The sequence below is a fragment of the Burkholderia oklahomensis C6786 genome (genome assembly GCF_000959365.1).
Classification (GTDB): domain Bacteria; phylum Pseudomonadota; class Gammaproteobacteria; order Burkholderiales; family Burkholderiaceae; genus Burkholderia; species Burkholderia oklahomensis.
The window spans coordinates 115,147-225,938 of record NZ_CP009555.1 but is presented as its reverse complement, the minus strand read 5'-3'; the positions used below and the strand labels follow the sequence as shown (position 1 = coordinate 225,938).

At 61.1% G+C, this 110,792-nt stretch carries 123 protein-coding genes, 2 tRNA genes and 5 pseudogenes (2 of these 130 only partly in view); 84 read left to right on the top strand and 46 right to left on the bottom strand.

Going from position 1 to position 110,792, the window contains the following annotated elements; translation table 11 throughout:
* The 10 genes from ftsH to phoR all read left to right on the top strand — a co-directional run.
* A protein-coding gene (gene ftsH / locus BG90_RS01015; protein WP_010102839.1) for an ATP-dependent zinc metalloprotease FtsH crosses the window boundary here: on the top strand, positions 1-1,191 show its 3' portion. Its footprint begins 696 nt before the window's first position; 1,191 of the gene's 1,887 nt are visible here — the last part of the coding sequence; the start codon falls outside the window, past its left edge; its stop codon occupies positions 1,189-1,191.
* 186 nt (positions 1,192-1,377) lie between these two features.
* Positions 1,378-2,184 (top strand): dihydropteroate synthase, encoded by an 807-nt coding sequence (gene folP, locus BG90_RS01010; protein ID WP_374189768.1) that lies wholly within the window; start codon positions 1,378-1,380, stop codon positions 2,182-2,184.
* A 25-nt stretch (positions 2,185-2,209) separates the two neighbouring features.
* A complete protein-coding gene (gene glmM, locus BG90_RS01005) occupies positions 2,210-3,568 on the top strand; it encodes a phosphoglucosamine mutase (protein WP_010102845.1) in 1,359 nt (452 codons plus the stop codon).
* 624 nt (positions 3,569-4,192) lie between these two features.
* A complete protein-coding gene (gene pstS / locus BG90_RS01000; protein WP_010102847.1) occupies positions 4,193-5,224 on the top strand; it encodes a phosphate ABC transporter substrate-binding protein PstS in 1,032 nt (343 codons plus the stop codon).
* 106 nt (positions 5,225-5,330) lie between these two features.
* Entirely contained in the window at positions 5,331-6,317 is a 987-nt protein-coding gene (pstC, locus tag BG90_RS00995) for a phosphate ABC transporter permease PstC (RefSeq protein WP_010102849.1), read from the top strand.
* On the top strand, positions 6,314-7,207 hold the full coding sequence (gene pstA, locus BG90_RS00990; RefSeq protein ID WP_010102852.1) for a phosphate ABC transporter permease PstA: 894 nt from the start codon (positions 6,314-6,316) through the stop codon (positions 7,205-7,207). Before pstC ends, pstA begins: the two co-directional genes overlap by 4 nt.
* 15 nt (positions 7,208-7,222) lie before the next feature.
* On the top strand, positions 7,223-8,071 hold the full coding sequence (pstB, locus tag BG90_RS00985; protein ID WP_010102854.1) for a phosphate ABC transporter ATP-binding protein PstB: 849 nt from the start codon (positions 7,223-7,225) through the stop codon (positions 8,069-8,071).
* A gap of 20 nt (positions 8,072-8,091) precedes the next feature.
* Positions 8,092-8,796, top strand: coding sequence for a phosphate signaling complex protein PhoU (phoU, locus tag BG90_RS00980; RefSeq protein ID WP_010102855.1), 705 nt, complete (start codon positions 8,092-8,094; stop codon positions 8,794-8,796).
* A gap of 30 nt (positions 8,797-8,826) precedes the next feature.
* Positions 8,827-9,528 carry a phosphate regulon transcriptional regulator PhoB gene (phoB, locus tag BG90_RS00975; RefSeq protein WP_010102857.1) on the top strand — a complete coding sequence of 234 codons (702 nt, stop codon included), beginning with the start codon at positions 8,827-8,829 and terminating at the stop codon, positions 9,526-9,528.
* Between the two features lie 69 nt (positions 9,529-9,597).
* Positions 9,598-10,908, top strand: a complete 1,311-nt coding sequence (gene phoR / locus BG90_RS00970; protein WP_010121388.1) for a phosphate regulon sensor histidine kinase PhoR — start codon at positions 9,598-9,600, stop codon at positions 10,906-10,908.
* Positions 10,909-11,070: 162 nt separating this feature from the next.
* Here the strand turns inward: phoR and ppk1 are convergent, their stop codons facing one another.
* A complete protein-coding gene (ppk1, locus tag BG90_RS00965) occupies positions 11,071-13,134 on the bottom strand; it encodes a polyphosphate kinase 1 (RefSeq protein ID WP_010102861.1) in 2,064 nt (687 codons plus the stop codon).
* A 272-nt stretch (positions 13,135-13,406) separates the two neighbouring features.
* On the opposite strand from ppk1, the gene ppx reads away from it, so the two are divergent.
* Entirely contained in the window at positions 13,407-14,921 is a 1,515-nt protein-coding gene (gene ppx / locus BG90_RS00960) for an exopolyphosphatase (RefSeq protein WP_010102865.1), read from the top strand.
* Between the two features lie 199 nt (positions 14,922-15,120).
* On the opposite strand, the gene BG90_RS36360 is transcribed toward ppx, so the two are convergent.
* Positions 15,121-15,564: a hypothetical protein gene (locus tag BG90_RS36360; RefSeq protein WP_010102867.1), complete on the bottom strand. Its 444-nt coding sequence runs from the start codon at positions 15,562-15,564 to the stop codon at positions 15,121-15,123.
* Between the two features lie 228 nt (positions 15,565-15,792).
* Here BG90_RS36360 and BG90_RS36355 point away from each other — a divergent pair.
* Together BG90_RS36355 and BG90_RS00945 are read left to right on the top strand one after the other, a co-directional pair.
* Positions 15,793-16,395: pseudogene (locus tag BG90_RS36355) on the top strand (phosphatase PAP2 family protein); the annotation flags it as partial.
* Between the two features lie 126 nt (positions 16,396-16,521).
* Complete coding sequence (locus tag BG90_RS00945; protein ID WP_010121383.1) at positions 16,522-17,091, top strand: hypothetical protein; 570 nt, start codon at positions 16,522-16,524, stop codon at positions 17,089-17,091.
* A 339-nt stretch (positions 17,092-17,430) separates the two neighbouring features.
* Here BG90_RS00945 and BG90_RS00940 read toward each other — a convergent pair.
* Positions 17,431-17,507 (bottom strand) — tRNA-Pro (locus tag BG90_RS00940).
* Positions 17,508-17,684: 177 nt separating this feature from the next.
* Here BG90_RS00940 and sixA point away from each other — a divergent pair.
* Together sixA and BG90_RS00930 are read left to right on the top strand one after the other, a co-directional pair.
* Complete coding sequence (sixA, locus tag BG90_RS00935) at positions 17,685-18,143, top strand: phosphohistidine phosphatase SixA (RefSeq protein WP_025990462.1); 459 nt, start codon at positions 17,685-17,687, stop codon at positions 18,141-18,143.
* Positions 18,144-18,293: 150 nt separating this feature from the next.
* Positions 18,294-19,112 (top strand): GNAT family N-acetyltransferase, encoded by an 819-nt coding sequence (locus tag BG90_RS00930; RefSeq protein WP_025990461.1) that lies wholly within the window; start codon positions 18,294-18,296, stop codon positions 19,110-19,112.
* Between the two features lie 305 nt (positions 19,113-19,417).
* Here BG90_RS00930 and BG90_RS36575 read toward each other — a convergent pair whose 3' ends face one another.
* Positions 19,418-19,588 carry a hypothetical protein gene (locus BG90_RS36575; RefSeq protein ID WP_010102873.1) on the bottom strand — a complete coding sequence of 57 codons (171 nt, stop codon included), beginning with the start codon at positions 19,586-19,588 and terminating at the stop codon, positions 19,418-19,420.
* A gap of 168 nt (positions 19,589-19,756) precedes the next feature.
* Here BG90_RS36575 and BG90_RS00925 point away from each other — a divergent pair, with 168 nt between their 5' ends.
* Positions 19,757-19,957, top strand: coding sequence for a hypothetical protein (locus tag BG90_RS00925; RefSeq protein WP_010102875.1), 201 nt, complete (start codon positions 19,757-19,759; stop codon positions 19,955-19,957).
* Positions 19,958-20,154: 197 nt separating this feature from the next.
* Here BG90_RS00925 and BG90_RS00920 read toward each other — a convergent pair whose 3' ends face one another.
* From BG90_RS00920 to BG90_RS00910, 3 genes are all read right to left on the bottom strand, one after another.
* Positions 20,155-21,546: an MATE family efflux transporter gene (locus BG90_RS00920; RefSeq protein ID WP_010121377.1), complete on the bottom strand. Its 1,392-nt coding sequence runs from the start codon at positions 21,544-21,546 to the stop codon at positions 20,155-20,157.
* Between the two features lie 7 nt (positions 21,547-21,553).
* Positions 21,554-21,874 (bottom strand): DUF2288 domain-containing protein, encoded by a 321-nt coding sequence (locus tag BG90_RS00915; RefSeq protein WP_010121375.1) that lies wholly within the window; start codon positions 21,872-21,874, stop codon positions 21,554-21,556.
* A gap of 265 nt (positions 21,875-22,139) precedes the next feature.
* Positions 22,140-23,765, bottom strand: coding sequence for an acyl-CoA synthetase (locus BG90_RS00910; RefSeq protein WP_010121373.1), 1,626 nt, complete (start codon positions 23,763-23,765; stop codon positions 22,140-22,142).
* Between BG90_RS00910 and BG90_RS37105 the strand changes: the two are divergent.
* Positions 23,754-23,854 (top strand): annotated as a pseudogene (locus BG90_RS37105) (heavy metal-associated domain protein); the annotation flags it as partial. The gene BG90_RS00910 and the pseudogene BG90_RS37105 sit on opposite strands and share 12 nt — an antisense overlap.
* A gap of 267 nt (positions 23,855-24,121) precedes the next feature.
* Here the strand turns inward: BG90_RS37105 and BG90_RS00905 are convergent.
* Both BG90_RS00905 and BG90_RS00900 read right to left on the bottom strand, forming a co-directional pair.
* Positions 24,122-24,823, bottom strand: coding sequence for a peptidoglycan DD-metalloendopeptidase family protein (locus BG90_RS00905; protein WP_010102904.1), 702 nt, complete (start codon positions 24,821-24,823; stop codon positions 24,122-24,124).
* Positions 24,824-25,028: 205 nt separating this feature from the next.
* Positions 25,029-25,937, bottom strand: coding sequence for an aldose epimerase family protein (locus tag BG90_RS00900; protein WP_010102906.1), 909 nt, complete (start codon positions 25,935-25,937; stop codon positions 25,029-25,031).
* 549 nt (positions 25,938-26,486) lie between these two features.
* On the opposite strand from BG90_RS00900, the gene BG90_RS00895 reads away from it, so the two are divergent.
* Both BG90_RS00895 and BG90_RS00890 read left to right on the top strand, forming a co-directional pair.
* Positions 26,487-27,317 (top strand): undecaprenyl-diphosphate phosphatase, encoded by an 831-nt coding sequence (locus BG90_RS00895; RefSeq protein ID WP_010121369.1) that lies wholly within the window; start codon positions 26,487-26,489, stop codon positions 27,315-27,317.
* 166 nt (positions 27,318-27,483) lie between these two features.
* Positions 27,484-27,560 (top strand) — tRNA-Arg (locus tag BG90_RS00890).
* Positions 27,561-27,585: 25 nt separating this feature from the next.
* Here BG90_RS00890 and BG90_RS00885 read toward each other — a convergent pair.
* Positions 27,586-28,665, bottom strand: coding sequence for a tyrosine-type recombinase/integrase (locus tag BG90_RS00885; RefSeq protein ID WP_010121366.1), 1,080 nt, complete (start codon positions 28,663-28,665; stop codon positions 27,586-27,588).
* Between the two features lie 122 nt (positions 28,666-28,787).
* Here BG90_RS00885 and BG90_RS37100 point away from each other — a divergent pair, with 122 nt between their 5' ends.
* Both BG90_RS37100 and BG90_RS00875 read left to right on the top strand, forming a co-directional pair.
* Entirely contained in the window at positions 28,788-29,183 is a 396-nt protein-coding gene (locus tag BG90_RS37100) for a hypothetical protein (protein WP_235363851.1), read from the top strand.
* A gap of 81 nt (positions 29,184-29,264) precedes the next feature.
* Positions 29,265-29,474 carry a hypothetical protein gene (locus BG90_RS00875; protein ID WP_010121362.1) on the top strand — a complete coding sequence of 70 codons (210 nt, stop codon included), beginning with the start codon at positions 29,265-29,267 and terminating at the stop codon, positions 29,472-29,474.
* Positions 29,475-29,911: 437 nt separating this feature from the next.
* Here the strand turns inward: BG90_RS00875 and BG90_RS00870 are convergent, their stop codons facing one another.
* From BG90_RS00870 to BG90_RS36350, 9 genes are all read right to left on the bottom strand, one after another.
* Positions 29,912-30,955 carry a phage Gp37/Gp68 family protein gene (locus BG90_RS00870; protein WP_010121358.1) on the bottom strand — a complete coding sequence of 348 codons (1,044 nt, stop codon included), beginning with the start codon at positions 30,953-30,955 and terminating at the stop codon, positions 29,912-29,914.
* Positions 30,952-31,236, bottom strand: coding sequence for a hypothetical protein (locus BG90_RS34465; RefSeq protein ID WP_107950822.1), 285 nt, complete (start codon positions 31,234-31,236; stop codon positions 30,952-30,954). The genes BG90_RS00870 and BG90_RS34465 overlap by 4 nt, the downstream gene beginning before the upstream one ends.
* Entirely contained in the window at positions 31,229-31,489 is a 261-nt protein-coding gene (locus tag BG90_RS00865; RefSeq protein WP_010121356.1) for a hypothetical protein, read from the bottom strand. The genes BG90_RS34465 and BG90_RS00865 overlap by 8 nt, the downstream gene beginning before the upstream one ends.
* The gene (locus BG90_RS00860; protein WP_124072285.1) at positions 31,486-31,725 is read right to left on the bottom strand and encodes a hypothetical protein; all 240 of its coding nucleotides are present in this window, start codon (positions 31,723-31,725) and stop codon (positions 31,486-31,488) included. Before BG90_RS00860 ends, BG90_RS00865 begins: the two co-directional genes overlap by 4 nt.
* Complete coding sequence (locus BG90_RS36045) at positions 31,718-31,876, bottom strand: hypothetical protein (protein WP_157135680.1); 159 nt, start codon at positions 31,874-31,876, stop codon at positions 31,718-31,720. Before BG90_RS36045 ends, BG90_RS00860 begins: the two co-directional genes overlap by 8 nt.
* Complete coding sequence (locus tag BG90_RS36935; RefSeq protein WP_010121353.1) at positions 31,873-33,291, bottom strand: phiTE_015 family protein; 1,419 nt, start codon at positions 33,289-33,291, stop codon at positions 31,873-31,875. Before BG90_RS36935 ends, BG90_RS36045 begins: the two co-directional genes overlap by 4 nt.
* 14 nt (positions 33,292-33,305) lie before the next feature.
* Positions 33,306-33,467, bottom strand: coding sequence for a hypothetical protein (locus BG90_RS36040; protein ID WP_010121351.1), 162 nt, complete (start codon positions 33,465-33,467; stop codon positions 33,306-33,308).
* Between the two features lie 258 nt (positions 33,468-33,725).
* Entirely contained in the window at positions 33,726-34,499 is a 774-nt protein-coding gene (locus BG90_RS00850) for a prohibitin family protein (RefSeq protein ID WP_232355062.1), read from the bottom strand.
* 35 nt (positions 34,500-34,534) lie between these two features.
* Positions 34,535-34,843, bottom strand: a complete 309-nt coding sequence (locus BG90_RS36350; protein WP_162486564.1) for a hypothetical protein — start codon at positions 34,841-34,843, stop codon at positions 34,535-34,537.
* Positions 34,844-34,933: 90 nt separating this feature from the next.
* Here BG90_RS36350 and BG90_RS30915 point away from each other — a divergent pair, with 90 nt between their 5' ends.
* Complete coding sequence (locus BG90_RS30915) at positions 34,934-35,572, top strand: hypothetical protein (protein WP_025990459.1); 639 nt, start codon at positions 34,934-34,936, stop codon at positions 35,570-35,572.
* A gap of 516 nt (positions 35,573-36,088) precedes the next feature.
* On the opposite strand, the gene BG90_RS31475 is transcribed toward BG90_RS30915, so the two are convergent.
* From BG90_RS31475 to BG90_RS00830, 5 genes are read right to left on the bottom strand one after another with little or no spacing between them, the layout of a single operon-like run.
* Complete coding sequence (locus tag BG90_RS31475; protein WP_010121343.1) at positions 36,089-36,304, bottom strand: hypothetical protein; 216 nt, start codon at positions 36,302-36,304, stop codon at positions 36,089-36,091.
* Between the two features lie 45 nt (positions 36,305-36,349).
* Positions 36,350-36,586: a hypothetical protein gene (locus tag BG90_RS34455; RefSeq protein WP_038802134.1), complete on the bottom strand. Its 237-nt coding sequence runs from the start codon at positions 36,584-36,586 to the stop codon at positions 36,350-36,352.
* A gap of 28 nt (positions 36,587-36,614) precedes the next feature.
* Positions 36,615-36,776 (bottom strand): hypothetical protein, encoded by a 162-nt coding sequence (locus BG90_RS36570; RefSeq protein WP_010121341.1) that lies wholly within the window; start codon positions 36,774-36,776, stop codon positions 36,615-36,617.
* Positions 36,777-36,797: 21 nt separating this feature from the next.
* A complete protein-coding gene (locus BG90_RS37705; protein ID WP_010121339.1) occupies positions 36,798-36,929 on the bottom strand; it encodes a hypothetical protein in 132 nt (43 codons plus the stop codon).
* 10 nt (positions 36,930-36,939) lie between these two features.
* On the bottom strand, positions 36,940-37,167 hold the full coding sequence (locus BG90_RS00830) for a hypothetical protein (RefSeq protein WP_010110028.1): 228 nt from the start codon (positions 37,165-37,167) through the stop codon (positions 36,940-36,942).
* Positions 37,168-37,553: 386 nt separating this feature from the next.
* Between BG90_RS00830 and BG90_RS00825 the strand changes: the two genes are divergently transcribed.
* Complete coding sequence (locus tag BG90_RS00825; RefSeq protein ID WP_025990457.1) at positions 37,554-38,447, top strand: LysR substrate-binding domain-containing protein; 894 nt, start codon at positions 37,554-37,556, stop codon at positions 38,445-38,447.
* Positions 38,448-38,601: 154 nt separating this feature from the next.
* Positions 38,602-39,891 (top strand): MFS transporter, encoded by a 1,290-nt coding sequence (locus tag BG90_RS00820; protein WP_010110026.1) that lies wholly within the window; start codon positions 38,602-38,604, stop codon positions 39,889-39,891.
* 345 nt (positions 39,892-40,236) lie between these two features.
* On the opposite strand, the gene BG90_RS00810 is transcribed toward BG90_RS00820, so the two are convergent.
* Positions 40,237-40,638 carry a helix-turn-helix transcriptional regulator gene (locus BG90_RS00810; RefSeq protein WP_010110024.1) on the bottom strand — a complete coding sequence of 134 codons (402 nt, stop codon included), beginning with the start codon at positions 40,636-40,638 and terminating at the stop codon, positions 40,237-40,239.
* 63 nt (positions 40,639-40,701) lie between these two features.
* Here BG90_RS00810 and BG90_RS31470 point away from each other — a divergent pair, with 63 nt between their 5' ends.
* Positions 40,702-41,016 (top strand): transcriptional regulator, encoded by a 315-nt coding sequence (locus BG90_RS31470; RefSeq protein WP_038801590.1) that lies wholly within the window; start codon positions 40,702-40,704, stop codon positions 41,014-41,016.
* A 6-nt stretch (positions 41,017-41,022) separates the two neighbouring features.
* Here the strand turns inward: BG90_RS31470 and BG90_RS00800 are convergent, their stop codons facing one another.
* Positions 41,023-41,352 (bottom strand): hypothetical protein, encoded by a 330-nt coding sequence (locus BG90_RS00800; RefSeq protein WP_010121335.1) that lies wholly within the window; start codon positions 41,350-41,352, stop codon positions 41,023-41,025.
* Between the two features lie 161 nt (positions 41,353-41,513).
* Positions 41,514-41,750: a hypothetical protein gene (locus tag BG90_RS00795; protein ID WP_009901179.1), complete on the bottom strand. Its 237-nt coding sequence runs from the start codon at positions 41,748-41,750 to the stop codon at positions 41,514-41,516.
* Between the two features lie 183 nt (positions 41,751-41,933).
* Between BG90_RS00795 and BG90_RS00790 the strand changes: the two genes are divergently transcribed.
* The 13 genes from BG90_RS00790 (at position 41,934) to BG90_RS00730 (ending at position 50,535) form a co-directional block, all read left to right on the top strand.
* Complete coding sequence (locus BG90_RS00790) at positions 41,934-42,374, top strand: phage regulatory CII family protein (protein WP_010110021.1); 441 nt, start codon at positions 41,934-41,936, stop codon at positions 42,372-42,374.
* Between the two features lie 124 nt (positions 42,375-42,498).
* A complete protein-coding gene (locus tag BG90_RS31465) occupies positions 42,499-43,617 on the top strand; it encodes a DNA cytosine methyltransferase (protein WP_232288984.1) in 1,119 nt (372 codons plus the stop codon).
* Entirely contained in the window at positions 43,614-44,576 is a 963-nt protein-coding gene (locus BG90_RS00780; RefSeq protein WP_010121330.1) for a phosphoadenosine phosphosulfate reductase domain-containing protein, read from the top strand. Before BG90_RS31465 ends, BG90_RS00780 begins: the two co-directional genes overlap by 4 nt.
* Before the next feature lie 34 nt (positions 44,577-44,610).
* Positions 44,611-45,432 (top strand): ParB/RepB/Spo0J family partition protein, encoded by an 822-nt coding sequence (locus BG90_RS00775; RefSeq protein WP_010121328.1) that lies wholly within the window; start codon positions 44,611-44,613, stop codon positions 45,430-45,432.
* Positions 45,429-45,689 carry a helix-turn-helix domain-containing protein gene (locus BG90_RS00770; protein WP_010110014.1) on the top strand — a complete coding sequence of 87 codons (261 nt, stop codon included), beginning with the start codon at positions 45,429-45,431 and terminating at the stop codon, positions 45,687-45,689. Before BG90_RS00775 ends, BG90_RS00770 begins: the two co-directional genes overlap by 4 nt.
* A gap of 153 nt (positions 45,690-45,842) precedes the next feature.
* Entirely contained in the window at positions 45,843-46,835 is a 993-nt protein-coding gene (locus BG90_RS00765; protein ID WP_038802137.1) for a helix-turn-helix domain-containing protein, read from the top strand.
* Positions 46,832-47,383 (top strand): DUF1064 domain-containing protein, encoded by a 552-nt coding sequence (locus BG90_RS00760; protein ID WP_025990454.1) that lies wholly within the window; start codon positions 46,832-46,834, stop codon positions 47,381-47,383. Before BG90_RS00765 ends, BG90_RS00760 begins: the two co-directional genes overlap by 4 nt.
* Complete coding sequence (locus BG90_RS00755; protein ID WP_025990453.1) at positions 47,380-47,754, top strand: hypothetical protein; 375 nt, start codon at positions 47,380-47,382, stop codon at positions 47,752-47,754. Before BG90_RS00760 ends, BG90_RS00755 begins: the two co-directional genes overlap by 4 nt.
* Complete coding sequence (locus BG90_RS00750) at positions 47,751-48,173, top strand: nuclease domain-containing protein (RefSeq protein WP_010121320.1); 423 nt, start codon at positions 47,751-47,753, stop codon at positions 48,171-48,173. The genes BG90_RS00755 and BG90_RS00750 overlap by 4 nt, the downstream gene beginning before the upstream one ends.
* On the top strand, positions 48,170-48,478 hold the full coding sequence (locus BG90_RS00745) for a hypothetical protein (RefSeq protein WP_124072284.1): 309 nt from the start codon (positions 48,170-48,172) through the stop codon (positions 48,476-48,478). Before BG90_RS00750 ends, BG90_RS00745 begins: the two co-directional genes overlap by 4 nt.
* Positions 48,454-48,714: a hypothetical protein gene (locus tag BG90_RS00740; RefSeq protein WP_025990452.1), complete on the top strand. Its 261-nt coding sequence runs from the start codon at positions 48,454-48,456 to the stop codon at positions 48,712-48,714. Before BG90_RS00745 ends, BG90_RS00740 begins: the two co-directional genes overlap by 25 nt.
* Positions 48,715-48,722: 8 nt before the next feature.
* The gene (locus BG90_RS00735; protein ID WP_010121314.1) at positions 48,723-49,370 is read left to right on the top strand and encodes a hypothetical protein; all 648 of its coding nucleotides are present in this window, start codon (positions 48,723-48,725) and stop codon (positions 49,368-49,370) included.
* A gap of 373 nt (positions 49,371-49,743) precedes the next feature.
* On the top strand, positions 49,744-50,535 hold the full coding sequence (locus BG90_RS00730) for an 8-oxoguanine DNA glycosylase (RefSeq protein ID WP_010121313.1): 792 nt from the start codon (positions 49,744-49,746) through the stop codon (positions 50,533-50,535).
* A gap of 15 nt (positions 50,536-50,550) precedes the next feature.
* Here the strand turns inward: BG90_RS00730 and BG90_RS34450 are convergent, their stop codons facing one another.
* The 6 genes and pseudogenes from BG90_RS34450 to BG90_RS31450 all read right to left on the bottom strand — a co-directional run bounded on the left by BG90_RS34450 (position 50,551) and on the right by BG90_RS31450 (position 55,064).
* Entirely contained in the window at positions 50,551-51,213 is a 663-nt protein-coding gene (locus BG90_RS34450) for a nitroreductase family protein (RefSeq protein WP_157135679.1), read from the bottom strand.
* Positions 51,200-51,796 (bottom strand): 7-cyano-7-deazaguanine synthase, encoded by a 597-nt coding sequence (locus tag BG90_RS00720; RefSeq protein WP_010121309.1) that lies wholly within the window; start codon positions 51,794-51,796, stop codon positions 51,200-51,202. The genes BG90_RS34450 and BG90_RS00720 overlap by 14 nt, the downstream gene beginning before the upstream one ends.
* Positions 51,793-52,992 carry a PfkB family carbohydrate kinase gene (locus BG90_RS00715; RefSeq protein WP_010121307.1) on the bottom strand — a complete coding sequence of 400 codons (1,200 nt, stop codon included), beginning with the start codon at positions 52,990-52,992 and terminating at the stop codon, positions 51,793-51,795. Before BG90_RS00715 ends, BG90_RS00720 begins: the two co-directional genes overlap by 4 nt.
* 582 nt (positions 52,993-53,574) lie before the next feature.
* Positions 53,575-54,102: pseudogene (locus BG90_RS31460) on the bottom strand (ATP-dependent nuclease); the annotation flags it as partial.
* A gap of 321 nt (positions 54,103-54,423) precedes the next feature.
* Entirely contained in the window at positions 54,424-54,810 is a 387-nt protein-coding gene (locus tag BG90_RS00705) for a helix-turn-helix domain-containing protein (protein ID WP_004548635.1), read from the bottom strand.
* Entirely contained in the window at positions 54,807-55,064 is a 258-nt protein-coding gene (locus BG90_RS31450) for a type II toxin-antitoxin system RelE family toxin (protein WP_004549735.1), read from the bottom strand. Before BG90_RS31450 ends, BG90_RS00705 begins: the two co-directional genes overlap by 4 nt.
* A gap of 60 nt (positions 55,065-55,124) precedes the next feature.
* Between BG90_RS31450 and BG90_RS00700 the strand changes: the two genes are divergently transcribed.
* From BG90_RS00700 to BG90_RS00565, 31 genes are all read left to right on the top strand, one after another.
* Positions 55,125-55,481: an HNH endonuclease gene (locus tag BG90_RS00700; RefSeq protein WP_025990451.1), complete on the top strand. Its 357-nt coding sequence runs from the start codon at positions 55,125-55,127 to the stop codon at positions 55,479-55,481.
* A gap of 148 nt (positions 55,482-55,629) precedes the next feature.
* Complete coding sequence (locus BG90_RS00695; protein WP_025990450.1) at positions 55,630-56,115, top strand: phage terminase small subunit P27 family; 486 nt, start codon at positions 55,630-55,632, stop codon at positions 56,113-56,115.
* Between the two features lie 9 nt (positions 56,116-56,124).
* Complete coding sequence (locus BG90_RS00690) at positions 56,125-57,837, top strand: terminase large subunit (protein WP_010121303.1); 1,713 nt, start codon at positions 56,125-56,127, stop codon at positions 57,835-57,837.
* Positions 57,834-58,019: a hypothetical protein gene (locus tag BG90_RS00685; RefSeq protein ID WP_010121302.1), complete on the top strand. Its 186-nt coding sequence runs from the start codon at positions 57,834-57,836 to the stop codon at positions 58,017-58,019. The genes BG90_RS00690 and BG90_RS00685 overlap by 4 nt, the downstream gene beginning before the upstream one ends.
* A gap of 3 nt (positions 58,020-58,022) precedes the next feature.
* A complete protein-coding gene (locus BG90_RS00680; protein ID WP_025990449.1) occupies positions 58,023-59,282 on the top strand; it encodes a phage portal protein in 1,260 nt (419 codons plus the stop codon).
* Positions 59,279-60,247, top strand: coding sequence for a S49 family peptidase (locus BG90_RS00675; RefSeq protein ID WP_010121298.1), 969 nt, complete (start codon positions 59,279-59,281; stop codon positions 60,245-60,247). Before BG90_RS00680 ends, BG90_RS00675 begins: the two co-directional genes overlap by 4 nt.
* Before the next feature lie 101 nt (positions 60,248-60,348).
* Positions 60,349-61,656, top strand: coding sequence for a phage major capsid protein (locus BG90_RS00670; protein WP_010121296.1), 1,308 nt, complete (start codon positions 60,349-60,351; stop codon positions 61,654-61,656).
* Between the two features lie 59 nt (positions 61,657-61,715).
* Complete coding sequence (locus BG90_RS00665) at positions 61,716-61,901, top strand: hypothetical protein (protein ID WP_010121295.1); 186 nt, start codon at positions 61,716-61,718, stop codon at positions 61,899-61,901.
* A 6-nt stretch (positions 61,902-61,907) separates the two neighbouring features.
* The gene (locus BG90_RS00660) at positions 61,908-62,474 is read left to right on the top strand and encodes a head-tail connector protein (RefSeq protein WP_010121294.1); all 567 of its coding nucleotides are present in this window, start codon (positions 61,908-61,910) and stop codon (positions 62,472-62,474) included.
* Positions 62,474-62,800, top strand: coding sequence for a phage head closure protein (locus BG90_RS00655; protein WP_010121293.1), 327 nt, complete (start codon positions 62,474-62,476; stop codon positions 62,798-62,800). Before BG90_RS00660 ends, BG90_RS00655 begins: the two co-directional genes overlap by 1 nt.
* The gene (locus BG90_RS00650) at positions 62,793-63,215 is read left to right on the top strand and encodes an HK97-gp10 family putative phage morphogenesis protein (RefSeq protein WP_009901139.1); all 423 of its coding nucleotides are present in this window, start codon (positions 62,793-62,795) and stop codon (positions 63,213-63,215) included. Before BG90_RS00655 ends, BG90_RS00650 begins: the two co-directional genes overlap by 8 nt.
* The gene (locus BG90_RS00645) at positions 63,212-63,559 is read left to right on the top strand and encodes a DUF3168 domain-containing protein (protein WP_010121292.1); all 348 of its coding nucleotides are present in this window, start codon (positions 63,212-63,214) and stop codon (positions 63,557-63,559) included. Before BG90_RS00650 ends, BG90_RS00645 begins: the two co-directional genes overlap by 4 nt.
* A gap of 63 nt (positions 63,560-63,622) precedes the next feature.
* Positions 63,623-64,078, top strand: coding sequence for a phage tail protein (locus tag BG90_RS00640; protein WP_025990448.1), 456 nt, complete (start codon positions 63,623-63,625; stop codon positions 64,076-64,078).
* 27 nt (positions 64,079-64,105) lie between these two features.
* Positions 64,106-64,570 carry a phage tail assembly chaperone gene (locus BG90_RS00635; RefSeq protein WP_025990447.1) on the top strand — a complete coding sequence of 155 codons (465 nt, stop codon included), beginning with the start codon at positions 64,106-64,108 and terminating at the stop codon, positions 64,568-64,570.
* Positions 64,570-64,854 (top strand): phage tail assembly protein T, encoded by a 285-nt coding sequence (locus tag BG90_RS00630; protein WP_010109990.1) that lies wholly within the window; start codon positions 64,570-64,572, stop codon positions 64,852-64,854. Before BG90_RS00635 ends, BG90_RS00630 begins: the two co-directional genes overlap by 1 nt.
* A 13-nt stretch (positions 64,855-64,867) precedes the next feature.
* Positions 64,868-68,932: a phage tail tape measure protein gene (locus BG90_RS00625; RefSeq protein WP_010121289.1), complete on the top strand. Its 4,065-nt coding sequence runs from the start codon at positions 64,868-64,870 to the stop codon at positions 68,930-68,932.
* Positions 68,929-69,267, top strand: a complete 339-nt coding sequence (locus BG90_RS00620; RefSeq protein ID WP_010121288.1) for a phage tail protein — start codon at positions 68,929-68,931, stop codon at positions 69,265-69,267. Before BG90_RS00625 ends, BG90_RS00620 begins: the two co-directional genes overlap by 4 nt.
* An 8-nt stretch (positions 69,268-69,275) precedes the next feature.
* Complete coding sequence (locus BG90_RS00615; RefSeq protein WP_010121286.1) at positions 69,276-70,661, top strand: tail fiber domain-containing protein; 1,386 nt, start codon at positions 69,276-69,278, stop codon at positions 70,659-70,661.
* Positions 70,658-71,341: a phage minor tail protein L gene (locus tag BG90_RS00610; RefSeq protein WP_010121284.1), complete on the top strand. Its 684-nt coding sequence runs from the start codon at positions 70,658-70,660 to the stop codon at positions 71,339-71,341. The genes BG90_RS00615 and BG90_RS00610 overlap by 4 nt, the downstream gene beginning before the upstream one ends.
* Before the next feature lie 49 nt (positions 71,342-71,390).
* The gene (locus tag BG90_RS00605; RefSeq protein ID WP_010109982.1) at positions 71,391-72,143 is read left to right on the top strand and encodes a C40 family peptidase; all 753 of its coding nucleotides are present in this window, start codon (positions 71,391-71,393) and stop codon (positions 72,141-72,143) included.
* A complete protein-coding gene (locus BG90_RS00600) occupies positions 72,140-72,724 on the top strand; it encodes a tail assembly protein (protein WP_025990446.1) in 585 nt (194 codons plus the stop codon). The genes BG90_RS00605 and BG90_RS00600 overlap by 4 nt, the downstream gene beginning before the upstream one ends.
* The gene (locus tag BG90_RS00595; RefSeq protein WP_010121280.1) at positions 72,721-76,026 is read left to right on the top strand and encodes a TipJ family phage tail tip protein; all 3,306 of its coding nucleotides are present in this window, start codon (positions 72,721-72,723) and stop codon (positions 76,024-76,026) included. Before BG90_RS00600 ends, BG90_RS00595 begins: the two co-directional genes overlap by 4 nt.
* Positions 76,026-76,334 (top strand): hypothetical protein, encoded by a 309-nt coding sequence (locus BG90_RS37095; protein ID WP_025990445.1) that lies wholly within the window; start codon positions 76,026-76,028, stop codon positions 76,332-76,334. Before BG90_RS00595 ends, BG90_RS37095 begins: the two co-directional genes overlap by 1 nt.
* Positions 76,334-77,050: a hypothetical protein gene (locus BG90_RS31440; RefSeq protein ID WP_081470003.1), complete on the top strand. Its 717-nt coding sequence runs from the start codon at positions 76,334-76,336 to the stop codon at positions 77,048-77,050. The genes BG90_RS37095 and BG90_RS31440 overlap by 1 nt, the downstream gene beginning before the upstream one ends.
* Before the next feature lie 42 nt (positions 77,051-77,092).
* Complete coding sequence (locus tag BG90_RS00585) at positions 77,093-77,305, top strand: HP1 family phage holin (RefSeq protein WP_025990444.1); 213 nt, start codon at positions 77,093-77,095, stop codon at positions 77,303-77,305.
* A gap of 1 nt (position 77,306) precedes the next feature.
* A complete protein-coding gene (locus BG90_RS00580; RefSeq protein WP_374189769.1) occupies positions 77,307-77,795 on the top strand; it encodes a lysozyme in 489 nt (162 codons plus the stop codon).
* The gene (locus BG90_RS00575) at positions 77,795-78,337 is read left to right on the top strand and encodes a lysis system i-spanin subunit Rz (RefSeq protein ID WP_010121271.1); all 543 of its coding nucleotides are present in this window, start codon (positions 77,795-77,797) and stop codon (positions 78,335-78,337) included. The genes BG90_RS00580 and BG90_RS00575 overlap by 1 nt, the downstream gene beginning before the upstream one ends.
* 61 nt (positions 78,338-78,398) lie before the next feature.
* Positions 78,399-79,298, top strand: a complete 900-nt coding sequence (locus tag BG90_RS00570) for a hypothetical protein (RefSeq protein ID WP_081470002.1) — start codon at positions 78,399-78,401, stop codon at positions 79,296-79,298.
* 195 nt (positions 79,299-79,493) lie between these two features.
* Entirely contained in the window at positions 79,494-80,054 is a 561-nt protein-coding gene (locus BG90_RS31435) for a PAAR domain-containing protein (protein ID WP_010121267.1), read from the top strand.
* A complete protein-coding gene (locus BG90_RS31430) occupies positions 80,051-80,785 on the top strand; it encodes a VRR-NUC domain-containing protein (RefSeq protein ID WP_010109969.1) in 735 nt (244 codons plus the stop codon). Before BG90_RS31435 ends, BG90_RS31430 begins: the two co-directional genes overlap by 4 nt.
* A gap of 27 nt (positions 80,786-80,812) precedes the next feature.
* Complete coding sequence (locus BG90_RS00565) at positions 80,813-81,907, top strand: type VI immunity family protein (protein WP_025990442.1); 1,095 nt, start codon at positions 80,813-80,815, stop codon at positions 81,905-81,907.
* Positions 81,908-82,036: 129 nt separating this feature from the next.
* On the opposite strand, the gene BG90_RS00560 is transcribed toward BG90_RS00565, so the two are convergent.
* Complete coding sequence (locus BG90_RS00560) at positions 82,037-82,678, bottom strand: hypothetical protein (RefSeq protein ID WP_025990441.1); 642 nt, start codon at positions 82,676-82,678, stop codon at positions 82,037-82,039.
* An 84-nt stretch (positions 82,679-82,762) separates the two neighbouring features.
* On the opposite strand from BG90_RS00560, the gene BG90_RS00555 reads away from it, so the two are divergent.
* The 3 genes from BG90_RS00555 to BG90_RS31425 all read left to right on the top strand — a co-directional run bounded on the left by BG90_RS00555 (position 82,763) and on the right by BG90_RS31425 (position 86,749).
* Positions 82,763-83,431 (top strand): SOS response-associated peptidase family protein, encoded by a 669-nt coding sequence (locus BG90_RS00555; protein ID WP_010121261.1) that lies wholly within the window; start codon positions 82,763-82,765, stop codon positions 83,429-83,431.
* Positions 83,432-84,217: 786 nt separating this feature from the next.
* Positions 84,218-84,988 (top strand): hypothetical protein, encoded by a 771-nt coding sequence (locus tag BG90_RS00550; RefSeq protein WP_010121256.1) that lies wholly within the window; start codon positions 84,218-84,220, stop codon positions 84,986-84,988.
* Positions 84,989-85,147: 159 nt separating this feature from the next.
* Positions 85,148-86,749 (top strand): DUF3987 domain-containing protein, encoded by a 1,602-nt coding sequence (locus BG90_RS31425; protein WP_082094581.1) that lies wholly within the window; start codon positions 85,148-85,150, stop codon positions 86,747-86,749.
* A 1,285-nt stretch (positions 86,750-88,034) separates the two neighbouring features.
* On the opposite strand, the gene BG90_RS00545 is transcribed toward BG90_RS31425, so the two are convergent.
* Positions 88,035-88,373: an H-NS histone family protein gene (locus tag BG90_RS00545; protein ID WP_010121254.1), complete on the bottom strand. Its 339-nt coding sequence runs from the start codon at positions 88,371-88,373 to the stop codon at positions 88,035-88,037.
* A 163-nt stretch (positions 88,374-88,536) separates the two neighbouring features.
* Here BG90_RS00545 and BG90_RS31415 point away from each other — a divergent pair, with 163 nt between their 5' ends.
* The 3 genes from BG90_RS31415 (at position 88,537) to BG90_RS00525 (ending at position 92,349) form a co-directional block, all read left to right on the top strand.
* Entirely contained in the window at positions 88,537-89,232 is a 696-nt protein-coding gene (locus tag BG90_RS31415) for a UvrD-helicase domain-containing protein (protein ID WP_198259563.1), read from the top strand.
* Positions 89,233-89,310: 78 nt separating this feature from the next.
* Positions 89,311-90,521, top strand: a protein-coding gene (locus BG90_RS00530; RefSeq protein ID WP_085970860.1) for an IS3 family transposase whose coding sequence is annotated in 2 segments (ribosomal slippage) — positions 89,311-89,617 and positions 89,617-90,521 — 1,212 coding nt in all. Because the reading frame shifts where the segments join, the coding sequence is not laid out codon by codon here.
* Positions 90,522-90,579: 58 nt separating this feature from the next.
* Positions 90,580-92,349, top strand: a complete 1,770-nt coding sequence (locus BG90_RS00525) for a UvrD-helicase domain-containing protein (RefSeq protein ID WP_124072282.1) — start codon at positions 90,580-90,582, stop codon at positions 92,347-92,349.
* A gap of 30 nt (positions 92,350-92,379) precedes the next feature.
* Here the strand turns inward: BG90_RS00525 and BG90_RS00520 are convergent, their stop codons facing one another.
* Both BG90_RS00520 and BG90_RS00515 read right to left on the bottom strand, forming a co-directional pair.
* Positions 92,380-93,831 carry a PIN domain-containing protein gene (locus BG90_RS00520; protein ID WP_010122741.1) on the bottom strand — a complete coding sequence of 484 codons (1,452 nt, stop codon included), beginning with the start codon at positions 93,829-93,831 and terminating at the stop codon, positions 92,380-92,382.
* Positions 93,832-93,938: 107 nt separating this feature from the next.
* Positions 93,939-95,273, bottom strand: coding sequence for a hypothetical protein (locus BG90_RS00515; RefSeq protein ID WP_124072281.1), 1,335 nt, complete (start codon positions 95,271-95,273; stop codon positions 93,939-93,941).
* Between the two features lie 401 nt (positions 95,274-95,674).
* On the opposite strand from BG90_RS00515, the gene BG90_RS00510 reads away from it, so the two are divergent.
* The 5 genes from BG90_RS00510 to BG90_RS34440 are packed head-to-tail and all read left to right on the top strand — an operon-like array spanning position 95,675 to position 100,619.
* A complete protein-coding gene (locus BG90_RS00510) occupies positions 95,675-96,220 on the top strand; it encodes a hypothetical protein (protein ID WP_038802202.1) in 546 nt (181 codons plus the stop codon).
* The gene (locus BG90_RS31410; protein WP_010122737.1) at positions 96,217-97,623 is read left to right on the top strand and encodes an adenine nucleotide alpha hydrolase family protein; all 1,407 of its coding nucleotides are present in this window, start codon (positions 96,217-96,219) and stop codon (positions 97,621-97,623) included. Before BG90_RS00510 ends, BG90_RS31410 begins: the two co-directional genes overlap by 4 nt.
* A gap of 1 nt (position 97,624) precedes the next feature.
* Positions 97,625-98,785: a helix-turn-helix domain-containing protein gene (locus BG90_RS00505; RefSeq protein WP_010122736.1), complete on the top strand. Its 1,161-nt coding sequence runs from the start codon at positions 97,625-97,627 to the stop codon at positions 98,783-98,785.
* On the top strand, positions 98,751-99,341 hold the full coding sequence (locus BG90_RS38165) for a PIN domain-containing protein (RefSeq protein WP_472298006.1): 591 nt from the start codon (positions 98,751-98,753) through the stop codon (positions 99,339-99,341). The genes BG90_RS00505 and BG90_RS38165 overlap by 35 nt, the downstream gene beginning before the upstream one ends.
* 39 nt (positions 99,342-99,380) lie before the next feature.
* The gene (locus tag BG90_RS34440) at positions 99,381-100,619 is read left to right on the top strand and encodes a PspA/IM30 family protein (RefSeq protein WP_124072280.1); all 1,239 of its coding nucleotides are present in this window, start codon (positions 99,381-99,383) and stop codon (positions 100,617-100,619) included.
* A gap of 611 nt (positions 100,620-101,230) precedes the next feature.
* On the opposite strand, the gene BG90_RS00495 is transcribed toward BG90_RS34440, so the two are convergent.
* The 9 genes from BG90_RS00495 to BG90_RS00470 form a co-directional block, all read right to left on the bottom strand.
* Positions 101,231-101,572 carry a hypothetical protein gene (locus BG90_RS00495; protein WP_124072279.1) on the bottom strand — a complete coding sequence of 114 codons (342 nt, stop codon included), beginning with the start codon at positions 101,570-101,572 and terminating at the stop codon, positions 101,231-101,233.
* 13 nt (positions 101,573-101,585) lie between these two features.
* Positions 101,586-101,900, bottom strand: coding sequence for a hypothetical protein (locus tag BG90_RS00490; RefSeq protein WP_025990584.1), 315 nt, complete (start codon positions 101,898-101,900; stop codon positions 101,586-101,588).
* 171 nt (positions 101,901-102,071) lie between these two features.
* The gene (locus BG90_RS00485) at positions 102,072-102,602 is read right to left on the bottom strand and encodes an SGNH hydrolase domain-containing protein (RefSeq protein ID WP_045568017.1); all 531 of its coding nucleotides are present in this window, start codon (positions 102,600-102,602) and stop codon (positions 102,072-102,074) included.
* A gap of 106 nt (positions 102,603-102,708) precedes the next feature.
* Positions 102,709-103,977, bottom strand: coding sequence for an IS256 family transposase (locus BG90_RS00480; RefSeq protein WP_045568016.1), 1,269 nt, complete (start codon positions 103,975-103,977; stop codon positions 102,709-102,711).
* Positions 103,978-104,000: 23 nt separating this feature from the next.
* Positions 104,001-104,351 carry a hypothetical protein gene (locus BG90_RS34435; RefSeq protein WP_124072278.1) on the bottom strand — a complete coding sequence of 117 codons (351 nt, stop codon included), beginning with the start codon at positions 104,349-104,351 and terminating at the stop codon, positions 104,001-104,003.
* Positions 104,341-105,045: a nucleotidyltransferase domain-containing protein gene (locus BG90_RS31405; protein ID WP_081470039.1), complete on the bottom strand. Its 705-nt coding sequence runs from the start codon at positions 105,043-105,045 to the stop codon at positions 104,341-104,343. The genes BG90_RS34435 and BG90_RS31405 overlap by 11 nt, the downstream gene beginning before the upstream one ends.
* A gap of 327 nt (positions 105,046-105,372) precedes the next feature.
* Positions 105,373-106,029 (bottom strand): pentapeptide repeat-containing protein, encoded by a 657-nt coding sequence (locus tag BG90_RS31400; RefSeq protein ID WP_081470040.1) that lies wholly within the window; start codon positions 106,027-106,029, stop codon positions 105,373-105,375.
* An 810-nt stretch (positions 106,030-106,839) separates the two neighbouring features.
* Complete coding sequence (locus tag BG90_RS34430) at positions 106,840-107,739, bottom strand: hypothetical protein (protein WP_144411686.1); 900 nt, start codon at positions 107,737-107,739, stop codon at positions 106,840-106,842.
* Positions 107,740-108,012: 273 nt separating this feature from the next.
* Entirely contained in the window at positions 108,013-109,413 is a 1,401-nt protein-coding gene (locus tag BG90_RS00470) for a tyrosine-type recombinase/integrase (RefSeq protein ID WP_038802199.1), read from the bottom strand.
* Positions 109,414-109,491: 78 nt separating this feature from the next.
* Between BG90_RS00470 and BG90_RS34425 the strand changes: the two are divergent.
* The 4 genes and pseudogenes from BG90_RS34425 to tnpC form a co-directional block, all read left to right on the top strand.
* Positions 109,492-109,620: pseudogene (locus BG90_RS34425) on the top strand (transposase); the annotation flags it as partial.
* 75 nt (positions 109,621-109,695) lie between these two features.
* On the top strand, positions 109,696-110,181 hold the full coding sequence (tnpA, locus tag BG90_RS00460; protein WP_010112057.1) for an IS66-like element accessory protein TnpA: 486 nt from the start codon (positions 109,696-109,698) through the stop codon (positions 110,179-110,181).
* Positions 110,162-110,515 carry an IS66 family insertion sequence element accessory protein TnpB gene (gene tnpB / locus BG90_RS00455; protein WP_010112058.1) on the top strand — a complete coding sequence of 118 codons (354 nt, stop codon included), beginning with the start codon at positions 110,162-110,164 and terminating at the stop codon, positions 110,513-110,515. Before tnpA ends, tnpB begins: the two co-directional genes overlap by 20 nt.
* Positions 110,516-110,608: 93 nt before the next feature.
* A pseudogene (tnpC, locus tag BG90_RS00450) lies at positions 110,609-110,792 on the top strand (IS66 family transposase) (it continues 1,415 nt past the right edge of the window).

Sequence of the window (110,792 nt, the reverse complement as noted above, 5' to 3'; positions counted from 1 at the left end):
GCCCGGGTGCGCGACATGTTCGAGCAGGCGAAGAAGCACGCGCCCTGCATCGTGTTCATCGACGAAATCGACGCGGTCGGCCGTCATCGCGGCGCCGGCATGGGCGGCGGCAACGACGAGCGCGAGCAGACGCTCAACCAGATGCTCGTCGAGATGGACGGCTTCGAGGCGAATTCCGGCGTGATCGTGATCGCCGCGACGAACCGCTCCGACGTGCTCGACAAGGCGCTGTTGCGTCCGGGCCGTTTCGACCGCCAGGTCTACGTCGGCCTGCCGGACATTCGCGGCCGGGAGCAGATCATGCGCGTGCACCTGCGCAAGGTGCCGATCGCGAACGACGTCGACGCGGCGGTCATCGCGCGCGGCACGCCGGGCTTCTCGGGCGCCGATCTCGCGAACCTCGTCAACGAGGCCGCGCTCTTCGCGGCGCGGCGCGGCAAGCGGATCGTCGAAATGCAGGATTTCGAAGACGCGAAGGACAAGATTTTCATGGGGCCGGAGCGCAAGTCGGCCGTGATCCGCGAAGAAGCGAAGCGCGCGACCGCTTACCACGAGTCGGGCCACGCGGTGATCGCGAAGCTGCTGCCGAAGGCCGATCCGGTCCACAAGGTCACGATCATCCCGCGCGGCCGCGCGCTCGGCGTGACGTGGCAGCTGCCGGAGCACGACAACGAAACGTACTCGAAGGATTACCTGCTCGATCGCCTCGCAATCCTGTTCGGCGGCCGGGTGGCGGAAGAGCTGTTCCTGAACCTGATCAGCACGGGTGCGTCGGACGACTTCAACAAGGCGACGCAGACCGCGCGCGCGATGGTTGCCCGCTTCGGGATGACCGACGCGCTCGGACCGATGGTCTACGTCGACGACGAGAACGACGCGAGCCCGTTCGGCCGCGGCTTCACGCGCACGATCTCGGAGGCGACGCAGCAGAAGGTCGATGCGGAAATCCGCCACGTGCTGGACGAGCAGTACAACCTTGCGCGCCGTCTGCTCGAAGAAAACCGCGACAAGGTCGAGGCGATGACGGCCGCGCTGATGGAGTGGGAGACGATCGACGCCGATCAGATCAACGACATCATGGAAGGACGTCCGCCGCGCTCGCCGAAGAGCGCGCCGCCGGCGAGCGATTCGCCGTCGGGCGGTTCGTCGGGCGCCGAAGTCAAGCCGGGCAACGCCACCGCGCCGGCATAAACGAATCAGGCTTTCGTTCACGGGCTGGTGTGGTTGTCACACCGGCCCGTTTTGCATTCTTGTCTGACGCTTTTCCATCGCGTTCGATCCGACGCTCCGCTCGTGCCCAATCCCGATTCCGCTTTTTTCATTCCCGAACCGCTGCAATGCGGACGTTTCACGCTGACCTTCGAGCGGCCGCTCGTGATGGGCATTCTCAACGTCACCCCCGACTCGTTCTCCGACGGCGGCCGCTACGTCGCCCGTGACGCCGCACTCGCGCAGGCGGAACGGATGGTCGCCGAAGGCGCCGACATCATCGACATCGGCGGCGAGTCGACGCGCCCCGGCGCGCCGCCCGTGCCGCTCGACGAGGAGCTCGGGCGCGTGATTCCGCTCGTCGAGGCGCTGCGCGGCATGAACGTCCCGCTGTCGATCGACACGTACAAGCCGGCCGTGATGCGCGCGTCGCTCGCGGCGGGCGCCGATCTGATCAACGACATCTGGGGCTTGCGCCAGCCGGGCGCGATCGAAGCCGTGCGCGACAGCGCGTGCGGCCTTTGCGTGATGCACATGCTGGGCGAGCCGCAGACGATGCAGGTGCATGAGCCCGACTATCGAGACGTCGTCGCCGACGTGCGCGCGTTTCTCGCCGAAAGAGCCGATGCGCTCGTGCAGGCAGGCGTCGATTCTCGGCGTATCAGCGTCGATCCGGGGTTCGGTTTCGGCAAGTCGGTGATAGAACACAACTATGCGCTGCTCGCACATTTGCCGGAGACGGCGCCGGTCCGGCCCGACGGGCGCGCGTATCCGATTCTTGCCGGCATGTCGCGCAAGTCGATGCTGGGCGCGCTGATCGGCAAGCCGGCGCCCGAGCGCGTTGCGGCGAGCGTTGCCGCGGCGGTCTGCGCGGCCGAGCGGGGCGCGGCGATCGTGCGCGTGCACGACGTCGCGGCGACCGTCGATGCAGTGAAAGTATGGAGCGCCGTGCGCGATGCCGCGCGGTTAGCATAAGTCGAAACAAGGAGGAAGGTTCTACATGGGACGTCGTTATTTCGGCACGGATGGCATTCGCGGAAAGGTCGGCGAGGCGCCGATCACGCCCGATTTCGTGTTGCGGCTCGGCTACGCGGCGGGCAAGGTGCTCGCGAGCGCACCGAGGCGCGCTGCGTCGGGCGCGCGCCCGACCGTGCTGATCGGCAAGGACACGCGGGTATCCGGCTACATGCTCGAAGCCGCGCTCGAGGCGGGCTTTTCGGCGGCGGGCGTCGACGTGATGCTGGCCGGCCCGATGCCGACGCCGGGCGTCGCGTATCTGACGCGCGCGCTGCGGCTGTCGGCGGGCGTCGTGATCAGCGCGTCACACAACCCGTATCACGACAACGGCATCAAGTTCTTCTCGGCGGACGGCAACAAACTGCCGGACGAGATCGAGGCGGAGATCGAAGCACGGCTCGACAAGCCGCTCGACTGCGCACCGTCGGACGGGCTCGGCAAGGCGCGGCGCCTCGACGACGCGGCCGGCCGCTATATCGAGTTCTGCAAGAGCACGTTCCCGGCCGCGTTCGACCTGCGCGGGATGAAGCTCGTCGTCGATTGCGCGCACGGCGCCGCGTACCAGGTCGCGCCGCACGTGTTTCATGAGCTCGGGGCGGACGTGATTCCGATCGGCGTCTCGCCGAACGGCTTCAACATCAACGACGGCGTCGGCGCGACGGCGCCCGATGCGCTGATGCGCGCGGTGCGGGCGAATCACGCGGATCTCGGCATCGCGCTCGATGGCGATGCGGATCGTCTGCTCGTCGTCGATCATACCGGCCGGCTGTACAACGGCGATGAGTTGCTGTACGTGCTCGTCAAGGATCGTGTCGCAACTGACGGTCGAGTCGAGGGGGCGGTGGGGACGCTGATGACGAATCTCGCCGTCGAAGTCGCGCTGAAAGACATGGGCGTGCAGTTCGTGCGGGCGGCGGTCGGTGATCGCTACGTGCTCGAGCAGCTGCGCGAGCGCGGCTGGCAGCTGGGCGCCGAGGGCTCGGGTCATATCCTGTCGCTCGATCGGCATTCGACGGGCGACGGGATCGTGTCGGCGCTCCTCGTGCTCGCAGCGCTGAAGCGTAGCGGCAGGACTCTCGCGCAGATGCTCGAGGGCGTCACGCTGTTCCCGCAGAAACTGATCAACGTCCGGATGAAGCCGGGCGCCGACTGGAAGGGCAGCGACGCGATCCGGCGCGCGATCGATTCCGCCGAGCAGGCGCTCGCGGGCAGCGGCCGGGTGCTGATCCGCGCGTCGGGCACGGAGCCCGTGCTCCGGGTGATGGTCGAGGCGCGGCTTGCCGCGGACGCGAATCGCCACGCGGAGGCGATCGCCGACGCGGTCAAGCAGGCGACGGCGTAAGCGCGCAGCGCTTGCGGCCGAAGCCGACTCAGCCGACTCAGCCGACTCAGCCGACTCAGCCGACTCAGCCGACTCAGCCGACTCAGCCGACTCAGCCGACTCAGCCGACTCAGCCGACTCAGCCGACTCAGCCGACTCAGCCGACTCAGCCGACTCAGCCGACTCAGCCGACTCAGCCGACTCAGCCGACTCAGCCGACTCAGCCGACTCAGCCGACTCAGCCGACTCAGCCGACTCAGCCGACTTGGGGTCGAAGCATCACGCGATTCCGACTGCTTTGTGCGGGGCTGCCGATCCTATCGGGGCGGCAGCCCCGCCGTGCTTTGGTGCGCCGCGCGAATGCGTCCGACTCAATATAAAGACCCAGGCGCACCGATCCTCCGATCCATCGATCCAACCTCCGACATCCCTTGCCAACGTCGGCCTTTTCCTTCGCGTGAATTTTTTACTACGCTCTACAGGCGGCATGGTCACGCCCGCCGACAGCCCCGACAAAGGGGCATTGCCGCCTTTCAATCGAGTCATGTTACTGTCACAGCAGGTTCATCGATTGTCACATTACTGTCATGAGCAGCCCCTAATCTTCGCGGTGCCGTAGTCATCCGCTCACACACTGGAGGTCTCATGAAATTGATGCAAACCGCGTTCGCCGGTCTCGCCGGCGCGCTTTTCGCGGTCGCCGCACACGCCGCTGACATCACCGGCGCGGGCAGCACCTTCGCGATGCCGATTTACACGAAATGGGCAGCCGACTATCAGCAGTCGGGCGGCGCGAAGGTCAACTATCAAGGTATCGGCTCGTCGGGCGGCCTGAAGCAGATCATCGCGAAGACGGTCGATTTCGCCGGCTCGGATGCGCCGCTGAAGGACGACGAACTCACGAAGGAAGGCCTCTTCCAGTTCCCGACGGTGGTGGGCGGCGTCGTGCCCGTCATCAACGTGCCGGGCGTGAAGGCGGGCGAGATCGTGCTGTCCGGGGCGGTCCTCGGCGACATCTATCTCGGCAAGATCAAGAAATGGAACGATCCGGCGATCGCGGCGCTGAACCCGAAGGTCAAGCTGCCGGACACGGACATCGCAGTGGTTCGTCGCGCGGACGGCTCGGGCACGAGCTTCATCTGGACGAACTACCTGTCGAAGGTCAACGAAGAGTGGAAGTCGAAGGTCGGCGAAGGCACGACCGTCAACTGGCCGACGGGCACGGGCGGCAAGGGCAACGACGGCGTCGCGGCATTCGTGCAGCGCCTGCCGGGCGCGATCGGCTACGTCGAGTGGGCGTACGCGAAGAAGAACAAGATGGTCTACACGGACCTGAAGAACTCGACGGGCAACGTCGTCGAGCCGAAGACCGAGACGTTCAAGGCGGCTGCCGCCGGCGCGAACTGGTCGAAGTCGTTCTACCAGATCCTGACGAACCAGCCGGGCAAGGAAGCGTGGCCGGTCGTCGGCGCGACGTTCGTGCTGCTGCACGTGAAGCAGGACAAGCCGGCGCAGGGCTCGGAAACGCTGAAGTTCTTCGACTGGGCGTTCAAGAACGGCGCGAAGGCCGCCGACGATCTGGATTACATCTCGCTGCCGGCGTCGGTCGAGACGGAAATCCGCAAGCAGTGGAAGGTGAAGGTGACGGACGCGGCCGGCAAGCCGGTCGCCGAGTAAGCTTGGCGGCAACGTCATAGCGGTTCGCCGCCCGGCTGCAAGGCCGGGCGGCGTGTGCAGTACCGGCGGGAGGCGCGTGCCGTCCGCCACTGAAAAACAGGCTCCCATGTCTGACATTCCTCTCGCGTCGACCCGGTCCGGCGGCCAGCCGCAGCAGCGCGCGCCGAGCCGGTACGGCGACCTCGTGTTCGGCGGCCTCACGCGTCTTGCAGCAATCGTGACGCTACTCCTCCTCGGTGGCATCATCGTGTCGCTCCTCGTCGCGTCGATGCCGACCATCGAAAAATTCGGACTCGCGTTCCTGTGGCATTCCGAATGGGATCCCAACTCCGATTCGTACGGCGCGCTCGTGCCGATCTACGGGACCGTCGTCACGTCGATCATCGCGCTCGTCATCGCGGTGCCCGTGAGCTTCGGCATCGCGCTCTTTCTCACCGAGCTCTCGCCCGTCTGGCTGCGCCGGCCGCTCGGCATCGCGATCGAGCTGCTCGCCGCGATCCCGTCGATCGTCTACGGGATGTGGGGACTGCTCGTGTTCGCCCCGATTTTCGCGACCTATTTCCAGAAGCCCATCGGCGCGCTGCTGGGACCGATTCCGGTCATCGGCGCGCTGTTCCAGGGGCCGCCGATCGGCATCGGCATCCTGTCCGCGGGCGTGATTCTCGCGATCATGATCATTCCGTACATCGCGTCGGTGATGCGCGACGTGTTCGAGGTGACGCCCGTGCTGCTGAAGGAGTCCGCGTACGGGATCGGCTGCACGACCTGGGAAGTGATGTGGAAGATCGTGCTGCCGTATACGAAGACGGGCGTGATCGGCGGCGTGATGCTCGGCCTTGGCCGCGCGCTCGGCGAAACGATGGCGGTGACCTTCGTGATCGGCAATACGAACCTGCTCGACAACGTGTCGCTGTATTCGCCCGGCAACAGCATCACGTCGGCGCTCGCCAACGAGTTCGCGGAAGCGGCGCCGGGCTTGCATACGTCCGCGCTGATGGAGCTCGGTCTCATCCTGTTCGTCATCACGTTCGTCGTGCTCGCGATCTCGAAGCTGATGCTGCTGCGCCTCGAACGCGGGGAGGGCCGTAAATGAGCTCGCCCATCCTCAACATGCCGGGCCCCGACGGCGCCGTGCTCGACGCGATGCGCGCGCGCCTGCAGCGCCGTCGCAAGGCGATCAACGTGATCGCGCTGACCGCGTCGCTCGCCGCGATGGCGTTCGGCCTGCTCTGGCTCGTCTGGATTCTCTACACGACGCTGCATCTCGGGCTCGGCGGGCTGTCGCTCACGCTCTTCACCGAGTCGACGCCGCCGCCGAACACGGCGGGCGGCGGCCTCGCGAACGCGATCGTCGGCAGCGTGCTGCTCATCGCGCTCGCGACGTTCGTCGGCACGCCGATCGGCATCCTCGCGGGCGTCTATCTCGCCGAGTACGGCCAGAAGAGCTGGCTCGCGAGCGTGATGCGCTTCATCAACGACATCCTGCTGTCGGCGCCGTCGATCGTGATCGGTCTGTTCGTCTACGCGCTCGTGGTCGCGAAGGTCGGCCACTTCAGCGGCTGGGCCGGCGTGATTTCGCTCGCGCTCCTGCAGATTCCGATCGTGATCCGCACGACGGAGAACATGCTGAAGCTCGTGCCGAACGCGCTGCGCGAGGCCGCGTTCGCGCTCGGCACGCCGAAGTGGCGGATGATCCTGAAGATCACGCTGCGCGCATCGGTGGGCGGGATCGTCACGGGCGTGCTGCTCGCGGTCGCGCGGATCGCCGGCGAAACCGCGCCGCTTCTCTTCACCGCGCTGTCGAACCAGTTCTTCTCGGTCGACATGAACCAGCCGGTGGCGAACCTGCCCGTCACGATTTTCAAGTTCGCGATGAGCCCGTTCGCCGAATGGCAGTCGCTCGCATGGGCGGGCGTGTTCCTGATTACGCTCGGGGTGCTGGGACTCAACATCCTCGCGCGCTCGGTCTTCTCGAAAAAGTAACGGCGGAGCAATCCGATGAACATGGCAGAAAGCCACCTCGATCCTTCTCATCGCGCCGCGGCGCCGGCCGGCATCGGCACGGCGACGGGGCAGCGTCCGCTCGCGCCGCTGAACCCGAAGATCGAAGTCAAGGACCTGAACTTCTTCTACAGCAAGTTCCACGCGCTGAAGAACATCAACCTGCGCATTCCCGAGGGCAAGGTGACGGCGTTCATCGGCCCGTCGGGCTGCGGCAAGTCGACGCTGCTGCGCACGTTCAACAAGATGTACGCGCTCTATCCGGAGCAGCGCGCCGAAGGCGAGATCCTGATGGACGGCGAGAACCTGCTTCAGTCGAAGCTCGACATCTCGCTGCTGCGCGCGCGGATCGGCATGGTGTTCCAGAAGCCGACGCCGTTCCCGATGTCGATCTACGACAACATCGCGTTCGGCGTGAAGATGTTCGAGCGGCTCACGCGCTCGGAGATGGACGACCGCGTCGAATGGGCGCTCACGAAGGCGGCGCTCTGGAACGAGGTGAAGGACAAGCTGAGCCAGAGCGGCTACGGCCTGTCGGGCGGCCAGCAGCAGCGGCTTTGCATCGCGCGCGGGATCGCGATCCGGCCCGAAGTGCTGCTCCTCGACGAGCCGTGCTCGGCGCTCGATCCGATCTCGACGGGCCGCATCGAGGAACTGATCGCGGAGCTCAAGAGCGACTACACGGTCGTGATCGTCACGCACAACATGCAGCAGGCGGCGCGCTGCTCGGACTACACCGCGTACATGTATCTCGGTGAGCTGATCGAGTTCGGTGAAACGGAAAAGATCTTCATCAAGCCGACGCGCAAGGAAACGGAAGACTACATCACGGGCCGCTTCGGCTAACGGGATGACGGAGAGCAACAATGTCGGATAAACATCTGTCGAGCCAGTTCGACGCCGATCTCAACGCGGTGTCGTCGAAGGTGCTCGAAATGGGCGGCCTCGTCGAGGCGCAGATCACCGAGGCGATGCACGCGCTCAACGAATTCGACCGCGAAGCGGCCGAGCGCGTGATCGAAGCGGAAGATCGCCTCAATCACATGGAAGTCGAGATCGACGAAGAGTGCGGCAACATCATCGCGCGCCGGCAGCCGGCCGCGCGCGACCTGCGCCTGCTGATGTCGATCTCGAAGACGATCACGAACCTCGAGCGCGCGGGCGACGAGGCCGAGAAGATCGCGAAGCGCGTGCGCCGTCTCGTCGACGAGCCCGCCGCGCGCGCCGTGAACATCGCCGAGATCAAGGTGTCGGGCGAGATGGCCGTGACGATCCTGCGCCGCGCGCTCGACGCGTTCGCGCGTCTCGACACGGTGTCGGCCGCGCAGATCGTCAAGGACGACAAGGAGATCGACCAGGAATTCCGCGCGTTCGTGCGCAAGCTCGTGTCGTACATGCAGGAAGATCCGCGGACGATCTCGGTCGGCCTCGATTATCTGTTCATCGCGAAGGCGATCGAGCGGATCGGCGACCACGCGAAGAACATCGCCGAATTCATCATCTACATCGTGAAGGGCACCGACGTGCGGCACCAGCCGCGCGACACGCTCGATCGCGAAGCCAATAGTTAACTCTGACGTCAAGGACGGACCGAGGTGCCGATGCCCAGCAACATTCTCGTCATCGAAGATGAGCCCGCGATTTCCGAATTGATTTCGGTGAACCTCCAGCATGCGGGACATTGCCCGATTCGCGCTTACAACGCGGAACAGGCGCAGAGCCTGATCAGCGACGTGCTGCCCGATCTCGTGCTGCTCGACTGGATGCTGCCGGGCAAGTCCGGCATCGCGTTCGCGCGCGATCTGCGCAACAACGAGCGGACGAAGCACATCCCGATCATCATGCTGACCGCGCGCGGCGACGAGCAGGACAAGGTGCTCGGCCTCGAGATCGGCGCGGACGACTACGTGACGAAGCCGTTCTCTCCGAAGGAGCTGATGGCGCGGATCAAGGCGGTGCTGCGCCGTCGCGCGCCGCAGCTCACCGAGGACGTCGTGTCGATCAACGGGCTTCGGCTCGACCCGGCGACGCATCGCGTCGCGGCGCACGCGGAAGGCAGCGAGATCAAGCTCGATCTCGGCCCGACGGAGTTCCGCCTGCTGCATTTCTTCATGACCCATCCGGAGCGCGTCCACAGCCGCACGCAGCTGCTCGACCAGGTGTGGGGCGACCACGTGTTCGTCGAGGAGCGCACGGTCGACGTGCATATCAAGCGGCTGCGCGCCGCGCTCAAGCCCGCCGGCTGCGATGCTATGATCGAAACCGTTCGCGGCAGCGGCTATCGCCTCGCGAAGCACGCTTGACGGCTCGCGGCGCGAGGGGTGCGCGCCGCGCCGGACTCATCGTTTTCATCTTTCGTCGGGCGCCGAATCATGAACATCATCTGGGCGCGCTTCATCGTGTCGCTCGTTTTGCTCGCGCTCGTCAGCGTGGCGATCGGCGCGTTCGCAGGCCCCGTGCCGGGTCTCGCGTTCGCGCTCGTGATGCTCGTCGCGCAGGGCTTCTTCAGCACCTTCCACACGCAGCGCCTCTGGCGCCTGCTCGACGCGCCCGTCTACGGCGAGGTGCCGAGCGCGCCCGGCATCTGGGGCGAGATCTACTACCGGCTGCACAAGCTCGCGAAGCAGTGGCACGCGCAGGTGCGCCAGGTCGAGCAGCAGCATTCGCGCTTCATCCAGGCGATCCAGGCGTCGCCGAACGGCGTCGCGATGCTCGACGACCGCGATCAGATCGAGTGGTGCAACGAGATCGCCGAAGTGCATTTCGGGCTCGACGCGAAGCGCGACCTGCGCCAGCACGTCACGCATCTCGTCCGTCATCCGGACTTCGTCCGCTACCTGAACGGCCAGCACTACGACGAGACGCTCGTGATGCGCGGCATGGGCGGCAACCGGCAGAACGTGCTCGCCGTGCAGGTGTTTCCGTACGGCGAGAACCGCAAGCTGCTGCTCACGCAGGACATCACGGAGCTCGAGCGCACCGACGCGATGCGGCGCGACTTCGTCGCCAACGTGTCGCACGAGCTGAAGACGCCGCTCACCGTGCTGTCGGGCTTTCTCGAGACGATGCGCGAGCTGCCGCTATCCGAAGACGAGCGCGCGCGCTATCTCGAGCTGATGGAGCAGCAGGCGTTGCGGATGCGCTCGATCGTCACCGACCTGCTCGTGCTCGCGAAGCTCGAAGGCGAGAGCAAGCCGCCCGCCGATCGCGCGGTCGACATGCGCACGGTGCTCGAACATCTGAAGGAGGATGCGCAGACGCTGTCGAACGGGCATCACGAGATCACGTTCAAGATCGACGAGACGCTCGCGGTGACGGGCGCGCAGACCGAGATCTTCAGCGCGCTCGGCAATCTCGTGACGAATGCGATCCGCTATACGCCGGAGGGCGGGAAGATTCGCGTCGAATGGCGCCGCGACGGCGCACAGGCGGTGTTCTCGGTCACGGACAGCGGGCTCGGGATTCCGGCCGCCGATCTGCCGAGGCTCACCGAACGCTTCTACCGCGTCGACCGCAGCCGCTCGCGCGACACGGGCGGCACGGGGCTCGGGCTCGCGATCGTCAAGCACGTGCTGCAACGGCACGATGCGCAACTGACGGTCCAGAGCGAGGAAGGGCGCGGCAGCATGTTCGCCGCGCGCTTTCCCGCGCACCGGACGATCAGCCGGCGGCACGCGGCGTGATGCACGGCGCGGCGCGCTCGATGAGTGCGCCGCGACCGAGGGCGTCGCTTCGTTTCTTCCCGGTTCAGTCGAGAATGGGGCGGCGGCGAGCCGGCGTCGCGGATCGAAGGGCGGCCGCCGCCGGCCGCGCGCCGCCGTTTAAGCGGCGCGCGCCATCGTCCGTCACGAGCAGAATTTCGCGAGGAGCCCGAGCTGCGCGTTGCGCGGCGCCTTGCCCGCACGGCGGCGGCGATAGTGGCCGTCGCTCTGCATGAGCCACGCGGATTGATTGTCGCCGAGGAACACCGACAGCCCTTCGGCGATCACGCGGCGCTTGAGCTTGCGGTCGCGAATCGGGAACGCGACTTCGACGCGGCGGAACAGATTGCGGTCCATCCAGTCGGCGCTCGACAGATAGACGAGCTCCTCGCCGTCGGCATGGAAGTAGTAGATCCGGTGATGCTCGAGAAAGCGCCCGATGATCGAGCGCACCGTGATGTTGTCCGACAGTCCCGGCACGCCGGGCTGCAGCGCGCACACGCCGCGCACGATCAGATCGACCTTCACGCCCGCCTGCGACGCTTCGTAGAGCTCCGCGATCACGGTCGGCTCGAGGAGCGCGTTCATCTTCGCGACGATCCGCGCCCGCTTGCCGGCGCGCGCGTTCTCGGTTTCCGCGCGGATGTGCTCGATGAGCTGAGGATGCAGCGTGAACGGCGACTGCCACATCTCGTGCAGCTTCAGCTCGCCGCCGATCCCCGTCAACTGCTGGAACACGTGGTGCACGTCTTCGCAGAGCGTCGGCTCGGCCGTCATCAGGCCGAAGTCGGTATAGAGGCGCGCGGTGCGCGGATGATAGTTGCCGGTGCCGAGATGCACGTAGCGGCGCAGCATCGACTTGCCGTTGTGCGTCACGCGCCGCACGATCAGCATCATCTTCGCGTGGCACTTGTGGCCGACGACGCCGTACACGACGTGCGCGCCGACCGCCTCGAGCTGCGACGCCCAGTTGATGTTCGTTTCTTCGTCGAAGCGCGCGAGCAGCTCGACGACGACCGTCACTTCCTTGCCGTTGCGCGCGGCTTCCATCAGCGCGTCCATCAGCGGCGAATCGGTGCCCGTCCGATAGATCGTCTGCTTGATCGCGACGACGCTCGGATCCTGCGCCGCCTGCAGCAGCAGCTCGAGCACCGGCTGGAAGCTCTCGTACGGGTGGTGCAGCAGGATGTCGCCGTGGTCGATCGCGTCGAACATCGACGGCGCGTTCGCGATCGCGGACGGAATCGACGGCGCGAACGGCGTGAACTTCAGCTCCGGCAGGTCGACGAGGTCCGGCAGTTGCATCAGCCGCACGAGATTGACGGGGCCGTCGACGCGATAGCAGTCCTTCTCGGTCAGGCCGCTTTCGTCGAGCAGGCGCTGCACGAGATGCGGCGGCGTGTCCGCCGACACCTCGAGGCGCACCGCGTTGCCGAGATGGCGCGCGGGCAGCTCGCCCTGCAGCGCGACGCGCAGGTTCGTGATTTCGTCTTCGTCGACGAAGAGCTCGCTGTTGCGCGTGATCCGAAACTGATTGCAGCTCTTGACGACGAGCTTCGGAAACAGCTCGCCGACGAAGCGCTGCATCAGCGAGCTCAGCAGCACGAAGCCGTGCTGGAAGCCCGACAGCTCCTGCGGCATCCGCACGAGGCGCGGCAGCGCGCGCGGCGCCTGCACGATGCCCATCACCGCCTGGCGGCCGAACGCGTCGCGGCCTTCGAGCTCGATCACGAAGTTCAGGCTCTTGTTGAGCACGCGCGGGAACGGGTGCGCGGGGTCGAGGCCGATCGGCGTGAGGACGGGCAGCAATTCGTCGACGAAGTAGCGGCGCGCCCATTCGATCTGCGCGTCGCTCCACGTCTCGGTGCCGTGAAAATAGATGCCTTCCTGTTCGAGCGCGGGCAGGATCGTTTCGTGCAGCATCGCGTACTGCCGGTGCACGAGCCGCTGCGCGCGCTCGACGACGAGGCCGTACACGTGCTGCAGCGACATCCCGTCCGGCGCGAGCGCCCCGGGGTTGTCCCGCATCTGCTCCTGGAGCCCGGCCATCCGGACTTCGAAGAATTCGTCGAGATTGCTGCTCGTGATGCAGATGAAGCGCAGGCGTTCGAGGGGAGGGACGTGCGGATCGGCGGCTTGGGCGAGCACGCGCTCGTTGAAGCCCAGGATGCCGAGTTCACGATTCAGAAGCGGGTAGCGGAGGGACATCGGCAGAGAATACGGAAAGTCAGGCGCAGACTCGAAAGGTCGCTCGGAAATTCTCACGGTGCGATGACGTGGTGATGACGGTTTGATGTTGGTCGCCAAATCATACGCTCGAAAATCGGGGATTTCATAAAAGTGCCCTCTAGATACAATGAAAGTGTGTGACACCCGGCCGTCGCCGACACCGGAAGCCGCGCAGCGCTTAAAATGGCGCCTTTGATCTTTTCGGTACGCGCGGCGCGCCTGCGCGCCCAGGCGAGAACGGAGCCCCCTCGATGGTTACATCCCCGCATTTACTGGCTGCCGTCGATCTCGGCTCGAACAGCTTCCGGCTCATCGTCGGGCGCGTCGAGGAGACGCCCGCCGGCAGCCAGATCTATCCCGTCGACGCGCTGCGCGAGCCCGTGCGGCTCGCCGCCGGCCTCTCCCGCGACAAGATGCTCGACCGCGCGTCGCAGGAGCGCGGCTGGGAGGCGCTCAAGCGCTTCGGCGAGCGGCTGCGCGATTTTCATCCCGATCACGTGCGCGCGGTGGCGACCAACACGCTGCGTGTCGCGAAGAATGCCGGCGAATTTCTCGCCGAGGCCGAGGCGGCGCTCGGTTTCCCGATCGAAGTGATCGCGGGCCGCGAGGAGGCGCGCCTCATCTACGCGGGCGCCGCGCACTCGGTGCCGGCGAGCGCCGGCAAGCGGCTCGTCGTCGACATCGGCGGCGGCTCGACCGAGTTCATCATCGGCCAGCATTACACGCCGCTCGTGATGGAAAGCCTCTATATCGGCTGCGTGAGCCACAGCCGCGCGTTTTTCCCCGCCGGCAACGTCGACGAATACACGATGCGGCAGGCCGAGCTCGCGGCGAAGCGCGAGATCCAGATCATCTCCGGCGATTACAAGAAGGCGGGATGGGATCAGGCGATCGGCTCGTCCGGCACCGCGCGCGCGCTCGCGGAACTCGTCGAGGCGAACGGATTCAACGACGCGGGCGTGTCGCACGGCATCTCGCGCGGCGGCCTCGAGCGCCTGAAGCGCGCGATCATCAAGGCCGAGAACGTGAACCGCCTGAAGCTCGTCGCGCTGAAGCCCGACCGCGTGCCGGTGCTGGCAGGCGGGCTGTCGATCATGCTCGCGGTGTTCGAGGAGCTCGGCATCGACTACGTCGACACGACGGACGGCGCGCTGCGCCTCGGCGTGCTGTACGACCTGCTCGGCCGGACCCAGCACGAGGACATGCGCGCGGTGACGGTCGACGGCTTCATGCGGCGCTACGGCGTCGATCGCGCACAGGCGGCGCGCATCGGCGCGCTCGCCGCGCGCTTCTACGATCAGCTCGACGAGCCCGAAGGCGAGGATCGCGAGGAAAGCCGCACCTTCCTCGGCTGGGCGGCCGCGCTGCATGAGATCGGGCTGTCGATTTCGCACAGCGCGTACCACAAGCATTCGGCGTACATCGCGAGCAACGCCGACATGCCGGGCTTCTCGCGCACCGACCAGGCGCGCCTCGCGGCGCTCGTGCTCGGCCACGTGGGCAAGCTCGGCAAGCTGTCGCAGTCGCGCGACGTCGAATGGCCGCTGTTGTTCTGCCTGCGTCTCGCCGCGCTGCTGTGCCGGCGCCGGAACGACGCCGGCCTGCCCGATATCGACGTCGCGCAGATGAAAAAAGGCGGCTACGAAGTGCACCTGCCGAGCGCGTGGGTTCAGCAGAATCCGCTTACCGACTACAGCCTCAGCCAGGAGGCGGCCGAGTGGGAGAAGGTCGGGATTCCGTATCGCGTCGTCTATACGGATGCGTGAATCGGCTGCGGCCGTACGCCGCGCTTGAAGGGGCGACGCGCAGTCAGCCGTCGCGCGGCCGGTGTTTCGAGGTATCGGAGCGGAAGGTCGCGCTCCGGAGGGCGAGCCGGTGCGCGCGCGGTGCGCGAGTCACACGGGCCTGGCTGGAGCGGGCGCCGTCGCCGCTGCGTCGGCTCACCGCGGCGCGTCAGTGGCGCGCTTACGGCGACGTGCAGACGATCGCCGTCAGAAACGGAAATGCATCCTTGACGACCGCGTGGCTGCCCGCTTCGCGCACCTTCGCTTCCACCGCGCTCTTCGATCCCCGGACGACGACGCCGTACGCCCAGTCGCCGATCGGCTCGCCGTCGCCGCGCGTGAAGATCGGATCGTTCGCCTGATAGCCGAGCACGACGTAGACCGAAAAACCGTACGCGGTCAGCGAGCGGTTCGTGCGGAACGCATTCATCGAGTTCGCTTCGACGTGCATCGGCTGCGAGCGGATCGCGTCGCTCGCGACGAGCGGCGCGACGAACGCATGGCCTGTCGACGAGCAGTCGAGCGCGGCGTCGAGCGCTTGCGCGTCGGCGTGCGCGGGCGATGCGCTTGCGAGCGTCGCGATCGGGATCAGGAGTCGGGTGATGAGGCGGAGTGAATCGTTCATGCAATGGCGCACGCCGGATGGGCGGCGGGTTGTCGACGGCCCAACGCGGGCCGATTGGTCGGAGTCGGGCGGGAAAGGTGCGCGGCGTCGAGGTCGCAGTCCTTTCGATCGGCTTTCTTCTTTCGAACCTTACGGATCGGGCGCGGGTTGCCGGTGCGGGCTCGCCGGCGCCGTTCGCCCGATGATAGCGAAAACGTTCGGCACGCGCAGTCGGATTGGCGCGCGCTCGCGTTCGCGTTCGCGTACGACAGCGCGAAGCGGCAATTGATCGGGATCCCGATTGGGCCGGGCCTGACGGGGCGCGACGAAGCCCTGCCGGAGTTCGTCACGCTCTTCATGCTGGCGGGCATGCTGGTGCTCCTGATTTCCGCGTCGTTTCCGGCGGCGAGCGCGTTCCTGCATTTTCGGGTGCCCGATCCGGCTGCATTGTCGAGCGTGAGCGATTTCGTGCGGCTGCGGGACGGAACGCTGCACGCCTTCGACCCCGCGGCGCGGCAGGGCACGGTGTCGATGCCGTCGTTCCACACGGTACTCGGCGTGCCGTTCGCGTATGCACTGCGGCGCGTGAGCGTCGTCGCGCCGCTCGCGCTGTTGTTCAACGGCTGGATGGTCGCGCCGACGCCGACGCAGGGCGGGCATGATCAGGTCGACGTGCTGTCCGGACTGCTCGTCGCATTCGCCGGGATCGTCGCGCTCCGATATATATGCGAGCGGCGAGAACCTCGGCGTCGACCGCGCAGGCGGCTTGCGGTCGCCGAGCCGCCGGCCGGTGGCGACATGGCACTCGCACGGCGCGACGCGCACGCATCCGGATCGAACGGCGATGCCTGAGCCGCACGCGGGCCGAGCGACTCCATTGCTTTTGCCGGATTCGCTTGCTATCACAGATGACAGCGGATGCTCGCATTTAGCGGCGTTCGCTCGCCGTCGACGAAGAACGACAAGGAGGATGCGGATATGGCCAGCCCGACTGCCCACAAGATCATGATCGTCCGGCACGCGGAGAAACCGGCTAGCGACGATGCGCCGTACGGCGTGAACGCGAAGGGCGAACAGGACGTCGAAGCGCTCACCGTGTTCGGCTGGCAACGCGCGGGCGCGCTCGCGGTGTTGTTCGCGCCGAGCCGCGGTCCGCTGCAGAGCGCCGGGCTCGCGACGCCCGATTGCCTGTTCGCGGCGGCGGTCGCGAAGCATGCGAAGAGCGAGCGGCCGATCGACACGATCACGCCGCTCGCGCACAAGCTCGGACTCGCGATCTGCGACACTTATACGAAAGGACAGGAAAAGGAACTGGCGGAGGCGGCCGTCGCGAGCAAGGGGAGCGTGCTGATCGCGTGGCAGCACGAGGACATTCCGGCGATCGCCGATGCGATTCCGCTCGGCAAGGACACGGTGCCGCAGAAATGGCCGGACGATCGCTTCGATCTCGTCTGGGTGTTCGATCTCGATGCGGCGAGCGGGAAGTATCGGTTCAATCAGGTGCCGCAGCTTTTGTTGAAGGGCGATCGGAATAGCGTGATCGAATGATCGGCGGCATGGGCCTGGCGTGGCGTTTCGTTTCGTTTTCGATTGAACGAATCGCGGCGTCGCGCTTCGTTTTGCGTGGATGCGGACCACGCCGGCGGGGGCGGGAGGGCTTGCTCACGATGCCGCGGTTCGAGATTGTGACGACGCGCGTCGGTCGCGCGTGCGCCAGGAATCCCTGGATTCCGGCGATCCCCACGGATAAGGCAGCGTGTCGTTGGAGAAAATGAGAATTGAGGCTAGCCAACATTCTGGCCCGTTGGCGCCAATCAATGTTGGGGACGAGAATCCAGAAACGGAAAAAAGGGGCTACGGCGATCAACCGTAACCCCTTGAATTCCTTGGTCGGAGCGATAGGATTCGAACCTACGACCCTCTGATCCCAAATCAGATGCGCTACCAGGCTGCGCTACGCTCCGAAGAATCGATGATTGTATCGCCCCTATTCAAGCCGGGTCAATCTCCGCGTGCAATGGCGGACGCATGCATGCAGACTGCGCAAGAATGGCGGGGCGCCGCGGCATCGCGCCCGCCATGCCGCGACGCCGCGACGCCGCGGCATGCCGGCTTCAATCCATTCTGGAGACGTCCTTGTGATGAACCTGATTCTCTGGCGGCATGCCGAAGCCGAAGACTACGCGAGCAACGATCTCGCGCGCCAGTTGACCGCGCGTGGCCGCAAGGACGCGCAGGCCGTCGCGAAATGGCTGCGCGCGCGCATCGAGCGCCACGCGACAGTGCTCGCGAGCCCGGCCACGCGCACCGTGCAGACGGCCGAGGCGCTGACCGACCACTACCGAACTGCGGACGAGCTCGCGCCCGGCTGCGACGTCGGCGACGTGCTCGCCGCGGCCGGCTGGCCGGATGGAATTGCATCGACGGTCGTCATCGTCGGGCATCAGCCGACGCTCGGCTGCGTCGCCGCGTACCTGCTCGCCGGCTCGGACGAGAGCTGGAGCCTCAAGAAGGGCGGCCTGCTGTGGCTTTCGAGTCGCGCGCGCGAAGGCAACGGGCAGACTGTGCTACGCGCGGCCATCTCGCCCGATCTAGTCTGATTGGCCGCAATCAAACGCTATTTCTTCCTTTCTGCTAAAGTCAAATCGGCGACACGTCACCGAATGGACACCGTTTTGCCACGCAAGCGTCACGGCCGGTTACTACATTGGCGGGCATGTCGTCTCCTTCCTTACGACCAGGAAAGCCTAATGCGAGAACTGCCGACGCCCACGCTCCCATTTGCCTCGCTACCCCTTGACCTGCCGCGCCGCCGTCTGCCGCGCGCGTCCGAAACGGTCACCGCTGAGTTCCGCCTGCGCGCCGCCTGGGCGCGTACCGAAGACGAGCTGCGCGAAGCGCAGCGTCTGCGCCACAGCGTGTTCGCCGAGGAAATGGGCGCGCACGTGAGCGGCCCGGCGGGCCTCGACGTCGATTCGTTCGATCCGTACTGCGATCACCTGCTCGTGCGCGATCTCGACACGCTGAAGGTCGTCGGCACCTATCGCGTGCTGCCGCCGCATCAGGCCGCGCGTGTCGGCCGCCTGTACGCGGAGGGCGAGTTCGACCTGTCGCGTCTCACGCACCTGCGCTCGAAGATGGTCGAAGTCGGCCGCTCGTGCGTGCATCGCGACTATCGCAGCGGCGCCGTCATCATGGCGCTCTGGGGCGGCCTGGGCACATACATGCTGCAAAACGGCTACGAGACGATGCTCGGTTGCGCGAGCGTGTCGATGGCCGACGGCGGCCACTACGCGGCGAATCTCTATCAGTCGCTCGGCGACGCGCTGACGGCGCCCGAGTACCGCGCGTTCCCGCACACGCCGCTGCCCGTCGACGAACTGCAGACCGGCGTGAAGGTCGCGCCGCCGCCGCTCATCAAGGGTTATCTGCGGCTCGGCGCGAAGATCTGCGGCGCACCCGCATGGGATCCGGACTTCAATTGCGCGGACTTCCTGACGCTGTTCCGCCTGTCGGACATCAATGCCCGCTACGCGCGTCACTTCCTGAACGACCCGCTGCCGCGCTGACGCTGCCCGGCCTGATGCGAACGACGGCACGGCGAATGTATCGTCGTGCCGTTGCTTTATCGGCGGTCGTTCAGGGCGGCGAAACGATGGACGGAGTCGTGTTGCGGTGCCGCCGCGTACGCGCGCGATGCGCTGCGATCACGCGCATTCCGGCGCGCAAACAGCGCCTCTCCTGCCCGTCGCGAGCGGGCATCAGGTGATTTCGAACTGGCACCGTCCGCGCGCTATGTCAGCGCGCCGCACGCATCCACGTGTGGCGTCGCGTTCGTCGTGCATAGGGCGGTGGAAGAGAGGCGGCAGGGCGGTCAGTGCTTGCGCCGCCAGTCGAGCAGGTGATGCTCAGCCATCCAATGATGGATCATGCCTTCGCCGTTGTGCGAGCGCTTGTATTCGCGCGACTCGTACACCGACAAGCTGACGAGCACCAGCAGCCCGATACCCAGGCCGATCAGGCCCGCAATCGATTCGGCATCCATGGCAGCCCTCCTTTCACACCGGCATAGCGCCACGTCTACATAGTAGGACATGCCGGCGCGGACGCGAAGCCGCGCGTCGGCGTCATCGCGCGCCAGTTTCCAGTAGACTCGCCGGGCGCGATCCGGCAGAAACGGGGGCGCTATCGTTCATTCACTCCGAGGAAATTCATGACCCGCATCGTCATCGCCGCGCTCGTGGCGGCCGTGCTCGCCGGCTGCGCAAGCGATCCCCGGCAGGGCCGCCGCGGCACGCCGCCGCAAGATCCGCCCGATTATCAAGGTGTGCCGACCGACATGACGCCGCCGTCGATGCTCGGCGCGCCCGGCGCAGGCGGGGAGGCTGCGCCGCCCGCGAAGCAGCCGCAATAAGCGCCGTGCGCCGCGGCTGGCGGAGCGTACGCGGTGTGCCTGCGCGCGCGAGGCGGGCGACGGTGCGGCTTCCCCGATGGGCAGCGCCGAGCCGCACGAAACAGGCCGTCTGACGATACATTCACGTTGCCAAGGCCGCCATCGGCAACCAACGTGTCTCGGCCAAGCCCCGCGCCGCGGGCGACGCGAAAAACGCGTTAGCCTGCGGTGCGCGCGATCGACGGCGCATGGCCCGCGACGGCTCGCTCGAGCCCGGGCAGATGGCGTGCGAGCGTCGCGCCGCGCGCCGCCATGAACACGAGCAGCGCGACCCAGAGCCCGTGATTGCCGAATGGGCCGACAAGCGCGAACGTCGCCGCGACAAACAGCGCGAACGATGCCGCCATCGCACGCATCAGCGCTCGCGTATGCGTCGCGCCGATGAACACGCCGTCGAGCATGAAACCCCAGACTGAGACCACCGGCGACAGCGCGGCCCACGGCAGGTAGCGTTCGGCGACGCTGCGAATCGACGGCTGATCGGTGAGCTGCGCAACGATCCAACTGCCCGCGCCCCAATAGACGAGTGCGAAGCCCAGCGCGCCGATGCCTGCCCAGAAGAATGTCGTGCGCAGCGCTTGCCGGAACGCGCCGCGGTTGCGCGCGCCCGCCGCCGCGCCGACGAGCGCCTCGGCGGCGTGCGCGAAGCCGTCGAGCGCGTATGCCATGAAGGTCTGGAAATTGAGGAGGAGCGCGTTCGCGGCGAGCGTCGCGTCGCCTTGCCGCGCGCCGAGATGCGCGAACCAGCCGAACGCCGACAGCAGGCACAGCGTGCGCAGGAATATGTCGCGATTGAGCGCAACGAGGCGCGCAAGCGCCGCGCGATCGAAGAGCTCGACGCGACTGATCTTCGGCAGGCCGCGCGGGTTCAGCCAGCGAAGCAGCAGCGCGCTCAGCGCGAAGCCCGCGATATCCGCCGTCGCGGTCGCGGCGCCGATGCCCGCGACGCCCCCATCGAAGCGATACACGTAGAGCAGCACCGCGCCGATGTTGACGACGTTGATGAACACCTGGATCGCGAGCGCGACGCGCACGCGCTGCACGCCGAGCAGATAACCGAGCACGACGTAGTTCGCGAGCGCGAACGGCGCGGCCCAGATGCGCGCGTGCGCGTAGTCGAGCGCAGTCGCGCGCACCGCGTCGCTGCCGCCGAGCGCGGCGAACGCGAGGCCCATGAGCGGCGTCTGCAGCGCGAGCACCGCCGCGCCGAGCGCGAACGCGAGCAGCAGCGCGCGCAGCACGTTGATGCGGATGCCGGCGAGATCGTTCGCGCCGAACGCCTGCGCGACGAGCCCCGTCGTACCCATCCGCAGGAAGCCGAAGCCCCAGTACACGAAGTTGAAGAAGAGGCCGCCGAGCGCGACGCCGCCGAGATACTGCGGGCCGTCGATATGGCCGGCGACGGCCGTGTCGACCGCGCCGAGAATCGGCTGAGTGAGATTCGCGGCGATGATCGGCAGCGCGAGGCCGAGCACGCGGCGGTGCCAGCTCGCGGCGGAGCGCGGCTCGGGGTCTTCGTCGGAGTGCGCGGAAGCGGAGGAGGCGGACATCGCGGCGTTACGTGCGTTCCTGCACGCACACCCACGGCGATACGACGACCGCCCACAGCTCCGGATTGCGCGTCGCGTAATCGTGCGCGGTTCCGGCCTGCATCCGTTCGACGTGGCCCGCGGACAGCCAGCGTGTGACCTGATCCTTGTCGTCGCCGGCGATCGCTTCGGCGACGCTCACGAGATCGAGATCGCGCGCGACCGACAACAGTTTGCCTTGCGCGAAGAAGCGCTCGAGATCGCACCAGTCGATCTTGGCGGTTTCGCCGAGAAGCTTCAGGTAGAGCGGGCTGTGCTGCGCGTCGGGGGAGGGGGTATTCGAAGACATGGAGTGAGGCGACTGAACTACGGTGAGCGCCACTATAAACCATTCGCGCGGCCGGCGAGACTCGGCCGTTCGGACGAGTTTCGCAGCAGGCGGCGGCATGGGAGGATAAGGGCGTACACGTGCCGGCGGATCTGCTCGAGCGGGATGCGTTGGCGCTATCGCGTTGCTTTTGCAGCAGATGCGATGATCGTCGCCCGCTTGGCGGGGCAGGGCTCGACATGCGGCGCTTGCGCCGCACGCGTTTCGAACATCGGACGCGTACGCATCACGCATCACGCAGTGCATGGCGAATGATCTTGCCCGTCGCGGTCATCGGCAGGCGATCGACGAATGCGACCGCACGCGGATATTCGTGCGCGGCGAGCCGGGTCTTCACGTGCTCCTGCAACTCGCGTGCAAGCGCGTCGCTCGCTGCGTAGCCGGCGTTCAGCACGACGAACGCCTTGACGATCTCGGTGCGGGTCGTGTCCGGCACGCCGACGACGGCCGCCATCCGTACCGCCGGGTGCTTGAGCAGGCAGTCCTCGATCGGGCCCGGACCGATCCGATAGCCGGCGCTCGTGATCACATCGTCGTTGCGGCCGACGAAGCGGATGAAGCCGTCGGCATCGGCGACGCCGACGTCGCCCGTCAGCAGATAGTCGCCGGCGAACTTCTCGCGCGTTGCATCGGGCTTGTGCCAATACCCGATGAACATCACCGGATCGGGTGCGCGCACGCCGATGTTGCCCTCGATGCCGGGCGGCAGCGCGTTGCCTGCATCGTCGACGATCGCGACGCGATGTCCGGGCGCCGCCTTGCCGATCGTGCCCGCCCGCGGCTCGAACAGCGCGCTGCACGATGACAGCACGACGTTGCATTCGGTCTGTCCATAGAACTCGTTGATCGTCACGCCGAATGCGTCACGCCCCCATGCGACCAGTTCGGCGCCGAGCGACTCGCCGCCGCTCGCGACCGATTCGATTGCGAGCGCGTAGCGATCGCGCGGCTCGGCGACGGCCGCGCGCATCAGCTTCAGCGCGGTCGGCGGCAGGAACGTGTGCGTCACGCCGTGCCGCGCGAGCAGCTCGAATGCGGCCACGCCGTCGAACTTCTCGAAGCGGCGCGCGAGCACCGGCACGCCGTGATGCAGCGATGGCAGCAGCACGTCGAGAAGGCCGCCGATCCATGCCCAGTCGGCGGGCGTCCAGGAGAGGCGCGCACGCGCCGGAAACAGGTTTTGCGACATCTCGACGCCGGGAAGATGACCGAGCAGCACCCGGTGCGCGTGCAGCGCGCCCTTCGGCTTGCCCGTCGTGCCGGACGTGTAGATGATGAGCGCCGGATCGTCGGCCGACGTGTCTGCGGGTTCGAACTTGTCCGATTCGGCCGCGAGCGCCGCATCGAACGCGAGCACGCCGGGCTCGGCGAGATCGGGTGCGCCGTCGACGCAGTAGATCGTCGCGAGCGACGGCAGCGACGCGTGCAGCGGCGCGATCTTCTCGTAGCCGGCGCGATCGGTGACGAGCGCGACCGCGCCGCTGTCGCCGAGGCGGAATTCGAGCGCATCCGCGCCGAACAGCGTGAAAAGAGGCACCGCGACCGCGCCGAGCTTATACGCGGCCAGATGCGCGATCGCCGTTTCCGGGCCTTGCGCGAGCAGGATGCCGATCCGGTCGCCGCGCTTCGCGCCTGCGCGCGCGAAGCTGTTCGCGAGTCGATTAGAGGCGCTTCTCAACTGGTCGAATGTGCAGCGCGCGATGACGCCGTCCGCGTGCTCGTGAATCAGCGCGACGCGGCCGCTGCCGTCAGCCCATTTGTCGCATGCGTCGACACCGATGTTGTAGCGCGCCGGAACGCGCCATTCGAAGCGGTCGACGAGCTCGGCGTAACTGGCGGCGTGGGGCAGCATCGGGCGTCTCCGGTCGTTTTTCGCGTGGTGTTTCGACGCACAGTACACCGAATCGCCGCGCGTACGCGCGGCCGTTAGGGTCGATCCTAGAGGGCACGTTCATGCGCAAACGACAAATGCTGCGTATGATCGTTTCACCAACTATAGATACACGACCATGGACCTGTTTCTGATAGCTACGGGGCTCAGCGTGATAGGGATCGGCGTGCTGGTGGCGTTCGCGCGCCACGTCGATCCGCTTTCCGGCCGTCTGCACGGCCGGCTGCGCAAACGCTGATCGTTCTCTTGATCCGATCGCTCGGCTCGCGCGGGAACGCGCACGACGCGCCGCGCCGTGCGCGCCGCTTCGCGCTGCTTCAGCGCGACGGCAGGTAGCGCGACGGATCGATCGAGCGGCCGCCGTAGCGCAGCTCGAAATGCAGTGCGACACGGTCGTTGTCGGTGTCGCCCATCTCCGCGATTTTCTGTCCCTGCGCAACCGTCTGGCCTTCCTTCGCGAGCAGCGTGCGGTTGTGTGCGTACGTCGTCAGGAAATCGGCGTTGTGCTTGACGATCAGCAGGTTGCCGTAGCCGCGCAGACCGTTGCCCGCATAGACGACCGTACCGGCTGCCGCCGCGACGACGGGCGTGCCCGCCGTGTTCGCGATGTCGATGCCCTTCGACTTCGAGCCGTCGAACGAGCGGATCACGTTGCCGGCGGCGGGCCACACGAGCGAGATGCTCGACGCGGGCTTCACCGAGGGAGCCGACGAGGTGGCGGGCGACGACGGCGCCGGGCGGCTCGGGCTGCGCGAGGCGCTTGCCTTGGCCGACGTCGAAGCGGAGCCGGGCGGCGGCGCGACGCGCAGCACCTGGCCGACTTCGATCGCGTCGGGATTCGCGATCTGGTTCCAGCGGACGATGTTCGCGACCGACTGGCGATTCGCGCGCGCGATCTGGGAGAGCGTGTCGCCGCGCTCGACTCGGTAGAAGCCGGGGCCGACGGGCGCCGAGCCGCACGCGGCGAGCAGCGCGGCAAGCGATGCGACGACGAGCCGTCTCGTTGTTTTCAGCAACATTGAACCTCGCAAAGCACCGCCGCGACGGCGCGCGGCAGCGGATACAAAAACGTCTGATTTTAACGGGTTCGGCGGCGGGCTCGTCGTTTCGGGATATCGGGACGTCGGCGACGGGTGTTCGGACGGGGCGGCACGCGGGCGGAGCGGGCCTGCGCGGCAGCCGTTCGAGCAGGCTGCCGCGCCTGGTCGAGCGTGGTGCGCGGCGTTACGCGAGCGGCGTCACGCGGATGCGCAGCGCCGCGGTTTCGGTTGCGCCCGGCGCGACGTGACGCAGGCCGAGGCCGTTGTGGATCGCGTCCGGCAGGCCAAGCCACGGCTCGACGCAATAGAAATCCGATCCCGGCGCTTCGGTCCACGTCGTCACCGCGTACCACGGCACCGAGCCCGGGCGGTTCAGGTCGATCTCGATCGCGTGGCGGCGGCCGGGCATCAGCACGCGCACCGGCTCGGCGGGCACGCCGTCGAGGCAGTGGAAGCGGTCGAGGATGCTCGGATCATCGAGCGTGTGGCGCGGCAGGCCGGCCTCGGGCGCGCTGATCGAGCCGTCGTCCAGTTGACGGCGTTGCTGCGTCGGCGGCAGTTCGAGCACCGTCGACGCGCGTTCGGCGTGCGGCAGCGCGAAATAGAAATGATGGCCCGCATAGTGCGGCAGCGGCGTGTTCCCGAGGTTGGTCGTGGTCAGCTCGACTTCGAGCGTGCGCTTGTCGACGAGCCGATAGCGCGCGGCGAAACGGAATTCGAACGGAAAGCCGGCGCGCGTGCGCTCGCTGCTTTCGAGCGTCAGTGTGACGCCGCGGCCGTCGGCGTCGACTTGCGCGTCGAACGGCAGATCGCGCGCGAAGCCGTGCATCGGCAGTTCGCGGACGACGCCTGCGCCGTCGCGCCAGAAGCCGATCCGTCCATCGACGCGGTGGCGGCCGAGAAACGGGAACAGCAGCGGATTGCCGCCGCGGATCTTCGCGGGGAGGGACCAGTCGGCGGATTCCGGCCAGAAGACGATGCTTGCACCGTCGATGCTCCACGACAGGAGTCGTCCGCCCGCTTGGGGCGCGATGCGCGCGAGCGACGCGCCGTCGATGAGTTCGAGGATGTCCTGGTTCTGGAAAGAGGGCATGGCGGCAGGCGTCGACGTTCTTTAGGGTAGGGCCGCCAAGGATAGCGGAATCGTTGCGGGCTTGTGCGCGCAGGGCGGCGCGGCAGGTGACGCGCGGACAGCTAAGGGAAATCGCGCATGCGGGAAATCGAGAATGTCAAAAATGGCAAGCTGTAAGGACAATGACGCAAACCGGTCATTCTTAAAGCACCGGATCTGTACCCAATAAGGAGCGAACATGGATCTGGCAACTGCAATGGCCCTCACGCTGTTCGGCATGTTCACCGGCAGCACCGTGCTGTTCTTCTACAAAGTCGGCCGCTGATTCGCCGCTTTTCGCTCTGAAAGCATTGTTGCAATCTGCGGCGGTTCGCTTTCGCTCCAGCTTTCAATCGTATTAAAAATGTATCTGGCTGTTAGCCAGATGCCCGATTCGCGCCAAACGCCTTGGCGCGGTCATTCTCGCTCGGCATAATCGGGGCGCGGTTTTTTCGGGCGGCGCGGCGATCTGCACGACGCCGTTCCCGTCAGTTCTCCTCGCTTAACCCTCTCCGATAAAAGGACCGACGCGTGAGCCTCTGGTTTCTGGTATTTCTGAGCGTCCTGCAGGGCGTCACCGAACTCTTTCCTGTCAGCAGCTTGGGGCACACGCTCCTCGTGCCCGCGCTTGTCGGCATGCACATCGACAAGCACGCGCCGCAATTGCTGCCCTTCCTCGTCGCATTGCACCTCGGCACCGCGTTCGCGCTGCTGTGGTACTTCCGCGAGCGGTGGGTCGCGCTGATCGCCGGCTTCTTCGCGTCGCTGAACGGGCGCAAGAACGACGAGGGCCATCTGATGTGGGCGCTCATCATCGGCACGATTCCGGCGGGGCTCGTCGGGCTGCTGCTCGAAAAGCGCATCGAGCGGGTGTTTCACGATTTGCGTATCGTCGCGTTCGCGCTGATCGTCAACGGCGTCCTGCTGTGGCTCGGCGACCGCATCCAGCGCGCGCGCGCGCATCGTCCGCCCGAGAAGCTGACCTTCAAGCAGGCGTTTTTCGTCGGCCTCGCGCAGATCGGCGCGCTGATTCCGGGCTTTTCGCGCAGCGGTCTGACGATGATCGCCGGCAACGCGGCAGGGCTCACGGCGGAGAAGGCGGCGGAGTTCTCGTTTCTGCTCGGCACGCCGATCATCTTCGCGGCGGGGCTGCTCGAATTGCCGAAGCTCTTCCACGCGCCGGATCAACTCGCCGACGCGCTGCTGGGAGGCGTGTTGACCGCGATCGCCGCGTATCTGAGCGTGCGGTTTCTGATGCGTTATTTCGAAGGGCGCGGGCGACTTGCTTCGTTCGGCTTGTACTGCGTGCTCGCGGGCCTTTTCTGCCTCGGCTGGTTCATGGTCCACACACAGCCGGTTTGATGCGCGATTGGCGTTTCCGATCGCTTTCAGGAAGCGATCGGGTATAATTCCCGGCTCGGTTTTTGCCGGGCTTACTGTGGGATGCTGTCATGGCTGTCGGAACATTTCGGCAGCCTCCCGCATCGCTGAGATAGGCGACGCTTGCCGCCATCTTCCTCCTCCTCGACCGCCCTTAGCTCAGTCGGATAGAGCAACGGCCTTCTAAGCCGTAGGTCACACGTTCGAATCGTGTAGGGCGGGCCAGAAATAATCTTTTTGCATCAACCGCTTATGCCGCTTCCGACTGCGGCGGTTCTTCCGACTGCTCGGCCGACATTGACAGAAACTTGACAGTGTCGGCGTGCTGGGCGAGGTGGCTTGGCGCGAGGTGCGCATACTTTTGCACCATCGCGATCGTTTCCCAGCCACCTAACTCCTTTAGCACCATCAGCGGCGTGCCGCGCTGCACATGCCAGCTCGCCCAGGTGTGCCGCAGATCGTGCCAGTGGAAGTCGACCATTCCGGCCACCCGACATGCACGCGCGAAGTCGCGCTTGTCGATTTGCCGAATCAGCTTGGGTGGTCCGTCTCCGCGTGTGTACTCTCGCGTGAATACGAGGTCCGTAGCGGTACGCATGCGCTGCTCCAGCACGCTAATCGCGTCCTGATTGAGCGGCACAGCTCGAGCCCGCTTCGACTTCGCTTCGGCGTGCGTGATCCACGCGTTGCGTTGAGCGAGATCGATCTGCGAAACCCTCAAACCAAACAATTCCGATTCGCGCATTCCGGTTGCCACTGCGACGATCGCCGCGTCGCGCATCCACGGTAAGCGCAACGCGTTGATCATCGTCATGATGACCTCCGGCGTTTCCCAACGCACGCGCACATCCGGCTCCTCAAAGCGGCGAAGCTTCGGCGTGCGGCCGAGCCATTCCCACTCAACGCACAAGTTCAGCAAGCGTCGGATAGTGTTGATGTACCTGTTGCGTGTCCCGGGCGCGAGCGGTCGTGCAGGCTTGCCGTTCACCATCTTGTGCGTAGGTAGAGCATCGAAAATGCGCTCGGCCGTCAGCAGTCGAACTGGCGTCGCGCCGAACTGCTCCCGCCAATACAGCACATGCCGGAGCTTCCCGGCGTAGTCGCGTTGTCCGACGCACTGCTGAAGGAACCTAACGGCAGCTTCCTCGAAAGTACGATCGGCCTTTTCGCCGAGCTTGTCCTGTCTCCACAGCTCGGCTTTTAGTCGGTCGTGATACTCCTGCGCCGCCTTTCGATCGCGGGTTTCAGTAGAGCGTCTAATTCTCGCGCCGCTTGGCGGGCAGATATCGAGGTGCCAGATACCGGATTTTTTATCTTTGCGGATGGGCATTCAGTTTCTCCACCGACCCGCAGCGATAGCCGGGTCAGATTGTTGCGCTTTTCTCCAAGTCCGGCAAGTCGAGACGGCCAGACGCGCCAGAGGCGTGAACCGGGAAGGCGAAATCCAATTTGATGCCGCATCGCGAATACCGTGCTATAGGACAGTTGGAGGCGTTCGGCCACCTGATGAAGCGTGAGCGCGATTTCTTCATTGACCTCGTTGTCCGAACGGCCAGGCGTTATCGCGAAATCGTGCATGCTAGGATTCCTTGCAATTCGAATTCAAAAAGTACGGGGGTAGTCGTGGATCTTGAGACGATCAAGCTGTGCGCTGAGTGCACCGAACTTCACGGGCAACCATCGATCGTCAAGTCGAAGCATCTTGTGATGGTCGGCGCCGGTGTGTTCCAAGGCGAATGTCGGGAAGAGCACTACGAGTGCTCGACGTGCGGGGCTGCATTTGCTCGTGTCCTGGCGGGCGAGAATGCGTCCCGCGTATGGCTGGCCGTGAATTCGATTCAGCATTGACGCTGAGGCGTGGCGAGCCGTCAGACTCATGAAACCCGGGAGTGCTACGATTGCCTCGGTTAGTTTCACGATCTGACTCAAATGAAGCGTTTGTTTACGATGCGCGGCTACCACGTCGACTGCGCGCCACGCGGGACCGAAGACGGCCAGTTCGCCGCACAGGTGACGTTCACTTACATCGGCTACAACCCGGAAGCGTCGTTCAAAAATCTCGGGACGTACGAAACCGAAGAGGCGGCCGTCGAACGGGCGCGGTCGTTCGCCGTTGAATGGCTCGCGCGATACGGTTGAGCGAGCGCCATGCTTGAACGGCTAGCATTCCGCGGCTACAACATAGAAGTTGAGGCGATAGAGTGCGACGCGGATGCGCTCGGCCCGCGCGGGCTGGCCGGCATGCGCTGAGGCCGTCGAGGATGGCACGCACCATCGGTGCCCGTGAATAGTGTGGGGGTGTTCTTTCATGCTAGGGGGCAACCTAAAACGGGGGGCGACATGCATACTCCAGAGCAGCGCGAGGAGTTTCAGGCGGCACATAAGGCCTATATCGAATTGCGTGAACGGCATGAAGCGGAAATGCTGGCGATCTTTCGAGGCGAGAAAGAGTTAGACCATCAGCGTCTGTTGGCGCAAGCGGCCGAAGTGGTTCGAGCACACAAGCGATTTGTGGATGCAACACTGCCTTTCACTGGTTGGGGGGGGCGGCCTCAAGACGTAGCCAACGGCCGGACTCACATCGTGCTCCCCGGGAATTCATCGTGCGTGCGGCCGTCGAGCAGGCGGCCGGCGGCGCGCTTACCGGTTCGATGCATGACGGTGACGGGGAAGTTGCCTGCATCACGCGCGCGCATGAAGTCGCCTCCATTGCGCAGTTCGTCGCCGTGTCGATCCAGGCAGATCCCGCCATTCACCCACGTCGACGCCTTGTTGACCCACTGTTGGAAGGAGTCGAACTGGCGAAACACCGGCTCGCCGCTGCTCATCAGAAAGGCGTCTGTGTGCCATTCACCCCATTGCTTGAACAGGAATGGCACGCCTGCGTCCGCACACTGGCCGCGCAGATCACGCGCCCAATTTGGATGCATCGGCCGCGCGCCGGGGCCGCTTTCGCCGCCGACGATCACCCAGTGTAGGCCGCCATCATCGGGCCGGCGACATTCGAATTGGCGCTTGCCTTCGTGCGTGCGCCAGTTTCCTGTTGGCTCGCTGAAGATGTGAAACCGCAGATCGACGGGCCCGAGCAGCGGCTCCATCGACAGGAAGCGCACGCGTGCTGGCGTCGCGAGCAGCTTCGGGATGTCGCGATCCGCTTCGGCCTGGTTGACGATCGTCGCGCCGAGCCAGACGTTCGACGGAAGAAAGTCGCATAGGGTTGCCGCTTGAACCATCCGCTGAACGTTTCCAACGCGCTTCGTGAGCAAGAGCCAGTCGAGATTCGGCGTGTCGACAATAAGGTCGAACAGGTCGCGGCGCCACGCCGGGTCGACTGCATTGTCGAACACGTCGGCGAGCGACGCGCAGAACACGCGCTGGCGCCGCCCGTGCGCGGCGAAGAACTCGTCGTGCGCCGCATTCCACGCGAGCGGCTTGCGCCAGTTCGCCGGCGACGTGCGGCGACGCGGCGCGCCCGGTCCCCAGTTGACGGGCTTGCCGCCACCGAAACGCGTGTTGCGCGCTTCAGCGTAGCAGTGGTCGCAGCCGGGGCCGACCTTCTGACAGCCTTCCCATGGATTCCACGTAGAATCACACCACTCGATACTTGTTTTTTCGCTCACGTGCGGCTCCCTTGAGTGCGGGCTCCGCGCGCTTCATCCACGATTCGGCAACCGTCGTACTGACATGCGCGAGGCGTCGAGCATCCGGCACATGGAGTGTTCAAGTCAGTAGCCTCGGCGCGCGGCTCCGGCTGCTGAGCGGCGAGAATTCCGCGAAGCGCGTTCACGAAACACGATGCGTCGTTAGGCCCGATCGTAGTGGGCTTTTCAAGGCTCAAGGTCTCGATCAAGATCTCGACCCAGCGCCGGTTGATCTGCGCCTCCGTCAGCGTCTTATTCATGCTTGGTTCCTTCCTCGGCAGTCGGCTTTCCGCAAAACGGGCAGTAGCTCGCCAGCACTGGAACGAGCTTTCCGCGCGTGAAGCCTTTCGCCTGAGCCGCAATCTTGAATTCGGTTTTGTGGATCACACGGATCGAGTTGACGCTCATTGCAAACCCTGAGGACTGGCAATCTGCCGTTGCGTCCTCGCCGAGTTCTTCGGTATATCGCTTGGCGAGCTTCATCTCGATTTCACTGATGCAGTTGCAGTTCATGACTGATTGGCTCCCTGCAATTCCTTGATAAATGAAGCCGCCGCTTCAGTGGACTCGAAGAAAAAAGCCTTATTCGTTTCGCCGTTGTAGACGTGCGCCCACTTCTTCAGATCCGGCTCGTAAGCCTGCACGCTGTACTTCGGCTTGAGCGTGTTCATGTCCACCCACGGATGGGGGCGCATTCTCCAATTCGGATGCACTCTGCTGCGCGCGATTCCAAGTTGCGTCTTATTCATGGTTGGTTCCTTCTGCTTGGTGTTTTTGAATTTGTTTTTCTTCGGCGGTTTTGTGCTGCCACAGGAACGTGTCGTGCCCCTTGGCATAGAGGTAGGTATCGCAGGCGATAAACACCGCGCAGCACAACCAAAATGCAGCCCACGAACTCATTGCTTGGCTCCTTCGAGAAGAGCGTCGAGTGCCGCATCAAGCTTTTCTCCGCCATCTACAAATGCGTTATGCAGATCGGCGTCTGGGCCAAAATCACCGAAACCCGCGCGAATCAACCTATATCTCGCCGCGCATTGCGAATCGTCCGTTAGCCTCTGCCGAGTGGCGACCTGCGCGGGCGGTGCGGTGAGAAAGCCCAGCGGGAACCAAACTCCCGAGTCCTTACGGCACTGCTCGATCACGTCATTCCAGAGCCAATCGCCCGAGAGTTCTCCCGTGTCCGGATGCTTGCGGACCCACGCCACCGCCTCTTGCCCCGCTGCCGCTGCGGATTGCGCGGGCGGGGTGCGGCTGGCAAGCCGCTCGACGATAGGCCATGCTTCGGCGATTGCGGAGCGAATGGCGAAGTACCGATGTTCACCGAGCTTCTTCAGTTCGCGCAGCGCAGAGATCTCGCGCGGCGTCAGCTCCGCTGCGGGCTGCGACGCTGCCGCGCGGGCCGCCTGCCACACCTCCCAAGCACCTTCGCATTTCTCTGCGGTGTACTTGCCGTCACTGCCCGTCACGCATGCGAGGCCGCGATACGATTCCGGTACGTCGCGCATCCACCATGCCTCGAACGCCGCCCGCTCGTCTGCCGGCGCTGCTGCTGCATCTACGGAGGGAGAGGTGTCGTGCTCCATCAGATACTTCGCCAGTGCGCACGCAAAATCTGCGGCGAGCCGTTCGTCGATATAGCGGCCGAAGTCGTGTCGGCAAAGGCGCTTCGCGAAGAACTCGGCGATGTAGCCTCGTCCTCCCGCGCTGGTGGTCACGTCATGCGGCCCGATGGGTTGCGGCACCGCTCCCGCCACCTCAGTGCGAGGGGCGCGGGTGTCGCGCAGCACTTTGACATAACCAGCGCGCGATTCTAGTACCTTGCGCAGCCCCTCGTTGTCGTTGTCATAGCCAAGCTGGAACCCTTTATGCACTCCGGCGCAATACGCGCCATCACAAAGAGCATCAGTTCGCTCATCCGCCCCATTGCCCGTGACTTCGAGCTGGGCGGATGGTGCGTGCTGCGCGATGCTCGGGGTATCCGTAACGGCCCGCGCGCCGGCCATGAAGCCAAGGCCGAAATACTCGCGCCCAATTTCTTCATGTTCCGGCTTAATGTAGGCGTTTTTGATAGCCTCTTGGAACGTGGCGACCTGCGGCACAGTGCGCTCAACGCTGCGTACCGTGGCACTGGCCGGCGCTGCTTCGTGCTGCTCGACAGGGGATGCGGCGAGGATGGCACGCACAAGCGCCGCGCTCCATTGCTCGAATGTTGGGCGCCCTGTGATACTTTCTGCGGCAGCTCTGTACATAGCGAATGCTGCATCGTCCGTCATCGCGTCAGCGCGGCTCTTCTCTTCGTTCGTTTCGTTCGTCATGTCCGCCTCGCGGTTCAGTAGTCACGACCCGGGTAGTAGGTGTTGATGCTGTTCTCGTCGCCGTCGATGATCGAGGTGATCGTCTTCGTCAGCTTTTCTTCGATCGCCTTCTCGATCGCGCCGGCCGCGACGATGTTCGCGAAGGCGGTGGAAACGGCTTGTTGCAGTTCTTTCATGGTGTGGCCCTCATGCGCATCATTTGAGTTCGAAAAAGTGCTGGCCCATGCAGGCGCCAGCAAAGCGGGGGTTTAAGGGCGGACACTCAGCGCTCGCATAAGGCAGCGTTGCATGAGGTGAACGGAGTGACGGAGCCCAACCGCCACCGCCGAGCGTCCGCTCTTGAATCTCCGCGGGGAAAAAGAGGGTGCCGAACTGGCCACCCTTAAAGGCCGCCCATATCCGAGGGGAGAACCGGGCGCAGGCTCAGAACTTCGTTACTTGATCTGGACGAACGGGACGCTGTTCGCGCCCATGTATTGGGGAAGCTTGCCGTCCCACTTTTCGATCGCCATCTGTTGCAGGATCTGGCTGTTCTCGCGCAGTGCTTTCGCTTTCACTTCGAGCGCTTCGGCCTCGCCCTTGGCGATTGCGACTTGCTTCGCCGCGTCCGCCTCGGCGGCACGCAGTTCGTTCTCTTTCTGCTGCGCGATCTGTGTTGCGGCGATTTTCCCGTTGATTGAGTTCATGACCTGCTCGGGAAGGCGCATCTGGTTCACGAAATAGACCTTCTCGACGCTGATTCCGACCTTTGCGGCGTTCGCCTTTACCTCGTCCTCGACGCGCTGTTGCAGCGCCGCTTTGCCCTTGCCATAGACGTCCTCGACGGCCATCGACGCGCCGGCGAGATTCAGTGCGTCGCGCACGATCGCGCGCAGGTAGACGCCCGTGATCTCGTCGACGCCGCGTCGGTACTTCTGGAATACCTTGGGCGCGTTCTCGCGCGGGATTGCGTAGCTGATGCCGACATCGGTGTTGACTGACAAACCCTCCACCGTCTGGAACGTGAACGACTCGTCGGACTTGCCCGCTTTGTCCCACACGTAGGACTGTGTGAACGTCGGGAACAGGAATATGTCGACGTTCGGCCCGTTGAAGTAGCGACCGGGACCCTTCACCTCGACGTTGACGCCGCGGTCGTCGCCGTAGCGTTGTACCTTCACGCCGACATAGCCGGCCGGGACGTTGTCGCAACCGGTCACGAGGAACATCACGGGCGCGAGTAGCAAAATCAGAAGCAGGCGTTTCACTTGTTCTCCTTGATATGAGGGGGAAGAAATTTCACAAAGGCGGCGGCATACGCCAGCCACACGAACGGCACGGCGAGCAGGGTGATGCTGCTGTCCTGATTCACCAGCCATGGAGTCACGATCGACAGCAGCACCAGAAACAGCACGGCCGCGACAACGAATTTCGAAGCGGTTTTGATGGGTATCTCCGGTAAAAAACGGCGGGGCGCACATACGGGCCGCCCCGCCGAAAGGCCGCGCTTATCCGAGAGGAAAACCCGCGCGCGGCGAGCGGGGAACTGGGGTTGCCGGGCTGCGACTGCCACAAAAAAGCCACGCGCCCGGAGCGCCGGGATGTGCGTGGCTATGGGGTAAGTCGTCGTGCTACGATTCGCACCAAATAAAGCGGGGGTGTGATGAAAAAGATTTGGCAGTGCGTGGAAATCGGGTTCGCGCTCACTGCGCTGGGAATCGTAGTGACTTTCCTGATCTACGCGTTCAAGGGCCGCGGCGACGGGGTAGCCGCGTGGGTACAAGCGGTTGGGTCGATTGCGGCGATCTGGGCTGCTTATAAGATTTCAGAACGAGAGGCGACGGCTCAAAGGCGGAATGCAAGGGAAGAGGCCGCGAATGCACTCGCTCAGCGCAGAGAGACTGTTGTCGAACTCATGGAGGACACGGCTACGATGTGTCACAACCTTGGGCAGCTCGCAACTGATAACGTCGCCGACTATATCGCTCTGTCTGACTATCGCTCGTCCGACTTTGCCTACGCGATCGAAAGCCTCGAGGCGATTGACCTCATCAGCCTCCAGTCTGTCCATTTGGTTCGGGGGATCATTGGGATGGTCAAGGAGACTCGCGCGGCCCAACAACTGATGGATGCTGGGATTGCGAAGCGGGTTCGTCCACCGTTCGGTCGAATCAAAGACCACTGCGAGCGTTCGGAAGCGCACTATGCCCGCGCAATGCTAGCAATTGGCGTTGAGCCGAAATACTGCCCATTTGATCCTGATGAAGAGGCGTACGAAGACGCGCTTTACGCCGACGACTGACCCATTCGGGAAAAAATGCCCCGCGATCGTTCAAAGAGCGCGGGGCAAGATATTGCTCACGAGGGGAGTGGTGCAGACCGACGTCATACACCGCGGACGAGCATACGCGTTAACGCCAGTGTATTGCGATGCTCCCCCAAGGAGTCGGAGGGAGTCATCTTGAACGACATTAACAAAATTTCCGTTCGTTTCCTCTTGCAGATCGCATTGTTCACGTAGCGATGCGCGGGCTGTGAATTGTTCGATCTGCTTCTACCTCGCGTTGATCAGCATAAGCGCAGAGTAGAAGGTGGAGTGCGACGAACACGGCGGCGCCGGCCCACACCTTTAGCGTCGTCATTGCAGCAATCCGGCGCGATACGCAGCACAGAGAAACCAAACGCTGCCGATCGTGATGCCGTAGACGAGAACCATCCCGAAAGCTCGAGCGAGTCGCCCGTGTGGCCGGTCGCACGCGGCTAGTAGGTCATTGTCGAAAGCGGCTCTGTTCATGCTTGTCTCGTGTTGTGGAGAACTTCAGCGGTACGTGTGGGTCGACACGGCGAACGGTTCGATGGATGTATCGGCTTCTGGCTCTATGCGCCGCATAGAGCCGGACGGCATGAGTTCGACTGCGTCGAGGCAATGGCCGGCGAAGTATTTGCGGTCCTCATGCGCGATGGTGTCTTGGAGCTTGGCCCACGTCATCGTTTCGCGGATGCGGTATTCATGATTCGCGTGGATGTGAATCATCGTGATCCTCGGTTTTGTGATTGCCCGCGTGGCGGGCGCGGTTGGTCAGAACGGAATCCGAGCAAGCGGAATACATTCCGCGATGTCGCGCGCGATGGACGCTGCGAGGTGAGCACTCCAACCCATCACGCGGAACAGGTGTACACGAACCGCGAGAGGGTCTTCAGGCGGGCAATAGATTGCGCGCGCGACGTTTTGCTCTTCTGCGTTCATCCACTTCAGCGCGTACAGGCCGTTTTCTCGGACCATGCGACGTGTTTCGCGATAATCGGTGCGGTTCATGTCTTTCTCCTGTAGCGGGAGCGGTTGTTCAGGCGGCGTCGCGGCTGCCGTTAAGCCACGCGACTCGTTTCGCTGCATCGCCGACGCTCGAATGGTCGGATTCCGCCTGCCACTTGCCTTGCGGATCGTAGAACCCGACCGTATAGAGCACTCCATCGCTGGTGCGCTCGGATTCGATGTACACGTACATGTCGTTCCCTTTCGTGGTTGATTAGCGTCCGCCGCGGTCGTCGTCGACAGCCCGGGTGATCAGGTCGCGGGCGACTTCGCGTAGCAGATGCTCGACAAGCGCACCGCGAGGCATGCGGCGCAGCTCGAGCAGGTTCTTTGCGGATTGGCTCATGATCGAATTCCTAGACCTTGAGCCCGACCGTACGCAGGAACATGCGTCGGTCGTAGTCGAGCTTCATGCGCGCCGCGTGTCGCATAGCGTGAGCGCGGCCGATGTTCTCGCTGTACCGATGGGATAGACCGAGCAGCGCCCAAGTCTCACGGCTCGCGTTTGCGCTCACCTCAAGGTCAGCTGCCGCGTTCTCCAACCACTCGACCGACACGGTTGGGATCTTCCGATTCGATTCCACTGGATCTCCTTTCGAAGAGCAGCGAGCGCGCACGGCGATGCACTCGCGTAGTAGTCCTTATCTTTAGAAACAGGTTTCAACAGACGGTTACGAGCTCATCTGCTCAAAGCTGTTCGGCGAGGGAAGCCACTCCCATTCTCGAATCCCGCCTTGGATACGACCGGTTGCTCCCTCTCGGGTCCCGGTGCGCTGGCACTCTTAAAGATCGATCCGCCGGAGCGGTGGCGCAGCGATTAGTGCTGCGGCATGACTCGAAGAATAAACAGAAGTTTATCGACAGTCAACAAGAGTTTGTCGTTTTTTGCCGCTGAGTGGGGACGCGAGCGGATGCGCATGGCAAAGAAGTAGATCAGCCGGTAAATTCGGGGGAGGAATTGGACATGATCATGAGAATTCAACCCCTCCCACCCCTACAGTGCCTTGTTTTCTTTGACGCGGCCGCGAGGCACGGCAATTTCACGCGAGCTGCTGAGGAATTGAGCGTGACGCAAGGTGCAGTGAGTAAGCAGGTAGTGAAACTCGAGACGTTTCTTGGGATGACGCTCTTCGTCCGTGATGCTAAAGCGCTGCATCTAACCCGAGCGGGTCAGCAGTACGCGGACCGAGTACATGCGATTTTGGCTGACTGCGCCGAGGCAACCGCGCTTGTTATGAAAGAGCAGACGCCGCATAGCATCACAATTGCATGCGCATCAGGTACTGCGACGCTGTTTCTTGCGGATCGGATCGCTGAATTCAGCGCAGACCATCCGGAAGTGTCGGTACGGATACTCGTCCGAGAGGGGGTCTTCAATCTGAACGCGGCCGAATTCGATATCGGCGTCTACTACATCCGAGATGTGCCGCCCCCGGGTATTGTTGGCACGAGGATCATCGAGGAAGACGTTCACGCTTACTGCGCGCCCGCATTTCTCGGGGGGCATCGCGTGCCTCCGCAAGAACTGATGGGGGCGACGTTACTCGTCGCGGAGGAGCAACAACGCCAGTGGATGGGCTGGCGAGACTGGTTTCGCCTGACTGCCGGCGAGATCGGATTTAGGCCAGCTCGCACCATTGCGGCGAACAGCTATCCAGTATTGCTTCAACTGGCGTTGCGCGGACACGGGGTGATTCTGGGCTGGAAGCACATGATCACGCCGCTGGTTCAGTCCGGGCAATTGGTCTTGGCATCGGATGCGCATGCTAGCTTCCGCGGCGCGTATCAGGTCATCTGGCCCGCGGATCGCCGCGACACGCCGGCAGTTACTATGTTTCGGGAGTGGTTACTCACGCATGTATAAATCAGACGATTGGTTCACCATGCACCATTCCAGTAAGTCAGGCTGCACAGAGAATTTTTCATAGTAAGTAATTCGTAAATGGTCGTAATATTTCGTGCACGATCAAATTTTGTTCGATGATCGTAATAACTCAAAAATCCGAGGGCACGAAAAAATGCAATCATCAACGTACGCGCGTGGGGCCACGCGGGGCGCGGGCGCCGACGCACATATGAGGGCGGTCATTGCCGTCATCGTTGGCAATGGTTTCGAGTGGTTCGACTTCATTTCGTACAGTTTCTTTTCCGTCATTATCGCGAAACTGTTTTTCCCATCTACCGACGATAACCTTTCCTTACTGCTGTCGGTATCCACGATCGGTGTGGGTTTCTTTATGCGCCCTGTTGGTGGCATCGTAATCGGCGGAATTGCAGACAAAGTAGGGCGCCGCACGGCGCTTACCGTCACTATTGCTCTGATGACTGTCGGGACAGCGATGATCGGCTTCGCGCCGACATACAACGACGCCGGGCTCGGTGCGCCATTGATGATCGTCGTCGCGCGTTTGCTACAGGGGTTCTCGGCTGGCGGTGAGATGGGAGGCGCGACAGCGTACCTTCGGGAGCGCGTGCCTGCTGAGCGACACGGCTACTACACGAGTTGGATTCAGGCGAGTATCGGCTTCGCGATTATCCTTGCGTCTGTTCTCGCGGTGTTTATCGTGAAGTGCCTCGATCAGCATCAGATTGAGTCTTGGGGTTGGCGTATTCCCTTTCTGCTTGGGCTCGGGCTCGGCCCAGTTGGCATCTACATCCGCAGCAGGCTAAATGAACCCGGCGTCCATGCTGACGGGCGCGAGGGAGGGCACGCTCCAGTAGTCGAGGTTGTCAGGAGCTTTTCTCGTGAGGCACTGGTTGGATTCGGTCTGGTTGTCTTCTGGACGGTGTGCTCTTATGTTTTGCTGTTCTACATCCCGACCTACGCAACGAAGGTTCTGAAGCTTGCTTCGTCGACGGGTTTTATCGCGGTGCTCGTGGGCGCGTCGATTGTCTTGTTCATTACGCCCGTCGTTGGACACCTTTCCGATCGATTCGGGCGGCGCTGGTTTCTTGCGGGGGCGCTGATTGTTGCGATTCTCGCTGCCTACCCGTTGTTTGCGCTGCTGAATGCCAAGCCCGGCCTACAATCGCTGCTTCTCTTCCAGGTCGTGTTTGGGCTCGTGATCGCGGGCTACGAGGGGCCGATTCTTGCGGCGCTCAGCGACATGTTCCCGGATGGCGTGTTGTCGACGGGGATTTCGATTTCGTACAACCTTGCCGTGATCACGTTCGGCGGATTCTCTGCCGCGATCATCACCTGGGCGATCGCGACGACGCACAACAATCTTGCGCCGGCATTCTATGTAATCGCAACGGCCATCGTGAGCTTGATTGCTGTCTCTCTCTGGCAGCCTCGCAGGAAGTAATGACGATTGGGCGCGCCTCTCCATGAAAGATCCTGGGAGGCGTCGACCTTGCGAGCGCGTTCAATCTGACCTACGAGGTGGCAACTTGAAGAAATACAGCAAGGAGTTTGCCGCGGGAGCGCTGCAGTCTGTGAGCCTTATGGCAAAGGATCTCGGGCTACTCGCGGCAGAGAGAATTCGTCACTTACAAGCGATCTTCTCTGCGATCGATGCGCTGTCTGAGCGATCAGATCAAGCGCGCATAGCGCGTGATCTCGCACGGTGTGGAAATTGGATTGCCGGGGACGTCTGTGTTGACATAGACGACGCCGTCGAGTCAATAGCGCAAACTTTGCAAGACGTTCACTAACGACTGCCGCGAAATGCGGCTATCAGGGCTGCGACCTTTTCGGCGTCCGCAATGGGCAGATCGAGGAGGTCGCGGACCGCCTGTTGTATCGGCTCGGGCGCCGCTTCAAACTGCTCCTGAATCTTCACTTTCTTCCCCGATCCAGGGGGAGGCTTTCGCGATCGGCGAAGCGCGTCAAGACCCGCGTTGTCGAGATGCGTCAAATCGTCTTCGAGCAACACGTTCAAATCAATTTGGAAGTGCTTTGCCAGCTTCGGTGCCAGATCCGACCGGCTGCTGTCGCGCGATTCCAGCGCGTAGATCGGCTGCTGTGATTCGATGCCGATCGCGCGTGCAAGGTCCGGACGGGTCTCGCCCGTCAGGGTGCGTAGTCGTGCGACGTTCTTTCCGAGTGCCATGAGCCGGACTCTATAAACAATTGTATATTTGTTCAATAAACGAGAGTTGACTGTCGATAAACTATGGTTTATCGTTCGCGCATGAACACTTCGTCGCAACTCTCACCATTCGAAACGTTGTCCCTCGCAGTCGACCTCTGTGGCTCGCAAGCCGACTTCGCGAGGAGGGTCGGCGTATCGCCGCAAGCAGTCCGCAATTGGATCAAGCGGGATCGTCGTGCGTCGATCGAAGCTTGCCCATTTATCGAGCGCGCCGTTGGCGATTCGCGCGTCATCTGCGAAACGCTTCGGCCGGACTATCAAGGATGGGCAGTTCTGCGCCAACGGTTATTGCGTGGTGACGCGAACCTATCTCTACAGAAGGAGGCAACGGCGTGATGCCGGTCAGCCTTCTTCTGTCGGAAGCAGGTCGGCGAGCACAACCTCAAGGTGCTTGTACAGGTCGGCGAGTACTTTGCGGTGTTCGTCGTCGAACGCGGCCGCTTCGGCTGGATGCCATTCCGAAGTACCGGGTTCCGGCTCTAGCCCCTGAAGCGCTTCACGCAGGCGCAAGGGCGCGAGCTCGCGCGTTTCCTTCGGATCGCCGTCGACTTCCTCGAACGATCGTTGGACGAGTAGTCGCAAGACGATTTGCTGTAGGGCGAGGACCTGGATTCTGAGGCGGTGGTGATCGAGGTCGTGCTGCGTGAGCGGTGCCGGTTTTATCTTATTCAAGTTAACGATATCCTATGGATGGCAATCAGATGGCGAGTGCTCAACAAAAGGAGATTTCATGAAGCGCATGTACGCGCGTTTCGTCCTGTGGCTGATCCGGCCGGCGATCGAAGCACATCGTGCGGAACGCGAGCCGGACATCGCCGCATTGACCAAAAAGCTTAGTCGGACTTTACGAGCGTCAGAGCTGGTTTCTCGGGCTCGTTAGAGACGACCCGCAAAGCAATCTCGGCAATCTTTTCGCTCAATGGGTCTAGGCCGTCGACCTGAGTGAATTTCTCAATTAGCCGTTTGATCGTTGCCTCGGAGCCGGGATGCGCCACTTCGAGTGCCGCAATGATCGTTTGAATGAGGACGCGGTTAGCAAGAATTTCGAGTTCGTGGTTTGGAACTTCCATGAGGGCCCGTAGAGAAGTGGTTGTTTGAGAGCTGCCAATTCTAAGACGAAAGTCCGGGACCCTCGCCCAATGCAGTAGATCGCGCCTGCATGGCGTGGTCGAGGAAGTTGAAATTTCGTTCACGTCATAGGGACACACTTTAGTAGTCCTTACTGTGACGAACAACGTTCAGATGAGGATTGAATGAACATCATCGACGCCGCATACGCGGTTGTTCACGATTACCCGGGCGGCAGTGAGTCGCTCGCGCCGCGTCTTGGTATGTCGGCGGCGGTGCTGCGGAACAAGGTGAACCCAAACAACGCTACGCATCACCTCGGGCTCGCTGACGCGGTTCGCGCGACGGACGTGACCGACGACGATCGGATGCTCGAAGCGTGGGCTACGGCGCGGGGTTATGCGCTCGTGAAGTTGCCGAGCGCTGTGGACTGCTGCGACGCCGCGATCGTCGAACTGATGGGCAAGGCGTGGTCGACGCATGGCGACGTCGGGCAGGAGATCGTTAAGACGCTCGAAGACGGGCGCGTCGAGCGGCACGAGATCGAGCGCGTGGATCACCGAATCTTCAAGCACGCGCAGGTGCTTCTTGACATCTCCGCGCGGCTGCGCGGCATGGCCGAGTAGTGGGGAGCGCTTGAGTGTCGCCTACTACAACGAGCACGATCCAGTCGCCGCCGCATGGCTGCGAAACCTCATCGCCGCCGGTCACATTGCGCCTGGTGACGTCGACGAGCGCGACATCCGCGACGTGCATCCCGACGACCTGCGCGGCTACGCCCAGTGCCATTTCTTCGCCGGCGTCGGCGTCTGGTCCTACGCGCTCCGTCGCGCCGGATGGCCCGACGATCGACCTGTTTGGACCGGTTCCTGTCCTTGCCAACCTTTCAGCGCGGCAGGCAAAGGACTTGGGTTTGATGACGAGCGGCATCTCTGGCCTGCGTGGTACTGGCTCATCGGCGAGCGCCGCCCTGCAATCATCCTTGGAGAGCAGGTTGCGAGCTCGGCTGTCGACCCTTGGATCGACCTTGTTCAAGCTGACGTGGAAGCGTTGGACTACGCCTATGGGTGTGTCCCGTTCCCGTCTGCGGGCGTCGGTGCTCCGCACATCCGGGATCGCGCGTACTGGATGGCCTACGCCAACCACGCGCGATCACAAGGACGGCGCGGAATGCGCGAACGTGCCGCTGAACGCGCTGCTCGGTCGAGTGGCTTGGCTAGCCGGATGGGGCACGCCGAACGCCTCGGCACCGGGCGGCACGCCGGAGCAAGCGCTTGCGAGGAAAGTGGGCCTGTCGTGCGGGCAATCGGTGACGACGCTCGATCACCAAGTTCAGCTTGCGAGGAAAGTGGGCCTGTCGTGCGGGCAATCGGTGACGACGCTCGATCACCAAGTTCAACTTGCCGGGTGGCCGACCCCGACGGTGGGCAACGCGATGGGCTCGCAATCGTTCGAGGGGCTGAGTTCGACAGGCAAGACACCAGACGGCCGCAAGGTCGCGGTGAGCCTGAATCACGTGGCGCAATTCGCGGGTTGGCCGACACCGACCGCGGCACTCGCGGACAAGGGCGTGCGGTCAACGGAAGGCGGCATTCGCGAAGCGATGCGCTCGCACGGAGCGGATCTAGCGGCGATGGCCTACCTGACGGCTTCGAGCGAATCGAGCCAGCCGGCCCGACTAACGGCTTCTGGCGAGATGCTGACTGGCTCCTCTGCCGGGATGGAAAGTGGCGGCCAGTTGAACCCGGCACATTCCCGCTGGCTTATGGGACTCCCGCGCGAGTGGGACGACTGCGCGCCTACGGCAACGCGATCAACGCGGAAGCGGCGGTCGCGTGGATTGACGCGTGTCGAGGGGTGATCGGATGAACGAACGTCCAACCCTCCACGTCGTTTCGCTTTCCGGCGGCAAGGACAGCACCGCGACGCTGCTCGTCGCGCTCGAGCTGCACGGCCGCGAGAACGTCCGAGCTGCGATGGCGGATACGGGCAACGAGCACCGTCTCACCTACGAATACGTCGACTATCTCGAAGACGCCCTGTCGATCTCGGTGGTGCGCCTCAAGCGCGACTTCACGCCCGAGTGGTGGCATCGGCGCGACTACGTTCGCGACAAGTGGCCGGAGAAGGGCGTTCCTGAGGACGTTGTCCTGCGCGCCTTAGCCGTGTTCGAGCGCGGCCCGACCGGCATCCCCTTCCTCGACCTTTGCATCATCAAAGGCCGCTTCCCGAGCCGCATGGCTCAGTTCTGCACGCACTTCCTCAAGACCGAGCCTCTGAACGAGTACGCGCTGAACCTGATCGATGAGACGGGTATGGCCGTATGGTCGTGGCAGGGTGTCCGTATCGAGGAGAGCGAGGCGCGCCGGAACCGCCTGCAGGGCACTGGAGCATGCGTGCGATCGTTCGAGGAGGTCGGGGGCGGCCTGTCCATCTATCGGCCAGTGTTGCGTTGGACGGCCGAATCCATATTCGAAGCGCACCGCGTAGCTGGTATCAGGCCGAACCCGCTCTACCTGCAAGGTCGCAAGCGCGTCGGATGCCTCTGCATCAATGCTGGTAAAGACGAGATCCGGCAGTGGGATCTGCGCGACCGCGACCACATCGAGATGATCGCCGAGTGGGAAGGCATCGTTTCGGATGCGTCAAAGCGCGGCAACTCGACCTTCTTCCCGGCCCCTGGCGAGACGGACACGGCGCGCGAGCGTGGAAACATCTGGCAGGTCGTCGAGTGGTCGAAGACTACACGCGGCGGCCGGCAATACGACCTTCTCGCGGACGCGGAGCCGGCGACGGCGTGCTCGTCCGCATACGGGCTTTGCGAATAGCTCCATTCACAAACTATCTCAATAGGAGCCATTGATGGCCAAAAACTCAATCGACGTCTACGGGGCATCAGGCAAGGGCAACGTCCTTTCGATGGACCCGGACAAGCTGACGCTCGTCACGGACCCGAAGCACCCGCTGTACGACCGGCGTGTACATCAGGCGCCGAACTCGAAGACGGTTCGGAACTACCGCGCGCAAGGCGTGCTCGAGCCGGTGCTCTTCTACAAAGACCCGGAGACGGGCGAGAACCTCGTGATCGACGGCCGCCGCCGCGTGATCAACGCGCGCGAGCTGAATCGCCTGCTGATCGAGGCAGGCGAAGAGCCGATCACGATCCCGGCGATCCCGAAACGCGTCATGCGCGACAGCGACAAGTCGTTCGTCGGAATGATGGTCAGCACGAACGAGATCCGCGAAGAGGACTCACCGATCAACCGGGCCGAGAAGATGGCCCGCATGCTCGACGTCGGCCATACCGAGGACGCAATCGCTGTCGCGTTCGGTGTCGAGGTGCCGACTGTGCGTGCCGCGTTGAAGTTGCTCGACTGCTGCATGGCGGTGCGCGACGCCGTCGAAGCGGAACAGATCACGGTGTCGCACGCGCTGAAGCTCGCGAAGCTGCCTCCGGACGAGCAACGCGCGAAGGTTCAGGCGCTGATCGACGCGGCGGAAGGCAAGGAAGGGCACGCGCGTTCGCGTGCGCAGAAGGCCGTGCTCGGCGGTACGGCGGCACGCGTGCGCTCGCGTAAGCAGATCGAGGCGGCGCTCACGGAGGCGACGGGCGAGCGCTTGGCGGCGCTGCGGTGGGTGCTCGGCATCGATGACGCGGAAAGCGCACAGGAGGCCGCCGAATGAGTTTCGAGTACCTCAACCGCGCTATGCGCGAGCAGCTCCCGCCGACGGCCAAGGTGATCCTGATCTTTCTGGCGCGGTTGGCCGATGAGAAGGGGAATTGCGATCCGTCAATCGACGACATTGCCGAGTTTGCGAGCGTTACGCGCGTCACGGTGTCGTCCGCCCTCCGCGCATTGGAGGAAGCCGGCGTGCTGCGCGTTACGCGCCGGCCCGGCCAGCCGAGCGCCTATCGCTTGACTCTCGGGAGGACGTCTTGAATCCGACCGACGTCCAAGAAGCAGGCCCGGCGCACGCCGGCGAAATGACGCCCGACGCAGTAACGGCTCGCGTGGCTACCGAGCGCATGTGTTTGTCGTGTGGCGCAAAGACTGACGCTCGCGGCGAGCTGCCGTGCGGGCACTGAGGAGCCTATGAGCGTCAAGGTTATGAACGCGGTGTTCGAGCGCTATCCCGAGGGCGGCGGCGAGATGATTCTCGCGCTGGCACTCGCGGACCATTCGCACGACGACGGCACACACATCTATCCGAGCGTCGACAAGCTGGCTGCGAAGACGCGCCAATCGCCGCGTGCGGTGCAGTACCAGCTTCGCCGGATGCAGCAGTCCGGCTGGCTGATTCTCGTGAGCGAATCGAAGGGCGGGCGTGGGAACACGCGCGAATACCGAATCAATCCGGACTGGATAAACGGTGCAGAACTTGCGCCCATTTCGTCGGGTTCAAAGGGTGCAAAAAATGCACCCAATGGAAAGGGTGCAAACGACGACGTAAAGGGTGCAACTGGCGACATAAAGGGTGCAAATCACAGCACTAAAGGGTGCAAAGCTTTTGCACCCGAATCATCAGGAACCGTCATAGAACCATCAGAGAACCATCAACCCGCGCGGCGTGCGCCGCGAGTTGCGTTACATGGCGAGCTGCGATCGATCGAACTGCCCGAGTGGTTGCCCGTTGACGCGTGGCTCGACTGGTGCGAGCACCGCGAGGCGAAGGCGTCGGAGAAGTCGGCGCCGTGGACGCGCCCGGCGGCGAAGGTGTCGCTGCGCCGCCTCGAGAAGCTGAGAGAGCTTGGGCACGCCCCGGCGGACTGCATCGACGAAGCGGTGCTGCGCGGCTGGACGGGGCTGTTCCCGGTGAAGCCGGACAGCACGGCGACGAGCGGGCAGGACGTTCCTTCCGACTGGCACAAGAGCGCGCAGGGCGTCACTGACCGCGGCAAGCAACTGGGCATCGAGCAGCGCGACGGCGAAGTGTTCATGCGTTTCAAGGCGCGCGTCGTCAAGGCGGACGGGCCCGGCGAGGCGATGGAGGAAATGCTCCGCGAGGCTGCCCGCTTTGGGAACGCGACCTACGAGCAGCTCTACCGGTACTTCAACGACATCCCGCGCGATCAGGAGGCGACGTGACGAAGCGTACTTCTTGGCCGCTGGTTGTTCCCGAGGGTACGGCGATGGTTGGCACGGCACGCGTGCGCGACGACCGAGCCATCGGCCGCAGCTTCGCCGAGCGCGAATTGACGCGCCGCACGGGCAATCAACCGAATTCGGAATTCGACGAGATCGCTTCAGGCGACCTCGACAGGCCGATCTTCCCGCCAGCAATGACGGCGAAGCGCTCGAAGTACCGCAACACGAAGTGCGAGTACGACGGCATCAAGTTCGACAGCAAGCGCGAGCGTTCACGGTGGTTCGAATTGAGCCGGCAACAGGAGGCAGGCCACATCAGCGAGCTTCGTCTTCAGGTGGAGTTCGAGCTGATCGCGTGTCAGCGGCGCTCGGACGGCTCGATCGAGCGAGCCGTCGAATACGTCGCCGACTTCACCTATCGCAATTCCGCGGGCGAGCTTGTTGTCGAGGATGTGAAGTCGGTCATCACGCGGAAGAACAAGGACTACGTCATTAAACGAAAGCTGATGCTCCGAGAGCACGGCATCACGATTCAGGAGGTCGAGTGAAGAAGGCAGTGAGCTTGAGTTCGGGTAACTGGTTGATCTGCGATTGCTTGAAGCGGAAGGCCGGGCGCCGCGGACTGACGATTGAGCAGATCGCATACGAAGCATCGATGACGACCGATACCGTGAAGGGGCGCATACGAAACCTCCTCGGCAAGAAGTGCGTTGAACGGATCGAAGGCTCGCGTCCCGTCACGTACCGCTGCGTGCTCAAGGATCTTCCGTCGCCGACGGAGTCGCCGCAGGAGCGCATCTTGAAGCGAGCGGCTGAGCAACACCGAGAACGCAGCGCAGCGATCGCGCACGCGGTACTCGCCGTTGATCGAATGATCCGTTCGTGCGCGTCACGCGAGCAAAGCAGCCGGCATCAATGAAACGAACTGGGTTCAAGCGGAAGCCGCATTCGCCGTTCAGCAGCCTGACGCGAACGGCGACGCTGAAGCGTCAGAAGGCGATCGTGAAGCGGATCAAGCGACCGACGGTTGCCGAGGGCTCGAAGTATCTGGCGGCATGCCGCGGCGAGCCGTGTTATCTGCGGGTGCCCTCGCAATGTCGGCGGAACCCGATCGACGAAACGGTTGTGCCGTGTCACGAGAACAGCCTCGACGCCGGGAAAGGCATGGGAATCAAGGCCAGCCACGAGCGAACGGTGCCGGGTTGCTTTTGGTGCCATCGCTGGCTTGATCAGGGGGCGGCGTCGCGCGGGGAAAAGCAGGCCACATTCGAAGTGGCATATGGAGAATGGGCGCCGGTGCGGGCGCGCAAGATGGGTTTGATGGAGGGGAAGGATTGAAATTCATGGTGAGCATTCCACTTCGCGGGCTCCGAGCCACGTATCGAGGGCGGGTTTCGACGCATTACTCGGCGGTATTACCGGCGGTGCGACTGATCAGGCCCGAGCACTTCAACGGTACGCAATGCGATTACATCTGGGTGGACGTCACACCACCCGACGAGATCCTCCACATCCTGAGCCGGGTTGGCCTCAAGGCCGACGGTAGCTACCGCTGCAGTATCAACCCGAATTTGTATCGGAAGACACTCGGCCCGTTCATTGAGAGCGGCGACGCCGAATGGGACGTGCGGGGGATGTCTTGAGCGCCTATCTCTACTTCGACTTGGGCGAAATTGCGGAGCCCGTGGCAAAGATGGCGGTGCGCCGCAATGAAGCGAGCACCGGACACCGCGTCATTGCCTTTCCCGGCTGCCCGCTCGAGGGCGTCGAGCTCGAAGACGGCCAAATCGAAATGCGGTTTCCTCGAAGCGAAGAGATCCGCACCGTCCTGATCAACTGGCTGATGTACTGGGGCACCCCGTTTCGCGTTCTTCCATGAGACAACATATGGATTTCATTTTCGACAGCACTCGCCAGGCGCTGCACGTGTCGTTCTTGATTCTGGCGAGCGAGCCACGCGCGAAGAACGTGCTCCGAACGGCACTCATTCGCGCAATGGAGCTCGAGCCGGAGCTGTCGGAGGATCAGCGCAAATGGCTAGGGCAGCTGATCGGCTCGCCCGCCGAGTCAACCGTCAACTTCAGTGGGCTCAACATGGCGGAAGTGCGGGCACAATGCGCCGCCGTGGTGAGCGCGGTCCGCACGAAGCTGATGGACGTCGAGAAATGGGCGGTGATCGCGCGTTTCGGGCAGATGGGAGATACGCGGGACGCCGACGGCGTGAAACGCTTCTACTTCCTCGCCGAGCGCGCTGAGGCGATCCAGAGACTTTCGCGTTGGCTGGAGCCGTCTTTCCCCGGCATTTCGAACCTCGCGCTCGACTGCCTGCTCGCTCGGCTGTATGCGAATCACGCGAGGGCGACGATCAGTTTCCGCGATCTTGAGCGCAGCTTCGGCGCGAGCCATATGACGTACAAGCGCGCATATCAAAAGATTGAGCAGCGCTTGCGAGAAGTGGAGGCGCTAGCGGTGGGGCGGCTTACGCAATATTTCGAAGCGACTGGGCTGATATTCCGAGCAGTCGAATTTACATGACGGAATTATTGGCGTGCTTGGTACAAAATCGCCGCTTCGGTGCAGCGCAACAGATTCCAACAAACCATGGCCATAGTCGGCGACCTCAATTTCACTCAACAGCTGCGTTGGTGTGTATTGCATCGCATCGCGGTCGTTGTGCCGCGATCATCCCCTGCATGACGGACGCTTTGGCTGCTCATTGATGGCAATGGCGTCGTGGCCGAGCCTCAAGGCGTCTGCACAGTCGAAACCCAAGGGGTTGGTACTTTTGTCTATACTTGCAAGTAGCGGTTCGTCTGCCGAGCCGTGGGAAGGACTGATGTATGATGCGACGCCTCGCGGTTGCTCCTTAGCTGCGCACTAAGAAATCATCAGACAAGCACCAGTCCAGATGCAGATCATGTATGCCCACATTGCCGGAGAGCTCCGCGAGCTGACCTTGCCCTCCGTCCATGAAGAGGTGCTCCCCGGCATCCGTTGGGGAGCGTTCGATGAACTGATGACGCCAGCCTACTGGCGCGGGCAAGCTTGGCAACACACCGAATCGGGTAATTTCCGCGATTTTCGGCTTGGTCGCTCACTTGAGGAGGAAGTCGCTGCATGCCTGCTCGGAGGGTGGGGGATGCCGGCAGAGTTAGCCTTGGCTGCCTATTCGCGCGTTCGAGAGAGAAACTTGCTGCGCCCGGGCACTACTGCGCAGGAGCTCGAGGATGCGTTGAGTGAGCCTTTTATCTTCCAAGGTCGCGAGCGCAAATACAGATTTATCCGACAGAAGGCGCGGTACTTGAGCGGCTGCCTCGAGCAACTGGCAGGCGTCACTCCGCCCGTAGATGACATCGCTTTTCGGGACTGGTTAAACGAATTGCCAGGTATCGGCCTCAAGACGGCTTCATGGATAGTTCGTAACATCCGCCCGCATTGCGAGGTTGCGATTCTTGACATTCACATTCTTCGGGCTGGTCAACACCTCGGCCTATTCCCGGAGGGGTGGCAGGCAGAGACGCACTATCGGCAACTAGAAGCGCGTTTCATCGCGTTCGCGCGTGCGATCGATGTTTCCGCAGCTACGCTCGATGGGCTCATGTGGGACCACATGCGACGCCTATCCGCCATTATGCGGAAGACGCGTGCGCAGCCCAACCAACTCGAGCTCTTCGTGGACGATAACGAGAGCATGCACTAGTTGATACCGTGCCGATCAGCCTTGAGCTGGCAATCCGATTGCCGCAGCACCGGCAGCAAGAAGCTGCCCCCCCGATGGGAGGGCTGAAACGACTTCGCTGCCGAGTATGCCCAGGGGGCAAAAGCCGAGCCCGAACAACTCGGCTACGAGTGCAAGCGTCTGAAGCATAGCTCCGGCGTCACGCCAAACGAGCGTCTCGCTATCCGCGTACGCGCTCATCGGACGAGCCATGTCGGCGACAAGCGTGATGAATGCTCCATTTGCTGCGGGAAGTACTCGCCGGCATTTACTAACCCACGCATCCCGCACCTCGGTCGTGAACGCGAGCTTCTCGAGCATGCACGAATCGGCATTTATGCGAAATACGGCCGACTCGCTGAATAGCAACACAGAGATTGGATGGAGTGCCCCGGCCGACAGTGTTGGGCGGCGGCTTCGTCGCAGCACGTCCCCTTCTTTCCAGAATCGAGGCACAAGCGCGAAAAGCAGCGCGCCGACCGTCAACTCCAAAGGGGCAGGCGAGAGCGCGCGAGTGGAACGGCGTTGCTCAAACACGTCGACAAATGTCCTTCTCGCTGGGGCGCTGAGCGGCTCGAACTGCGTGCTCGAGTCAACCGGCCAGATGTAGTCCGAATACGGACCATCACCTAGCGGTTTCGGGTCATCAGTACGGAGCAAAGCCAAGCTCCTCAAGCGTCTCGTAATGCTTTCTGCAGCCGCGGCATATCCCGCAGGCTTCATTCGCGACGTGACAGGAGTGGGCCCATGCAAGCAAGTCGATTGGTACGCCGGACGTCTTGATGAGTTCCGCGCCGCTCAGCTTGATGGCGGGAGCTTCGAGTGCTATACCGCCTTCCTGGCATTGCAGCACTGCGCTCATAGCCGCGATGAACTCAGGCTTGCCGTCCGCGTGAATACCATCGGTCCGAAGCGAACCTATCAAGAGTCTGTTCACATCGAGTGCGACGGCTCTCATCGCCGCAAGAGTGACCAACATCTGGTTGCGAAATGGCCACCACTCCGATACAGGAGCGAGCGTCGAGGGCGCCAGGCCAGCCATGTCGCCGCTACCCAACGTGCTCAAGTCGGCGTCTATCACGTGATGCTCAATGTTTAGCGCTTCACAAACTGCAGCGGCGGCACGAACCTCCGCTTGAGCTGCGCGCTGGCCATACGCTACTGTGATGCCGACTGCCGGGCGCACCCAGTAGGCGATGGCGATCGAGTCCATGCCCCCGGACAGAAGAAGTGCCGTTCTCATGCCTTCCACGCTGTGTGATGCAGTGCCGTCACAAAGTCGAGGTACATCTTGCAGTCCGAGCCAACAACCATTTTTAGATCCTCCCAATTGACCGCTTGGGCAAGCGCATATACTGGGATGCTCTTCGCGCGGGCGTAGCCGACTTCGAAGACCGTGCCTGCGTCGAGGCCGTCGAGAATTGCGAAAACTCGGTCGCAAGAGTTCAGGGCGTAGATGTCTTTCGGTGCGACATCATGAGCAGGACCTCGGCCGATGTCATGAACTGGGGAGAACACCGTCAGACCAAGTTCAGTTAGGCAGTGCCGAGCCTCGTCCACCAGCCACCGTTGTCCAAGATTGAAGAATGGGCTGGCCAAATAGACCTTTCCGGAGACCGTGGCGGCAGGTTTGTTTGGGATCTCTGACAACGTCTGCGCAGGCACCGCGGGCAAACTCATCGTTTCCGCATACTGTGAGACAGCACGAGAGGCGAACTCAGCCGCGACAGTGGGGCTGGCCCGGTGTATCGCCCATTGCGCGGCAAAAATGGCGGCAAATACATCACCTGAGCCGAGGGTCCAAACCGTAGGGCTACGATAAGCGGGGATATGTTCCTCTGCACCGGCGGCGGTATAGACGTACGCACCGGCCGGCCCGGACTTGACCACAATGACTTCAGCGCCGCGTTCTAGTAGCCTTGTTGCAGCCGTCTTCGGGTCTGAATTTTTCGCCATCGCCGTAATCTCGCTTCGGTTCGCTACAATCGCAAGGTGCTCGGCTTGGCTGCCGTTGTCCCAGAACGGTTCCGGATGGAAGGCCGATTGTGGGTCGTAAACGCACCATTTCGCGCTCACCTTTCCCGAGCCCTCCAGCATCCCGAAACGCAGCACTGCATCGGCGCTCACTTGGATTGGTGCGTGCGCGGGGATGCGCGAGAGAACTGGTCGGATGACGGGGGGCGACATGCAATGCACATAGTCGAACGAGATGGCGGTCTGAGTAGGGACTGCGACAAGGTTGAATTTGTATAGCGTTGCAGCCGTCTTGAACTCAGTTTCAATGTCCGACCGAACATAGGTGTACAGCGTCACCTTGTCGATGTGGCTGACGAGCGCGGCGGCCGCTCGTCCCCCGGAACCGAAGATTTGGTCCCATTCGGGCCAGATGCAATGTTCGTGATAGACGCCACCAACGACGGCAATTTCGCTGTGCGTCATGCTAGTCGCACTCGCACCTGACACGAACCGCCCTGAATACCCAATACTTCTGCGACGTACCGACGGCCACTCTGGATGCATTCGATAATCTGAAGCATGGAGCGGGAAGTAAGTGACCCGGCGATTTGCCCCGTATTATTCTGCACGACAAGTCGTTGCGGGGGGCCTGCGATAAACATCACGTCGAGCAGGGCACCTACTCCCACATTACGCAACGCAGCGGGGGAAACCGAATTGAGGGACGTCACTTCGTCGATGACACATGGATCTCCAGGCGTGCCGCCACCATTGCCTCCTTCCTGTCGCGACACTGGCGCCTTCGGCTCCGGCCGCCAGTCACCACCACCACCACCGCCTCCAGACATACTTCCCCCGTTTCCGTTGGTATGGAACGTTAAACACTCGTCGCAATTGTTCGAGTAAATTGAGTGCCAATGAGCGCCTGTTATAGTGAAGCTATCACTGGTATTTCTGGTGAAATTTGGCATGGGTTGCCATAAAACTATTTTAAGCCGAGCTCTTAAGGAGTCAACTGAAATGAATGGTTACCCATTTCAAGGTATCTGCGAGTCCCGGGAATGGTTTTGGTGCATCGACGAGTTGGTCGTTGTGAGCAGCCTCCCAGGTCGTCATAGCTTGGTTGACGGCATCAACATTTGTCCAAGCCGGGAGACCAAGCGATGAATCTGATGTCCGCAGTTCGTTGTAAACTGCCTTCTTGTCGGCAGCCGATCCCTTACCGCGGACGGCGTTGAATGGCGCATAGCTCTTCGAGTTCGCAGACAGGCTTTCGGAACCATCTTGGCCGCGACGCTTCCATGCGGTGAATGTTGTGACACCTGCCGGAGCGTACTTGCCGAGCTCATTCCGATCTTTTTCTGTGAGGTCCGTGAACGTAACCTGAACTTCGATGTCTTCATCAGTCGCTCCGAAGGAGTAATCCTTCTCCGTCAACGAACCAGGCCTTCCGTTAAAGTACCAGTCGAGCGCCCGTAGCACAGTTGACTTCCCGGCGCCGTTCGGCCCTATGAATGTCGTGACGGAATCGAAGGAGATCGTTACATCTTTCAGCGTGCGGAAGTTCTTGATGCGTGCGGATTGGATCTTCATTGCGGACTCCAACTTCTTTGTGCGAAGACTGATTCGCGAACGCCGGTTCGCTGCCCGAAAATTCGGAGCGTGGTGTGCATGAGCGTCTGAAATATCTTCTTGACATCGCTGTTACAGCAGCATATGATTTTTGCCATGCTGCACAAGTTGTATGCGAGAAGCCCCGCCGGTTCGCCGCGCGGGGCTTTTTCATTTCCGCGCCCGGAGTTGCTATGGCCGTTCTGATGTTCCGCCGTCGTCCGCACTGTGTGCGTGCGGCTGTGGCGGTCATCGCGTTCATGCGACTGCATTACGCAGATCGACGAGACGAGCGACATTGCGTTACGACTGTGCGGGCGGTGGCTCGATCAAGTCGTCGACGGGCACGGCAAGTGCGCTGGCGATCTTAGACAGCACGTCGGTAGTGCCGACGCGCTGCCGGGTTTCGATCTGGCTGAGATACGGCTTGCTGATCCCCGCTGCTGCGGCGAGCGCATCTTGCGTCATGCGCAGATGGTTGCGCCAAGCTCGAACAGGGTGATCGCCCGCCAGTTCAGCATCGAGCACAGCGGCCGGGATGCGGCGGCCGTCGTCGCTTGCCTTGGCCTGCGCGTAGAGCGCTTCATCTTCGAGATCTTCGATCAGGTCCTTCACGCGGTCCCACAGTTCGATGGGGACCACGGCAAAGGCCCGGTGGCCGTCCTGCTCGATAAATTGAACTTCGGTCATTTGTAGGCACCTCCACGGGGTTTGACGGCCAGCACAACGATCACGACGCGGCCATCTTCGATTTCGTACAACACACGCCAATCGCCAACTCGGAGCCGGTAGCCGGGCTGTCCCGCCAACTTCTTCGCGTTCGGATTCGGTGCGTAGGGGTCAACTGCCAGTGCATCGATCTTTGCCCGAATCGTCGCCGAAATGTTGCGCGGCATTGCCTTGAGGGCTTGGGCGGCTTGTTTGGTGAATTCGATTGAGTGCATAAACGCATGTTAGCAAAATGCTAACAAAAATGCAAACAAAGTTAGCGAGATTTTGGCGAGATGGCACGACGACCGATGAAGCCCTGCAAGCACCGAGGATGCGGCGCGCTTGTTGCGGACGGCAAGTCGTACTGCGAGCAGCACACTCATGAGGCGGTGAAGTGGAAGCCCGACGCGGTGCGCGGCAACCGCCATGCGCGGGGATACGGAGCCGCGTGGGACAAGATCAGGCAGCGCATCCTGCGTCGCGACAGCGGCCTGTGTCAGCCCTGCCTGCAAGCCGGGCGCGTGACACCGGCAACTGCTGTCGACCACGTTATCTCGAAGGCGCGCGGCGGGACAGACCGCGACGAGAACCTGCAAGCGATCTGCCGTGACTGTCATGCCACGAAGACGGCGCGCGAGCGGTTGCGGTGACGTGGTGGCGGCTGCCCCCGTCGTTGCCAGCCCGGCGAATGCGCCGGGCGGGGAGGGGGGGTAAAAAAGTCTGAGAGGCGCTGCCTTCGGGACCGCCCGCTTCGTCGAATTTTTACGCCCGCGAAATTAAAAATTCAGGAGTTGGCCAGTGGGAGGGATCGCGACAGTGCCGGGCCGGGGCAGAAAACCCAAGCCGACGGCACGGAAAATCGCTGCGGGAAATCCCGGCAAACGCGTGCTGAATAAGGACGAGCCGGATTTCGGCTTGGTCACGAACATCGAGCCGCCGGGCTGGATTGCCGGCGAGGCGCGGGACATGTGGGAGCGTGTCGTTCCGCGCTTGTGCGAGCAGAAAATTCTGCAAGAGACCGACCTACACATCGTCGAAATCTTCTGTTCGGCCTACGGCAATTGGCGAACCGCCCAGGACGATTTGACTCGCAACGGCCCTGTCGTCGACAGCTCGCAAGGCAGCCCGATGAAGAATCCGGCTGCGACCGTTGTGAAGGAAGCAGCGGCGCAAATGGCGAGCTTCGGCGCAATGCTGGGGCTCGACCCAGCGAGTCGGCAGCGTTTGGTCGGCGTAAAACCACAGACACCAGACAACCCTTTCGCGAAGCTGCTCGGCAAATGATTGGAAGACATGGCGACGAATTTCCCGCGCGTAGAGCAGGGGCTCAAGTTCGCGCGAGACGTCGTTCGTGGCAAGCGCCCTGCTTGCCGGTATGTGCAACTTGCGTGCAAGCGCCACCTTGACGACCTTGCGGCGAGCCGCAAGAAGGATTTCCGATGGAAGTTCGATCCGGAGGCGGCCGAGCGAAAGCTCGCACTGATTGAACTGCTGCCGCACACGAAGGGCGAGTGGGCATTCAAAAAGCAACTCGTGACGTTGGAGCCCTGGCAGAAGTTCGGCCTGATGGCGACGTTCGGCTGGCTCAACAAGCGCACCGGAAAGCGAAGGTTTCGCGAGAGCTACTGGGAAGTGCCACGGAAGAATGGCAAATCTGTCATTGCGGCGGGTGTCGGTATCGGCATGTTCGTGCTGGACGACGAGTTCGGTGCCGAGGTGTACGCCGGCGCGACGACTGAAAAGCAGGCCTGGGAGGTCTTTCGCCCGGCGCGGCTGATGGTGAAGCGCTCGCCTGAGTTGATCGTTGCGGCTGGCATTGAGGTGAATGCATCGAACATGAACAAGCCCGAGGACGGCAGTCGCTTCGAGCCGCTGATTGGCAACCCGGGCGACGGCGCGTCGCCATCGTGCTCCATTGTCGATGAGTACCACGAGCACGATAGCGCCGCACTGTACGAAACGATGCTGACCGGCATGGGCGCGCGCAGGCAGCCGCTCATGTTCATCATCACCACTGCGGGCGCGGACATCGAGGGGCCATGCTACGACAAGCGCCGGCAAGTGGTCGAAATGCTCGAAGGGACGGTGCCCGACGACGAGCTTTTCGGCTGGATCTGGACGATCGACGAAGGGGACGATTGGACCGATCCGCGCGTGCTGGCGAAAGCCAATCCGAATATCGGAATCTCGGTCTACCAGGAGTATCTGGAAAGCCAGCAGCAGCGCGCGATCAAGTCGGCGCGCTTCACGAACACGTTCAAGATGAAGCACTTGAACGTCTGGACGTCGGCCAAGGCGGGCTATTTCAACCTCGAAGACTGGAAAGCGTGCGAAGACCGATCGCTGACCCTTGAACAGTTCGAGGGGCAAGATTGCGTGCTTGCGCTCGACATGGCGCGCAAGCTTGACTTGAACAGCATGGCTCGCCTTTTCTGGCGCGATATCGATGGGTGGCGGCACTACTTCTGCGTGGCGCCACGCTTCTGGGTGCCCGAGGATACCGTGCGCAACACGGAAAACCGTCGTATGGCGGAGCGGTATCAGGCGTGGGTCAATCGGGGCTGTCTGCTCGAAACAGATGGCGCGGAGATTGACTATCGCGACATTCTGGAAGAAGCGAAAGATGCGAACCAGCAGTGTCCGGTGCAATGCACGCCGCTCGACCCGCATGGCGCGACGAACCTGTCGCACCAGCTCGAGGATGAAGGGTTGACGCCGGTCACGATCGTGCAGAACTACACGAACATGTCGGATCCGATGAAAGAGCTTGAGGCGGCGATTACGTCGCGCCGATTCCATCATGACGGCAACCCAATCATGACGTGGTGTATCGGCAACGTCATCGGCAAGAACCTCCCGGGCAACGACGACGTGGTACGCCCAATCAAGCAAGGCAACGACAACAAAATCGACGGCGCAGTGGCGCTCATCATGGCGGTGGGGCGCGCAATGCTCGCCGATCGCGTCGATTCCGAGTCGATCTACGATCAAGGGGTGGGTGTTTGAATTCAATTGGTATTGCGGCCTGGGTGACCGGCCTGCTCGGGTTTGCGTTGCTGGTGACCGGCGTGGCACTGATCAGCTTGCCGGTCGGTTTGATTGTTGCAGGCGTCCTGCTTCTGATGTGGGCGTTTCTGGCGGATCTGGCGGCGGCCCGCGCCGCACGTGCAGTCCCGCCGAAGGAGTAGCCCATGTTCTTCAGTAGGCAATTGCTGTCCAACGTCGGTCAGGCGCAGATGGGCGGCGGTGGATGGGTGTCGGCGCTATTGGGTAGCTCGCGATCGGATGCTGGTCAGGTCGTTACCCCGGCGAGCGCGTTGTCGCTGACGGTTTTGCAAAACTGCGTCACGCTGCTTTCGGAGAGCATCGCGCAGTTGCCGATCGAGCTGTATGAGCGTTCGGGCGACGACAGGAAGCCGGCGACCGATCACCCCCTGTATTCGATCCTAAAGTACGAGCCGAACCCGTGGCAGACGCCGTTCGAGTTTCAGGAGCAGTCGCAGGTAGCTGTCGGCCTTCGCGGCAACAGCTACAGCTTCATCGATCGCGATCAGGATGGAGTCATCCAAGGCCTATATCCGCTCGACAACGAGGCGATGACGGTCATGAAGGGCCCGGACCTGATGCCGGTCTATCGGGTCTACGGATCCGATCCGATGCCGAAGCGACTGGTGCATCACGTTCGCTGGGTGTCGATCAACGGCTACACCGGATTGTCGCCGATCCTCCTTCACGCAAATGCAATCGGGCATGCGCTGGCAATCCAACAGTACGCCGGCAAGTCGTTCATGAACGGCACTGCGCTGTCGGGCGTGATCGAGCGGCCGAAGGATAGTCCGGCGCTCAAGGATCAGGCCAGCGTGGATCGCATCACGGACGGCTGGAATTCGAAGTTCGGCGGATCAGGTAACGCGAAGAAGGTCGCGCTGTTGCAGGAAGGCATGACCTTTAAGCCGTTGTCGATGACGAACGTCGATGCGGCGCTGATCGATGCGTTGCGGCTCTCGGCGCTCGACATTGCGCGGATCTACAAGATCCCGGCTCATATGGTGAACGAGCTGGAGCGGGCCACCTTCAGCAACATCGAGCATCAGTCGCTCCAGTTCGTCATCTATACGCTGTTGCCGTGGGTCAAGCGGCATGAGCAGACGAAGACGCGCGACCTCCTGTTGCCGTCGGAGCGCAAGCAGTACTTCATCGAATACAACCTCGCGGGGCTGCTGCGAGGCGATCAGTCGTCGCGCTACGCCGCATACGCGGTCGGGCGCCAATGGGGCTGGCTGTCGATTAACGACATCAGGCGGCTTGAGAACATGCCGCCCGTCAAGGGCGGCGACATCTACCTGAGCCCGATGAACATGGTCGACGCGTCGAAGCCGCAGCAGCTTCCCGTCGGCAAAACAGAGCCGACGAAAGCGGCGATCGACGAAATTGGGAGGATCCTATCTTGAAGCCGCACCTCAGACTCGCAAGTCTGATTTTCAATCAGCCGCAGCTCGTCACGGACCCGATGATGTCGCTCGCGGTGCAGTGGGCGAATCACGCGCTCAACCTCAATATCGTCAATCTGACCGTGAACGGCGTGCAGCCGAAGATCATGGAAGACGACGACTACGAAAGTGGCGCTCAGATGGCGGCCGCATCGGAACGTCGGCGAGCGCTCGTAGCCGATACCGGCATGGACATCATTCCTGTCTTGGGGATCCTGGTGTCGCGTTCGGCGCACATGAATCCGTGCGAGCCGATGACCAGCTACGAGGGCTTGCGCACTTCCGTGAATCAGGCGGTCGCTGATCCGGCCGTCGAGCACATCGTGCTCGATATCGACAGCAATGGCGGGAGCGCGACCGGTGCGTTCGAGTTGGCGGATGACATCCGCGCTGCGTCGCTGGTGAAGCCGATCACGGCGATCGTCAATTTTTCGGCCTTCTCGGGAGGCTATCTGATTGCCGCTGCGGCATCGAACGTGATCGTCAGCCGCACTTCAGGCATCGGGTCGATCGGTGTGATCGCCAACCATCTCGACGTCTCGAAGCGGGACGAGCAGCAGGGGATCAAGGTGACGTCGGTGTTTGCCGGGGATCACAAGAACGATCTCACGCCGCATGAGCCGCTGAGCGATCAGTCGCTGACGTTCCTGACGAGCATGGTGCAAAACAGCTACAAGCAGTTCGTGGACGCAATTGCGAACTTCCGTGGTTTGAGCACGCAAGCGGTAAAGGACACGCAGGCGGGAATCTTCTTCGGTCAGAAAGGCGTTGATGCTGGACTCGCGGATAGCGTTGAGACGCCACAGGCAGCGATCAACCGCATCGCTGCCGAAGTCCGCGCCTCCCGAGCCGATCGTCAAGGCGCGAATACGCGCCGTAGCGTTTCGGCTCGCGCGGCCGCGATGAACATGCAGGCCATGATGTAACCAGTCGTCAGAAATCGGATTTTCGTCATTCAGCACTGGAGCGCGTTCGCGTCTCAGTCAAGCACTGCCGCCTTCGGGCGGCATTTTTTTGGAGAAGAGTAGTGAACGTCAATGAACTTCGCCGCGAACGCGCAGCCGTCAATCAGCGGGTGCAAGCGCTGGCACAGCTCGAGGTGGGCGGCACGGCGCTGTCGGTCGAGCAACAGGCCGAATTCGACCAACTCAACTCGAAATTCAACGAACTGACCGCGCAGATTGAGCGCGCGGAAGCCGCCGAACGCATGGCCGCTGCGGCGGCCGTTCCGGTCGACCCGAATCCGGCCGCCGTCGCAGCACCGGCCGCCGCGGCCGTGCATGCACAACCGAAGGCGCCGGAAGTGAAGGGCGCGAAGATGGCGCGCATGGTGCGCGCACTCGCGGCGGCGCGTGGCGACGCGCAGCTTGCGGCGAAACTGGCGATCGAGCGCGGTTTCGGCGAGGAAGTCGCGATGTCGCTTAACACCCTTTCGCCGGGCGCGGGCGGCGTCCTGGTGCCGGAGAACCTGTCGAGCGAGGTCATCGAACTGCTGCGTCCGAAGTCCGTCGTTCGCAAGCTCGGCGCGCGTACGTTGCCGCTCTCCAACGGCAACATCACCATCCCGCGCCTGAAGGGTGGAGCGATCGTCGGCTACATCGGCGCAGACACCGATATCCCGACGACGCAGCAACAGTTCGACGATCTGAAATTGACGGCGAAGAAGATGGCCGCGCTGGTGCCGATCGCGAACGATCTCATCAAGTACGCCGGCGTGAATCCGAACGTCGATCAGATCGTGATCGGCGACCTCACTGCGGCGATTGGTGCGCGCGAAGACAAGGCGTTCATTCGTGACGACGGCACGGCAAACACGCCGAAGGGCCTGCGCTTCTGGGCGCTCGACAACAACGTCCTCAAGGCAGGCGACGGTTCGACGCTGCAGAAGATCGAGACGGACCTCGGCAAAGCCATTCTCGCGCTCGAAAACGCCGACGCCAATCTGACGCAGCCCGGCTGGATCATGGCCCCGCGTACGTTCCGCTTCCTCGAAGGTCTGCGCGACGGGAACGGCAACAAGGTTTATCCGGAACTCGCCAACGGCATGCTGAAGGGCTACCCGGTCGGCAAGACGACGCAAGTGCCGATCAATCTAGGTGAAACGGGCAAGGAGTCGGAGATCTACTTCACCGACTTCGGCGACGTCTTCATCGGCGAGGAAGAAACGCTGGAGATCGACTACAGCAAGGAAGCCACCTATAAGGACGCCGACGGCCACGTGGTCAGTGCATTCCAGCGCGACCAGACGCTGATTCGCGTGATCGCGAAGAACGACTTCGGCCCGCGTCACGTCGAGTCGATCGCGGTGCTGGCCGGCGTGACCTGGGGCGCGTAAGCGAAGCCGTAACCGTGCGGCCCGTCCATTCGTGGGCGGTCCGCATTTCGGAGGAAAACATGAAGGTGATCAAGATCCAGCGGCATTTTGGTAAATACACGCCCGGCGACATCGCAGGGTTCGACGATGAGCTTGCGGACAAACTCCTCAACGCCGAAATTGCCTCGGAGTACGAGGGAGACCCGAAGGGCGCGAAATCGGTGGCGAAGGGCGAAAGCGCCAAGCCCGCCGTAGCGAAGGGGTAACGCGGTATGGCTGCTGTTCTCGTCGAATACCTGGACGACGCGGAGCCGCTAACGTATGAGGAGGTCGCTTTTCAGTGCCGCATCGATGACGACGATGAGCGGGATTTCGTCGAGCGCGTCGTGATCCCCGGCGCGCGGCAAGCGGCCGAGAGCAAGTCCGGCGCCGCGATACGCAAGGCGCGCTACGTGGAGCACCTGTCGGGCTTTCCGCCTGCCGAGGTCCCATTGTCTGTCGGGCAGGTCATCGGCGTCGACAGCATTGAGATCCGCGATGCATCGGGAGCGACAGCGACGCTCGGCGCCGTCGATTTCGAGCTTATTCAGTTGGGGCGAGAGACGCTTCTCGTTCCGGCCGGTCGGGCTGGTTGGCCGTACGCGCGCGCCGTGACGATCACATACCAAGCGGGTGTCGAGCTTGCGCGATACCCGTCGGTGCGATCTTGGATGCTACTTGCGGCCGCATGGGCCTACGACCATCGAGAGCTCTTCTCGGACGGGCAGCCCATAGGAGAAATGCCAGGTGGCTATTCCGACGTGCTGCTCAATCCGATCACGGTTCCGCCGAGGTTCTGATGGAAGCGGGGAAATTCAAGGAACGGATCGTGATTGAGCGGCGGAGCGGTGAGACGAATGAGAACGATGAGCCGATTCCGGGAGCGTGGGTCGTGCATGCGCGACCGTGGGCCGATGTTCGCTTCCTGAACGGAAAGGAGCATGTCATCTCCGGAGCGGTTCGTGGTGCGATGGTCGCGAGCATGCGCATCCGCTATCGAGCCGGCATCGACGACCAGATGCGCGTTCGCTACGACGGCAGGCTCTACGACATCACAGCAGTATTGCCGGCGCGGAAACGCGGGTATCTCGACCTGTCGGTGAAGGTGGGAGAAAAGTATGTCTAGCATTCAGATTGTCGGGCTCGCCGACCTGCGTGCGGATTTCGAGAAGCTTGCGAAATCGCAGTCGACGAAGGCGCTGCGGCGCGCGACGGTGGCCGGTGCGAAGGTGATACGCGATGAGGCGCGTAAGCGCGCACCGAAGAAAACTGGGAAGCTGCGCCGCAATATCGTCTCAGCAGCACTTCGGCAGAAAGACGCTCCGGGCTTGGCGACAGCAGGCGTACGTGTCCGGTCGAAGGGCAAGGCCGATTCGCCGAGCAACGCGTTTTACTGGCGCTTCGACGAATTCGGCACGCAGTACATGAAGGCGCAGCCGTTCATGCGGCCGGCGTTCGATGCGTCGATCGGCGAGGCGGAAGGGGCGATTCGCACCGAGCTGGCGCGCGCAATCGACCGCACGCTGGGGGGGCGACGGTGAGCACGATCGTCATTCGCGACGCCCTACAGGGCATCGGTGGCGCAAAGGGATATCTCGGCGTTGCACCGCAGAAGGCACAGGCGCCGTATTTCGTCGTCACGCGCGTTCATGGCGAGCTCGACATGGCGCTCGCCGGGCTGATCGGCGGCCGTTCCGGTTCCTATCAGATCGACTGCTACGCGCCGACGTTCACCGACGCGGACCGGCTTGCCGACTTGGCAATCGATCGTGCGATGTCGGTTCAGGATCGGTTCTCGGTTGGAGGTGTCGACGAGCTGCCGGACGACTATTTGGCGGACACGGGACTTTTCCGCATCAGCTTGGAACTGTCGGTCGAGTTCTGACCGACAAGACGACGATTCACTTGGCCCGCCGCGTGCGGGCCTTTTTTCATTTGTGAGGGGCTTATGGCTGAAAGAAGCAAGCGCATTCGATCGCAGGGAACCAAGGTCGAAGTTTCGAAGGTGCCGTCGAACGATCTCGATGCGAACGACATTGCCTTCGTTGATCTCAACACGACCACCAAGCAGATCCAGTGGCAGGGTGGCCAGTCCGATGAGATCGACGCGACGACCTTCGCGAGCGAGGAAAAGGAATCCGAGCTCGGCATCGGCGATCCGGGTGAGTTCTCTGTCGAGGGCAACTACTCGTCGGACGACGAGGGGCAACTGATCTTGCGTGCTGCGCACTCCACGAAAGCGAAGCACGTCTTGCGCGTCACGTTCTCCGATAAATCGCAGTTCCTGATGGTCGGCATGGTGCGCCAGTACTCGTGGTCCGGCGGTGTGAACGGGATCATCTCGTCCAGCTACAGCATGCGGTTGAGCGGTGCGCCGAAGATCGTGCCTCCGCCGGCGGCGTAACTCCCCGATCGCAAATAAGAGGTGAACATGGAAAACGAAATTCGAGGCATGGCGCACCTGCGTGCCGCGGTGCTGAACCCGCTGACCGGCTGGCGGCATGAACTTATGAGCGTACCGGAATGGAACAACGAGAGGATCGCCGTGCGCGAGCCGACGGTCGGCGACCGCATGTTCTGGATTGAAACGCTCCGCGACATCGCGGGAGTATCGGAGGACGACGACGAGACGGCTGTTCGCGAGAAGTTCACGCGCGCGAGCGACGACGCGCACGTGCAGGCGAATGCGCGGCTGTTCGTTCGCGTCGTGTTCGGTGAAACCCCGGACGGCTGGAGGCGGCTGTTCTCGGACGACGACGCGGCCGCGGTCGCGACGGCGTTCGGCTCCGTGCACAACCGCATCGTCGTGAAGGCGCTCGAATTCGGCAAGCTCGACGTCGATCCGGTCGAAGACGCAAAAAAGCCTTCCGCCGAACCCCAGGCCTCTGCTTCCTGATGTCGCTCGCGCTGCGGCTCGGCAAGACGTTGGCCGAGCTCTGCGAGCAGATGTCGTCCGCCGAGCTGAGCCTCTGGATTGGGTACGACGCGGAATCGCCCGTTGCAGACGATCGTGCGGATCTGCATGCGGCGATGATCGCGGCGGCGGCGTTCCAGTCGCAGGGCGCGAAGGTGAAGGTGTCGGACATGATGCCGAACTGGTCCGGCGCGCCCGTGGCGGGCGAGGAAGAGGAAGGTGGCGGCGATCCGTTTCAAGCCGCCCTGATGCGCATGGCGAAGTAGGCGAGAAAACACTATGGCAACGAGCCTTCGCGAGCTGATCGTCAGCGTTACGGCAAATACGACCGAATACGACCGCCGCATGCGCGGTCTCGCGTCGACGGCCGGCTCGTATTTCAACGCTGTCCGCGATGGCGGGCGGACAGCGGACGCGGCGTTTGCTTCGAACGCCGCGAGCGTGCAGGTTACGGTGCGCGCGCTCGACGCGGCGCGCAGCTCGATCCGCGAATACGCGCAGGCCGCCGCGGCGGCGTTCGGCGTGCATCAACTGATCGAGTATGCCGACGAGTGGACGAACCTGAGCAACCGGCTTCGGATCGTCACGCGCGATCAGGTCGATTTCGCGGTCGCACAGAACGATGTGTTGCGCATCGCGCGCGACACGCGGCAGCCGCTCGACGCGACGGCCGAGCTGTATCAGCGGATCGCGAACAACACGTCGCACCTCGGCCTGACGATCAAGCAGGTCGGGCCGCTGGTCGAGACGATCGGTAAGGCGGTTGCGCTGTCGGGCGTCTCGGCCGATACGGCGCGGCTCGGTATCGTGCAGCTTGGGCAGGCGTTCGCCGCCGGCCAGTTGCGCGGGCAGGATCTGAAGAGCGTGCTCGAAGAGCTGCCGGGCGTTGCCGACGCGATTGCGCGCGGCATGGGCACGAGCACGGCGCAGCTCAAGTCGCTTGCGGAAGACGGCAAGCTCACGGTCGAGAACCTGATCGACGCGCTGACGCGTGCCGGGGCAAGCACCAACGACCTGTTCGGCAAGGTCAACATGACGGTCGGGCAGGCGATGACGCGCCTGCAGACGGAGATCGTCGCGTACGTCGGGAAGGCGAACGACGCGACCGGCGCGAGCCAAAAGCTCGCGCAGAGCATCACGTACGTCGCGGATCACCTCGACGGCATCGTGAAGCTCGGGGTGTCGCTCGCGGCCGGTCGGATTGCCGTGTACTTCGGGCAGACCGCAGTCGCGGCGACGCAGGCGGCGACCGCGTGGGTCGGGGCACGCCGGGCGCTCGTCGAGGAAACGGTCAAGCAGCACGAAGCGGCGCAGGCGGCGCTTGCCAAGGCGCAGAGCGATCGCGACGCCGCGGCGGCGAAGCTGCAGAACGCCCAGGCGGCTGAAGCATCGGCGCAGGCCGAGCTCGCCGGTATGCGCGCGATGCGCGAAAGTCTCGCGATGCAATCGGCGCTGACGGTTGGATCAATCAAGTACACCGAGGCGAAGCTCGCCGAGGCGCGCGCCGTCGAGGCGTCGGCGCAGGCGCATGTCGCGACCGCGCGATCGAATCTCGCGAATAGTCAGGAAATCGGCACTCGAATCGCCGGCTTGCCGTATGCCGCGATCATTGCGCGCGAGACGGCCGCTGCGCAGCAAGAGCTTGAGCGCGCCGAGGCATCGCTCGCGCTCGCGCAGCAGCGCCGCACCGCGCTCGAGGCGGCAGCGAAGCAAGGGGCGATCGACAAGGTGCGCTATACCGCGTCGCTCACCGAAACCGACCGCGGGCTCGCGCAGGCCGAACGCGACGTCGCGCTCGCCACACAGGCGCGCGAGCGCGCCGAACGTTCCGCGGCGACGACGTCGGCGGGCCTGGCGGCGGCGTCCGAGCGCGCGGCGGTGGCGCAAACGGCGCTCGCGCGTACCGGTTCGATGATGCGGTCGCTCGGGTCGGGTTTTCTGGCGGCCGTCGGCGGCTTGCCCGGCATTCTGGCGACGGTAGGCACGGTGGCGCTCGGCGCCGCCGCGAACTGGCTGCTGTTCCGTGACAACGCGAGCAGTGCGACGTCGAGTCTGATCGACATGCAGGCGCCGCTCGATCAGATCATCGACAAGTATCGGCAACTGACGCCGCTGTTGCAGGAATCCGAGCGGCTACGTACCAAGCAAGAGACGTCGCGCGCGGCCGACGACGCGCAGTCCGCGTACCGGAGCCTCGCGACGCGGGCGGCGCAGAGTGTCATGGTGCCGACGTTCGGCGACGCGCCGTCGGTGGTCTCGGATGCAGATCAAGCGGCGCTTGATCGATTCCTCGCCGGTCTGGATCGCCTCAAGACATCGAACCTCGGTGTCGACGAGAAATCGCGCGAGATCGGGCAACTGATCGACCGCTTCGTGTCGGCGACGAGCGGTGGCGAGGCGCTGCGCGACGAGCTGGTGCGGGCCGCTGGCGCGATCGACACGGCTGGCCTCGCGTCGCAGAAAGGCGCACAGGCACTCGCCGCAATGGACGCGGCCGCAAGGGGCGCTGCCGACGGCGTGCGGCTGCTTTCTGACGCGAACAACTTCTTTGCCGGCGGTATGGCGTCGGAGGCTTGGGAGAAGTACGTCCACAAGCTGAAGGAGGAATCCGACGTCATCGGCATGACGTCCCGCCAGAAGGCCGAATACGAGGCGCGGACGAAGGGCGCGAACGACGCGCAGGCGCGAATGGCCGGGCTGCTTGCCGGTCGCGCGGACGCGTATAAGTCGCTTGAGAAAGCGATTGCCGACAAGGATTCGAAAGCCGCGGCGGGCGCGCGAACCAACATCGACAACCTGACGCGCGAGCTCGCGCTGATGAATCAGCAGATGGTGGTGGCGGCGGCGCTCGCCGAGTTTCAAGCCGATCTGTCGAGCAAGAAATTCGAGAAGTTCGGTTTCAACGCCGACGCGGCGCGCGCCGCAGCCTCGGCGCGCGGGCAGCAGGCGTTCGACGAGACGGTCGCCGCCGCTGCGGCGCAGACGTCGCGCGTGTCGACCAACGCGGCGGCGGCCCGGGTAGCGAAGGGCAGTGGCGTTCACTCGCTGGAAAGCGAGCGCATGCTCGACAACATCCGGCAGCGGATCGCGCAACTGCGCGTCGAGGCAGTCGCGACCGACAAGCTGACGCAGTCGCAAAAGGACCTCCTCGCGTTCGATCAGAAGGTGACGGATCTACGCGGCAAGCGCAAGAAACTGTCGGACGACGACAAGAGCCTGCTTCGTGATCAGCAGGCGATTCGCGCTAGGTACGAGCAGGCGGCACAGCTGGAAAAGGAGGTCCGCTATCGCGACGCAATCAACAAGCTGAAGGAGCGCAGCGCGCAGATCGACGCGGAGCTCGCGGACTACGCGGCCGAGCGTCAGCGCGACGTACAGCGCGAGCTTGCGGCGATGTCGATGGGTGACAACGCGCGCGAGTTGAATCAGGCCGTCAATCGCGTGAGTGACGAGTTCCGCCGTCGGCGGGACGAACTGACGAAGGGAGCGCGAAAGGACGGCACCCTCGGTTCGCCCGAGTACCTCGCCGAGATCGAGCGCATCAACACGGCCGAGGCGGAGCAGGTCGCGCGCGAGCGCGGCTATCTCGAGCAGCGGCTCGCGTTGCAGGCTGACTGGCGTGTTGGCGTGAAGCGAGCGATGGCGGTCTATCAGGAATCGGCGCAAAACGCAGCGCGGATGGCCGAGGACGCGCTGACGAGTTCGTTTCGCAATGCCGAGGATGCGCTCGTGTCGTTTGCGACGTCGGGCAAGCTCAATTTTCGCGGGCTGGTCGACAGCATGATCGCCGATCTCGCGCGGTTTTCGGCGCGCGCGGCGATGTCTCAGGTGTTCGGGGCGATCGGCTCGGCGTTGGGCTTCGGCGGCGTTTCCGATGCTGTCGGCGCGCTTGGTGGTGCCGCGAGTGCGGCCGTCGGTTCGAACGCTTACGGATTCCACCTTGCGACGGGCGGTGCGGTGTGGGGGGCGGGCACGTCTACGAGCGACAGCATTCCGGCGCAGCTATCGAACGGCGAGTTCGTGGTTCGCGCCGCAGTGGTGTCGCAGCCGGGCGTGCGCGCACACCTCGAGCGATTGAACGCCGGCGGACGATCCGGCTTCGCGCGATTCGCCGCCGGCGGGCTCGTTGGCGGGAGTGCTGGTGGAGGGGACTCGTCGATGCGCGACGGTGGGATCTCGGTCAGCGCGCCGGTCACGATCGAGGGCGGTGCGTCGAACCCTGCGAGCCTGATCGCGGCCGGCGAATTCCGAAAGATGCTGGAGCAGATGATACGCGAGCTCATACAACGTGAACGCCGACAGGGTGGGACGTTGTGGAGAGCGCAAAACGGGATGGCAGGATGAAAGACACATTTGAATGGTCGCCGACGGTGCCGGGACACAGTGGCGATGCGACGTTGCGCGTGCGCAAAGCACCATTTGGAGACGGCTACACGCAGCGAGCAGCGGACGGCCTGAACAATCGCGAGTCGACATTCAATCTGCGGTTTGTCGGCAATGCGGCGAAGATCACGGCAATCATCGATTTCCTCGATCGGCATGCGGGCGCGGAGTCGTTCTATTGGACCCCGCCGCTCCGCGCGCGCGGGCTGTTCGTCTGCGAGAAGTACTCCGAGCCGATCAAGAACGGCGCCGTGTACACGATAACGGCGCAGTTTGAAGAAACGTTTTCTGTGTAGGAGATCAGATGGCAGTGCTTCAGAAAATCAGATTGGGTGAGCCGCCCAGAGGAAACGGCGGCGACGACAACCGCGTCGCGCACATCAAGACGAACGAGAATTTCGACGTGGTCGAGCGTTCGACCCCGCTCGATATCGGATTTCTGAACGACAGCGTGGATCTCACGTCCGAAGACGTCGGAAAGCGATATGGGCTGTGGATGGCTGATGAGGGTAAGGTCATCGGATTACCGCTTGCCTCGTCGGTTCGACCGAACGCATGTATTCATCTCTTTTGCGTGCAGAAAGGAGTTTCGATCAAGCTGAAGCCTGGTGATTTGTCCCAATTGGTGGCGATGAATACCGGGGACTGGGTGAAGTACGTCTCCGACGGCGTGAAGATCTGGCACGCCGCTGAGCGCGGCAAGATGATGCCGGATGAGGTTGTCAGCGGAAATCTCACTGTAGGTGGAGATATCCGGGCCGGGCAATCGAGCGACGAAGGCCATTTGTACCTCGGCAAGATGCCCGGCTACTTCTACGGAAGCAGCGGGTCGGTGGGTTGGTGGTCCCCCGACAAAGGCGCGTACCAGTACGTTTTCAAGGACAAGATTTTCTCCGTCAACGAGGAGGTGGTCGCAGTGTGCGCGAAGGGGCACACTCTTCGTTTCGATTGGGGGCAGAGGGTCACCGGGCAACTGGGGGCGACCGTCGACGGCAACTACGTCGGCTATCTCTGGCACAGCGGCAATCTCGCGCAGCCGATGACGCTCGATACGCCGCAGATTGTGGGATCGAAGAAGACGTTCAATCAACCTCAAGAGATTGCGGCCGCGCCGGCGGGGCTCCACACGCAAGCAAACCTGCATCTGAACGGCCAGCACAGTTTGAGCTATCTCGGCTTCTCGGGGGTCAACAACACCGTAGGCGTGCAGCTTCGGGTTTCGCCGAACACGGCCGTTGCGGAATTGCAGTGCGTCAACTACAACGCATCCACGTTCGGGGTGTTGACAGCTTCGAATTTCAATCAGGCGTCCGATCGCGCTTTCAAGTCCGACATCAGGACGCTCGAAAACGTGATGGCGCGGCTGCGCGGTAAGCGGGGCGTGACGTATCTACCAAAGAGCAGTCCGGAGGCCGGGCGACAGGCGGGCGTCATCGCGAACGAGTGGTGGGATTTTCCGGAGCTGCTTGGCGAGGGGCCGGAGATCGACGAGGACGGCGATTTCATCGTGCGTCAGTATGACGAAAGCGGCAAGGAGATCTTCGGCGAGAGTGGGCCGCCGAAGGGACGGCCGTCGCTCACCTTCCGTTACACGAACGCCGTCGGCGTGCTGCTGGCTGGGCTGCTTGAGACGGATGCTGCGTTACAGGACGCGATTAAGCGGATTGCAGAATTGGAGGCGGCGAAGTGACCGTCACCGCGGACATTCAGCAGCTTGAGCCGGGCCGGCTGATCGAGCTATTCGAGGTCGACTGTACGGCACTCGGCGCCGACGTACTGCGCTTTCATGGGCATTTGCAGTCGACGTCGATCGTGTGGCAGGGGCACGAATACAAGCCGTGGCCGATTCAGGCGGCGGGCTTCGAACAGACGTCGGATGCGCAACAGCCGTCGCCGACACTGCGGGTAGGCGACATCAACGGGACGATCTCGGCGCTGTGCGTTGCACTTGGCGATCTCGTCGGCGCGAAAGTGATTCGGCGCCGGACACTCGCGCGCTACCTCGACGCCGTGAATTTCCCGGCCGGCAACCCAACGGCGGACCCGCACGAAGAGTTGCCGACGCAGCAATGGCGGATCGAGCAGAAGAGCGACGAGCAGCCGGGCTTGCACGTCGAGTTCACGCTGTCGTCTCCGCTCGACTTTGGCGGCCAGCAACTGCCGAAGCGGCAAATCATATCGATCTGCCAATGGGAGTATCGCGGTTCCGAGTGCGGCTATACCGGTGCGGCGTGCTTCGACAGGGACGACAACCCGGTGAGCGACCCTGCGCTCGATCGATGCAGCAAGAAGATCAGCGGCTGCGAGCGCCGATTCGGCGTGAACAACGCGTTGCCGTTCGGCGGCTTCCTGTGCGACACGATGGCGTGACGCGCAATTCAATTTCGATATGAGGACCCGCCACACGGCGGGTTTTTTTATGGACGGACAGATCAAGAGCGCCATCGAGGCGCACGCACTGGCCGAGTATCCGCGCGAGTGCTGCGGGCTCGTCGTGAAGGCGGCACGCGGCGAGGTGTACGTGCGCTGCCGGAACCTCGCAGCCGTGCCGACCGACCAGTTCGCGCTCGCGTCGGAGGACTACGCCGCGGCCGAAGACATGGGCGAGATTGTCGCACTGGTGCATTCGCATCCGGGGGCGTCGGCGCAGCCGAGCGACGCGGATCGCGCGATGTGCGAGCGCAGCGGCATCGCGAAGTGGGTGATCGTGTCGCTCGGCGTGCAGGCCGACGGCTCAATCGGCGTCGATGACTGGTGCGAATTCGGGCCGGCTGGCTACGTCGCGAGGTTGATCGGCCGCCAGTACGTGCATGGCGTACACGACTGCTACGCGATCGTGCGCGACTGGTATCTCGGCGAGCGTGGCGTGGTGCTGCCCGATTTCGACCGCGAGGACGGCTGGTGGGACGATGGCCGGTCAAACCTCTACCTCAATCACTATCAGGACGCCGGCTTTCTCGACGTCGGCCGCGACGTAACGTTGCAGGTCGGCGACGTGCCGCTGATGCAGATCCGCAGCAAGAACGACGTGCCGAATCACGCGGGCGTTTATCTGGGTGACGGACAGTTCCTCCACCATCCGTACGGGAAGCTCTCGGTACGCGCGGTATGGGGCGGAATGTGGGCCGACTGCTGCACGACGGTGCTGCGTTATGTGGGAGATCGGAAGTGAGCGACATGCTTCGCACGATACGGTTGTATGGGGTGCTCGGTCGGCGTTTCGGAAGAGTGCATCGTCTGGCGGTTTCGTCGACCGCGGAGGCGGTGCGCGCGCTGTCGGTGCTGATTCCTGGTTTCCGCGCGTTTCTGATGTCGGCGCGCGACGACGGCCTGACGTTTGCGGTGTTCAACGGCCGGCGCAATCTCGACGAGGATGAGCTCGAGCATCCAGTCGGGCGCGACGAGATCCGTATCGCGCCGGTGATTGTCGGCAGCAAGCGCGGCGGGCTCTTCAACACGATCCTCGGCGCCGCACTCGTCGCCGTCGGCGCGATGGCGACGTTCGGCTTCGCGCAGCCGTGGGGCACGTCGCTGATGGGGCTCGGCGCGTCGATGGCGCTCGGCGGCATCGTGCAGATGCTCAGTCCACAACAGGCCGGCCTCGCCGGGGCGGCCAACAACGGCACGTCGTACTACTTCAACGGACCCGTGAACAGCGCCGCACAGGGTGAGCCGGTGCCACTCGTTATCGGCGAAATGATCGTCGGTTCGAAGGTGGGCAGTTCCGGGATCTATGCGGAGGATCAGATTTGAAGAAGCTCTACGCCGAAGGTGGGCTGAAGCGAATCTACGGTGCGAAGGGGGGCGGTGGCGGCGGTGGCGGCAGCGAATCACCCGACAGCCTGCATTCGATTGCGCGCGCGAAGGTGCTCGACGTGATCTCGGAGGGGCCGATCGTGGGGCTGGTGAATGGCCTGCAGTCGGTCTATCTCGACGGCACGCCGATCCAGAACGCGGACGGCTCGCTGAACTTCCAGAACTACACCGTCGACGTCCGTACCGGCACGCAGGATCAGGACTACATCCCCGGCTTTCCAGCCGTCGAGCGCGAGGCCGGCGTCGGTGTGCCGCTGACGTCCGACGCGCCGTGGGTGCGCCAGATCCAGAATACGCAACTGACCGCGGTGCGTGTGCGCTTCGGCGTGCCGACGCTACAGCGTCAGGATACGTCGAACGGCAATATCACGGGCTATCGCGTCGACTACGCGATCGATCTGTCGGTCGACGGCGGATCGTATGCGCAGGTGCTGGCCGGCGCGTTCGACGGCAAGACGACGTCGCTCTACGAGCGCTCGCATCGGATCGAGCTGCCGCGTGCGAAAAACGGTTGGCTGATCCGTGTGCGTCGCATCACGCCGAACGCGCACACGGCGACGATCGCTGATTCGATCAATATCGAAGCGATCACCGAGATCGTTGATCGAAAGCTCCGCTATCCGATGACGGCACTCGTCGGCATGACGTTCGACGCGCGTTCGTTCTCGAGCGTGCCGGTGCGCTCGTATCACGTGCGCGGACTGATCATCCGCGTGCCGACGAACTACGACCCGGAGATTCGCACGTATTCGGGCACGTGGGACGGCACGTTCAAGATGGCGTGGACGAATAACCCGGCTTGGGTCTACTACGATCTGTTGCTCAACAAACGTTATGGGTTGGGCGACCGTGTCGATGCGTCGATGGTCGACAAGTGGGCGCTGTACGCAATCGCGCGTCACTGTGACGAACCGGTATCGGACGGGAAGGGCGGCAAGGAACCGCGTTTCACATGCAATTGCGTGATCCAGACGCGCGCGGATGCGTTCAAGGTGATGCAGGATCTTGCGAGCGTTTTTCGCGGGATTTCATACTGGGGTGCTGGCTCCGTCGTCGCGTCGGCCGATATGCCGTCCGATCCGGTCTACCTGTACACGGCCGCGAACGTCGTCGGCGGCTCATTCAAGTACGTCGGAAGCGAGCGCAAGACGCGTTACACGGTCGCGCTTGTCAGCTACAACGATCCGACGAACCAGTATAAGCAGGCTGTCGAGCCCGTACAGGACGATGACGGGATTGCCCGCTATGGCGTCATCAAGACGGAAGTCACGGCGTTCGGCTGCACGTCGCAGGCTCAGGCGCACCGCCTCGGGCGCTGGCTGCTGCTGACGTCGCGGTACGAGACCGGGACGGTGTCGTTTCAGGTCGGGCTCGATGGGACGCTTTGTGCGCCGGGACAGGTGATCGCCGTCGCCGATCCGCGCAAGGCGGGTCGCCGGATCGGCGGGCGCATCCGCGCTGCGGCCGGCGAGACGATCACGCTCGACAAGGCGCCGACGGTCTCGGCCGGCGATCGCTTCACGGCGATCCTGCCGTCGGGCCTCGCGCAGGCGCGTGCTGTCAAAGCGGTCAACGGCGACACGGTCACGCTCGTCGAGCGGTTCGACGCCGATCCGGTGTCGGGCGCGGTGTGGATGGTCGAGAGCAACGAGCTCGCGGCGCAGCAGTATCGCGTGGTGAGCGTGCAGGAGAGCGACGACGACGGCCAGATCGTCTATACGATCAACGCGACGCAGTACGAGCCGGGGAAGTACGCGGCAATCGACGACGGCGCGCAGATCCAGCAACGGCCGATCACGATCGTTCCGCCGTCGGTGCAGCCGCCGCCGTCGAACGTCCGCCTCTCGACATACTCGGTGGTCGATCAGGGCATCTCGAAGACGACGATGGTGATCGCGTGGGACGCAGCGAATCACGCGACGAGCTACCTCGTGGAATGGCGGAAGGATAACGGCGAGTGGGTCCGGGTACCGTCGACGGGCGGCCTGCAGGTCGAGGTGCCGGGCATCTATCAGGGGAAGTACCTCGCACGCGTGCGAGCGGAGAATGCGCTCGGCGTGACGTCGATTCCGGCATACGGCGTCGATACGGTGCTCACGGGGAAGACCACTCCGCCGCCGTCGGTGGTGTCGCTGACCGCGACGGGCATCGTATATGGGATCGACCTGAAGTGGGCGTTCCCGGGCGACGGGTCCGCCGGCGACACGCAACGAACGGAGATCTGGTACAGCCGCACGCCGAGCCGCGATGACGCGATCAAGTTCTCGGACTTCGCGTATCCGCAGGCCGCGACGTCGTATCAGGGGCTCGCGGTCGGACAGGTCTTCTATTTCTGGGCGCGCCTGGTCGATACGTCCGGCAACGCGGGGCCGTGGTTTCCGGCGAAGGGGCCGGGCGTGCAGGGGCAGCCGAGCACGGATCAAAGCGACTACGAGAAGTACTTCGCTGGACAGATCGGGAAGTCGGCGCTTGGCTCGGATCTCCGTGAGCCGATCGATCTGATCACCCCGCCGATGGCGGGCGACGCGACGATCTACGCGGGCGACGAGACGCTTAGCGCTGGCGTCTGGTCGTTGCAGTCGGCGATTGCCGAGGGCGACATGGCGGTCGCGAAGAAGATCGACACGGTCGCCGCAGAGCAGCGATCGAGCTCGAACCTGCTGAGCGCCGCGGTACAGACGGAAACGATCGCGCGCGTCGAGGCGGATCGCGCACAGGCGCAGCAGATCACGACCGTACAGGCGAAGGTGAACGACAACGCAGCCGCGGTGCAAACCGTCGCGAAGTCGTACGCCGACCTGAACGGGCGTGTCGCGGCGTCGTATCAGATCAAAGTGCAAACGACCGTCGATGGTCACAAGTACATGGCGTCGATCGGCGTGGGGCTCGATAACGACAACGGCGTCGTCGAATCACAGGTGCTCGTGTCGGCGAAGCGGTTCGCCGTGATCGACGAGGACGGCTCGGGTGTGATCGGTGCGCCGTTCGTCGTGCAGGGCGGGCAGGTGTTTTTGCGTCAGGCGCTGATCGGTGCGGGCTGGATCACGAATGCGATGATCGGCAGCTATATCCAGTCCGACAACTACATCGCGGGGCGGCAGGGATGGCGGCTCGACAAGAGCGGTTGGTTTGAGATCAACGCCTCCGACGGAAGCGGAAATCGACTGGTGATCGATGGAGGCAGCGTTCGGGTTTATGACGGTAACGGCGTGCTGCGTGTGCGCATGGGGATGTGGTGATGACAGCTGGGCTTCAGATTTTCGACGGTGCCGGCCGTCTGATTCTCGATGCGAAGTCGCGAGCAGGGCGGGTAGCCGGGATCGCGTGGACTGGTGGGAACGACGGGAGCGTTGCGGCGGATATGTCCGGCGGGGAACCGTTTTGGGCCTTCATGCCGCAACAGATTTTCTTTCGTGTTTCGGGCGCCGAGCCGTCGCCGGTCGTCTCGATTAATGCAGGGGGAATCAGTTGGTCGTATAGCCCGAACTCAAGCGGATCGAACGCGTACACCCGAGTCCCCGGGTGGATCGTTTTTGGAGTGTATTGATGCAGGCAGGATTTCAGGCATTCACTGATACCGGGGTGTATCAGATCGACGGGCGAACTCCGAACTATCAGATGGTGCAGTCGATGGCGGCGGATTCTGCGGTCGGCTCGCTATTTTTGGCGCTGAATGATGCTGGAAGAACATTCACGATAAATCTCCCACATGTGACGTTCACTTTCTCGGCAGTGGCTGGTCCGATGTACGCGGTACTCGCGTCTGGTGCAGTGGGAATCACGCTGTGGAATGTGCAACGAAGTGGGGGTACATATTCCCTGACGTTTGTCACCGAGCGGCCGTGTAACGTCCGACTGTTCGTGTTCGACCAAGTACCCGTCGCCGCGGGAAACTTCGGTCTGCAAGTTTTCGATGCGAGTGGGCGGTTGGTCTCGGATTCATCGAAGCCGTTTCTCAGAGTCCTCGATGTGATCTTCGAAGATTATATGAATGGTGTCGGGTGGGCGGTCGAGGGTGCGCCGTCGCCGCCGTGGCATTCTAGGTCGTACGGCGTGCCTGTTCTGATTTCGGCCATCTACTCTGTTCACAAAGCGTGGAGCTATGACCCGGGCGTGGTAGAGCTCTCGTCGATTCGCGTTGACGGTGGGAGTGTGTATTGGGGAACTGCTCTGTACAACGGAGGAAGAACGCCAAATGTCGCATGCTTTCGCGAGCAGTATCACTCGCGCTTCATGGTACTTGATGGGACGGGAATAGTTTAGCGGGCTGCCAAATATGGCGGCCCTTTTCATTGCGAGGGACTAATGCGAGCGAGTCCGAGTGAAGTGGCGAGCTACGTTGGAAGCGTTACGGCTGTTGCGTCTTCACTGACGCTGACGGATATCGGGGTGATCGTCGGCATCATGACGGCAATCGCAACATTTGGGCTCAACTTCTTTTTTATGTGGCGCAAGGATCGCCGAGAACAGCGCGAATCGGACATGCGCATTCTGGAGATGGAGAGGCACGATGGCTGAAATGCGAAGGACGACTCTTGTGGGCGTTGTGGGGGCTGCTGCGGCAGCCCTTCTTTTTTCCATCGTCACGAAGTTCGAGGGCGTCAAGCTGGTCGGGTATCTCGATCCAGTCGGCATCCCGACGAAGTGCATGGGCGATACGCGCGACGTCGTGGTTGGCAAGGCGTATAGCGAGGCCGAGTGTCGCGCGTCACTCGAAACGCAACTGATCGCGCACGCCCAACCCGTGTTGCGTTGCACGCCGGGGCTGAAAAACCGTCCGTATCAGCTCGCGGCGGCCGTGAGCTTTGCATACAACGTCGGCCCGAACGCTTACTGCAACAGCACGACCGCGAAGCGCTTCAGCGCGGGCGACTGGCGCGGTGCGTGCCGCGCGCTGAACGAGTCCGACAGCGGCCGGCCGCAGTGGGTGACGGCGGGCGGTCGCGTGCTGCCCGGCCTTGTGAAACGCCGGGCGGCCGAGCGCGCGTTGTGCGAGCGGGGGCTGTGATGCCGAAAGCAGCTCTGTATCTGTTGGCCATGCTGCTCGGCATCGCGGCCGGCGCTGGTGTCGATCATCTGATCGGATCACGCAGGCTTGCCAACGAGCAGGCAGCACGGGCGTCCGATGCGCAGCGGCACGCGGAAGCCTTGGGCGCGATTTCACGTGCCGCACTCGACGCCGAGCTGCGCGCAATCGCCGCGCATGACACGGCAGCGTCGGCGGTGGCGGCCGTCGACCAACGAACCACGAAAGAGAGGATCGACCATGAAGCAGAGAATCGCAGCCTGCGGGCTGCTCTTGCCGCTGGCACTGAGCGGCTGCGCGTCGCCGTCCGAAACTGCACGGCAGCCGGTCGCGACGGCGCGTCCGGCGCTTCCAGCGCCGCCGGCGTGGGCGATGGTGCCGCCGCCTATGCAGACGTCGACGCAACGGTTGCGGAACGCGTTTTCGGCGTCGCCGGCGACGATCAGCGCGAGATCGACAAACTGACGGCCCTACAGGGCTACGTATGCGCGATCCGGCCGCAGACGTCTGGATGTCAGAATTGAAATTTGATTGTAAACTCAGCGACTCATGAAGTGAACAACATCTATGAACCTGAGACCAAATATGAAAAGAATTTTCGCCTACATGGCGCTTCCGCTCTGCCTCCACATTTCCGCATGTGGCGGAGGCGATGATAGTGGTGGCGACTCGTCTGGCCCGGCGATTAGGCTCACGTACTCGGGCGCACCACTGGTATCGGGGTCGCGAGCGCGGACAATGGCCGCGGCTGCCAGCGCTTTGAGCAGCCCATCGAGCCCGAGCACCTCGGCGGACGGGGATGCCACAATTGCCGCGCTTCAAGATGCCTTCAAGGCCCGCGGCGCGGATGTCGGAGTGTATCCCGGCATTATCAACGGAACGACGTTGCATCAACTCGTCATGTCCGAGAACAACGGAATCGGCCCGGCAATCGACGAAGTCTATAACTCGAAAACGAACATCAGCGAATGGGTGCTCGTCAACTTCCAGTTCGACGACATGACGGGTTATATCGATTCGAGCGAGAAGTCGGAGATGGTGAATCGGTTCAAAGACGAACTGCTGATCTACGTGGAACGAGAGTATCTGAAAGGGCGGGTGGTGTTCGCCTCCCTTGCGATCACGTCGTGCGCTCCTGACAAGGTTGTCAGTTCTGTTGATGCAGCCGGGCGCGCTGTTTTGACGACGTATCCGACCGCGTCGAAAGCGCTCTATGAAGCTATTAATGCGGCGGCGAACAGCAACGTCTTTCGGTTTCAGACGGTTGGCGGTACGTTGCAGTCGGATGCCACGCACATGGGCGCCGATTGCAATACGCCGGATAAGGTGGCGCAAGACGCTCAGATCGCAAGCATCGTCGATCCGCTGGTTGAGCGCTACAAGATTGCGCTCGATACGATTAACAAGTGCAAGTACAACCGCGAGGCTATCCCGGAGGAGGGGCGATCCGCGCAGTGCTGGGGTATCGAGCCGGTCAAAAAATAATGCTTTCGTTGCCCCGGTCGAGCGACCGGGGCTCCACACCTAAATTCTGTGTGTGCCGCTTTGATGCTGTGAGCGGACCAAATATACGGTGTCCATGAGGTAACAGATCTGCATTCCTGTCAGATCTGACAGGGTGGCTCCCACAATTGCCCGCGTGCTACATTCCTCCGCAAATTTCCTTGTGGAGACTTCGGCATGGGGTTTGCGTTTATTTGCGAGGGAGACACGACCACGCATGGTGGTCGCGTGGTCGGCTGTAATGCCGCCAACACGGTTCATGGAAGGGCAATTGCGTTGCTTGGCGACATGGTGACGTGTCCCCGCTGTGGCGGAATTTACCCGATCGTCAGCGTAAAGCGCGAGCTAAACATGACGTTTGGCGACAGGCCAATCGCTACGGACGGAGACAAGACCGCCTGCGGCGCGACGCTTATCGCGTCGCAAGGCGTCGCCACGGTTGCCCCGACATCGGGGGCCGCCGGCGGCCATTCGATCGGCGGCGGGAAGAGCATTGTCCCCCAGTCGGCACCACAGGGACCAGACGGCCTATATCGCGGGCGCTTCCAGGTATTTGACGAGACGACTGGAAAGCCGATCGCAAACCATCCCTACGTGCTGCAAACAGCGGACGGACGGACAATTTCCGGCCAAACTGATGCCGAGGGCTACACGCAGTGGCATGAGGCAAACTCTGCTGGGTCGCTGAAATTTTCGGCCGAGTCGACTCAGGGACCCGGTGAAGGCGGCGTTATATGAGTGGTCGCGCCTACGGAGCCAACTCCGGTCAAGGTGGCATGTCGCCGAAGGGCGAAACGACGCCCGTGCATCTTCGGCCCGCGACACCTGACCCGGTCGATAAGAAGGTGATCTGCAAGGCCGTTTGTGTGTGTAGTCGCGAGCCAGACACTGGCGCATCGGGCCAAAGCCTCAAGCAGCAATGCGTTTCGCGCAACCTGCGCGACCTGGATCGGTCGATGGGATGGAAGAGCCCGTACAAGTCGGAAGTCAACTACGACATGACGCAGATCCCTCCGTCACCGATCATGCGCTCGGCGTCTCCTTTGGAGCCGCATCCCTATCTGCCAGGCTGGATTCAAAAGTATTGGCCTGGTGGAAAAGACGCCTATCCCGCCGGTGCCGGTGCAGTTCGGCGCCCCGACGTGGTGATTGTCAAGGACGGATCTCTGCCGCCAACTCAGGACAACATCAAGAGCGTGGTGGAGATCAAATTCCCGCCTCAAGAAAGGGATCGTGAGCAAGAGGACGACTACGCGCGCATCGCCGGCTCGCCCGATAAGGTTGCGACCATGGGCCCCGGCGACTGTGACTGCTCCGACGACGACGCCAACGAAAGCCCACTCCGGGCGGTTTCTGAGGCGCTCTCCGAGCTAGGGCGTTCCCTGCGCCAACTACTGAACCGCGGTCCTGTTACCTCGCCTGGCATGGGTGGCTTGCCGTTGCCACCGCCCCCCATTGTCGTTCCATAATTGGGCTTTCGTGGCATCGACGTGAACATGGATCAGAATTTTCTCGAATGGGCGAAGGCCAATCAGGGCAAAGCGCTGGTGCCCAATGGTCTTTTGGAACCTCGCTATGCAACCGGCGGAATCGGAGCGGCCGTAGTCGTGCGCGCGTCGCTTTATTTCGAGCGCGCTTTCGATCCCGCCATCCGCGAGGCGATTGCCGACTGTTTCGACGACTACTGTGCTGCACCGGAATGCAAGTTGACGTTCCTATGGAGTAACGGGAAGGCCGCACAGCCGTTCGCGCGCGCGAAGCCTTTGCGTGCCGCCGCCAGCAAGCTCGGTCCTGAGGACCGCTTCGACTTCTGCTATGTCGGCGGGGAGCAAGCTTCGGACGCGAGTTTTTGGAGGTTCGAGGTCGTGGGCCAGCGCCAATGGCAAGAGAAGATGGGCAACCGCGGTCTCAACTCCCTAGCATTCTCGTGGCCGGTCGTCGCTGTCCAAGAGAACCCCGATGCCTTCGCCAAGCTGTTCTTTGACGCTGCGCGCCGCTTAGGTGCCGTCCAAGGGCAGGCGGGCTTTGCTGTCAACCTTTCCCCGACCACCCCTCATGAGAACGAAGCGACAGAATACTGGATCGCGCAAATTATGCCGGGGCTCGATGTCGGCGACCCTGGATCTACCTCGGCCCGTGACCTGAAGGGCAAAATTAAGACCGTCAATTGGCTGACGGCTATCGACAAACCCATGTTGGACGCTGTCGGTGGCATCCGCGCGCTGATGTCGGAGCTGCCTCCGAGTTGGTTCGCCATCGGCGACTACGGGGCCGGCGTTATCATTCGTGCGGGCGTGTTGCCCGAGTCGGGGCTCTCCGATCGCGAGGAGCAACCCCCGTTCTTGCCGCCGGCCTACGTCGTCCTCGACAAGGCGCTGCGGCGCGTGCGAGCGGAAAGCATGGACATTCTTCAGCGCGGCACAGTCAACGCGGGCGCGCCGGTCTACAACACGCGCGAATCAACTGCAGCGTGGCTGCGCCGCTTCGAGGTAGGCGACGACGAATTGCTGAGCGCGAAGGCTGCGGTCCTCAAAACACCGCGCTTGCCCAAAGGATCGATTCCCTACCCCATAGTGGCCGGTCCAGTTTGACGTGTCGGCGGCTCGCGGCGCCACCACTGTCCGGCGGGCGGCATGGTAGCCGAGGTAGTGTTCGCAGAAGTCAAGCCTAGTCTTCGCGTCTCATCGAGTAGACCCGGCTCGTTCGTCGTTTCGTCCTCGCTACGTGATACGGCAGAACGCCTCTTCGTCGCGCTCGACCTCGAGAATGCGTTTCAGCTGGTCTAGCGCGAACAACTCCACACCGCTTTTCTCTGCTTCAACCCGGGCTGCATCGACGAGCTTTCGCGACTTTCCAACAATGTGGCTTCGCAAATACGCGATTTCGAGCGCCATGCGTTGCTCGAACGTGTGCCGGCCGACCTTCTTGCCTTCCTCGAAACGCCATTTCTCGCGCAGTTCTTCCCACGTTACCCGCTGAAACTCTGGGATCCATTTCGGAGATGCGCCTGGTGGCGTGTCGTCCGGAGACTCCCAGCGCTTTGACCTGATTTCTTGCCTTGCACGCCACTCGTCGGAAAACGGCGCGACCGGTTCCTGCATGCGAGCGAATGGGGCGGCACGACCAATTTCCTTGTCGACGATGAAGCCGAGCCTCCGTAGCGGTGCGCCATACTCAAGCAACGATGGGTCGATCGCGCGCGCTCGGCGCGACGCATCGGCGATGCAGCTGCGGAGCTCCCACAAAGTGAGGCGCTGGTGCTGAACTTCGAGAATCAGACGCTGGACGTCAGCATATGTGCAGCGCGTCCACCACTCGGTCATCTCGGGTAGCTTGGGCGGATTGAACGGTGGCAGGATCATTTCGTAATACGGGAAACCTGTAATTTTATACAGTATATCTTGGACTATGATGAAGTGATCCATCCCCCGAAAAGAGATGCCGCCGTGTGCACCAGCTATCGCGCCCCCGACGAAGATCCGGGCATCAGCGAGTTACGGCTTGGCCTGATTGACCTATGGAAGAGAACGCCGTGGGAGCCTGAGATCTACCCGGACTATCTTGCGCCTACGGTTGCGATGATCGACGGGCACGTCGAGGCGTTCCTCGCGGGGTTTGGTTACTGGCCGCGCGCGTTGCAGAAAGCGAACATCGAGAAAGCGAAGGCCGAGGGGAAGGCGCCACCGATCATGCGTAGCACGATGAACGTGCGCGATGACAATCTTGGGCGATCGCCGCTATACGGGCCGGCGTGGCGAGCAGGTCGCCGCTGCCTGATTCCGGCGCAATGGATCTACGAACCGTGCTACGAGACCGGCCGAAACGTCTGGCACCGAATCGGGCTGACTGATTGGCGGCCATACTGCGTCGCGGGAATCTGGCGCACGTTGAAGAGCGAGGATGGAGGAGGGGCGCACGCGATGGCGATGATCACGGTCAATGCTGAGGGCCATCGCATCATGTCGCGCATGCATAAGCCGGGCGACGAAAAGCGGTCGGTCGTCATACTTCGGCCGGACGATTGGGAGGAGTGGCTGTCGACGTCGAACGTTGAGGCTGCGCGCGCTATGTTGCAGCTCTACCCGGTCGATGGAATGATTGCAGCGCCAAAGTAGCGTCGCGAGATACACCGAAGCCTGTATCGATATGGAATCGGCCATCTTCGAAAACGCGGGCTGCGCATTCTTCGTCGATCTTAACCACGGTTGAGGCTGGCCGCAATCAAGCTCGACTGTAGTTGGTGCTTATGTTCCAGACGAAGCCGAGATTCGTCACGCCCGCCGCGACGCCGAGCGCGGGCAGCAGCCAGTGCCAGCGCACCGTCGCGATCGACCGACGACCTGCGCGGCAGCGCCGCACGCGCGCCGACGCCGTGCTCGCGCGAAGGCTTCGCGGCCGTCGCCGTGTTGAAAGCGTGGAAACGTTGCGCTGCGCAGCAACCGGGCAGCCGAGATCCGGCATTGCTAACTTGACAAAATCTTGACGAGAATTGTCGCGAAAAGGCAGAAATAGGCACTGGAAGGGCGGCGGCTTAGATGTGGCAATCGCTGCAAGTCTTTGATTTCGCTGCACTTCCGTTTGTGCCAATTTTCAAACTGCCGTTCTTCTAAGCCGTAGGTCACACGTTCGAATCGTGTAGGGCGGGCCAGTAAAATCAATGGGTTAGCTTGCGTTTCGAAACCTATGCCCGCTCCTCAATAATTTCGTGTAGGCGTCGTGTAGGTGTTCGCGGTCAACGCAGATCGCGTTCAATCCAGTTCAGAAGCGCCTCCTGATGGCAACGCAGTAAGCTTAGGGGGGCAGGGCAGCCATCGTGCGTCCGTTCCGCTTCAGATGTGGCACGATACGACGCTTCTGCAAGCCAGATCGGCCGGCAGTGCTATAACGGAGCGGGGTGAAGGGTGACGCACCAGAAGACGCCACAGGAAATCATCGAATTCAGCGCGAAGCTACACGAGACACTGCGCGGCTATCTCGATATGGCGAATTGGACGCCGGTGATGGGTGCGTTGCTGCTATCCGGCATTCAGCCGCAAGGTGACAGTGCCGAGCTTCCGAAAAGTGGTGGTGTCAGCCTGGATGGCACCGAGATTGTTGGCTTCGGGATCGGCCAGTATCACGAAGCTCGAACAATCCTGAAGCAATGGAAAGACTGGTGCGAAGATCGCGGACGCGATTCCGAGATCGGAATGAAACCCATCGAGTTCATCGACTGGTGCGTCGAGGACGAGCTCAAAGAGCGGTTTGCTGTCCACCATCGCTTCCAGTGGATCGACGTATTCAAAGATATGGTTGGCTACCCGAGCGGTCATGTGCCGTTCGAGGTGGCTCTATATGCCGTGAAGACGGCCCAGCCGCTTGAGCTGATTCTGGAGAAGCTTAACGAGATTGATCGTCGTGCTATTAAGGCGGCGCGCCGTGGCTCAATTGCCGTCGTCCCTATTGTGTCCGGCGATAATACCCCCCAGGTCGCGATCAATCCACTTCGTCAGCATTTGACGACAGAAGAGCTCGCTTTAGCATTGGGGGTTCAGCCGCAGACGATCTACAAACGGCACTCGGAAGACGGCCACTACCGTGGAGTTGCTCCCGAGAAGCAGGACAATCGCTCGCTCGCGTGGCCGCTCGATTCGGTCGACCGCATGATGAAAAGAAAGAAGACCGACGGATGATGTTGCCTGTGCCGTTTTTCACTTGGGTCGCAATGGTATTGTCGCATCGTTTGTTTCTAGCGTTTCCCCGAACTTGACGCTTCTTCCTTTCTAATTCTTTCAGTATGGACCGAAGGAAAGGCGGCGTCTATATCGCCTCGATCTCCGAACAGTCAATCAATGAATCAACGGTTACCCTTTCCCGAGTATGAGCCGGCGACGGATTTCCCGTGGCAATCTTTGCCGGAAACTATACGCGGTGCAGTTCTCCAGATTTGCCAAAACGATAAGCTGGCGGTCCCGATTGCCGTGCAGGCGACTCTCTGCGCGGTGTCAGTCGCATGCCAGGATTTAATTATGGTCGACCGGGGCTTTGGGGAATTGTCTCCCTGTTCGTTATTCATGCTGGCTGTCGTCGACACGGGATCGCGAAAAACTCGCGCCGACAGGGTCGTGATGTCCACCATAGAGGAATACGATTTCGGCAAGAGGGAGGAGTATAAGGATCTCGTTGAGAATTATCGAAATGAACGCAAGTCATTTCGAATCAAAGAGATTGCGTTAGAGAGAGCCTACACACGTCTTCTGACGAAAGTCAGCCACAATCCGAGCGACAGAGAAGCCGTCGAAACGCTGGAGCGGATCGAGCTCCAGCTTGGGGAATTGCGCAGCCTTTCATCTTCCATTACTGAACCGAAACTACAGCGAGTTCTGTATTCGAGCATTCCAATGCGAGAGCTTGAACGTAGTCTATGTGAGAACTGGCCCGCCGCAGGACTTATTTCAAACGAGGCGGCGGATTTTCTAAATGCGCGGAATGAATCCGATATGGCGCGTCTCGATAGACTATGGGACGGACAGAGTATCGACGTTGTCGGTCGCACCGACCGAGAGTCATTTTGGGTGAAAGATCCGCGCTTTACGATGTCGTTAATGATTCAGCCAACGGTATTCGATGGATTCCTCGCGAAAAAAGGAGAGAGGGCGAAAGGGGTTGGCTTCATCCCACGGATGCTGATCTCTCGGCCTGATACACTCTATGGTCAACGCACGACGGATGGAGTTGGTCGAGCCACAGACTGGATTGATAAATTCAATAAGCGCATTTTGGACTTTTTACGGTTTGGGCATCAGAGTCTTGAGAAGAGATCTTCGTCCAGAGTGCGCCTCTATTTCTCGCCAGCAGCACAACAAGCATGGGCTCGAGATTACGACAAAAAAGAAATGGGTGCGGCAGACGGTGGTCCGTATGTATACGAACGAGAGTTCATCAATCGATATTCTGAGCACGTTGCGAGGCTGGCGGCACTTTTTCATTTTTTTGAAAGCGCGGATCTACGCGCTGACGGAGCGATTGTCGGGGGAATGCCGGACGTAGAAATCCCAGAGTCTGTGGTGGCTGATGCTATCAGTGTGGCTGAATGGTATTTGGCGGAATTTTCGCGAATCTTTAACCCGGAAAAATCAATTAAAGAGGCGGCAAATCATGTATTTATAAAGTTCCGGGAGCGATTGGCGGCAAAAAATAATGGGAGTGTACCAGAGAGAGCAATGACCGGATTTGATAATATTCGAATCCCCGCGTCTCAATTGCGTAATTTTTGTACGAGATCCGATCTTCGAGAGGATAAGGAACGGTTTCAGATGGCGCTTGACTTGCTCGTCGAACAGCACAAAATTAATATTCGAGAGGAGGCTGTCGCCGGTTCCAAAAGAAAAACGAAGTTCGTGGAGCTTGTAATTGATTCGCCATACTCCGCCTACAGCTTTCAACGTGAGTAGACGGCCGGGAAAACAGCAAGGACGAAGGGGGCAATAAGTGCGCGGTCGCGGGCAGGTGCACGTATACGTCTAGAGAGCCCATTATTGTGACCATTAAAAATGGGGACGTAGTGACCTGATGATCCTTGATGCGTAGGGGCCCCGGCCGCCAGCTACAGATGGAGCGGTGCGCCGCAAGCTTTGCGGAGACCGTGCTGTTCGCTGACTTCTGATGAGAGGTTGCTTTTTTGCTTCTCACAAAGCAAAAAAGCAGGTTGTGTGACACGGGGCGAGATGGAAATTTCTGGGGTGCGGATCAGTGGCCCGTCTAACAGGAGCGACCGTACGAGAGCCGCTGACCGTGTGTACTGTTGTAACTTGCCATATCGACTACTACGAGGATGTGCCATGACGCGTGCGCCCCGAGCGCCGAAATGAATAAGTGTCTCGAATCTTTTTCGAAGAATCGTCTGAAACACACAAATTACTTCCGTTCGGACGATAGGGCGTTTACGCCCGATAGTTTGTACGGAAACAATTTGTTTATAAACTCGGGTTTGGTATAAAAATTTATTGCGTTGCTCATGGTTTGAACCAACCCCGTTCTCCGAGCGAGCGCAAGCAAAGCGAGGCACTTAGAGCGGAGCTTATGCTGTCAAGCATAAGCGTAGCGTTACCTTTTTATCGGTGACCCTCGAAGGTCACCGACTAATTTTAATAAGCGGAACGAGGACTGCTCGTGAAGCGTCAACTTATCGAGTCCCCAGGGAGGGGCGAGATCTAACTTTGAAATAGCGAAGTGTCCAACGCGCTTCGTGGGCGCTAAGGACACGCAGCGTAGTCTTCTACTCGAAGCGGTCGAGTTGACCGCGAGACTGACTATTAAATTAAGCTTACCATCTACTTTATGTCCGATAGGACGAATGAATACCATTCTCTACTGCGCGCATCATGGCAATCTTCGGACTCAAAGTAATCGAAGATTACGGAGCTTTCCGATCTGAGGTGAGCGCTTCAGAATCAGGTCAGTGAGGTACTCTGGCAACAATGCTGGCGGGATGTTCGCCGGAACGTTTTCAATGACCTGAGACGGTACATTGGCTATGAAGTCATCCGGAGCATCGGAAAGGCTGTGTTCGTATGCGACACGGACTTGCATGGAGGGTTAGGTTCGTTTTCGGAAAACTGATTTTACCGGAAGAACGAAGGATCGGTGCGTGCCCGTAATAGAGCCGCACGAAGGTGCCTCTGAGTGCCTCAGGTTCGGAGCGAATAACGAAGAGGGACGTCCCTCCTCGTCGTTTCATTAGCCTTGGATCAAGAACTCGTCACGATTAGCTGCATCTCGGATCCAGGCCGGGGGCTTGCCCTTGCCCGTCCAGGTCGCTCCAGTCTTGGGATCGCGGTATTTGGGCTTACCAGGAGTTCCTTTCTGGAATTTAGAGGACGATGCCTTGCTGCCCTTAGTTGTTTTGGGGAAGGCCAGTTCGTGGGGCGAGACGCCGTACTTGGCTATCAGTTCATTGATTTGACCGATGATGCTTGCCTTCTCTCGGGCAAGTTGTTCGTCGGCGGCTTTTCGCAGCTCTTTGAGCTTCTGCTCGAGCTCGGCTATTTCTGCGGCAATGTTTTCGCTTGTTGTCATCTGTATTGTCTATCGGTTGTGGTGTGTGAAGGGTGATGTGACATTGTAGAGAAAATATCTGCTTGTGTGAAAGGCTAAAATCAATCCGTCACATTGCTGCTGCATATGTCAGAATAGACCGAGGCGTGATTGTGAACAACGAACTTCTACGTAAGGCGTCCTCTTGTCCGAAGCTGATCAGAGTAAATTCTTTTCGTCGGTGCCGCTTGCTTCCAGCAAACACCAACCTTTCCGAGTGCGGCTCGTTGCATCGATGCTCTCGCGAGCGTTGACGCGCCTTGGAGTGTTGCATGATCCTTCATTTGAGCAAGGTCATGTAGCTGGCTATGCGATGGGAAAGAGGGCAGGCGAGAAGGCTGGGCATAAGGTCGGATATGCGGAAGGGTTGGAAGAGGGTAAGCAGGTCTTGGAAGTCGTCGATCGGCGTAGTAATGAATTTGCAAGGCCAGGTATTGACAACAATCTGTTCGATAGTTGGTCCCTTCCGATCGATGAATCGCTCCGGCAACGCGTCATAGCAGATGTCCAGGCGAAGCTGCCGGCGTACAAGCAGCCTACCGACGATCAATGGCGAATGATCTTCAGTACGACGCCTTCGACCTGTGTTGTGGCGGGGGCGGGCTCCGGGAAATCGACGACACTGGTGCTCCGCATACTACTGCTGCATCACTATCTCGGATTCGAGCTGTCGTCGCTTACTGTCGTGACGTTTACGAACATGTCGCGCTGGGACTTCGTTGCGAAGCTGATCGAGACGTTTGCGCTTTGGGGTATCGACTTACCTTTCAAAGAGGCGAAAGACGTTGTTTGTACCTTTCATTCAAAGATTCTGACCTTCGTTCGTGGAGCGGCCCCCTGAATCACCGGACACAGTCTCCCACTTAAAATAGCGGGTAGGCACACGACTGTGTTTTTGACTAACAACAAGCAAGAAGTGATGGAAGTGTTGACGGGGCCGGAGCGCCGGCGGCGGTGGTCAGCGGAAGAGAAGCTGGCGATGGTGCGAGAGAGTTTCGAGCCGAACAAGTCGGTCTCGATGGTTGCACGCCAGCACGGCGTCAATCCGAATCAGCTGTTTCACTGGCGCAAGCTATATCAGGACGGCAGCCTGTCGGCTGTCAGTGCCGGCGAGGAAGTCGTGCCGGCGTCGGAGCTGAGCGACGCACTCAAACAAATCAGGGAGCTTCAGCGACTGCTCGGAAAGAAGACCATGGAGAACGAGATTCTTCGTGAGGCGGTGGAGGTGGCGAAGTCGCGAAAATGGATTGCGCGCTCACCCTCATTGCCAGGGGACGACCAGTGAAGCGGGTCTGTGACGTTCTCGGTGTAGCGCGCTCGAATGTGGCGGACAGGCTGGCACGGCCGGCAGACTGGCGAGACGGGCGTACGGCCAGAAGGACCGACGACGCCGGTCTGGTCGAAGAAATTCGGCTGAGCGTCGCTGACCTGCCGAGCTACGGCTACCGTCGTGTGTGGGGCCTGTTACGTCGGCAGCGGGAGAACCAGAGCGCGGCCCCCGTCAATGCCAAACGGGTGTACCGGGTAATGCGCGTTCACGGCCTGCTGCTACAGCCCAAAGCGCTCCCTCCACGCCCGCAGCGCCGACATGATGGCAAGGTCGCGGTGGCGAAGAGCAACCAGCGCTGGTGCTCGGACGGCTTCGAGTTTCGTTGCGACAACGGTGAGCCGCTGCGTGTCACGTTCGCTTTGGATTGCTGTGACCGTGAGGCGATGAGCTGGGTGGCGACAACCGGTGGCCACAGTGGCGATGTGGTGCGCGACGTCATGCTGGCAGCCGTCGAAAAGCGCTTTGGCAACGTCCCGAAGGCCCCGGCTGAAATTGAATGGCTGACGGACAACGGCTCGGGTTATACGGCGGAGAAAACCAGGACCTTTGCATCTGACATTGGTTTGAAACCATTGACCACACCGGTGTGCAGCCCGCAAAGTAACGGCATGGCGGAAAGCTTCGTGAAAACGATGAAGCGTGACTATGTCGCCTTCATGCCGAAGCCAGATGCAGCAACCGCAGCGCGCAATCTCGCCGTCGCTTTCGAGCATTACAACGAGCAGCACCCTCATAGCGCGCTGAAGTACCGCTCGCCACGCGAGTTCAGGCGCAGCACCGATTCATCAACTCAAGTGTGAGGCGGTGTCCGGAGGTACAGGGGCAAATCCAGTTCGAGGCTTGCCTGGGTACGCGAAGGTGAGTGCATTTGAGTTCGTCAAGAAGCGGGATAGTGTCGCCGATGGTGAGGACGAAGATCGACTGCCGTTCGAAACTCGCCTGAACAGTCTGCAACAGGAGCTTTTGAACGAGACCTTCACCAAGCTGTACGCTGACAACGAAGCATTTCGTGCACTCGTCCAGATCCTGTATAGGCGCTCGTTGATCCTTCCGCCGGTTGAGCATGATGAGGAGGTGAAGAAAAAGCTTCGGCTGGTCAAGAATGCTTCGGAGAATGACGTTGCCGTGATGGACGCAGTTGAAGCCGAATGGCGAAGCGCTGGCAAATGGCCGATCGCTGGCGTTACTGAGTGCCGCGAAGTCATCAAGGTCCAAGGGCGCACGTTTTACGTTCACGGCAGAATCACCGCTCTCGATATGCCCGTGATATTGATGCCTGACAAACTTCCAGGTTCGGCGTTCAGCAGGCCGGGAAGCAAATATCGACTGGGGCAGGAACTGGGGCTCAAGCAAACAATCTTTCGTGCTTGCTGTGACGTACCTGTCGTCTGGCTTACCGAACCGAACGCAACGGATGGTCTGCTGAAGTGGTTGGCCGACGGCGCGAGTGCCCCTCCGGGGTTCGAGTATCAAATCGCAGGGGAGATCAGGCCCGAGTCCCTGTTGCAGTGTTTTTTCTCGGCGGCGTCGTTCATTGAAAACCTAGGGCTTGACGTGCCTGCGACCGTCGGTCAGATGAAATTCACGTCGTCTGATCCGGACCGTTTGTTCTTCGAGGCTTTGGCGATTTTCTGGCCAGCATTCGAAAGCCACCTGGATGCCCAGAAGCCGAAAATCATGACGTTCAATCGCATGTTCGCGCTGTTCGGAGAGCACTCACGAGCCAATTTGCGCCTTGTGCCAGATCCGGTGTTGCGCACGATGTCGCACCTGATGGTCGATGAGTTCCAGGACATCTCACCGCAGATCGTGTCATGGGTTCGGGCCGTGTTGACTGAGATTCGGCGTCGTGGCGCGGCGCTGCATGCTGGGCGCAACGCTATGCATAGCTCCTTGCTTTGTGTGGGTGACGACTGGCAATCGATTTACAGCTGGCGGGGCAGCTCGCCAAAATATTTCCTCGAGTTTGAGGACGAATTCGAATCTCCTGCCACAACACAGGTGATGCTGAGCGAGAATTTTCGCAGCCACCAGTACGTCATCGATGCGGCCGAGCACATCGTTAGATCGGCGCCGGCGATTCCTGGCAAGAAGGCTCGATCCGCAGGCACGGCGGCGGCGGATCCAGTTCCCGTGGTGGTGCTTGATCGAGACGATGCGGCCCTCGCGGAGCGTGTCCGCGAGCGATATGCCAAGGGCGACTCAGTTATGGTTCTTTTCCGGCGAGGCGACGACGGAGAGGCGATGAAGGAATTGCTGGCCGACTTGATTAAAGTCGACGAGCGTCTTCCTGAAAAGAAGCAGCGTCTGAAGCTGCTCACCTACCATCGCTCGAAGGGGTTGGAGGCGGACGCGGTATTTCTAATTGGTGACTGCGTCCACATGACGGACTCCCCGTACAAGAATCAGGCATATATCGCGGCAGGGCTGGGTGCCGATAACGACATTACGCCGTTCGACACAGCCCAGCGCCACGAGATCCTCCGGCTTGCCTACGTTGCTATTACGCGGGCAGCTCGCCAGTGTTTTTGGTTCATTGGTGCTCCCACCGGAGCTCAGGGGCGGCCCCGTGCATCTGCGTACATTCCGACTGACAGGCCGTATTTTCGAGACGAGCGCAAGCGATAGCGGGGCGTGGTTGGGGCGGTCGCCTGTTCTTCAGCGTAATCGGAATAGCTCTTCTCGAACTCGCTGTACCGTGTTCCCACGCTCGATCTGAATGCGTACGGGAACGACGAGTTCGGTGCACGCGGGCAGGTTCGACGCATGCGCCGAACACCGAATGGCGCCGCTAGCAGTGTCTCCGGTTGTGACATCGGGGCGGACGACGATCTCGAGGGTATGAGGCTCATGCTGATGCCGAAACGCGTCACACTCGAGCACCCATTCTCTAGATTCGCTGGTTGGGCGGGTATGTTTCCAGTACAGGCTGTTCGGATCGCGACGTTCAATTGCTCGGCTGCCCGCTAGGGTAGGAATAAGACGGTCAAGGTCGATACCGAACGGAGTATTTCGGACGGAATGTATCTGTACGAATCGATCCATGAGATTCGCGTATTTGCCGCTCGGCGGTGTAGGGGCATCGGAGAATAGTGGCTTACTACCACCAGATTCCTCGTCGCCTTGCTTGGTACTCGGCACATCGAAGATGATTGAACCTTCGGTCCGATAGGAGATCAACAAATTCATTGCTGGTTGTCTCCCGACGTTTTCGATGGCGACAGTAAACTTCAGAAGTGAGTCGTTATTCAGCCTCTGATGGACGTTTTCCAATTCCGATTGAATCTGTCGCAGCCATTCAGGATAGGCCTTTTTTTGGTAATACTCGATGTCCTCCGACCTGGCCGGTTCCCACCGCTCGTGGGAGGTTGCGATTGCTGCAAAGCCGAAGTGTCGGCCGCTCTCACGCTTTGGAGGGTCTTGCGGGAAGTGCGCTTCCATCGGAAACAGCTCTTTCATGTCTTTCACTAAGAGTTGGATCTCGGATCGAGTCAGAGCCGGAAACCGGATGGTTCGTGTCGAAATGCGATTGTCTGGGATATCAGGTAATGTGAATGTGAGCGCAGGATACTGGTTGGACAGCAGATCGATCTTCTTGCGTAGCTCGTCGATCATTTTGTCGCGTTCGTCCTTCTCTGGAGGCAGCGCCCATTGCAGCGGCGGACGGCGGAACGGTAGTGCCATCGACTTCGCGGTTGTAAGTGCGGGGGTATCGTTCGAAAGAAACGTCACGATAGCATCGGGACGTTGCTGCTGTAGCCAGAAGGCTTCTGCGACGATCTGATCGTCTGGGCTCTGCAAGTCAAGATGAGGGAAGTCGTCGGCCTTCAGCCTCGGCATCAATAGTTCAAGACTGATGGTGCAGCCCTTGGACCGCGTCGTAATGCGGTTGTCGACGGAATCGATAATCTGGGCAAATGTTGTCCATGCCTTCCGGGCTCTTGACGCGCGGCGGGCGTTGCCACCGTCCTTATGACGATCAATCTCTCGCTGCACGACACGGGGTACGGCAATTGTGATCTCGGAGTCGCTGGTTGCCAACGACCAGTCGAGTTGATCGTAGTCTTTGCATTGCAGAAAGAAGTTCGTGTCTGGTACGAAGACGTGCATGACTCTAGCGTATTACGTTTTACAGCTATGGTTCTAGCGGAGCCACGCACACAGGGTAAAATGCATGCGCGCGTGGGGCAATGATAATATGGCGGAGGATTGCTGCATCAAACAAGCGCGACTGACCTCACATTGCTATCGGCGTCAAAAGAGACGGCCATCCGAACCTTGCCGTCCTTTTGTGCTAGCCGCTTTAGATTGAAGTTGATGCGATCCATGAGGGAATCATATCCGGCGAACTCGTTCCTGGCTGTTCCGAGGAGCTGCTCCGTCATCGAAATCACGTCGCTTCGGCGCCGTTCCAACGTCTCCTGTTTGTTCCATAGAGCACGCGAGAGCAATTGATTTGCTTTGTCCCGCAGCGTGATCATCGATCGCTCAAAATCTGCGGTTGTAGCGGGTGGCTGACTCGTCCAGGACCCTGGTAAGGAGTCTGTTTCCAGTGGGGCGATGTATGCTTCGCAGAGGCGCATCAAGGCCACAATGCGGAGGACCAAGTTGTGCTTCTCGAGAATGGTGCGAGCTGCATCGGCATGCTGTTTGAGCGATTTATATGTGGTTTCCGTCCCACCGAACGTATCCTGATCGTCTACGTTCGCTACTAGTTTGTTGAGGGCCTCAACTTCAAGCCGAATCTGTTCGATCCAAGCCGATACCTCTCGCGAGATGGCTTCCATTTCCACTTTCTTTTCGCTACGGATATCGTCGGGTGACGCCATCTTCTGGATCAAAGCCACGACACGACTCAGATAGTCCACAGTCCCAATGAGCCTCGACTTATCGTTGATGTGTAGTTGTTCGCGGATGCCAGCAACCTCGTTTTTGATCGAAATAAGGTTGCGGTTGATATCGTCAAGATGAGACTGTGCTACGGCAATGCTCAGGAGCTGAAATGCCCCGGCCGCCATTTGCCTCACCCGGCCGCCTTCAAGAACACGACCGTGAGCGGCGATCTGTCCGTCATCGACTCGACGCGCCATAGCGCGAGTCCCGCCGCCGATCGCTGGCACGACTTCGAGAGTGCCCTCTGCCAGTTTGCGTTGGATATCCGGATCAAAAACTATCTCGACCGTCTTGTTCGGCAGCCCGAGACTACCTTTGAACACGTCGGCGGCCAGTTGTCTTCCACGGGCGAGCGCTACGCCGTGGGTATCATCGAGAATCACTGCGTCAGACGGAAAGCGAGGGAGTTCCCTCGTATTGAACACCACGTTCCCCGTTGAATCGATGAAATCCAGATTGATGCCGAGCACCTGTGACTCTGATAGCGATTGCTCCGAAATCGCAGTAGAAAGCGGCGTGATGTCGCCGATGGCTTTCACGTCGGGCGTGCGGTTTCGACGGAACGCCGCTTTTGATCGGACGCGCGAGAACCAGTATCCGATACCGCCCACTACCACGACAGTGCTCGCCACAGCGCAATACACCAAAATTTCGCTCATTTTTTCCCCGAAGCGCGTGCCCCAACGACTTGGGCCTAGATATGTTAGTAATTGTCGTCAAGCTAAAATTCTGTTTTTTGGAGTTTGGCAGAAAATCGTTCATGAGGAAACCGACTGTTTCACGGGCTTGATCCGCTTGTTCCCCGCGAACCACCGATCGAGTCTGGCGCATCGTATATTCGTGCGTTTTCGAGGGGATGGAACACGTTGACGGTGGGACGTGTGACGGACTTCGATCAGGATTAACTCGCGTTTCCGGTATTTTTAGGGTCGGTACGCAGTCCGCTAGCCCCGATTGGAGGTTGATCAGTCATGACAATGTCGGGCATTTGCCGAATTTTTCGTTGACATTGTCGCTTTCCGGCCTAATATGTGGACATGTGATCTCCTCAGGAGCGGGGATGCGTGACGATCTACATACGACGATGGCCTTGCGACCGCACTGGAGGAAAGCCGTGCGAGCAGTCGAAAGGCCGGATCAGGGCGAAGCCGTGCTCGAAATTCATCGAGCTTCATGCCGTGAATGGGAGGACGGTGTCCGTCCGGCGTGGTTCGCGGAACTTGTTCACAAAGTCGAAGAGGCTCGCTCGAGTCTGTTTAGCGTCGAAAGCGTTCTTGCCGTTGTGGACAGCTTTGAGCAGAGTGCCTGGTCATCGCTCGAGAGAAATGTCTGTGAGGTCGCTCGTCAGGTCGCCTATGGCGGTCCGGTAGATAGGCTGGAAGGCGTGGTCCGTGCCACCGTCATTAGCGATTGTGCGCGTCAAGGAATTGAGCATTGCGCGCTGAGTGTCGCTGATCAGTTTAACGAGGGGCAAAGCAACCAGCTACGACGCGCGATGACCAAGCTGGCCGCTGATATCGACTTCACTTCGAAACCCGCCCCGCGCACGAAGAAGAAGCTGGACACGGACCAGATCCTCGATCTCTCCCTAGATATGCGCGTATGAATCACCAAAGTGCGGCACACCCAAATGCACCTTCTGCCTTTTTTCGTGTCACGGACCGGCGCGCCCGCAAGTCCTCTAAAGTCCACACGGTGCGTTTGGGTGACGACATACAGGTACGTCCAGATCGTTTATCTGCGTATTGCTTTCGTCAGTCGGACGGGCTTGCTCATGATCTGATGACGTTGATTGGCGCCGTCAAATACGCTGATCGGAAGCTCATGCGTCACCACTCGAAGGGCTGGGGGCGTTATCTGCATATTGAGCTTCCTGTTTTCAGGCCAAACATTTGGCTTCAACAATCGGTTCAAGACTCGCTCGTACATTGCCTGAACTACTTAACGGGGGATATGTGGTCGTTCTCCTTTACGGAGCGTACGGGCCGTCCGCCGACCTTGGGGCAGTCCTTGCTGTCCGACATATCTCTGAGCAACCGGGAGCTCCTGTTCGTTCCATTCAGCCATGGGTTGGACTCTTATGGGCAAGTTCGTCTCTGGCAACGCGAGCATCCGGACACTGAGGTAGTCTGCGTTTTTGCTGATGCACGTACCTCCGGCGTCGACCATGGCAATGGTTTGAAGCGCAAAACGTCTGAACATATTCAATATGTGCGGGTCCCGGTCTCAGTGAAACCGATGCGACGAGCTGAGCCTAGCTTCAGGTCTCGCCCGTTTATGTTCTATCTGCTGGCCGCCCTCGGAGCGATCGAGTCGGGAGCAAACAAGGTCATGATCCCCGAGAACGGTCAAGGAAGCATAGGTGGATCGCTAATCGTGACCGGACATGAGGCGAAGCATCGGAGTTGTTACCCAGGGTTCACCGCTAAGCTGTCGCGTTTCGTCGAAGCATTGACGGGGAAACGCGTGAAGTTCTATCATCCGGCGCTTTTCGAAACGAAAGGCGCTGTCCTGCGCGCGCTTGCGGATGTTGGTGAGGATGTACGCGCAGTTCTAGGCAGACACCGCTCTTGCTCATGCGATGCTCGACTCACGTCTCGCGATGGGCAAATGTTCCACTGCGGCGTATGTGGAAATTGCTTGCTGCGGCGCACGGCTGAACATTCCGCAAATCTTGACGGCGCGACCGAATATCTCTTCGAAGATTTAAGTGCGGGTACGCTCGAATCTGCGCTGAGATCCGGGGACGGCAACGTCAGGATGCGCTTCTTCCATGATCTCGCGAGGAATGGCGCGAGAGACATGCAACGCCTTGCAGATTTGGTTTCGGTGTCGAATGGTGGTGCCGCTCAAGTTGCTGCGATCGATCTAGCTAGATTCGTCGACGGTGGCATCGAATACGCAACAAGTAGTATGACTAGGTTATTGAATTGTCACGCGGCGGAGTGGGATGAGTTCCTTTCTACGTGCGGCGAAAACTCATGGATTTCACGAACTGCGAGGGGATAGCATGGCTATCGAATTGAAGGTCCGCCCGGAAGTCTTGGGGGCGCGACTGAAAAGCGCCCGCTCGCTGGCTAAGATGACTCAGGATGTGGCGGCGCAGGCGCTTGGCTTTGCTCGCACGACGGTGGTTGCTATCGAGAGTGGGAAGAGAGCTGTTTCGGTAGACGAGTTGAGGTCGTTTGCCGAACTGTATGCCGTGTCGGAGAGCGAGCTTCTTGCCGATGGTACGCCAAGCCTGGACATGGAATTGAAGTTTCGGTTGCACTCGAGTACTGACGATGCCGATAGTGCAGTCGCACATGTGCTTCTGAACAAGCTGGCAGCGGCGTCGGTGGAACTCGAAACTATGCTCGAGCGAGCAATGCTTCAACCGGATCTACCGATCATTTCGATCGGTAAGTCTGGGTCCGTAGATCAGCAGGCCGAAGATGTCGCTCTCGCTACGCGGCAGCGCTTGGGTATCGGTCTCGGCCCGATACCAGACCTCATATCTCTCGTTGAGCTGGATATGGGATTACGCGTATTTGAACGTGGTCTTCCTCCACGGGTAAGTGGAGCCTTCGCGTACGACGAATCGATCGGCGGATTCATTGTCGTGAACGCGGTACATCCCGCAGCGCGACGGCGTATCACTATCGCTCATGAGCTTTGCCACGCGTTGCTGCGACGCTCTGGTGTAGTCATTCACACGACCGAAATGAACTCGGCCGACCGCGAAGAACGGTTCTGTGACGCGTTCGCGCGAGCTCTGCTGATGCCGGCGACGACGGTGAGGAAGAAGGCTGCTGAATTGCGCGACGCTGCGGGACAGTTCTCCGTTCGACAACTGCTCGCTATGGCGGTGTACTTCCACACGTCTATCGAAGCTATGACGCGGCGACTCGAGGGGTTGGGTCTTTTGCCCAAAGGCACGTTTGAGTCCTTGAAATCAAAAGGATTAGGAACCCAGCACCTTGAGGAAGTCCGACGGGAGCTAGATGAACCCGAGGCCGTGAATCGCTTCACTCCCCGAACGCTGCTGCTTGCGGCGGAGGCATTCGAAAAAGGGTTGTTGTCGGAGCAACAGATAGCAAAGAAATTGCAGCTGGATCTAGGTGCGGTCCGAGATGTGTTGGAGCATGTGAGCCCTGGTGGCGAGGGAGAAGCGCTTGAACTTGCCATCTAGTGGGTTTCCGGCCGGCCCGTTGATCCTTGACGCAAGCGTGCTATTCAACCTGCTCGGTACGGGCCGACCGACGGAGTTGCTTCGTGCGCTAGGTGTGCCGTGCTGGGTCGAGGAGCGTACGGCAGTTGAGATTCGTCGCATGCCTGGTCAACGAACGGAGAGCGCTCCTTTGCAACCGTTAATAGACGATGGGTGCTTGAATCTCCTCCGCATGTCGGAGCAAGCATACGAGACGTATCTAACCTTGTTGAGTGGCCCGTCGACGGACACCTTGGACGACGGCGAGAGTGCTGCAATCGCCCTGGCAGCCGACGGGTTGGGGAGCGTGGTTCTCGACGATAAGAAGGCTCGACGGATCTTGGCTACTCGTTTCCCGGATGTTCGATCGGGTACGTCTCTCTCGTTAATTGTCGAAGCAGCGAGGCGTGCGGATTGGAGTGAACAGATGCTGCGTGACGCAGTTTCCATGGCACGTAGTGTTTCGAGAATGGCAGTCGTGTTCCATGAGCGTGCGTTGTTCGCTGAATTGCTTGCGGTAGATCGAACTAACGCTTAAATAGTTGCCGGACACGTTACTTTTTTTGAGTGCACGTCAGTGAGCAAAACTTGGGCGTATGTTGGTGAATTCGGCAGTGGAAGAATTACAGCGTGGGCTGTGAGCCGAGAGCGTTCGAAGTATGGTGGCAAGCCGTTGGGGCGGACATATTGGAGCTGGCACAAGCCTGGGAAACGAAAGCCCGTCAAGCATGTTCAGAAGAGTGGCTCGGCCTTCTTCGCATATATAAACGCAGGCGACGATGCGCAAGGTGGCGGTGGTGAGTCCCTGTCGCATCGATTGTTCAAGGATGCAATCGGGGGCCTTTCAACTACTCGGCTCAGACTTGGCGCAGACAGTGAGCACGAGATCACTATTACTCATGGTGAGACGGAGAAGAGCATCGTCACATCCGGGGAGCCGTTCTATGCTGACATCTACTTGCGCTTTACTTCGAAGAGCCTGCTGAGCCTGAGATGGGCAGGCGAGATGTACATCGAGGTTTGGCATACACATGCGGTTCCAGTGGACAAGCAGAAAGAGCTGCGCCGCTTGCGCATGCCGGTTGTCGAGGTGAGACTACCGGAGATTTTCGAGTATTCGGTCAAGGATGAAGACACGACAGATGCGCTCGAAGAGGCGCACGTGAACAGGATTCGTCACGTCCTTCAGACGGGGTTTCTGGCAGGACGTGTTATTAGTGACCGACGTTCTTTTGAGTTCCTGGAGCGGGACGTGACCAGGCTTAACGAGGCAGTTGAAGATGCTCGCAACAGGCAGGATGATGCGAGGCGTGAGGCGGACGAGGCACTTAAACGATTTCGTGATGCTTCGAATCGAATTGCTCAACTGGAGAAAATGTCGGCTCAGCAGAATGAAACGATCCGAGAATTTACTGGCGAGGTGGAGGAACTCAAGGGGAAGCTGACTGCACGAGATGAAATCGTCAACGAACTCAACAAGAAACTGACGACGACTACCGCCAGTATCGTGACATCACGGTCGACACCAACAGCGATCAGTCGTTGGAATATCCGAGGGCTAGTTGTTGTTAATTTGATCCTGGTGGGGCTATGTACATTCTTCGGCTATAGATATTTCGCCCCCAATCAAGCTGTTGCGCAGAGTATCCAAGTACCGGTGGCGTCACCTCAATTGGTTCCGCCGGAGCTGAAATCGACGGTGAACTCGAATAAGCACGCGACGCGACGAACGATCATTCGTCGTACCCACAAGAAGGCGCCAACGGTTGATTCACCAGGAGAGGGTTCCGTTGAAACGGACGCGGCATCGTACTAGTCGCAAAACTGGTACGTTAGAGGGCGTGTAGGGCGACGTGAGGCGCGGGAGGCCGAGGAGCTTCCGTATCTCGGGTAAACTCTACTCGCCGAGATCAAAATAATCGTCATACATTGAGTACGTAGTAAAAATTGACCGTCTTCTAGAAGAGGTGTTGATGACTACGGGTAAAAAAGACGCATCGTTGGCAAGCAAGCAACTTGCCAACAGAAAGAGCACTCCTGCCCAGAAGTCTGTTGCGGGCTCCGATCTAGCGCAGGCGAAAAAGCCACCAGCGCCAAAATCGAAACCGAAGGGGAAGTAGTTGGCAATATTGCTGGCAACCAACCCGCTTCGGCGGGTTTTCTATAGGCCTCGAATTTTGGTGATCGTGCGACGGGGCCTTCCCAATTCCTCAATGGATTGCTACCGTAAGCCGCATCCAATGAAGGCAGAGGTCGGTCTATCGGTGGGATAACGATCGCTGCCGGCATGGGCAGATAGCCTCCCGGTTCGCCAACTGCCGGTCGTTCAAAGACTATGCGGCGCGCTCTCGAACTGGTCGGACAAAAAAATAAAATGACGCAGTGCACCGCAGGGAACTTCCCTGCGCCCGTTGTGATCGTCGGAGATTACTCAGATGCCGAGGCTGCGACGCAGTTGCGATATGCGACGACGTCGAAATCGTCCTTCTTCGCCCATCCAGCGAACGCATACGCCGGATTCTTCTCGTAATAGCGTGCGTCGGCGAGCTTGATGAAGCTGCTCGTTCGGGCAATCACGTAGTATGCGCCGACTTCCGTGATCTGCTTCGATTCGGACGTCACATTGGGTTCCTTATAGACCGTGACCGGATGTACGAGGGCGAGGCTGTAGTTCGGCAACGTCTTTGTCTTTGTATAGACGCACGTGGTACCAGCATGGACGGTTGTGAACGCACAGGCAGCAGCGAGCAGCGCAAGGATCTGTTTCATAGTCGATTTCCTTTCAAAAAGAGAAGTTGAAGGTGCCATCGTCGGTCTTGATGGCAACGCTCTTTACGGTGTCGCATGACGACAGAATGTCGACCGTATCGCTCGATCCTTTCGGAATCGTTCGAGGGAATCGTTCGAGCATGTTCAGCGGGCACTCGCCGTCGTTGACTTTTACGCCGCTGACGGTCACGTCTTGATCGATTGCAGTGAGGCGCAGGCGCGGTATCTCCGGGAAGGCGGGATTGTTGGTTAGCCGAACCTTCAGGTGACTGTCCGAACAGCCGGCCAACGCGACTACGGCGCAAAGTGAAGCAATGAGGTTTTTCATAGGGTCTCCTTGAGTGATGCGCATGAGGTAGGGGGCCGACGCAACCGGCCAATAGGAATAAAAAGCGCCGACCGTTCCCCAGTCGGCAAAGTGGTTCTGGCAATCCGAGGCGGATGGGCGCCAGAACCCAAGCAATGAGGGATGGGACGAGTGTTGATTCGCACGGCGCGATCAGCGGCGCAGCAACGGCAAGACCTGCCGGGCGACGAGTCCGTTTCCGTAGTCGGACAGGTGATCGCCGTAGCTATAGAGGTAGTGGCGATCCTTTGTCATCGGACAGGTGTCGCGGCTGCGGTCGCATAGCGCGTTTGCCGGGTCGTAGACGAGCAGAGCGGGGTGGCGGCGCTTCAGCTCGTCAATGAGCGCGGTGAACGGCGCCATGCGCGCGACGTGTTCGCGGTAGCCGATCGCGCAACGCTTCGCCGCGCTCATGTCGGCGACGCCGAGTGCATGCCGCAGGAATGGCCACGCGAGCGGGCGACGGTCCATGCACTGTCGCGGATCGCGTAGGCGCGGGTTGTCGAGGACCAGCGCGACGCGCCGGTGGGCTCTCTCGAGAGTCGTTACCGCCTGGTCGAGCCCATCGAGTGCGGCGGATGCGCGGGGCGCGGTCTGGTCGCGATGGGAGAAGGTCTGTCCGATTACGTCGCGGTCCGTCATGACGAGTACAACCGTCTTGAGTTCGGGCGTGTCGAGCAGCATGTGCAGCGCCGTGATATTGGCGTCACGGCACAGCGCCGGATCGTCGCCCGCGTTCGACGACGTGGGACGTGTCAGGAATTTCGTGTGCTGAGGCCGGTTAAAAATCTCAGCTGATGGCGGAGGTGAATCGCTCGCCGAACAGAATGGCGAACTGATTGACTGCTTGCCGCCAGGTGATAGGCGGCATCTTCCAATCCTTTTCGATGTTGCGCAAGGCCAGATACAGCAGTTTGCTGGCGGCTTCGTCGCTCGGGAAGTGGCCGCGGTTCTTGACGATCTTGCGCAACTGCATGTGCATGCTCTCGATAGCGTTTGTCGTATATACGATTCGACGCACCTCGGGCGGATAGGCGAAGAAGGGGATTACCTGTTCCCATTGGCGCTGCCACATGGCCGCGACGGTAGGGAATTTGCGCCCCCACTCGCTTTGCGCAAAGGCGTCGAGCGCCGCTGCCGCCGCCTCGGCCGTGGCGGCCTGATAGATCGGCTTGATCGCGGCAGCCAGCGGCTTGCGATCCTTCCAGCTCGCCAGATTCAGCGAATTGCGGATCAGATGCACGATGCAGGTCTGGATTTGGGCGGCCGGATAGACTGCCTCGATCGCTTCGGGGAAGCCGCGCAACCCATCGACCACCGCGATCAGGATGTCGTGCAAGCCGCGGTTCTTCAGCTCGTTGAAGACCTTCAGCCAGAACTTGGCGCCTTCGGTTTGCTCGATCCACAAACCCAGTACTTCCTTGCGGCCGTCGGCGCGGATGCCCAGCGCCAGATAGACCGCCTTGTTCTTGACCGTGCCTTCGTCGCGGATCTTCAGCCGCAGCGCGTCAAAGTACACGATCGGATACATGGCCTCGAGCGGCCGCTGCTGCCACTGTTCGACGTCGGCCAGCACCTCGTCGGTGACCGTCGAAATCAGGTCGGGCGAGACTTGCAACCCGTACAGTTCCAGCAGATGGCCCTGAATCTCGCGAACGCTCATGCCGCGCGCATACATGCTGATCACGTGGTCGTCGAAGCCTGGCAGCCGGCGTTGGTACTTGCCGACCAACTGCGGCTCGAACGTCGCCTGTCGATCGCGCGGAATATCCAGCTTCAGTTCGCCGTTGGGCGTCAGGACCGTCTTGGGGCTGGTGCCGTTGCGGTGGTTACCGGCCCTGCCTTGCTCGGTCTCGGCTTCCAGATGGTGGCTCAACTCGGCCGCGAGCATGCGCTCGGCCAGTTGCTTCTTGAGCTGGCCGGCCAGCCCCGATTCGCCCAGGATCGACTCGGCATCCTTGCCCTGAACCTGGGCAAGCAACTGATCGATCAGCTCATCGGGAAACAGCTTCGGTGCCTTCGGGTTCTTGCTCTTCTTGGTCACAGTTGCATCGGTCATAGGACGTTAGTTCCGTTATCGTCTCATGACCTCAGCACACTAAAAATCTGACAGGCTCGGGCTTTGAGCTGCCGCTTAAGTTTGGCGACGCATGCGTCGATAGTGCCTCGTGATACTAAATCCTCTTCCTCGAACACGTCTCGGCTCTGGTCGGCGTTCAAGCGGCAGCGTTCCGCGAGTTCCCGCAATGTTCCCGCTAGTTCGGCAACTACTTGCTGTGACGATCCGGTGTTGCGGGCTTCACGCGCCCACGTCTCAATGCCAGCGACAGTCAAGCCGCAAAGTTCAACAGGAGCGAAAGCAGAGCAGTTGACAAAGTTCAGTACCTCTCGTTCGATTTCTACATGGTCCCTGAACCGGCGTTTAGTTGACATGTTCTTTCTCCAATATCCACCGGCTAACTTCACTTGCCCATTTATGACACAAAGTTGCTTGCGCCACCAGCCAACGGCGATCAGGCGGTGCTACTGTCTTGCCACGGGTCGATGCGTGTCGGCATGCCGCCAGCACCTCAAAGTCCGCACGAGGAATCGGGAAGGTCAGTTCACCCGTCGCGACCTCGAATGGGGAGTTGCGTCCGAATTTTATTCCATCACTCATGTGCCATGACGCCGACAGCGCGATATTACGGGCGCACACGTATATGAGTCCAGCCTCGAATGTAAGGCTGAAGCTACTCATTGATTCATCTCTGATGGTCTTTAATAGGCCAAGCAACTCAGCAACATCTCTGTACGCCGACGTGTAGGGGCACGGTTTGCCGAGGATTGTCATTGAATCGACGGTGTCTTCGTATTCGAGATGGTGCGATTCTTGGTAGAGGTGCCACGCGAAAAGATGTCCATCTACGAACATGGACTTAAGTCGTTCCAGGCTGTAAATTGAGAGATCCGCGTTCGCGTTATACCTCTGTGATATCCATTCATGCAGCTTGCTTGTGTCCGGTTTTCCGGCATCAGTTACGACGAGTATATCCAAGTCACTATGATTGTCTGAGTCACCTCGCGCCATAGAGCCGAATAATCGAACGTCAACGATTATTCCATCATGAGCTTTGAATTGCTTCATAATTTTATCGCCGAGAGAGTCGTCTAAATAGCGAGCTTGTGAAGAAGGCGAGCGCTACGTATCTAAATAAGACAAGTGAAATGCGCAGTGGCTCCGGGACGGAAGGAAGCGTGGCATCTCGAGAAACTCCCAGGAATGTGCAAATTACTGCAATGGTTGCTTGAACGTAAGTGTGCAAGAATGTGCTGACGGGTGTGACGTTCAGAGATATTGCGTCATCGAAACCTAGGGTGACTGCACCTGCTATCAGAAGTGAAATCAAGATAAAGCGTCCGAGCTTAGCGGGATATTCGCCGTGCCCCCAAAAATGCCAATCAAATCCGTAGCCTACAGATTCAAGGAAAAGCAAAAGTCGATCTGAGATGCTTGGATACTTTTTTTGTAGTACGATCCTTGATGGCGCCATCCCTCTTGGCAGTACTTCCTCGCAGCCTTCAATTCCTCACGGATAAACATCTTGGCGGACTCGACGTCGCCGACGCTCTCTGCGTTCTTGCGGAGCGACATCATGAATTCGCGTTTTACATTTAACCAGGTCGGCGCATTGAGTAGTAGCTCTGTTGTTGAGATTAGCGTGCCGCTAAATTGCGTGTATTTGAAATCGCTTCCGGATAATGTGCAGTCTCGGAAATTGCAATCCTTGAATCTCGATCCTGTGAAGTCGCACTTGTTGAACTGTGCTTTTCTGAAGTAAGTGCCATTGAAGGTGCAATATATAAATTTGCACGACTCAAAAACAACTTCTTTCGCGCTTATGTTTGTGAAATCAAATCCAGTGAAGTCGACCCCGATAACGTGTTTCGGAAATGAACCGCCTTCGCATTTTGTGCGGGTGGAGGTTTTGAGTCGTTCTATGAGTGCGGCGCACGTTTCGGGCGTGTACGGCTCAGAGGCAGCGTCAGAGGTGCCTCGTTCCTGGCGAGTTTGACTATCATTTTCCGTAAAGCGTTTGGGGCCCGTAGCGTCTTCTTTGTAGTTTGACATGGCACTTGAGAATATCCGGTGGCGTGACGGCAGGCTATCACGAGAACCACGTTGGCAGGGTACAAGAAAGTCGCTGAAGATAGATTGCAATTTTCCTGGCTGGCTGCCGGACGACGGCCAGTATTCGAGTCACGCAGCTTGACCGTTGGCCGGGAGATCGGGGAGGCGCGGTAATTTGCCTGCTCATGTGACGGGAAAAAGTTGTTTTGGCTGCCCGAGTTCACCAGCGGACCGCGCGAGACCGCACGGGACCGCACGAGACCGCTCGAAGTCCGCCGCTCGTTGCCGGCGATCACGGCAGGCGGCTGGCGAGCCTTGAGGCACCCGAGGACCGGTTTACCACTAGCGCGTAGTGCATTTACACGGCCTGGGCAGTCTGCTAGATTACGTACAGGCCGCTTTTACTGCCGATGCCACCCGGCAGAGCCTACCCGACCAATTATTTTCGTCGAGTCGACTTACGTGGACCGGGCCTTGTGGTCTCGACACCCAGCATAAGGTGGCGGCTGTTCAGATGTACCGTAAAGCAACTCCAGCGCAGCCAACTGTGTCGAAGTACGAGCTTAATCTAACTGCAAACGGAGGAGTGTCTATGGATATCAAAAAACTGCAATTGAATCTCAAGAAGCTGGCCATCGGTGCGACCGTGGTGGTTTCTTCAATGAATCTGGGTGCATCCACTTAAGTCGATTTGCGTATTGCGAAAAGCCCGCTGCCAATAATGGTCGCGGGCTTTTTTACGTGTCGTCGGGAAAGGAAAATCCGTGCGCACGTTAAGCGCATCGGAAATTCATCTCGTGATGATGTCAATCAATCGCTTGCAAGCGGCGTTCCGCTGGAGAGACGTTTGACGCTTGGAAGGTCGAAACAGAAAGCGACGAAGCACAGCAGGCTAAACGCCTTGTATCCATTGACTTTTGAGCCGTAGTCCAAGTGATCCACTGAACCATGCAAGATCCCGTGGCGATTAGGGCCATTGGATTTTCCGGCTTTCGTCGCTTCGTCGATGGTTGCGAGTAACGGGGTATGCAGCAAAAATGCTGAAAGGAAGGCGCCGGTGAGATCATCGCCGGACTGTTCAATCAAATCCTTAACGGACGTTTGGAAGCGTTTCGTTTTTGAAAAAAAATAGGTCTTGCTCAAATGCTGAGCGCAAATTCCATCGACCTGTGTAAGCATCAATGGGATGCTGGCGATATAATTTTCTGCGCGGTGTAGGTCGAAAGCCACACAGAGGATGTCTGCTCGTTCTGGATAGAGCGCCAAGATTCGTGCTGCCAGTTCGTCCCTCGCATCGTCCAAATAGCCGATCATGCGGTTGTCTAGCGCCTGCCTGCCCTCAACGGCCCATGCCCAAGACTCAAATGGCGCTACATTGGCGATATACCAGCCTTGCATAGCGGCTTGCTCCCATGCTTTCCTGGGAACTCCCTGCAACGCTCTGAAAAACCGCTCTATACCATCGACGAAGCCGGGATGATCGACTAACCACTGTGCAACCTTTCGGTTCAGATCATCGATAAAAAGTACTGCGGCACCCGCTAGCCATGCGAGCTGCTTAAGTGTCTCCCGCCAAGTTTCCGGTGCTGCTGCGGCTACGGACTGGATGCTATTTTCCGGCGCTTCAGGCTGCGGTGAGTTGGTTGGTTGCGACATTGGCAGGTTTCTCCACGAGGTCAGGCGGATCTGCATTATTTCAGTTACTACCAACCGTTCACCGGCTCCATCCGGAGACCCTAGCGTTGAGGGAGCTGCGGGGCGCTTTTGAACCGCGTGGGGACGTGCTGAACGCCCACAACGGATCGGTAACGGCCCGTCCTCAAAAGTGCGGGCGTAGGTCTCGGCGTAGGTTTGCGCGCTAAGCCTTGTCAAATAAGGCGCAGGTACTGCTGCATCATCGGGTTTTTGCAACCTGCTCAGCTATGAGTGGTTTTAGGTGTGGCCGTTAGCGTCCAGGCGCCGTTTTTCCGCTTCACCACCAGTTTAGGCGTCCGTCGCGGAAGTAACGAGATGGTCGAGACCTGCTTGCAGCAGCATCCACGACTCAATTTTATCGTGCCACATCCGCAGAAGATCTAGCGGCCGACGTCGATAGTGTTTCTCGGCCAACGCGGACGGTTTGTGTCCTTGGATCTGCGCGACGACGCCAACAGGGACTTCAACCCATTCCGAAAGCGTACCGAATGACCGTCGCAGTCCGTGCAATGTGAGGTGAGGCAGATCGGCGGCCTCGAGTGCACCGTTGTGGGCCTTTCTGGGCTCGGCGATCTTTCCGTCCTCCGATCTGTTGCTGGTGAACACCCATTCAGAGGGCGACCAAGATTTTCCCTTTTCGGTGAGGCTGGCCAACTGCCGTCTGTTCGGCGGCATCTCGTTCATCTGCTTGAGATGCATCAGGAGGCTCGCGAGATATGGCGTAAGTGGGATAGTGCGGCCGCCGGTTCCCTCAATCTTGTCGTTCATGGTCAGACTGCGCCAGCGGAAGTCCACGTCCTTCCAGCGCAATGCGGCGAGTTCTTCGCGGCGAGCCCCAGTAAGTAGGAGCCCCTGCAAGTATGCGCTGATAACCGGATTGTCTATTTGACGTACGGCGCTGAACCACGCAAGCAGCTGTTCTCTCTGGAGGCAATCGCTTTTTGCCTTGGTGCGTGGCACTGCTGCGCGCACGGCACGAGCGGTGTACGCATTTGGAGCAATAGATCCTGAGTATTCCGGCATGTCATCGCACCACCGAATGAATGCACGCAGTTTGCGATAACTCTGCTCAGCGTTCGTTGGCCGCTTTTCTGCTTCGGCCGCAAGCCAGGTAGCCACTCGCTCGGCGTTGAGATCTGTCAGCTTCAGCGGCATTAGCGTCGCCAGCGGCCCAGGAATCGTCGTCCCACGTCCACGCTTCCAAGGTAGGCCGCCCGCTTGTGCGAGCTTCTCGTGATCGTAGTAGTGTCGATCACTCCATTTGTTGCGGTGTGCGTCCAGATAGGCGGACCATGCTTCCGATACAGTCGCGTTTTGCCTGAGAGATTCGAGTTTGCGGGCTTCATGCTGAGCGCGCTGTTCTGCTCTTTCTTCGCGAGGATCAATGCCACGATCCATCAGCGCTTTAAGTCGGGCCGCCTCCTGTCTCGCACCGAGGCGTTCGATGGTTTTTCCGGTTGCGGCTTCGGTCGTGGCGTGTCGCTCCAGCAGCCACGCGTTCGGCGAGCCGATGGTGATGCGAACGGTCTTGCCAAACAAGCGGCCCTCAAATACATAGGACTTCACGCCCGAAGCCGTCACGCGAAGACCGAGTCCTTGCTGCTTCTTGTCCCAGTAGATCGTCTGTTGTCGTCCAGGTACGCACCCGTAACCCGCCACACGTTCGGTCGTGAAATTTTCCTTGATCACCTGTAGTCCCCGTTTGTAGTGGTCTAATGAATCCGGACACTGATTTAGGCGAAAATGTTCGCCATGAAGAGGTGTCTGATGAGCAAGCAACGACGTACGTTTTCCCCGGAGTTCAAACGGCAAGCCGCCTGCCTAGTGCTCGACCAGGGCTATAGCCATATGGAGGCGAGTCGCTCAGTCGGCGTCGGCGAGACGGTACGTAAGCGATCAATGATCGACGCCCTGTTCCTGGGAAGCTAGAGCGGCGACGCTTATGTCCACTTGAACGAGGAAGTGGACGCAATGACAGAGCACGGCAACGATCTGAAGTCACGCCTGGTGACAGGCTTCGAACGCGACGGGCGGCGCCGGCGTTTTGATCCGCAGGCCAAGCGGGAATTGGTTCAGGCATGCATGCAACCTGGAGTGTCAGTTGCGAGGATGGCGCTGGACCACGCAGTGAACGCGAACCTGCTACGCAAGTGGATCAGAGACTACGAGCGCGAGCGCAACGGAGCTGCAGCAAGCAAGGCGATCGAGAGCCAAGCTCCGGCATTCGTGCCCGTGGTTCAGATCGGCGAGATCGAGGCATCAGTCACTGACGTTCGAGGGCGACCGACTCGCATGGGGATTGCGCAATCGCGAGAGTCCATGTCGCCGCCGTCCCAGCTTGTCGCGCAGCTACCTAACGGTGTGACGCTCAAGCTCGGCTGCAACGAGCATGATGTCGCGCTGATGTCGACGATGATCGAGACGCTGGTGCGCTGCCATGTTCCGGCTCGACAGTGAGCTGAAGGTCTACGTGCATCGCGACGCGGTCGACTTCCGCAAGAACATCACCGGCTTGGCGGCGTTGGTCGAGCAAGCGCTGGGGCTCGCCCCGTTCGCCCGAGCAGTGTACGTGTTCCGCAACAAGCGCGCTGATCGCATCAAGCTGCTGCTATGGGAGCGCAACGGGTTCTGGCTCTTGATGAAGCGGCTGGAAGCCGATCGTTTCGTATGGCCACGCGAGGCCGCGGACGTTCTCGAACTGAGCGTCGAGCAGTTGCACTGGCTACTTGACGGCATCGATCTGGCCGCCATGCGCAAGCATCCAGCGCGGCATTATGCGCGCGTCAACTAGGACAGGCGCATGGTTGCACGAGCGCAACATACCGATCGGGATCGGCGCGGCGACGTAAACCCATGGCCCGTCGAAACCCGCTATGGTTACGGGATGACTCGCGCCCCACAACCCGCATCGATTACCGCGGAAGAACTCGCCGCGCTCATTGCCGAGCGCGACGCGATGCTTGCTGAGCGCGATGCGCTGCGCGGCGAACTGCGCGTGACGAAGGTCGAACGCGACTTGCTCAAGAAGCAGTTGAAGGCCTATGAGCGACGGCTGTTCGGCGCCAAGA

Excerpts from the sequence above, each read along its gene's own strand:
- BG90_RS31435 (WP_010121267.1), top strand. The coding sequence starts at position 79,494 with ATGGGGTTTGCGTTTATTTGCGAGGGAGACACGACCACGCATGGTGGT.
- BG90_RS00865 (WP_010121356.1), bottom strand. The coding sequence starts at position 31,489 with ATGAACTGCAACTGCATCAGTGAAATCGAGATGAAGCTCGCCAAGCGA.
- pstS (WP_010102847.1), top strand. The coding sequence starts at position 4,193 with ATGAAATTGATGCAAACCGCGTTCGCCGGTCTCGCCGGCGCGCTTTTC.
- BG90_RS00925 (WP_010102875.1), top strand. The coding sequence starts at position 19,757 with ATGACCCGCATCGTCATCGCCGCGCTCGTGGCGGCCGTGCTCGCCGGC.
- BG90_RS00720 (WP_010121309.1), bottom strand. The coding sequence starts at position 51,796 with ATGAGAACGGCACTTCTTCTGTCCGGGGGCATGGACTCGATCGCCATC.
- BG90_RS00580 (WP_374189769.1), top strand. The coding sequence starts at position 77,307 with ATGCGAAGGACGACTCTTGTGGGCGTTGTGGGGGCTGCTGCGGCAGCC.
- BG90_RS36570 (WP_010121341.1), bottom strand. The coding sequence starts at position 36,776 with ATGTACGTGTACATCGAATCCGAGCGCACCAGCGATGGAGTGCTCTAT.
- BG90_RS00635 (WP_025990447.1), top strand. The coding sequence starts at position 64,106 with ATGGAAAACGAAATTCGAGGCATGGCGCACCTGCGTGCCGCGGTGCTG.
- ppk1 (WP_010102861.1), bottom strand. The coding sequence starts at position 13,134 with ATGTCCCTCCGCTACCCGCTTCTGAATCGTGAACTCGGCATCCTGGGC.
- BG90_RS00875 (WP_010121362.1), top strand. The coding sequence starts at position 29,265 with ATGAAGCGTTTGTTTACGATGCGCGGCTACCACGTCGACTGCGCGCCA.
- BG90_RS00810 (WP_010110024.1), bottom strand. The coding sequence starts at position 40,638 with ATGGCACTCGGAAAGAACGTCGCACGACTACGCACCCTGACGGGCGAG.
- BG90_RS00930 (WP_025990461.1), top strand. The coding sequence starts at position 18,294 with ATGCGAGAACTGCCGACGCCCACGCTCCCATTTGCCTCGCTACCCCTT.
- BG90_RS34435 (WP_124072278.1), bottom strand. The coding sequence starts at position 104,351 with ATGTCAACTAAACGCCGGTTCAGGGACCATGTAGAAATCGAACGAGAG.
- pstC (WP_010102849.1), top strand. The coding sequence starts at position 5,331 with ATGTCTGACATTCCTCTCGCGTCGACCCGGTCCGGCGGCCAGCCGCAG.
- pstA (WP_010102852.1), top strand. The coding sequence starts at position 6,314 with ATGAGCTCGCCCATCCTCAACATGCCGGGCCCCGACGGCGCCGTGCTC.
- BG90_RS00715 (WP_010121307.1), bottom strand. The coding sequence starts at position 52,992 with ATGACGCACAGCGAAATTGCCGTCGTTGGTGGCGTCTATCACGAACAT.
- BG90_RS00795 (WP_009901179.1), bottom strand. The coding sequence starts at position 41,750 with ATGGAAGTTCCAAACCACGAACTCGAAATTCTTGCTAACCGCGTCCTC.
- phoR (WP_010121388.1), top strand. The coding sequence starts at position 9,598 with ATGAACATCATCTGGGCGCGCTTCATCGTGTCGCTCGTTTTGCTCGCG.
- BG90_RS00920 (WP_010121377.1), bottom strand. The coding sequence starts at position 21,546 with ATGTCCGCCTCCTCCGCTTCCGCGCACTCCGACGAAGACCCCGAGCCG.
- BG90_RS00485 (WP_045568017.1), bottom strand. The coding sequence starts at position 102,602 with ATGCTGCTCGACACGCCCGAACTCAAGACGGTTGTACTCGTCATGACG.
- BG90_RS00820 (WP_010110026.1), top strand. The coding sequence starts at position 38,602 with ATGCAATCATCAACGTACGCGCGTGGGGCCACGCGGGGCGCGGGCGCC.
- BG90_RS00560 (WP_025990441.1), bottom strand. The coding sequence starts at position 82,678 with ATGATCCTGCCACCGTTCAATCCGCCCAAGCTACCCGAGATGACCGAG.
- BG90_RS34455 (WP_038802134.1), bottom strand. The coding sequence starts at position 36,586 with ATGAACCGCACCGATTATCGCGAAACACGTCGCATGGTCCGAGAAAAC.
- BG90_RS00655 (WP_010121293.1), top strand. The coding sequence starts at position 62,474 with ATGGAAGCGGGGAAATTCAAGGAACGGATCGTGATTGAGCGGCGGAGC.
- BG90_RS00605 (WP_010109982.1), top strand. The coding sequence starts at position 71,391 with ATGGACGGACAGATCAAGAGCGCCATCGAGGCGCACGCACTGGCCGAG.
- BG90_RS00480 (WP_045568016.1), bottom strand. The coding sequence starts at position 103,977 with ATGACCGATGCAACTGTGACCAAGAAGAGCAAGAACCCGAAGGCACCG.
- BG90_RS37100 (WP_235363851.1), top strand. The coding sequence starts at position 28,788 with ATGCCGCATCGCGAATACCGTGCTATAGGACAGTTGGAGGCGTTCGGC.
- BG90_RS36935 (WP_010121353.1), bottom strand. The coding sequence starts at position 33,291 with ATGACGAACGAAACGAACGAAGAGAAGAGCCGCGCTGACGCGATGACG.
- BG90_RS00570 (WP_081470002.1), top strand. The coding sequence starts at position 78,399 with ATGAAAAGAATTTTCGCCTACATGGCGCTTCCGCTCTGCCTCCACATT.
- BG90_RS37095 (WP_025990445.1), top strand. The coding sequence starts at position 76,026 with ATGACAGCTGGGCTTCAGATTTTCGACGGTGCCGGCCGTCTGATTCTC.
- BG90_RS00660 (WP_010121294.1), top strand. The coding sequence starts at position 61,908 with ATGGCTGCTGTTCTCGTCGAATACCTGGACGACGCGGAGCCGCTAACG.
- BG90_RS00900 (WP_010102906.1), bottom strand. The coding sequence starts at position 25,937 with ATGCCCTCTTTCCAGAACCAGGACATCCTCGAACTCATCGACGGCGCG.
- BG90_RS00945 (WP_010121383.1), top strand. The coding sequence starts at position 16,522 with ATGGCCAGCCCGACTGCCCACAAGATCATGATCGTCCGGCACGCGGAG.
- BG90_RS00510 (WP_038802202.1), top strand. The coding sequence starts at position 95,675 with ATGCGTGACGATCTACATACGACGATGGCCTTGCGACCGCACTGGAGG.
- BG90_RS00740 (WP_025990452.1), top strand. The coding sequence starts at position 48,454 with ATGGGACGTGCGGGGGATGTCTTGAGCGCCTATCTCTACTTCGACTTG.
- BG90_RS00585 (WP_025990444.1), top strand. The coding sequence starts at position 77,093 with ATGCGAGCGAGTCCGAGTGAAGTGGCGAGCTACGTTGGAAGCGTTACG.
- BG90_RS30915 (WP_025990459.1), top strand. The coding sequence starts at position 34,934 with ATGAAAAAGATTTGGCAGTGCGTGGAAATCGGGTTCGCGCTCACTGCG.
- BG90_RS00490 (WP_025990584.1), bottom strand. The coding sequence starts at position 101,900 with ATGAAAAACCTCATTGCTTCACTTTGCGCCGTAGTCGCGTTGGCCGGC.
- BG90_RS31430 (WP_010109969.1), top strand. The coding sequence starts at position 80,051 with ATGAGTGGTCGCGCCTACGGAGCCAACTCCGGTCAAGGTGGCATGTCG.
- BG90_RS00885 (WP_010121366.1), bottom strand. The coding sequence starts at position 28,665 with ATGCCCATCCGCAAAGATAAAAAATCCGGTATCTGGCACCTCGATATC.
- ppx (WP_010102865.1), top strand. The coding sequence starts at position 13,407 with ATGGTTACATCCCCGCATTTACTGGCTGCCGTCGATCTCGGCTCGAAC.
- BG90_RS37705 (WP_010121339.1), bottom strand. The coding sequence starts at position 36,929 with ATGAGCCAATCCGCAAAGAACCTGCTCGAGCTGCGCCGCATGCCTCGC.
- BG90_RS00750 (WP_010121320.1), top strand. The coding sequence starts at position 47,751 with ATGAAACGAACTGGGTTCAAGCGGAAGCCGCATTCGCCGTTCAGCAGC.
- tnpB (WP_010112058.1), top strand. The coding sequence starts at position 110,162 with ATGTTCCGGCTCGACAGTGAGCTGAAGGTCTACGTGCATCGCGACGCG.
- BG90_RS00515 (WP_124072281.1), bottom strand. The coding sequence starts at position 95,273 with ATGAGCGAAATTTTGGTGTATTGCGCTGTGGCGAGCACTGTCGTGGTA.
- BG90_RS31405 (WP_081470039.1), bottom strand. The coding sequence starts at position 105,045 with ATGAAGCAATTCAAAGCTCATGATGGAATAATCGTTGACGTTCGATTA.
- sixA (WP_025990462.1), top strand. The coding sequence starts at position 17,685 with ATGAACCTGATTCTCTGGCGGCATGCCGAAGCCGAAGACTACGCGAGC.
- BG90_RS31440 (WP_081470003.1), top strand. The coding sequence starts at position 76,334 with ATGCAGGCAGGATTTCAGGCATTCACTGATACCGGGGTGTATCAGATC.
- BG90_RS00780 (WP_010121330.1), top strand. The coding sequence starts at position 43,614 with ATGAACGAACGTCCAACCCTCCACGTCGTTTCGCTTTCCGGCGGCAAG.
- tnpA (WP_010112057.1), top strand. The coding sequence starts at position 109,696 with ATGACAGAGCACGGCAACGATCTGAAGTCACGCCTGGTGACAGGCTTC.
- glmM (WP_010102845.1), top strand. The coding sequence starts at position 2,210 with ATGGGACGTCGTTATTTCGGCACGGATGGCATTCGCGGAAAGGTCGGC.
- BG90_RS00505 (WP_010122736.1), top strand. The coding sequence starts at position 97,625 with ATGGCTATCGAATTGAAGGTCCGCCCGGAAGTCTTGGGGGCGCGACTG.
- BG90_RS00915 (WP_010121375.1), bottom strand. The coding sequence starts at position 21,874 with ATGTCTTCGAATACCCCCTCCCCCGACGCGCAGCACAGCCCGCTCTAC.
- BG90_RS00910 (WP_010121373.1), bottom strand. The coding sequence starts at position 23,765 with ATGCTGCCCCACGCCGCCAGTTACGCCGAGCTCGTCGACCGCTTCGAA.
- BG90_RS00775 (WP_010121328.1), top strand. The coding sequence starts at position 44,611 with ATGGCCAAAAACTCAATCGACGTCTACGGGGCATCAGGCAAGGGCAAC.
- BG90_RS00705 (WP_004548635.1), bottom strand. The coding sequence starts at position 54,810 with ATGACCGAAGTTCAATTTATCGAGCAGGACGGCCACCGGGCCTTTGCC.
- BG90_RS36360 (WP_010102867.1), bottom strand. The coding sequence starts at position 15,564 with ATGAACGATTCACTCCGCCTCATCACCCGACTCCTGATCCCGATCGCG.
- folP (WP_374189768.1), top strand. The coding sequence starts at position 1,378 with ATGGGCATTCTCAACGTCACCCCCGACTCGTTCTCCGACGGCGGCCGC.
- BG90_RS00735 (WP_010121314.1), top strand. The coding sequence starts at position 48,723 with ATGGATTTCATTTTCGACAGCACTCGCCAGGCGCTGCACGTGTCGTTC.
- BG90_RS00850 (WP_232355062.1), bottom strand. The coding sequence starts at position 34,499 with ATGTTCCTCGTGACCGGTTGCGACAACGTCCCGGCCGGCTATGTCGGC.
- BG90_RS36575 (WP_010102873.1), bottom strand. The coding sequence starts at position 19,588 with ATGGATGCCGAATCGATTGCGGGCCTGATCGGCCTGGGTATCGGGCTG.
- BG90_RS00860 (WP_124072285.1), bottom strand. The coding sequence starts at position 31,725 with ATGAATAAGACGCAACTTGGAATCGCGCGCAGCAGAGTGCATCCGAAT.
- BG90_RS00690 (WP_010121303.1), top strand. The coding sequence starts at position 56,125 with ATGGCGACGAATTTCCCGCGCGTAGAGCAGGGGCTCAAGTTCGCGCGA.
- BG90_RS36040 (WP_010121351.1), bottom strand. The coding sequence starts at position 33,467 with ATGAAAGAACTGCAACAAGCCGTTTCCACCGCCTTCGCGAACATCGTC.
- BG90_RS31410 (WP_010122737.1), top strand. The coding sequence starts at position 96,217 with ATGAATCACCAAAGTGCGGCACACCCAAATGCACCTTCTGCCTTTTTT.
- BG90_RS34465 (WP_107950822.1), bottom strand. The coding sequence starts at position 31,236 with ATGAATAAGACGCTGACGGAGGCGCAGATCAACCGGCGCTGGGTCGAG.
- phoB (WP_010102857.1), top strand. The coding sequence starts at position 8,827 with ATGCCCAGCAACATTCTCGTCATCGAAGATGAGCCCGCGATTTCCGAA.
- phoU (WP_010102855.1), top strand. The coding sequence starts at position 8,092 with ATGTCGGATAAACATCTGTCGAGCCAGTTCGACGCCGATCTCAACGCG.
- BG90_RS00520 (WP_010122741.1), bottom strand. The coding sequence starts at position 93,831 with ATGCACGTCTTCGTACCAGACACGAACTTCTTTCTGCAATGCAAAGAC.
- BG90_RS00630 (WP_010109990.1), top strand. The coding sequence starts at position 64,570 with ATGTCGCTCGCGCTGCGGCTCGGCAAGACGTTGGCCGAGCTCTGCGAG.
- BG90_RS00640 (WP_025990448.1), top strand. The coding sequence starts at position 63,623 with ATGGCTGAAAGAAGCAAGCGCATTCGATCGCAGGGAACCAAGGTCGAA.
- BG90_RS00770 (WP_010110014.1), top strand. The coding sequence starts at position 45,429 with ATGAGTTTCGAGTACCTCAACCGCGCTATGCGCGAGCAGCTCCCGCCG.
- BG90_RS36045 (WP_157135680.1), bottom strand. The coding sequence starts at position 31,876 with ATGAGTTCGTGGGCTGCATTTTGGTTGTGCTGCGCGGTGTTTATCGCC.
- BG90_RS31425 (WP_082094581.1), top strand. The coding sequence starts at position 85,148 with ATGAATCAACGGTTACCCTTTCCCGAGTATGAGCCGGCGACGGATTTC.
- BG90_RS00625 (WP_010121289.1), top strand. The coding sequence starts at position 64,868 with ATGGCAACGAGCCTTCGCGAGCTGATCGTCAGCGTTACGGCAAATACG.
- pstB (WP_010102854.1), top strand. The coding sequence starts at position 7,223 with ATGAACATGGCAGAAAGCCACCTCGATCCTTCTCATCGCGCCGCGGCG.
- BG90_RS00665 (WP_010121295.1), top strand. The coding sequence starts at position 61,716 with ATGAAGGTGATCAAGATCCAGCGGCATTTTGGTAAATACACGCCCGGC.
- BG90_RS00825 (WP_025990457.1), top strand. The coding sequence starts at position 37,554 with ATGAGAATTCAACCCCTCCCACCCCTACAGTGCCTTGTTTTCTTTGAC.
- BG90_RS00790 (WP_010110021.1), top strand. The coding sequence starts at position 41,934 with ATGAACATCATCGACGCCGCATACGCGGTTGTTCACGATTACCCGGGC.
- BG90_RS00680 (WP_025990449.1), top strand. The coding sequence starts at position 58,023 with ATGTTCTTCAGTAGGCAATTGCTGTCCAACGTCGGTCAGGCGCAGATG.
- BG90_RS00765 (WP_038802137.1), top strand. The coding sequence starts at position 45,843 with ATGAGCGTCAAGGTTATGAACGCGGTGTTCGAGCGCTATCCCGAGGGC.
- BG90_RS00905 (WP_010102904.1), bottom strand. The coding sequence starts at position 24,823 with ATGTTGCTGAAAACAACGAGACGGCTCGTCGTCGCATCGCTTGCCGCG.
- BG90_RS00730 (WP_010121313.1), top strand. The coding sequence starts at position 49,744 with ATGCAGATCATGTATGCCCACATTGCCGGAGAGCTCCGCGAGCTGACC.
- BG90_RS00650 (WP_009901139.1), top strand. The coding sequence starts at position 62,793 with ATGTCTAGCATTCAGATTGTCGGGCTCGCCGACCTGCGTGCGGATTTC.
- BG90_RS00575 (WP_010121271.1), top strand. The coding sequence starts at position 77,795 with ATGCCGAAAGCAGCTCTGTATCTGTTGGCCATGCTGCTCGGCATCGCG.
- BG90_RS00495 (WP_124072279.1), bottom strand. The coding sequence starts at position 101,572 with ATGAAACAGATCCTTGCGCTGCTCGCTGCTGCCTGTGCGTTCACAACC.
- BG90_RS31475 (WP_010121343.1), bottom strand. The coding sequence starts at position 36,304 with ATGATTCACATCCACGCGAATCATGAATACCGCATCCGCGAAACGATG.
- BG90_RS00615 (WP_010121286.1), top strand. The coding sequence starts at position 69,276 with ATGGCAGTGCTTCAGAAAATCAGATTGGGTGAGCCGCCCAGAGGAAAC.
- BG90_RS00565 (WP_025990442.1), top strand. The coding sequence starts at position 80,813 with ATGGATCAGAATTTTCTCGAATGGGCGAAGGCCAATCAGGGCAAAGCG.
- BG90_RS31400 (WP_081470040.1), bottom strand. The coding sequence starts at position 106,029 with ATGTCAAACTACAAAGAAGACGCTACGGGCCCCAAACGCTTTACGGAA.
- BG90_RS31470 (WP_038801590.1), top strand. The coding sequence starts at position 40,702 with ATGGTTTATCGTTCGCGCATGAACACTTCGTCGCAACTCTCACCATTC.
- BG90_RS00545 (WP_010121254.1), bottom strand. The coding sequence starts at position 88,373 with ATGACAACAAGCGAAAACATTGCCGCAGAAATAGCCGAGCTCGAGCAG.
- BG90_RS00700 (WP_025990451.1), top strand. The coding sequence starts at position 55,125 with ATGGCACGACGACCGATGAAGCCCTGCAAGCACCGAGGATGCGGCGCG.
- BG90_RS31450 (WP_004549735.1), bottom strand. The coding sequence starts at position 55,064 with ATGCACTCAATCGAATTCACCAAACAAGCCGCCCAAGCCCTCAAGGCA.
- BG90_RS00620 (WP_010121288.1), top strand. The coding sequence starts at position 68,929 with ATGAAAGACACATTTGAATGGTCGCCGACGGTGCCGGGACACAGTGGC.